This window comes from Sphingomonas sp. CCH15-F11, assembly GCF_001557005.1.
GTDB lineage: Bacteria > Pseudomonadota > Alphaproteobacteria > Sphingomonadales > Sphingomonadaceae > Sphingomonas.
The window spans coordinates 1-113,601 of record NZ_LSKG01000143.1 but is presented as its reverse complement, the minus strand read 5'-3'; the positions used below and the strand labels follow the sequence as shown (position 1 = coordinate 113,601).

The following is a 113,601-nucleotide window of genomic DNA, read 5'->3' as shown; positions in this document are numbered from 1 at the left end:
ACGGTCGGCGTCGGCGCGCTGATCGGCTTCAGCACGGCGATGAACTGATCGTACAGGTTGAAATAGACACCGGTGAAGGCCAGCGTCGCGGTAACCGGCAACAGCCACATTCCGGCGGCGCGATGCAGGTCGAAAACGCGCTTATGTCCCTTGGCACCCCCACGCAGCCGGAAGCTGTCACGCCAGCGTTTGGCGGAACGCAGCGCCAGCGGAACCGACAAAAGATGGTCGGCCAGCCACATCAATGCCACCACGCCGAGCAGCCAGTAGACCCACGCACCGCCGTGCAGCTCATAATGAAGCTTATACAGGAACGGCATGATGCTGGCGCGTTCCAGCGTCCATTGTCCGAAAACGCGGCTGCCCTGAACCCGGGCGTTGGCAGCATCGACAAAGACCTGGCGACCCTGTGGGCCGACCGCGCCGGGATGTCCGGCCCGATCCGCCAACTCGACGCGAATCGTGTCGCCGGCATCTTGCGGCAGGTGCACATATCGCGCGGTCGAGCCGGGCCATGCCGCCTCCGCCGCAGCGACGGCTGGCCCCAGTTTCACCGCTGCGCCTGGACCCGACATCGCCCGGTAAAGATCCGGGTTCAGGGAGCGATCAATTTCGCCAAAGAAAACCAGGAAGCAGCCGGTAAACGCGATCACGAACAACCATAGCCCGCCGAGCACCCCGAACCAGCGATGCCACGACAAGAGGAGCGAGCGGCGCATCGCCCCTAGAAATCCAGCGACGCGGTGAACTCGATCGTGCGCGGCACGCCATAGGTCACCCGGTCGGGGCCGAAGGCATCGAACGCGAAGCTGTCGGTCAGGTTCTTGCCGTTGATCGCCAGACGCCACCGATCGATCCGGTACGACAAGACGGCGTCGAACGTGGTGTATCCCGGCAGGGTCAAGGTGTTCGCGCTGGTCACGGGCCGATCATCGACGACAAACACGCCGCCGCCAAACCCCAGCCCCTTCAGTCTGCCGGATGCGATTTCATAGCTGGACCACAGGCTGGCGGAATGCGGCGACGTCCGCTGGACCTGACGGCCAAGCACGGCGGGATCGTTGGACCGCGTGACTTCGGCGTCGAGATAGGCGTAGCTGGCCTGAACATTCCAGCCCGGCAGGATTTCACCGGCAAGCGACAGTTCAACGCCGCGACTGCGCTGCTCACCGTCGAGCACGGAAAATCCGAAATTGTCCGGGTCGGGCGTCGCGACGTTGGTCTGGGTGACCTGATAGACCGCGACCGTGCCGGTCAGGCTCTCGGCCAGCTTGGCCTTGGCACCGATTTCGACCTGCTCGCCGCGTGTCGGTTCGAACGGATCGCCGTTGACGGTGCGTCCGGTCTGCGGCTGGAAAGACTTGCTGAAGCTGGCATAGAGCGACAGCGTCTCGCGCGGCTGAAACAGCACGCCGACCCGCGGGCTGAACGCGCTGCCGGACTGAACGGTGCGGGTGTCGGCGACGCGATCGAGGTCGGTCTGATCATAGGTGTCGTAACGACCGCCCAGAACAACGCTGAAACGATCGCCCAGGCTGATGCGGTCCTGAACAAACACGCCGAGTTCCCTCAGGCGGTTGCCCGCATCGAAGGTAAACACCGCAGCGCCACGCGGCGCGCCGTATACGGGGGCGAAAATGTCGATCGGGCCTGACGGATCAAAATCGATCGACAGAAAATCGGCGCGCGAGCTTGAAAGGTCCAGCCCGGCGATCAACGAATGCCGCACTGCGCCGGTGGTGAAATTGCCGCGCAGCGTCGTCTGCGTCTGATATTCCGAATAGCGGTCGAAGGCGTCGAAGGGAAAGCGTTGCAGGGTCCGGCCATCAGCGGCCAGCGTGCCGGGGAATTCTGCCCCGACGACATCATACTGCGTATCCACGAAGCGGAAGATATTGCTGATTGACCAGTCCGCATTGAACTCATGCACCAGGCGCGTGCCGATGCGGAACTGTTCGACATCAATGCCGCCGGTGTTCACATTGCGGCGGCGCGGAATGCGGCCATTGGGGTTGGGCAGGATCGTGCCGACCGCGGGCAGCCCGAAATTCTGGCCGTCGAGTTCGAGCAGCTTGTATGACCCCTCCACCGTCAACCGCGTACGATCGCCCAGCTTTGCGGTCAGTGACGGGTTCACGACCGTGTTGCGGGTGTTCGCGCCCTCCAGGAACGAGCCCTGGTCGCGAAACGAGGTGCTGAGCCGGTAGGTCAGACGGCCCGGCGCATCGAGCGGGCCGGTCAAATCCGCTTCCACGCGGTAAAAGTCATACGATCCGACCGTGCCGGTCAGAAAATAGGCAGGTTCGTCCTCGGGCTGGCGGGTGATGAAATTGATCGTCCCGCCGGGTGACGAATTGCCGAACAACAGTGATGCGGGACCGAGCAACACCTCGACGCGCTCGATGCCAGTCAGGTCGGGACCGAGATTGGCCGCCGGCCCGTTGCCGACTTTCGACAACAGACCGTCCAGCGCGGTGGGGGCAAAGAAGCCGCGCACCTGAACGCGCAGTCCGTCGAAATTGACCGGGGCGGCGTTCCGCACGCTGGGCACGTTCGCAAGCGCCGAGAAGGTGTCGGCGCGCTGATCGCGCAGCAGTTGCTCGGTCAGCACCTGCACCGATTGCGGGGTTTCAAGCAGGGTGGCACCGTCGCGGGTCGAAACGCTGTTCTCGGCTTCATAACCGACCGCTCGGCCGGTGACGATGATGTCGTTGCCGTCCGAACGCTGTGCCGGCTCGTCGGTCATGTGCGCCGCGGCCGGGTTGGAAATGACCATGCCGAGCGAACTGCTCAAAAGGATCGACAGGGACTTGAGGGAACGCATGCGCATCGACACCGGCCGGCTGAATGAACGATGGATGCTCCCTAATTTAATGCGATCGATTTGCAATAGCGATTTCTTGTCGCGGATCGGTTCTGTCGGCTGAGGTTCGTCAGCCGGGGTTGATCCCTGCCGGTCGCCTTCAGCCGAGCAGCCCGAGCCGCCGCAGTTCCGCCCGCACCCCCGCCGCCGCCTCGAACCGGATGGCGTGGATGCCGAGTGCCGCCGCCGCCGCGACATTGGCGGGGTTGTCGTCGATGAACATCGCTTCTTCCGCGCGCAGCCCGAAGCGGGCGAGCGCGAGGCGGTAGATGGCGGGGTCGGGCTTCACCAGTCGCTCCTCGCCCGACACGACGATGTCGCGGAAACGGTCGAACAGGGCCGCCTGGGTCGCGCGGAACGGGGGCCAGAACTCGGCGGAGAAGTTGGTGATCGCGAACAGCGGCACTTGCGCCGCGTCCAATTGCTCGACGATCTCGACCATCCCGTCGACCGGGCCGGGCAGGCTTTCGTTGAAGCGCGGGCCCCAGGCGGCGATCAGATCGGCATGTTCGGGAAACTGTGCGATCCGCTCGGCGGAGGTTTCCGCGAACGGCCGGCCGGCGTCGTGCTGGAAATGCCATTCCTCGTTCACGACATCGCGCACGAAGGCGTCAAGCGCGGCCGGGTCGGCGATCAGCCGTTCATAGAGGAAGCGCGGGTGCCAGCGGAACAGGACGTTGCCGATATCGAAGATGACGGCGGAGATCCGGGGCGATGCCATGCGCTGCTCGGCAATATTGGGGCGAACTAACGCAAACGGCCCGCGTCTCCGGTCAGGGAGAGGCAGGCCGGTTCAGCGCGACCGATCGTGGTTCAGCCCTGGCGGGCCTTGAACCGGCGATTGGTCTTGTTGATCACATAGATGCGGCCGCGACGGCGAATCACGCGATTGTCACGGTGCCGCCCCTTGAGCGACTTGAGGGAATTGACGATCTTCATGACCGGCTCGCTTGGCTTTCAATAGGTGTCGGGGTTCCGGGGTGGCCCGGAAAGAGCGTGCCGCCTAACGATTGACCGCGCGCAAGTCAAGCCGCGCGCGTCCCCCTGGCGATGCTGGCCGTCGCCCGATTTCTGTCGCATAGCGGGTGCGGCGGGCGGTTCGTTGCCCGCGACAGGAGACTGGCCATGTTCCGTACCCGCTCCCTCCTTCCGATGACCGCGCTGGCGGCGACGATCCTTGTGGCGGGATGCGCCACAACGCCGCGCGCCGGGCCGGTCGACGTCACCCGCTATCATCTGGGCGGCGCGATTCCCGCGGGCACCGTCGCGGTCGAGCCAGTCGGCGGCCAGCTTGCCACCGGGCCGGAATATCGCACTTATGCCGATGCGGTGCAGGCGGAAATGGCGCGGCTAGGCTTTGCCGCCGCGGCCGACCCGCGCACCGCCGACTATGTCGCCGCGGTCGGGTTCCAGCGCCGCCCGGTCGGCACGGTGGAAAAGCCCGCGCCGGTGTCGATCGGCGTCGGTGGCGGCGGGATCAGCGGCGGCCGGCGCGGCGGCGGGGTCGGGCTGGGCGGCGGCGTCGGTTTCGGCATCGGCGGCGGCACGCGCGAGGTGCTGGCGACCGACATCGTCGTGCAGTTGCGGCGTCAAGGGGACGCGACGGTGATCTGGGACGGCAAGGCCACGGCCCAGGCGATCGCCCGCACCGACGATGCGCAGCCGGTCGCCCAGGCACAAAAGGTCGCATCCGCGCTGTTCAGGGACTTTCCCGGCGAGTCCGGCATCACTATCACGGTCAAATGAGCATCGATATCAATGCCGCGTTCGACAGCGGCAATATTCGCCTGGTCGCGATCGAGGGCGACCGCATCGACCTTGAGATCGTGCCCGATCATCAGTCCGATTTCTATCAATGGTTCCATTTCCGCGCCGCCGGCGCGCGCGGGCGCACGCTGACCTTCCGGATCCTGAATGCGGGCGGCGCGGCCTATGCGTTCGGCTGGCCTGGCTATCGCGCGCGGATGAGCACCGATCGTGCGCACTGGCGGATGACCGACACCGATTATGCCGGCGGAGTCCTGTCATTCACCCATCAGTTCAGCGGCGACGTCGCCTGGTTCGCCTATTTTGCGCCCTATGCGATGGAACGTCATCACGACCTGATCGCGCGGATCGGCGCGCGCGAAGGCGTCCGCCACCGCACGCTCGGCCGTTCGCTCGACGGGCAGCCGATCGATTGCCTCGAACTCGGTACCGGTGCGAAGCAGGTCTGGCTCTATGGCCGCCAGCATCCCGGCGAGAGCATGGCCGAATGGTGGATGGAGGGCGCGCTCGAGAAGCTGACCGACGCGAAGGATGCGACCGCGGCAAGGCTGCGCGCGGCGGCGACGCTGCACATCGTGCCCAACATGAACCCCGACGGGTCGCGGCGCGGGCACCTGCGCACCAACGCCGCCGGCGTCAACCTCAACCGCGAATGGCACGCCCCCACCGCCGAACGCAGCCCGGAAGTGCTGTGCGTGCTGGCGGCGATGGACGCGACCGGCGTCGACTTCGCGATGGACGTGCATGGCGACGAAGCGATCCCCGCCAACTTCCTGGCCGGGTTTGAGGGGATTCCAGGCTGGACCGATGCGCTGGGTACGAAATTCAACCGGTTCGCCCACGCGCTGGAGGCCACGACGCCGCTGTTCCAGACGCAGCGCGGCTATGAAAAGGCCAAGCCGGGCAAGGCCAATCTGGCGATGTCGACCAACCAGCTGGCCGAGCGATTCGGCGCGGTCGCGATGACGCTGGAAATGCCGTTCAAGGATCATGATCCCGCGCCCGACCCCGAATTCGGCTGGTCGCCCGACCGGTGCAAGCTGCTCGCGCACGCCTGCCTCGACACGCTGGCCGGGATGATCGACGACCTGTAAGCCCTCATCCCGACGACTGTTGCCGCAGAGCCACAGTCGCGGCGGTTTCCGTGCGCGCGCATGTCGATTGACGCTTTTGTCGGGGGCGCATCCCTGCTTTCTGCCGCGCATCCCGAACCGGCGCGTATCGCCGGCGCGGGGGTCAATGCCGGGTGATCGGCGGCGACCGTGTATGTGTTGCGTAGCGTAAGGAAGTAGAAAATGTTGTATTCGCGTAACGCCGGCCTGATGGCCGGTTGCGCCGCCGTGGCGCTGTCCATGTCGCTGATCGCCGTTCCCGCCCACGCGCAGCAGACGCCCGCCGCCCCCGCCGAACCGCAGGCCGAAACGCCCGAGACCCAGACGGATCAGGACCAGCGCGACGAAGCGATCGTCGTGACCGGTTCGCGCATTGTATCGCCCAACGCCACGTCGATCGCGCCGGTGCAGACGACGACCATCCAGCAGATCACCGATTCGGGCATCACCAATGTCCAGGAACTACTGCTCGAAAATCCGGTGTTCGGCGCGCCGACCTTTGCACGCACCAACACCGCGTTCCTGACGTCGGGCACGGGCGTCGCCAGCATCGACCTGCGCAACCTGGGCACCGCGCGCACGCTGGTCCTGATCAACGGCCGCCGCGTCGTTTCCGGCGTGCCGGGATCGGCGACCGTCGACACCAACGTCATCCCGACCCAGTTCCTGCAAAGCGTCGACACGCTGACCGGCGGTTCGTCGTCAATCTATGGCTCAGACGCGGTCGCGGGTGTGGTCAACTTCATCTACCGCGACAATTTCGAAGGGCTGGAAGCCAACGCGCAATATGGCATCACCGAACGCGGCGATGACCCGCGCTATCAGGCGAACATCACCTTTGGCGCGAACCTGGCCGATGGCCGCGGCAACATCATGCTGCACGCCGGCTATTCGAACGAAGGCGGCCTGCTGTCGCGCCGTCGCCGCAACACCGTGCTCGACGATATCGACACCTTCCTGGCGACGGGCGAGAACCCCGCCGATTATGGCACGCCGCTGGAGCCGTTCCTGTCCGGTTTCGCGCCGCAGGGCCGCTTCACCGCCGGGGGTCAGTCCTTCACCTATGACCCGGAGGGCAATCTGCAGACCGGGTTCAACACCAACGTCAACGGTTTCAACCGCCAGTTCTTCCGCACCATCGCGGTGCCGGTCGAACGCTATCTGTTCGCCGGACGCGCGCATTATGACGTGACCGACAGCGTCCGCGTTTATGCCGAAGGCACGTTCAACAACACCAGCTCGTCGCGCGAGATCGAGCCGTTCGCGCTGGGATCGGAAAACATCTTCCCCGCCTCCGGCGGCCTGGTGCCGATCGAGACGTTCGTGAACGGCGTGGCGGTGCTCAACCCGCTGGTGCCCGGCGCGATTGCGGCGGCCGCCCAGGACGAGGATGGCGACGGCCTGCGCGACATTTCCTTCGCCCGCCGGCTGAGCGATATCGGCACCCGCAACGGCAGCACGTCGCGCGACTTTTATCGCTTCGTCGTCGGCCTGGAAGGCGACCTGTTCGACAACCGGTTCCGCTGGGACGTGTTTTATAATTATGGCCGCACGTCGGAATCGCAGATTTCGAACGGCCAGGTGAACGTGCTCAACTTCGCCAACGCGCTGGCGGCGATCCCCGACGTCAACGACCTGAACAACAACGGATCGACCACCGACGCCGTCTGCGCCAGCGCGACCGCGCGGGCCCAGGGCTGCGTGCCGATCAACGTCTTCGGCGCCGGATCGATCACGCCAGAGGCCGCGCAATATGTCCAGGCGCCTCAGTCGTTCCAGACGCGCATCACCCAGCAGCAGATCCAGGGCAGCCTGTCGGGTGAGCTGTTCGACCTGCCCGCCGGCCCGCTGGGCGTCGCGGTCGGTGCAGAATATCGCAAGGAATCTAGCGCCGAGAACAACGATGCGCTGACCAATGCCGGGCTGAACGGCGGCAACGCCATTCCCGACACGGCGGGTTCGTTCGACGTGCGCGAAGTCTTTGGCGAGCTGCGCATTCCGGTGCTGGCCGACACCCCGTTCTTCAAGTCGCTCAACCTGACCGCGGCGGGCCGAATCTCCGACTATTCGACGGTCGGCACGGTCTATACCTGGAATGTCGGCGGCGACTGGGAGCCGTTTGACGGCCTGCGCGTGCGCGGCACCTATGCGCGTTCGGTGCGTGCGCCGAACATCGGCGAGCTGTTCACCGGTCCGTCGCAGACCTTCCCCACCGGTCTTCAGGATCCGTGCGAGGGCATCGGTGCGACCGGCGGCGGCACGATCGGCGACAATTGCCGCGCGGCCCCGGGCGTGCTGGCCAACATCGCGGCCAACGGCACCTTCACGCTCACCCAGCCCGACGTCCAGGGGATCAGCGGCTTCAACAGCGGCAATCCCGACCTGAACGAGGAAAAGTCGCGCTCCTACACCTTCGGCGCAGTGCTGGCACCGCGCCAGCTGGGCGGCATTTTCGAGCGGCTGAGCCTGTCGGTCGATTACTTCAACATCGACGTCGAGGATTACATCACCTCGGCCCCGCGCCAGTTCACGCTCGCGCAATGCTATGAAGCCGGCGACCAGGACTTCTGCGACCTCATCCAGCGCCGCGCGACGCCGACCGCATCGAACAGCGCGGGGTCGCTCGAGTTCATCGACGCGCCGCTCATCAACGGTGGGTCGGCGGCGACCGAGGGCATCGACGCGGTCGTGACCTGGAACACCCCGGTGCGGGTGCTGTCGGATACCGGCACGATCGGCCTGCGCGTCGCCTATACCCACCTGCTCAAGGGTTATGTCATCCCGCTCGAAGGAGGTCAGCGTGACGACTTTGCCGGCGAAATCGGTTCGGCCAAGGACCGCTTCACCGCATCCTTCAACTATGCCGACGATGATTTCCGCTGGAACGTGACCGGCACCTATATCGGCCGCTCGGCCGAGGACGACCTGACGCTCGAGGCCTATGGGCTGGAAGCCGAGGACATCACGGTTCCGGCGCAATTCTATCTCGACACCCAGTTGAGCTGGACGGCGGCGAAGACGTATGAGTTCTATGTCGGCGTCGACAATGTGCTCGACAATGACGCGCCGAACATCCTGTCGGGGTCGGTGTTCAACGTGACCGGCACCGACACGGCCGCGGGCGTCTATGACGTGTTCGGCCGCCGCTTCTACGCCGGCGGACGCATCCGCTTCTAAGTCCGGCGACATAGACCTGTTGAAACGGGGAGGATGAGGCAAAACCTTGTCCTTCCCGTTTCAGCGTTTAGGGAGCGTCGAGACAACTCCGCTCGAAAAGGCCCCCGTCATGCCCCAGCTCGTCCTGATCCGCCACGGCCAGTCGGCGTGGAACCTAGAAAACCGCTTCACCGGCTGGTGGGATGTCGACCTGACTGACCAGGGCGTCGCGGAGGCGCGCGCGGCCGGGCAACTGCTCGCGGAAAAGGGCCTCGATTTCGATCTGTGCTTTACCAGTCTCCAGTCGCGCGCGATCCGCACGCTCAACCTGGTGCTGGAGGAAATGGGGCGGCTGTGGCTGCCGGTCGAGAAGGACTGGCGGCTCAATGAGCGCCATTACGGCGGGCTGACCGGGCTCAACAAGGCCGAAACCGCGGCGAAGCACGGTGAGGAACAGGTGCATGTTTGGCGGCGCAGCTTCGACGTGCCGCCACCGCCGATGGAACCGGGCGGCGCGTTCGATCTCTCGAACGATCGGCGCTATGCCGGCATCGCGGTCCCGGCGACCGAGAGCCTGAAGGACACGATTGCGCGCGTTCTGCCCTATTGGGAAGCGCGGATCGCGCCCGAACTGCGCGCGGGCAAGCGCGTCGTCATATCCGCCCACGGCAATTCGCTGCGCGCGCTGGTCAAGCATCTCTCGGGCATCTCCGACGCCGACATCACGGGTCTGGAAATCCCCACCGGCCAGCCGATTGTCTATAAACTGGACGATCAGCTGGGCGCGACCGACCGCTATTATCTGAACGAGCGGTAACGGCATGCTCGCGCTGCGCCCCGCGCGCGCGAATGACCTCGACGCGCTGCGCGGGCTGATGGCGCGGGCAATCGCCACGCTGCAGCGCGATTTCCTGACCCCGGCCCAGATCGAGGCGAGCCGCGCGGTGATGGGGCTCGATAGCCAGCTCATCGCCGACGGCACCTATTTCGTGGTGGAAGCCGCCGGCGACCTGGCCGGATGCGGCGGATGGAGCCGGCGCGCCACCCTGTACGGCAGCGATGCCAGCACGACGCTGCGCGAGCCGCGTCTGCTCGACCCCGCGACCGACGCTGCGCGCATCCGGGCGATGTACACCGATCCCCGCCATGCCCGGCGCGGCGTCGGACGCATGATCCTGGCTGCCTGCGAGCGCGCGGCGGCCGGCGAAGGCTTCACCCGGGCCGAGCTGATGGCGACGATGGCCGGCGTGCCGCTCTATCGCGCCGCAGGATACCGGCCGGTCGAAGCCGTGACGGAGCATCGCGGCGGCGAGCCGGTCCCGTTGCTGCGCATGACCCGCGCGATCGGCGCGGCGGCATCCGTCCTTGCCCCACCCCCCGACGCGCTCTAGAGGCTGCGCTTCCTGAATTCGGGCTCCGGGACTTGGGCATGACACCATTGGTCGGCATCATCATGGGCAGCACTTCCGATTGGGAGACGATGCGCCATGCCGCCGACGCGCTCAGCGAACTGGGCGTCGCGCACGAGGTCAAGGTCGTCTCCGCCCATCGCACGCCGAAACGGCTGGTCGACTATGCCGAACAGGCGGCCGGGCGCGGGCTGAAGGTCATCATCGCCGGCGCCGGCGGTGCCGCGCACCTGCCCGGCATGGCGGCGGCGATGACGCACCTGCCGGTGCTGGGCGTACCCGTCGAATCCAAGGCACTGAGCGGCATGGACAGCCTGTTGTCGATCGTCCAGATGCCCGGCGGCATCCCCGTGGGCACGCTGGCGATCGGCAAGGCGGGCGCGACCAATGCCGGGTTGCTGGCGGCAGCGATCCTGGCGACGCACGACGCGGCGCTTGGCGAGCGACTGGTGGCATGGCGCGCGCGCCAGACCGAAGATGTGGTGATCGACCCGCAATGACGACGCCCGGCCTGCTGCCCCCCGGATCGACGATCGGGATCATCGGTGCCGGCCAGCTGGGCCGGATGATCGGCGTGGCGGCGGTTCAGCTCGGCTATCGCACCCACATCCTGGCACCCGAGAGCGGGCCGGCCAACGATGTCTGCTTCGCGTTCACCCGCGCCGCCTATGACGATCCCGACGCGCTCGCCGCCTTTGCCGAGGCAGTCGATGTCGTCACCTATGAGTTCGAGAACATCGCCGCCGATCCGATCGCGGCGATTGCCGCAACCGTGCCGGTACGCCCGTCGGTCGCGGCGTTGCGCGTCGCCCAGGACCGGACCGCGGAAAAGCGCTTTGTCGAGGATCTGGGCGGGCGCGCGGCTCCCTGGCGCGAGGTCGACAGCCGCGCCGGGCTGGATGCGGCGATCGCCGCGATCGGTTGCCCCGCGATCCTCAAGACGACGCGGTTCGGCTATGACGGCAAGGGGCAGGCCCGGCTGCACACCCCCGCCGACGCCGATGCGGCATGGGCCGCGATCGGTGCCGCGCCGGCGATCCTCGAGGGGTTCGTGCGGTTCGCCCACGAATTTTCGATCGTGCTGGCCCGCGGTGCCGACGGGGCGATCATGGGCTACCCGCCGCCGGTCAATGTGCATGCCGATGGCATTCTTGCCAGTTCCGCCCTCCCCGCCCCGGCGATGGTCGCAAGCCAGTGGACCGAAGCCGCTGCGCTGGCCGGCCGGGTGGCCGAGCGGCTCGACTATATCGGCGTGCTGACGCTCGAGTTCTTCGCCACCGACACCGGGCCGGTGTTCAACGAAATGGCGCCGCGCGTCCACAATAGCGGCCACTGGACAATCGAGGGCGCGCAGACCAGCCAGTTCGAAAACCATGTCCGCGCGATCTGCGGCCTGCCGCTCGGGCCGACGGGGCTGACCGCCCGAGCGGTGCGGATGGAGAACCTGATCGGGGATCAGGTGACGCGCTGGCCGGACCTGATCGCGCAGGATGACGCGCATCTGCATCTCTATGGCAAGCATGAGGCCCGCCCGGGGCGCAAGATGGGGCATGTCACCCGGATCGAACGCTAGCCGCCGCCAGCTGGGACAATCTTGCTGCAGTGCGCCAAGTTCGACCCGGCTGACGCTACGACAACGCCGCTGAACCTGCCAACTGCCATCTTGACGCGCCCTGCTGCATCAGCGAAGGCTTGGGGCGATGAAAAAGCTCCTTCTGTCGCTGGCAACCGCCTCTGTTGCCCTCGCCCTCACCGCCTGCGGTGAGCCCGAACCGGAAGTCGTGGACTCGCGCGCGCCCGATCCGCTCGCCGCCGAAAAGGCCAAGAAGGGCCCGGTCGAGCTGCCGCCGTCGATCCGCGCCAGCGTCAGCTTCCGCTGTGAGGACAACAGCCTGCTGTACGTCGACTTCTTCAATGGCGACAAGCTCGCCAATATCCGCCTGGACACGAAGGACGGCCTGCCGACCCAGTTGCGCGCGGAAAATGCCGGCGATCCCTATACCGGCAGCGATTACACGCTGAAGGGCGACGAAAAGAACGTCACTCTTACCAAGCCGGGCGGCGGTACGCTGAGCTGTCACCTCTGATCGCGCGATCGCCCGATTTCCTTTCGATCGGGGGCCGGTGGCACATGCCGCCGGCCCCTTTTTATCGACCGCATGATCCCGATGCGTCTCGACTTCGCCCGCATCAGGCGGGATAGTCGGGCGAACATGGCTCGAAAGGAACAGGACGCGGCATGGCGACGATCGCGATCTACAGCCTGAAGGGAGGCGTCGGAAAAACCACGCTGACCGTCAATCTGGCGTGGTGCGCGGCGATGCTGTCGGCGCGGCGAACGCTGGTATGGGATCTCGATCCCCAGGCCGCGAGCAGCTTTCTGCTCGCCCCCGAAAAGCGCGCCAAGGACCAGGCGCAGGCGGTGTTCACGAAGGACGTCGAGGTCGCCAAGCTGATTCGTCCGACGGCGTTCGAGCGGATCGACCTGATCGCCGCCGATACCTCGCTGCGCGGACTCGACATCGTTTTCCACCAGCTCGACAAGAAGAAGCGGCTGGCCAAGCTGCTCGGCGATCTGGGCCAGAGCCATGACCATGTGCTGCTCGATTGCCCGCCGGGACTGACCGAAACGAGCGAACAGGTGATGCGCGCCGCCGACCTCATCGTCGTGCCCGTGATCCCGTCGACGCTGTCCACGCGCGCCTTTGGCGAAGTGAGCGCGCATCTCGATCGCATCGGGGCGAAGAAGCTAAGGGTTCTGCCCGTGCATTCGATGGTCGATCGCCGCCGCCGCCTGCATGGCGAGGCGATCGCGCGGCACCCAGACTGGCCGGTCATTCCCGCCGCCAGCGCGATCGAGGCGATGGCAGCGACCGGCAAGCCGGTGGGATCGACCGCGCCGCGCAGCAAGCCGGCCCAGGCATTCGCCGCGCTGTGGCAGCGGATCGAGCAACTGTTGGTCCAGGAAAAATGACGCGATGTCGGGCCTGAACGAGCTCGACCCCGGCATGGTGCTCAAGGCCTATGCGATGGGCGTTTTCCCCATGGCCGATCATCGCGCGGCACAGAGCGTCTACTGGGTCGAGCCCAAGCTGCGCGGCATCCTGCCCATCGACCGTTTTCACCTGTCGCGATCGTTGCGCAAGACGATCGCCGCCGATCGCTATCGCGTCACCGCCGACGCCGCGTTCGCCGACGTCATCCGCCTGTGCGCCGAGGCCGCGCCCGACCGGCCCGATACCTGGATCAACGGCCCGATCGAGCGAGTCTTCCTTCGGCTCCACGCGCTGGGCTTCGCGCATTCGGTGGAATGCTGGGACGGCGACCGGCTGGTCGGCGGGCTGTATGGACTGGCGCTCGGCCGGGCCTTTTTCGGTGAGAGCATGGTCAGCCGCGCGCGCGATGCCTCAAAGGTGGCGCTCGCCTGGCTGGTCGCACGGCTGCGGATCGGCGGCTTCACGCTGCTCGACTGCCAGTTCCAGACCGATCACCTTGCCTCAATGGGAACGATCGAGGTCGCGCGCGCCGACTATATGGCGTTGCTCGGTGCCTCGCTCGGCGCGACCGCCGGTGGCGTCGCCGTCGGCGCGCCTTCGGTCGAGGGGGACTGGTCGGCGCTCGACCGTCTGGGGCCGGATGCCGGGCTGGGCGCACTGCCCGCCGCCACCGTATCGGGCCCGGTCGCCGGAAAGGTCATCGCACAGCTTTTGGGCCAGACGTCGTAGACCGCGTGGCGCACGACGTTGAGCGCGGGGCGTTCGGCGAAGACCCAGCCCGAGAAGGCGCGACCGGCGCTGTTGTCCGACTGGCGCACGATCAGCTGGACGAACGCGCCGGTCAGCTGTTCGGCCTCCCACGGCGCGGTGCGCTCGCATGCGCGCAGCCGGACGATCGCGTCACCGAAGCGCGCGCTCTGTCCGGGCTTCAGCCGGAACTCGCGGGTTTCGCCATTGCGCTTGTTGAGTACGCCGATCACCGCCACGCGATCGGCCATCGGCGTGGCCCCCGGAACGCTGGCGGCGGCGCCGTCGTCGACGGTCACCACGTCGCTGTCCACCGTCGCCTCCGGAACCGCGATCGCGATCGTGCTGGAGACCGGCTTCCGGGTCGTGCTTGCGACAAAGCCGCGATAACCGAACCACGCCGCCGCCGCGAGCACGCCCGCGATCACGACGCCGATAAGGACACGACGCGCGGTCACGCGTCGGGCGTCCACGCCTCATAATCGCCGGCGGCGGCATGACGGTGGCCGCCGCGGTCGAGCGCGCCGGGCGGACGGTACGCCGCCGGCGTGCCGGTCAGGTTGGGGACGGGAAGCTGTTGCCACGCCCGCGGCGGCGGCAGTGCGTCGTCGGGAACGCCCTCGATCTGGTGATGCAGCCAGCTGAACCAGGCGGGCGGCACCCGGCTGGGGTCGTTCGCGCCCTTGTAGATCACCCAGCGGCGCGGCTGGCCGTTGGTGTCCATCCCGCCCTGGAAATATCGGTTGCCGAGCGGGTCGACGCCGACCTTGCGCATGCCGCGCAGCGCCAGCGTGGTGCCGATGGTGGCACCGTTCCACCAGGTGAAGATCGACGACAGGATACCCATATGCGCCCGATAGCTGCTTGGCCCGGCGACGACAACCGCCGATGCGATCGACCGCCGGCGCGCTAACCTGCCGGGGCGTCGAACCCCTCGAAGCGCACCCGATCGCCCGGTGCGATTCCCAGCGCGGCGGCGCGGCCGGCGCGAAGCTCGAGGACGGCCGACACGGGCTCGCCCGAAGGGATCTGATCTTCGGAAAAGGGCGTGGTGCCCGCCGCGATCCGCGCGATCGTCCCGTCGGGGCGGATATAGATGATGTCGAGCGAGGTCGGGGTGTTCTTCATCCAGAAGCTCGCCTCGCGCGGGCCGCTGCCGTCCGGGGGATAGGGATAGAAGAGCATCCCGCCATTTTCGGGAATGTCGCGACGGAACATCAGGCCGCGCTGTTGCTGGGGTATGGTGCTGGCGGTTTCGACCTTGAACCACTGCGTGGCGCCGGCGCGCGTCTCGATCGAGACCAGGACCAACCCCGCTGCTTCCTCGGCCGCGGTCAGCGTCCGGTCGGCGCTGCCGCCATTGCATCCGGGAAGCCCGCACGCGGCGAGCAGCAAGGCGAGAGCTGGCACGCGCATGGACGCGATCAGCCGGGCTGGCGAACCGCGACCGCGAGCGGGCCCTTTTCGCCGTCGGTAATCCGCGCCTCGACGGACTGGTCGGGTTCGACATGCTCGATGCCGGCGACGCGCAATGTTTCCATATGCACGAAAATGTCGCCCGGCCGGCCGTCGCGAACCAGGAAGCCATAGCCCTTCAGGCGATTGAACCACTTGACCTTGACCGGCTCGAACGGGCCGGCGACGTCCAGCAACTGCAACCGCTCCGCACGGTCGCTGGGGCGCGCGCGCAGCGATTCGACCGCGGTCGATGTGTCGATGTCGACAATCGCGCGCGCCTGAAAGCCGCGCTGGCGCCGCACCGCGCGGCAGGTGATCCGCGCGCCCTCGGGCAGGCTGCGGCGCTTATGTTCTTCAAGGACCGAGAAATGAACCAGAATGTCCCCGATGCCCGCATCATCTGCAACGATGAAGCCGAAGCCGCGCGCGACATCGAACCACTTGACCGAACCGCTGACGAGCATTTCATCTGCTTCTTCGGCAGCATTGGAAACCGCAATGTCGGACGCATCGTCGATATATCGATCCGATGCGCGCGTTGTCTCAGCACGCATAGTCCACCTTCCCCCGGGGACGCTTTCTAACACGAGCGTTGGCCGTAACAAAAGTTTCTTTCGGCTATTCTGTCCCGAACAGGGTCTGCGTGTCCTCTCCCGGTGCCATCCGGAGGATTCGGCCAATGATTTCCGGTGCATGTCCCGCCCGAAGCATGGCAGCGAACTGGCGCTCGCGCACCGCGCCTTCGGCCCGGGCGTCGGCAAAGGGACCAAAGCGCCGGCGGCGCGCAAAGCGCAGCGCGCTTTCCACCGCCTGCCCGGCGATGACGGGGGCAATGTCCTCCGCATCCTCGCCGCGCACGCCCGCGTGCCACAGCGCCGCGTCGACGCGGCGCGCGCCCAGGCCGCGTCGGGCCATCGCCGTCGCCTTGGCCTCGCCATAGGCACGGTCGTCGACATAGCCGAGGTCGGCGAGCCGATCCGCGAGCGCGACCGGGTCCGGGCGCGCGTCCGCCCAGCCACGCTCGGCGAGCTTGCGATCAAGATAGGCCACCAGCTTCGCGCGTGTCGTGGCGTAGCGTTCGACATAGCGCAGTGCGAGGCGATCAAGCGTCGGCGCGTCGATCGGCGGTGCCCGACCGGGCGACTTGGATGGACGCCGCGTCATGCGCCATGATTATGCCACAGTGCGCACCGATTCTAGGGGTCGATAATCAGTCTGGCCGAGGTGCGCGCGACATCGCGCCGCCGACGGACCGGCAGCGAAGGGCGCGAGTTGGACTTGATGACAGCACAGATTTCGCAAGAACCGGTTAAGGCGGTCGACACGCAAACGCAGGTCCCGACTGCATTGGAAGACGATCTGCCCCGTCGCTTCGCGGATTTCGCGACGCTGGGCGAAGCGCTCGACTATGCCGCCCGCGGACGGCGCGGCCTCAATTTCCACGATGCGCGCGGCCAGCTGGCGCGTGCCTATTCGTTTTCCGAGCTGCGCCGGGATGCCATCGATCAGGCGCAGCGCCTGATCGCCGCAGGCGTCGTCCCGGGCGATCGCATCGCGCTGGTCGCCGAGACGGGTGCCGATTTCGCCAGCCTGTTCTTCGGCGTCGTCTATGCCGGCGCGTGGCCCGTGCCGCTGCCGCTGCCAACCAGTTTCGGCGGGCGCGATGCCTATGTCGACCAGCTTTCGGTCCAGCTGAACAGCTGCGACCCCAAATTTCTGTTCTATCCCGAATCGCTGGCGGCGATGGCCGGGGATGCTGCACGCCAGTGCGGGGTCGAGGGCGTCGACTGGGATTCGTTCGCGCGCCGCCAGGCCCCGGCAGCCGAGCTGCCCCAGGCCGGTCCGGACGATATCGCCTATCTGCAATATTCCAGCGGATCGACGCGCTTTCCGCATGGTGTGGTGATCACCCATCGCGCGCTGCTCAACAACCTGGCGGCACACGCGCACGGCATGCAGCTCGAACCGCGCGACCGCTGCATCTCGTGGCTGCCGTGGTATCACGATATGGGGCTGGTCGGCTGCTTCCTGTCGCCGATCGCCAATCAGGTGTCGACCGACTACCTGAAGACCGAGGATTTCGCGCGGCGGCCGCTCGCCTGGCTCGACCTGATCACCCGCAATCCAGGCACGTCGATCAGCTATTCGCCGACCTTCGGCTTCGACATCTGCGCGCGCCGCATCTCCAGCCAGACGCGCGCCGCCGACCGGTTCGACCTGTCGCGCTGGCGGCTGGCCGGCAACGGTGCCGACATGATCCGCCCGGACGTCATGCAGAGCTTCGTCGACGTATTCGCCGAAGCGGGGTTCAAGGCGTCGGCCTTCCTGCCCAGCTATGGTCTGGCGGAGGCGACGCTGGCAGTATCGATCATGCCGCCGGGCGAAGGCATCGTCGTCGAGCTGGTCGAGGAAACCCAGCTGTCGGGCGGCGTCGCGCGCGCCGATCGTCCGCAGCGGTTCCGCGCCATCGTCAATTGCGGCAAGCCCGTGCGCGACATGGAAATCCAGATCCGCGAGGAGGACGGCACGCCGCTCCCTGACAAGGCGATCGGCAAGGTGTGGTGCCGCGGCACGTCGGTGATGGAGGGCTATTTCCGGGACCTGGAGGCGACCGCCGCATGCATGTCCGACGGTTGGCTCGATACCGGCGACATGGGGTACATGTCGGACGGCTACATCTACATCGTCGGCCGCGCCAAGGACATGATCATCATCAACGGCAAGAACCACTGGCCACAGGACATCGAGTGGGCCGTGGAGCAATTGCCGGGGTTCAAGGCCGGCGACATTGCCGCCTTCGCGATCACCACCCCGGGCGGCGAGGAGACCCCCGCAGTGCTGGTGCAGTGCCGCACGTCGGACGAGGCCGAGCGGCTGCGGTTGCGCGACGAGATTCGCGAGCGGGTGCGCTCGGTGACGGGGATGAACTGCGTCGTCGAACTGGTGCCGCCGCGCACGCTGCCGCGTACCAGTTCGGGCAAGCTCAGCCGCGCCAAGGCCCGCAACCTCTATCTTGCCGGCGAGATCAAGCCGTACGACCTGGCCGCCTGACCGCCAACGGCCTCTCGCGTAATTTGATCGAATTTGATCTCAAGCGAAACGGCTCGCTAACCATCGGCTGGTAAGCGTGGCGCGGTGAGCAAGCCGCAACGCCCCCTTTTGTCCGAGCCGCGCATCGATAACGGCGCGCTTTTGGGGCTGCGCGACTCTGCAGAGGGCGCGAACTGGGGCGCGATGCGTGCGGCACAGCTCAATGCGGCACGGCAGTTGGCGTTGTTTACCGGCGGCGCCAACCTGATCTGCGCGGCATTGATGATCCTGCTCTTCCGGCCGGATGTTCCGGCCTGGCAACTGATGAGCTGGGGCGCGACGGTGGCGTCGGTGGCGCTGGCCATCGTGTTTCGGCGATTGGCGCGAAAAGCGGCCGTTTCCTATATCGCCAGCGCGTCGGAGATCCGCGACACCGTCCTTGAAGGCGTCGCCCTGGCAGCGGTTTGGAGCGTCCCTCCCCTCTTGTTCGCGGCCGGTGCCATCCCCCAGCAGCAGTTCGGCGTCTGCCTCATCCTGGGCGTGCTCATGGTCGGCGTCGCGATTTCGATGGCATCGCTCCCGCTCGCCGGGTTGACCTTTCTGCTCGTGACCGGCGGCGCGGCATCGGCAATGATCTACCTCGGCGGTTCGGCGATCGGCGCGTCGCTTTCACTGCTTTTCACGGGACTGCTGCTGCTGGCCTGCTTCACCCGGGGCAAGGCGCTCGTCATGCTGCGTGCCAGTCAGATCGCACTGGCCGAGCGCGACGAGACCGTCAGCATGCTGCTGCGCGAGTTCGAGGATTCGGGCGCGGACTGGCTGTGGGAGATCGACGCACAGCGGCGGGTGGTGCGCGCGTCGCCCCGCTTTGCGCAGTCGATCGGCGTCGATCCAACGACGATCAACGACCGGCCCTTTCTCGAAGTGCTCGCCGGTCCGGCCTGGCACAGCGGCGACGTGCCGGCGGGACTGCGCGTCCTTGCAGAGAAGCTGAAGGGCCGCGAGGCTTTTCGCGACCTGCTGCTGCCGGTCGACGTCAATGGCGAGGAACGGTGGTGGGAAATGGCCGCCAGCCCGAAATATGACGATCGCGGCATGTTCATCGGCTTTCGCGGGGTCGGCTCCGATGTCACCGAAGCGCGCCAGACCCAGGACAAGATCAACCGCATGGCGCGCCTCGACATGCTCACGGGGCTTCCGAACCGCCTCCTGATCAACGAGACGCTGGCGCGGGCGATGGCGGATGCCGAACGTTGGGGCGGGCGTTGCGCCTTCATGATGATCGACCTGGACCGGTTCAAGGCGGTCAACGACTCGCTGGGACATCCGATTGGCGATCGGCTGCTGGGCCAGGTGTCCGAGCGGCTGGCGCGGCTGGTCAACGACAATGAGATGGTCGGTCGCCTGGGCGGCGACGAGTTCGCGGTGGTCGTCCGCGACGCCAGCGACACCGCGCGGATCGAGGCGCTGGCGCATACGATCATCACCACGCTGTCGCAGCCCTACGAAGTCGACCATCACACCATGTATATCGGTGCCAGCGTCGGCGTGGCGATCGGGCCGCGCGACGGGCGGACGGCGGAAATGCTGATCCGTTCGGCCGATCTGGCGCTCTATCGCTCGAAGGATTCGGGCGGTGGCGCCTACCACACCTATGAACCGCAGCTGCATGTCCGCGCCGAAGAGCGCCGGGTGCTCGAAATCGAGCTTCGCAGCGCGCTGGACCGCGACGAATTGCATCTGGCCTATCAGCCGGTCGTCGACGCGGGGACCGGCGCGCTCACCGGGTTCGAAGCGCTGCTGCGCTGGACCCATCCGGAAATGGGCGTGATCTCGCCGGCGAAGTTCGTACCGCTGGCCGAAGATGCGCGCCTGATCGCCCCGATCGGCGACTGGGTGCTGCGTACCGCCTGTGCCGAAGCGGTGAAGTGGGGCGAGCCCGTCCGTGTCGCGGTCAACGTGAGCGCCGAACAGCTCCACAATCCCGGTTTCGTCAACGTCGTCGCGGATACGTTGATGCGCACTGGCCTGCCGCCGGGGCGCCTTGAGCTCGAAGTCACCGAAAGCGCCTTCATGCGCGAGGGCACCGGCGCGGTCCAGGTGCTCGAACGCATCCTCGATCTTGGGGTGCGACTGAGCCTTGACGACTTCGGCACCGGCTATTCGTCGCTTGGCTATCTGAGCCGCACCCGCTTCACGTCGATCAAGATCGACCGTTCCTTCGTCCAGGCGGCGTCGAAAGGCGAAAAGGAAGCAATCGCGATCATCCGCGCCGTCGTCGCGCTCGCCCAGTCGCTCGGCATGGCGACGACCGCCGAGGGCGTCGAGACCGAGGACGAGCACCGCATGGTCCAGGCATTGGGCTGCACCAAGGTACAGGGTTACTATTTCGGCCGTCCGCTGCCGGTGGAGGAAGCCCGGCGCCTCACGACCGGCCGCGACGCCGCCAGCGCCGCCGCCTGAGAAACGCTTGCCCTGCCCGGCAGCGAACGCTAGGGACCTGCGCTGCACAGGAGTGTAGCTCAGTTGGTAGAGCATCGGTCTCCAAAACCGAGGGCCGGGGGTTCGAGTCCCTCCACTCCTGCCACGTCGGCGACCTGGTGAAGGTCTGGCGATGAGGCCGACCCGGGCCGCATCTCACGCCGCCGGTCGGCGCCTCCCGGCATAGAGCAGACCCGACGACACCCGGATCAGATGCGTCTCGAAAAGGCGCGCCAGGATCGGGTCGATGCCCTGCCAGAATGCGGTCGCGCGCTCGGGAATGTCCTCGATCACGAACCACTGGCCGGGGCGAAGCTTGCGCACCGCATAGCCAAGGACCGCCAGGTTCGCGTTGGGCGAATGCAGACCGTCGTCGATGATCAGGTCAAGGCTGTCGGGCAGGCTGGCGTCCAGCCGTTCGAAGCTCGACAGATCGGTCTGGTCGACGAAGAACGATCGGATGCGCTCCTCCGTGAACAGAATATCGCGGTCGATATCGGCACCGAAGATCTGGGCGTCCTTCAGATAGTCGCGAAACGCGCGGAGCGACGCGCCCGGCCGTCCTTCCGATCCCATGTTGGAAGCGACATCGACATTGTTCGTACCCATGCCGATCTCCAACATCGCCTGCACCGCACCGATCTCGGCCAGGATGCGGCCGTAAGCGAGGTGATATTGGTGGACATTGGCCTTGTCGCTGCCATGGCCGTCAAACAGCGGTTTCATCGCGTCGGCGATCGCCCGATGCGCCGGATCGGCACAAAACGCCTCGGCATCCTCGATCGCGATCGGCGTAATGCCGCAACCCCGCACCACCTCCACCAGAAAGGGAAAGGTCTGGTCACACGCCTGCAGCGTGAGGTCGGTCAGCTGGCGTAATGATCCAGGCGCGGAATTGGGCGCAAACAGCGGCAGGCGCGCGATAACGTCCGAACGGGCCATAAAGGTGTCGCGCCGGTTCTGCACCGCCTTGACGAGCCGCGTACCCAAACTCCTGCGCGTCATCGTTCAATCCTGTATTCAGCCAGCGGAGGCAAAGCGGATAGACAAGCCCGAACGTCGGGGCAATCCACGCATTGCCCTTTCCGGTCACGGCTGTCCGTCAATTTTGCCGTCGATACAGTCTGATAGTGTGCCGGAGGTGCGGGCCATATGCGGCCTGACCCGCCATCGGCTCGTTTGGGCGCATGTCGTCACGGCAGCGCCGCGACCACGCCCCGGTGTCAGCACGGATAGGTCGGCGCGGCACCATTGGCGAGGTCCGTACCACCGGTCGCCGACCACCTGTCGCGCATGCTTGCGAAAGCCGCCGTCCTTCGCTAGATACTGGTCCCAATCCGACAGCGTTGGGGGGATGGCGCCGGTTCCTGAAAGCAGGACCGGGCGGCGGACCTTTGCCAAAAGCGGTCGATGCAACAACAGGATGTTTCAAGGTGGCCAAGACTTCTCCCGCCGAGTTTTTTCGCCAGGTCAATGCCGAGCGCGCGAAGATCACGTGGCCGTCGCGGCGCGAAACGATCATGACTGCCGTCATGGTCGTCATCATGGCGACGATCCTGGGCGTCTTCTTCCTTGCGGTCGATTCGGCGTTCGACATGATCGTCAAGAGCCTGCTGGCGCTGGCCTGAGCCCGACTGCGCCCATCGCGACCCAAACAACGGAACTTTACATGGCACGCTGGTACATCATCCACGCTTATTCGGGCTTCGAGAACAAGGTTCGCGACGCGATCATGTCGGAGGCGACCCGCATGGGGCTCGACCAGCTCGTCGAGGCGATCGAGGTGCCGACCGAGAACGTCACCGAGGTGCGCCGGGGCAAGAAGGTCCAGTCGGAGCGCAAGTTCATGCCGGGCTATGTGCTCGCCAAGCTCGAGTTGAACGACGACGTCTATCACCTGGTCAAGAACACGCCGAAGGTGACCGGCTTCCTGGGTTCGTCGGGCAAGCCCCAGGCGATCAGCGAAGCCGAGGCGACGCGGATGCTCAATTCGAAGGAAGAGACCGCCGCCGCGCCGAAGCAGAAGGTCAAGGTCGATTTCGAGATCGGTGATCAGGTCAAGGTGCTCGACGGCCCCTTCGCCAGCTTCAACGGGCTGGTCGAAGAGCTCGATTTCGACAAGTCGAAGGTCAAGGTGTCGGTGTCGATTTTCGGTCGCGCCACCCCGGTCGAACTCGATTTCGAACAGGTCGAGCGCAGCAAATAATCAAGATGCCGACGGCGACGCGCGGGTGATCATATGACGCCGCCCGCCCCCGCTCCGCCCGCGCGCCGCGTCTTGCTGCTCGGCGCGACGGGGACGATCGGTCGCGCGACCGCGCGCGAGCTTGTCACGCGCGGGCATTACGTCGTCTGCCCGGTCCGGCGCAGCGCCCGGACGCTCCCCGAGCTCGACGGTGCGCAACTGCACATCGCGGAAGCCGCCAGCGCGGGGGCGCTTGCCCGCGACGCGATTCGCGCGGACGGCTTCGATGTCCTGATCTCCTGCCTTGCGTCGCGCACCGGCGTCCCCGCGGACGCTTGGGCGATCGACCATGCCGCGCATGTCGAGGCATTGGCGGCCGCACAGGCCGAGGGGATCGGCCGCATGATCCAGCTGTCGGCGATCTGCGTACAGACCCCCCGCCTCGCCTTTCAGCACGCCAAGCTGGCCTTCGAGGCCGCGTTGATGCAGTCCGGGCTCGACTGGACGATTGTCCGCCCGACCGCCTTCTTCAAATCGCTGTCGGGTCAGGTCGAGCGCGTCCGGCGGGGCAAGCCCTTCATGGTCTTCGGCGACGGCCGGCTGACCGCGTGCAAACCGATCAGCGACCGCGATCTCGCGACATTTCTGGCCGATTGCATCGACGCCCCGGCGCGGATCAATCGCGTTCTGCCGATTGGCGGGCCGGGTCCCGCGATCACCCCGCGCGACCAGGGCGAGATGCTGTTCGAACTGACGGGACGGCCTGCGCGTTTCACCCACGTCCCGGTCAGGATGCTCGACGCGGTCATCGCCGCGCTCGACGCGGGCGGGCGCGTGAGCACGCGCCTCGCAGCCAAGGCCGAGCTCGCGCGAATCGGGCGCTATTACGCGACCGAATCGATGCTGGTGCGCGACGAGGCAACGGGCGCCTATGACGCCGATGCCACGCCCGCGTTCGGCAATGACCGGCTGCGCGACCATTACGCACGGCTGATCGCGGCAAAGGTCGACGCGGCACTGGGCGATCACGCCGTCTTCTGACGCGCGCCGCGCCTGCACTTCAGCGGGTGAACCCGAAACGCCGCATCAATTCCGCGCGCGTGAAGAGGCGCGGCTTGCCCCCGCCGGCAAGCGGCCTGAAGTTTCCTGTTTCGAGCTGATACACGCCCGGGCGCACTTCGCGATACCACGGCCGGTCGATCGGTGCGGCATGCGTGCGAAGGTGTTCCAGATAGGCATCCAGCGTCTCGAACGTCCTGCCGCCGGAATCGGGCAGTCGTTTCGGGGGTGTGCCCGATCGCGGCGGAGATGAAGCGTCCTTTTCAGAAACATGACCGGCGTGCTCCGATCGGCGCGACGCCATCGCATCATCGGAAATATTGACGCTGCCCAGAGCCATTAGGCAGGCGAGACCTGTCAATACAACCATGCCCGATCCTTCTGCAAAAGAGTGTTTGAAGTCATCGCCGATCCATGATCCTTTGTCGTCATCGGGGGCGATGTCGATGCCCCGGCGTTAGCAGGAAAGGGTCGTTCATGTATCTCGACATCGAAGCACTGGGTGCGGCGAAGGCTGAACAGTCGGTGGTGAACTGCGGCTGTATGGCCTGCCAGGGCAAGGCGTTCGGCAATCGCGACGGCAATTACGACATTCCCGCGACGATCGCCGGAATCGTCCCCGGAACCGTACCGGCGACGATCAAGGTCGATTCGGACGCGACGCTGGGCGGAACGCTGACCGCCGATGGTCAGGGCGTCTTTTCGCTCACCCTGGTGGCCGGCCAGACCTATTCCTTCGCACTGCGCGGTGCGGGCGAGGACCCGCTCGCCGACCCGCTGCTCGCGCTGTTCAGCGGCACCGGCTCGTTGATCAGCTTCGACGACGATGGCGGCGTCGGCATCACCTCGCTCCTGACCTTCACCGCCACGACCAGCGGCACCTATTTCGTCACCGCGCAATCCTTCGATCCCGCCGATGACGGCGACTACACCCTCGACATCTGGGTTCAGCGGCCGACCGACCAGGTTCCCGACACCTTCGCCGGTGCCGTGGAAATCGAGCTCGGCACGACGTTCGGTCACATCGAGACCAGCCAGGATACCGACACCTACAAGATCTATCTCGAGGCCGGCAAAGTCTACCTTTTCGATCTGGCGGGGGGGACCGATTACCGGACCAATCCCAACGCCGTTCCGAGCGGTGAACTCGACACGATCCTCGCGCTCTATGACGCGGGCGGCAATCTCGTCACGTTCAACGACGATCTCAGCTTCCCAACCGATCTCAGCTCGGGGCTGATCTTCGTGCCGGAAGAGAGCGGATACTATTATCTCGATACGCTCGCTTACCCCAATCAGACCGGCGGCTATACGCTCGACGTGCGCGAGGTCGACCCCAGCCAGTTCGATCCGCTCGATTCGATCAACTGGGCGAACGCCAACAATGTCGAGTTCGTCGACGTCAACGGCGTGCCGACCGCTTACGTCTATTTCGGCGATTCCGACGAAAATTTCGGCCAGACCGGTGACGATGGCGGGCCGATGGTGACCATCGACTGGAACGACTTCGAAAAGCAGCAGGTGATGCTCGCGCTCCGGGAATTCGAGCGTGTCCTGGGCGTGAAGTACGAGATCACCGAGGACGTCAACCAGGCGACGTTCCGCCTGCTCAAGACCGAGTCCGAACAATATGGCGCGTATTTCTTCCCCCAGGATCCCGCGTTCGGCGACGACCAGGGCGTCGGCGTTTTCAACGTCCTGAGCGGGGGGTGGAGCTTCGATCAGCAGCAGAGCCTGTTGCAGGGCGGCTATTCCTTTGCCGTCATCCTTCACGAATTCGGCCATGCGCACGGGCTCGCCCACCCGCATGACAATGGCGGTGGCTCGGAAGTCCTGCTGGGCGTGACCTCGGCGACCGGCACGCTCGGCCTCTACGACCTCAACCAGGGCGTCTACTCCACGATGTCGTACAACGACGCGTGGCAGCTCAATCCTGCCGGCCCGACGCCGTTCACCGCGGCGGGGCTGGACAATGGCTGGTCGGGGACGCTGGGGGCGTTCGACATCGCCGTCCTGCAGGCGCGCTATGGCGTGAACCCCTACAACACCGGGAACAATGTCTACGAGCTGCGCGACGTCAACGAACTCGGCACCTTCTACACCACCATCATCGACACGAGCGGCGTCGATGAAATCCGCTATTCGGGCGCGCTCGACGCTCAGATCGATCTGACCGCAGCGACGCTGGACTATTCGCCGACGGGCGGCGGGGTCGTGTCGTTCGTCGATGGCATCTGGGGCGGATATACGATCGCCAACGGCGTCGTCATCGAAAACGCCAGCGGCGGCAGCGGCAACGACGTCCTGCTCGGCAACGCCAGCGCGAATACGCTGAACGGCAATGGCGGCGACGACCTGTTGATCGGCCGTGGCGGCGCGGACGTGCTGAACGGCGGGGCCGGGTTCGACACGATCAGCTATGTCGACGCGGAAAGCGGCGTGCGCGTCACCGTCGGCAACAGCGGGGCGGGCTCCAGCAGCGACGGCGATCGCTTCACCGGTATCGAGCGCGTCATCGGCAGCGCGTTCGCCGATACGTTGAGCGGCGGCAACGGCGACGATGTGCTGGAGGGCGGTGCCGGCAATGACCGCGTCGATGGCGGCAACGCCAATGACCGGCTGTTCGGCGGCGCGGGCGACGACACGATCGACGGCGGCAACGGGACCGACCGGCTGGCGGGCGATGCCGGCAACGATCGGCTCGACGGCGGGAACGACAATGACGCGCTGGCCGGCGGCAGCGGCAATGACCGGCTGGACGGCGGAAATGGCCGCGACACCATCGACGGTGGCGAGGGCGACGACACGATCGACGGCGGCAACGACAATGACAGCATGTGGGGCGGGGGCGGCAACGACCGCATCGAAGCCGGCAACGGCAACGACACGCTGGTCGGCGGCGCGGGCGCGGACAGCCTCTATGGCGGGAACGGAAACGACACGCTGTGGGGCGGCGAAGGCGACGACCGGCTGGAGGGCGGCAACGGTTCCGACACCTTCCTGTTCGCGCCGGGCGGCGGCACCGACACCATCGTCAATTTCGACCGCGGCGACCGCATCGACCTGACCGCCTTCACCGGCATCGGGAAGAGCAACGTGACGATCTCTGCCGACCGCATCTTCATCGAAAATGGCGACAACGACGTCACCATCCTGTTGAGCGGGGGCGACCGCGTGACCGAAGCGGCGCTCATCTTCGCGACCTCGGGCTCGGCCAGCACGATCAGCCTGCTCACGCCGCCGCCCGAACTGCTGGCGGCCTGATCCGTCGACCCGGCGGGCCGGAACCAACCGGCCCGGAGGGAAGTATCAAATGATTGCGCGGCGCACGGCTTTACGCTATGCGCCGCGCCTTCCTATTCCGCGTGAATGGAAATGTTGCGGGAGGCCGTTCGAAAGAGCGGTCGCTTGGACCGCTAAACTTGGTGCCGGCACGCCCCGCGCGTCCGGCCGATAGAGTGAGTGAAGTAAATGGCGAAGAAGATTACCGGCTATATCAAGCTGCAGGTTCCTGCAGGCAAGGCCAACCCGTCGCCGCCGATCGGCCCTGCCCTGGGTCAGCGCGGCGTCAACATCATGGAATTCTGCAAGGCGTTCAACGCGCAGACCGGCGACCAGGAAGCGGGCACGCCGCTGCCGACGGTCATCACCGTCTATGCCGACCGCTCCTTCTCGTTCGAGACGAAGACCCCGCCGGCGACCTACCTGATCAAGAAGGCGGCGAACCTGAAGTCGGGCTCGAAGGAGCCGGGCAAGGTGTCGGCAGGCAAGATCGCGCGCTCCAAGCTGAGCGAGATCGCCCAGGCGAAGATGAAGGACCTGAACGCCAACGACATCGAAGCGGCGACCCGCATCATCGAAGGCTCCGCCCGCGCGATGGGCCTCGAAGTGGTGGAGGGCTGAGATCATGGCAAAACTGACCAAGAAGCAGAAGGCGCTGGCCCAGGCGATCGACGCCGAAAAGCTGCACGGCATTGACGAGGCGATCGCGCTGGCCAAGGCGAATGCGACCGCCAAGTTCGACGAGACGATCGAAGTCGCGCTCAACCTGGGCGTCGACCCGCGTCACGCCGACCAGATGGTGCGCGGCGTCGTCACGCTGCCCGCCGGCACCGGCAAGACGGTGCGCGTCGGCGTGTTCGCCAAGGGCGCCAAGGCAGACGAAGCGCGCGAAGCCGGGGCCGATGTGGTCGGTGCCGAGGACCTAATGGAAACCATCCAGGGCGGCACGATCGAATTCGACCGCTGCATCGCCACGCCCGACATGATGGGCCTGGTCGGTCGCCTGGGCAAGGTGCTGGGCCCCAAGGGCCTGATGCCCAACCCGAAGCTGGGCACCGTCACGATGAACGTCGCCGAAGCGGTCAAGGCGGCCAAGGGCGGCCAGGTCGAATATCGCGTCGAAAAGGCCGGCATCATCCACTCCGGCATCGGCAAAGCGAGCTTCGCCGAGGCCGATCTGCGCGCCAATTTCGACGCGCTGGTCGACGCCGTGGTCAAGGCCAAGCCGTCGGGTGCCAAGGGCAAATATGTCCGCAAGATCGCGGTCAGCTCGTCGATGGGCCCGGGCATCAAGGTCGACGTGGCGGAAATCGCCGCAGCCTGATCGCTTCGACGCGCGAATTAACAAGGGCCTGGCGGCGACGTCGGGCCCTTTTCATATTCGCTCTGGCGCGACGGCGTCCGCGATCGCAGCCGGTCCCGAAGTCCTCGCTTGCACGAGCGCTCGTTTCGCGTACCCCGGTCGAGGTTCGACGGGAGCAGGCCATGGTGAAGCAGTTGATCTATCGGTCGCAACCCTTCGGCTTCGACCGGGCGATGCTCGCCGGAATCCTGTCCGGCGCGCGGCGGAACAATCCCCGCGACCAGATCACCGGTGCGCTGATCTGTCGTCAGGACTTGTACCTGCAGCTGATCGAGGGCCCCGAGCCGGCCATCGATGCGCTATATGAGCGGATCGTGGCTGATGATCGCCACGGCGATGTGCGACTGCTGGTCAGTGCCGAAGTCGATGCGCGGATGTTTCCGAACTGGGCAATGCTGGATGACGAGGCCCCGTCGCTGTTCTGGTCGCCCGACGAGATTGCCGCGGGCGCGCTCGACCGGGCATCGGCGGACGATCTACGCGCCGCCTTCGCCCAGGTCCGCGACCGCGTCGAATCGCGCGCGACCCCCTGATCGCTCGCGCCGATATTTGACGGCGGTCCGACGACAAGGCCGAGCCCGCTTCGAAGAGATCGACCGGGAATGGACACGGTCCTGAAGTCCGGCAGCTTTCTCCCCGTCACCCCGGCCTTGCGCCGGGGTCCCGCTGCTTGATCCGGCGCAAACGACAGCGGGACCCCGGGTGAAGCCCGGGGTGACGGGAAAACCCTGATGTCGGAGACGGGCTTTAGGGTCGCTGCTGCTGCGGCGGCAGCAACCGGGGCGCCTCACCTTGCCTCCCGCGTTCGACCCAGGCGATCTTCGCGTCAAGATACGCCATCAGGGCGTCAAGCTCCGCCGCCCTGCGCGCCAGCCGGGCGGATTGGAGCACATCGCTATTGCGAACCGCTTGCATTTGCAAAAGCGGATGCTACCACGCCTCTCGGAAAAGGGAGGGCCATGCGTTACCAATTCAACATCCTGCTCGCCGCCGGCACGATCCTGTGCCCGTTTTCAGCACATGCAGCTGATCGCGACGATGTGCCCGGTTTGGCTCGCGTCCCTGCCCCGGCGGTACAGTCGACCCTGCCGGCGGACGACGACGCCGACGACGCAATCGTCGTCAGCGCCGCGCGCACGCGGCTGCCCGCAAATGCGCTGCCGCTGACCGTCGACGTCATCGATCGCGAGCAACTGCGCCAGCAGGTCGCGATCGCCGGATCGACCGTCGACGCCGTCGCCAACCTGTCGCCGTCCTTCTCCCCCACCCGCCAGAAATTGTCGGGCGCGGGCGAATCGCTGCGCGGCCGCGCGCCGCTGTTCGCGATCAACGGCATTCCGCAGACGACGCCGATCCGCGACGGATCGCGCGACGGCTATACGATTGACCCGTTCTTCCTCGACCGGGTCGAGCTCATCTATGGCGCCAACGCGTTGCAGGGCATCGGCGCGACCGGCGGGGTGATCAACCAGGTCGTGGTCGAAGCGCCGAAGTCGGACGGGATCGCCGGCCGCTTGCTGCTTCAGGGCAATGCGAGCAACGGGTTCGAGGATGCGGGCTTTGGCGGCAAGGCGGCGGGACTGGTCGCGTGGCGTGGCGGCGCGTTCGACGCGACCGTCGGCGCGGCGTTCGAGCGCCGCGGCGTCTTCCTCGACGGCAATGGCGACGTGATCGGTCCTGACGGTACCCAGGGCGAAGTGCAGGACAGCGACAGCTGGTCCGTGTTTGCGCGGCTCGGCTATCAATTGAGCGACACCGCGCGAATCGAGTTGTTCGCCAACCGGTTCGCGCTGGAGGGCCGCGCCAATTATGTCGTGGTGCCGCGTTCGCCCGCCGACATCGCCGCCGGGCGGCCGACGATCGGCGCGCGTGGCGCGACACCGGGCGAACCCGCGTCCAATCGGGTCGAGACGATCTCGCTCACGCTGACCGACACCGACCTGGCCGGCGGCAACCTGATCCTGCAGGGCTATTGGAACCGGTCGCGCGACATTTTCGGCGGCGGCGTTTTCGCCGATTTCCAGGATCCGCGCATCGACCCCACCCGCACGCTGTTCGAACAGTCGGTCAACCGGTCGCGCAAGATCGGCGGGCGGTTCAGTTACGAACGCGAAGTGATCGACGCGCTTTCCGCCACGGTCGGCTTCGACAGCCTGTGGGACCGCACCGGCCAGGAGCTGCTCCAGACCGGCCGCGCCTGGGTGCCCTTCACCGAATTTCGCAGCCTGGCCCCGTTCGGCCAGCTCAACCTGGGCCTGTTCGACGGAAAATTGCGGCTGGCCGGCGGCGCGCGGTGGGAGAATGTGCGGCTCGACATCCCCGATTACGAAACCCTGTTCTTCTATGGCCCGCAGCAGGTGGCGGGCGGCAGCCCGAGCTTCGACGACGTCCTGCTCAACGGCGGCGTGATCGTCGAGCCGGTAAAGGGCATTCGCGTCTATGGCAGCTATGCCGAGGGCTATACGATCGCCGACATCGGCCGCATCCTGCGCGCGGTGAACACCGCGGGTGTCGACGTCGACAATTTCCTGAATGTCAGCCCGGTGGTGTCGAACAATCGCGAGATCGGGGTTGAGGTGAAACGCGGGCCGCTCGATCTGTCGGCGACCTATTTCTGGTCGTCGAGCGACCTCGGCAGCCTGTTGGTGCGCAACGCCGGCGACATTTTCGAGGTCCAGCGCCAGCGGATCGAAATCGAGGGGCTGGAAATCAACCTGGGCGTCAGGACGCCGATCGACGAGTTGAAGCTCCAAGTGGGCTATTCGCACCTGCTCGGCAAATCGGACAGCGACAATGACGGGCGCGTCGACCTCGATCTCGACGGCGCCAACATTTCTCCCGACCGCGCGCTGTTCGCCGCCGATTATGTCAGCGGGCCACTGACCGCACGGGTGCAGGCGAACGTCTATCTCTCGCGCGACTTTGCGGGTCGCGCGGCGAACACCCGGTTCGAGGGCTATACGGTCACGGACGCCTATATCCGCTACGACACCGGACTGGGCGGAATCAGCCTGGCGGTCCAGAACCTGACCGACGAACAATATGTCAGCTATTACAGCGACACGCTGTTCCAGACGGATCGCACCCGTTTCTTCGCCGGGCGCGGGCGCAACTTCACGCTCGGCTGGGACTGGCGCTTCTGATGCGCTGGCTCGACCTGATTCACCGCTGGACCGGCGGGCTGATCGGCCTGCTGCTCGCGCTGCTCGGGCTGAGCGGGACGATCCTGTTGTGGAAGCAGCAATGGATCTCCGCGCCCGGCAGCGACGATCCCGCGCGCCAGGACGTGGCATCGCTGGCCGCGCAGCTGGATCGCCTGGCGAATGTCGCGCCGGCCGATCGCCCCGCATCGATCCTGTTCGCCAGCGACGGGTTCGGCCTCAGCCAGCTTGGCTATGGGCGCGGCCATGGGGCCTATGCGAACCAGGGCGGCGAGATCGTCGCGCGGTGGGACAGCGTGTGGGCGCGGCCGGAATTGTGGTTGTTCGACCTGCACCATCATCTGCTGATCGGTGAAGCTGGCGAGACGATCAGTGGGATCGCCGGGCTCGTCGGGCTTGGCTTCATTGTCACCGGGGCGATCCTGTGGTGGCGGACCCGGCGGACCTTCCGCCTGCGCCTGCTGCCCCGCCGGCTGACCCGGTCAGCAATCCTGACGCATCACCGCGACCTGGGCATCCTGGTCGCGCCGTTGCTGGCGATCAGTATGACGACGGGAATGATGCTGACGCTACGCCCGGTCGCGTCGGTCATGCTCGCGCCGTTTTCGACGGCGGGCGAGCTCGACGGCATGACCAAGCCGCCGGCGATCAGGGGCAGCGCGCTTCCCGCCCGCATCGACTGGCAACGTGTGCTCGCGCGCGCGCGCCAGCGTTTTCCCGATGCCGAGGTCCGGCTGGTCCGCATGCCAAGGGAGGCCGGCGACCTGGTGCAGCTCCGCATGCGCCAGCCCGCCGAATGGCTCCCCAACGGCCGGACGATGCTGTGGTTCGACCCCGCCGATGCGCGGTTGGTCGAGGCACGCGACGCCATGACGCTGTCACCCGGTTTGCGGGCGTTCAACGCCCTGTTCCCGCTGCATGCGGCGATGGTCGGCGGCATCGCCTACCGGCTGGCGCTGACGTTGGCCGGCGTTGCGCTCACCCTGCTCGGCACGCTGGCGGTGTGGAGCTTCTGGGCGCGTGGCGGCCGCCGCGCGAAGCGAACGGCATCGCGGACACCGATTGCACCGCTCCCCGCCGAATAGGCGACGGCCCCATACCTCCGCAGCAAAACGGCCCGCGCTCCACCGGGGAGCGCGGGCCGCATGGTGTCGGCGGTTTCGCCCGATCAGGCGGCGCGGGTTCCCGAAAGCGGGAAGCTGCCGAACGCGCCGGCGCCGACCGATCCGGTGATCGTGTCGCCGTCGACCGTCGCGGAGCAATCGAGCGTCATCGGCATCGGCACGACGATGTCGACTTTCCAGGTCAGGTTGTTGCCGTCGACCTTGCCGTCCTTGATCTCGGTCGTGCCCATCGCACCCGAATAGGTGCCGGTGAAGGTATCGCCCGACGATGCGACCGACAGCGTCGCCTTCTGATCCCCCATCGGGGTCTTGGCGACGGTATCCCAGTTTCCATCCACATTGGCCATGTTCGTTGCTCCTATCGCGGTCGTTTACTTGGCGGGGCGGCCGGCGGTTGCGGGCATCGCCGCCGCGGCGGCGGGCATGACCTCGACCGGAAGGCCGATCGAGTCAAGCTGGCTGCGGACCTTGCTTGCATCGCCGACGACGACCCAGACGAAGTTCTTCGGGTCGATCGCGGCGCGTGCCGCAGCGTCAAGCTGGGTCGGCTGGAGCGTGCGATATTCGGCCGCGACGGTGCTGTAATAATCGTCGGGCCGCCCGAACCGGTCGTTGGACTGCATCGCGGTCAGCACCGCGCCGCCGGTTTCGTACAGGCCGGCCAGTTCGCGGATCTCACCGTTGATCGTGCGGTCGAACTCGACCTTCGTCGTGCCCTTGTCGTTGAGGAAGCCGCCGATCACCTGTTGCAGCGATTCGATCGCGGGGCCGGTCTTGTCGGCCTGAACGGGCGCGTTGACCACATAGCTGACCGCGCGCTCGTTCAGCCCGAAGCCGCCGCGCGACCCATAGGACCAGCCCTTCGCCTCGCGCAGGTCCAGGTTGATGCGCGACAGGAACCCGGAGCCCAGGATCTCGTTCGACGTCAGCGTCGGAAGCAGATCGGATTTCGGATCGAGCGAGGTCAGCTGCGCCGCGACGATCAGCGATTGCGGCGAATTGGGTCGGTCGATCAAGACGATCTTCGGCTTGGTTTGAACCGGCTGGACGCCGAACGCCTTGACGCCGGGCGCACCGGGCGCGCTCCACCCGCCGAACTGTGCCTCGAGCGCCGCCTTGACTGCGCTCAGCGGCTGATCCGACACGATGAAGAACTTGGCCTTGTCCGGCCGGATCCAGCTGCGGTGAAACGCGACCAGGTCGTCGCGGGTCAGCTTCGCGACCGCCGCCGGGTCGCCGGAACCCGCGGCCAGCTTGGCATAGGGATGCGCGTCGCCGAACAGCAGCCGCGGGGTCACGCGCTGTGCCACGCCCTGCGGATTGTTCAACTCCGCCTGGATCCCGGCGAGCAGCTGGTTACGCACCCGATCGACTTCGGCGGGGGCGAAGGCCGGGTTCTTGACGATGTCCGCCGCCAGCGCGACCGAGCCCGCAAGGTTGGCACTGGGGGTGTAGAGCTGGAGCGTGGTACGATCGGCCGAGCTGTCGCTGGTGATCCGCGCACCCAGCCGCTCGCGCGCTTCGGCGAGTTGGAGCGAATTGAGCGTCGTCGTGCCCTCGTCCATCACCCCCAGCGTCAGCGATTGCGTGCCGAGCTTGCCGTCCGGGTCGGCGGCGACGCCGGCATCGAAGCTCATCGCGATCTGCGTGACCGGCACCGCGGTGCGCTGGGCATAGACCAGCTCGATACCGTTCGACAGCTTGGTCCGCTCGACCTTGGGAAAGCTCAGATCGGCGATCGAGCCGACTTCGGGCCGGGTGCCACGATCGACCTTCGCCACCGGGGCTGCCGCAGCCGCCGGGGCGGGCGCCGCCTTGGCAACGGGGGTTGCCTCGACGTAATTCTCGCGCTCGCCCGGCTCGACGGTCAGGGTGTAGGCAGGGCGCGTCAGCCATTTCTGCATGACCGCGCGCACGTCCGCCGGGGTCGCCGCCGCCAGGGCCGCCAGCTGTTTCTTGTAGAATGCCGGGTCGCCTGCGAACAATGCGCCCTGCGCCAGCGTGACCGCCTTGCCGCCAAAGCCGCCCACCGCCTCCAGGCCCGCCAGGCGTCCTGAGAGCGTGTTGGTGGCCACCCGCTGGACTTCGTCGGCGGTCGGGCCGTTGGCGACCAGATCGGCAATCACCGCGTCCATCCGCGCAATCGCCGCCGCCTTGTCGACGCCCGGACGGACGTCGATCCCGACCCCGAAACTGCCCGCGTCGGTGAGCGATTGGTTGAAGGCGAACGCGCTCACCGCCAGCTTGTCCTCACGCACCAGCGCGGTTTCGAGGCGGGAGGACGCAAGGCCGCCGAGCACGCTGGCGGCGATGTCGAGATGCACCGCGTCGGCGTTCTTGTAGCCCGGGACCGGCCACAGGCGATAGATACGCGTGGTTGCCACCCGATCCTTGATCACTTCGGACTTCGCCTCGGCCAGCGTCGGGATCGTGATCTTGGGCGTCACCGTTTCGGGCCCCGACGGGATCGCGCCGAAATACTTCTCGACCAGCGGCCGTGCCTCCGCTGCGTCGATATCGCCGGCGAGCACCAGGATCGCGTTGTTCGGCCCGTAATAGCTGCGGAACCAGTTCTTCACGTCATCGAGCCGCGCCGCAGACAGGTCGGCCATCGATCCGATCACCGAATGGTGATAGGGATGCCCCGGCGGATAGATGCCTTCGCTCAGCTTGTAGCGGACCAGGCCATAGGGCTGGTTGTCGCCCTGGCGCTTTTCGTTCTGGACGACGCCGCGCTGCTCGTCGAGCAGCTCCTGCGTCACCGCGCCGAGCAGATAGCCCATGCGGTCGCTTTCCAGGAACAGCGCGCGCTCCAGCGCCGGACGCGGCACGGTTTCGAAATAATTGGTGCGGTCGAACGACGTCGTGCCGTTTACGTCGGTCGCACCGATCTCGCGCAGCGGGTCGAAAAAGTCGCCGGGGACATTTTCGGTGCCGTTGAACATCAGGTGCTCGAACAGGTGGGCAAAGCCGGTGCGCCCTTCGGGCTCATGCTTCGACCCGACATCGTACCATACCGAGACCGCGACGATCGGCGCCTTGCGGTCGGTGTGCACGATGACGCGCAGCCCGTTCCTGAGCGTGAATTCCTGATAGGGGATGTCGATCGCACGCGCGATTTGCGCGACCGGCGCGGGCTTCGGCGCGGCCGCAGTCTGGGCTGCCGCAGGCGCGGCGATCTGGGCAACGGTTGCAGTCGCAATCGCAATCAGGCTGGGCGTCAGAAAACGCATGCGGGTCATCCTGTCCTATGGATTGGCACTGGAGCCGGCCGGCTCCGCCTTAGTCGACAGGTGATCATTTCGCAGGAAGCTCGTCAAGACGAAGACCGTCAGATTGGTGATTTGCTTGAGCAGGGTGACCGCCACGAACAGCGCGGCGAGCGCGGCCTGGTCGACGCCGACACGCGCGGTCAGCTCAATGCCGACCGCAAGAAACAGCAGGTCGCGGTTGGGCACGATCGGCAGCTGATTGATCAGCATCTGAACCGTCAGGAACAGCAGCCACGTCGCAAACGGAACCTGCGGCAGAACGATCGACCAGATCGCGACCTCGACCCCCTGCACCATGGCGATGCGGAGGAAATGGACCGCGAGCACGAACAGCGCGGTACCGCCGCCGACCCAGAAAATCTGTCTGCGAAAGCGCAGGGCAACCGGCGCGACGAACAGGATCACCAGCCCTAGCGCGATGAAGAAGGCGCGATAGTCGCCCATCGCGCGCACCAATATCCATCCGCTGCCGACCAGGCTGAACCAGCCGACCAGGATCAGCGTCACCGCCGCTGCGGCGACGCCGGAGAGCAGGGTGCTGTCCTTCACCCCGGCGAGCACCTGGCGCTCGGGCACCCCCAGATGACGGCTCGCCCACCAGAAAAACCAGATATCGCCCGAATAGCCGAACACAACCTGATTGAGCACGCGCTTGCGTAGCAGGACGGGTATTGGAACGGGGGGCGTGTCCGACCAGATGCGCGCGAAGATCAGCCGTTCGGAAATCGGCAGGATCATGAACCCCGCCCAGTAGACGAGGTAAAAGGCCGGTGCGCGCGGTAGCTCGCTCCAGACGCGCGCGATCCCGATCTCCCGAAGGCTGAAGGCGACATAGGCGAGGATCGCGACGATCCATGCGCCGCGAAGCCACGGTCGCGCCCGGGCGAGATGCGGCTGCCAGTCTGCCGCCAGAGCCCGGAACCGCTCGATCACGCCTGTCTTACCCTCGCGCCAGCACCCGTCCGGCGCTGCGGGCCGGGCCGCGACTTGTCAACCATCGCATCAAGTCCTTGACCCGCGAGCCGGTTCGCGGCCAGCGCGTCGCGTGATGTCATGGACCTTCGTCATCGCCTATTTCAACGAAGCCGATTATCTCTCGGCGACGCTGCGCTCGATCGCGGCCCAGCGGGTGCGGCCGCTGCGCCTGATCCTGGTCGACAACGGCTCGACCGACGGATCGGCGGAGATTGCGCGCGCCGAAACGGCGGCGATGGCGGGGGTGCAGACGCTACACCTGCACGAGGCCAAGCCGGGCAAGATCCATGCGCTGGAGGCCGCGATGCCGCACATCGCGACCCCGCTGGTCGCGTTCGGCGACGCCGACACCTTCTATCCCCCCGACTATCTGGCGATCGCCGCGCGGCACTTTGCCGACCCGCGCGTCGCGGCGGTGATGGCGGTCGATGTGCCCGCCCCGCCCGATGGCCTGGCAGCGCGGCGCAGGCGCTTCTGGCGCGCACAGGTCGCGGCGCGGCTGTGGCCGCGCCAGACGCACACCGGCGGGTTCGGCCAGACGTTCCGCACCACGGCGCTGGTGGCGGCGGGCGGCTATGCCCATGCCCACTGGCCCTATGTCCTGATGGACCACGAAATCATGCACCGCGTGCTGGCTCAGGGCCGCGCGGTCTATCCACCCGATCTGTGGTGCATCCCCTCCCCGCGCCGCGCCGATCGTCGGCGGGTGCGCTGGACGCTGGCCGAGCGGCTGATCTACCACGCGACGCCCTATGCGTGGCAGGGCTGGTACTTCCACCGCTTCCTTGCCCCCCGGTTCGCCGCCCGGCGGGCGACCCATCTGGCGCTGCGCGAGAAAAGCTGGCTCCCGCCATCCTGAGCGGATCGCGCTTGCCTCTCAGCGCGTTCTGGCGTTGAATCCCGTTTTGCCAGGAGCATGACCGTGAGCGTCGCATTTCGCCGCGAAAGCGACGAGGAACATAAGGAACCCCGTTTCGAGCTGCCGATCCCGCCCGGCCCCAACTGGGTGACGCCGCGCGGCCGTGCGCTGATCGCGGCGAGGGTCGATGCGCTTGAAGCCGAGATCGCCGGCGCGCCCGACGATGCCGCACGCGAGGTGCTGCGCCGCGACCTGCGCTACTGGCACACCCGCCGCGCCACCGCCGAGGATGCGCCGGCGCCCGATGCGGGCGAAGTCGGCATCGGCAGCCGGGTGCACATCCGTCAAGGCGCGCGGTCGCGGACGATCGAGATCGTCGGCCATGACGAGGCCGAGCCGGGCGCGGACCGCTTGTCCTTCGCCGCCCCGCTCGCCCGTGCGCTGATGGGTGCGATGGCGGGCGAGACCGTCGCGTTCAACGGCCAGCCGATCCGCATCGACTCGGTCGAGACGCCCGCATGAGCGGCGACCGTTTCGAGCGGCACCGCCAGCCGTGGCGACAGGATGAAATCCAGAAGCTGCATACGCTGGCCAAGAAAGGCATGGCGCTGAAGGCGATTGCGAAGGCGCTGACCCGCAGCGAGGAATCGGTGAAGGATCGCGCCAAGGAAGACGGCCTGTCGATCGCCAAGTTGCGGTGAACGCTTCCGCCACGGCGCCGCAGCGAAGGCTGGGGCCTCATGCTGGTGCTGCGCCCTTCGCGGTATCAGATGCCAGCCTAGAACGCTTGTCTCTTCACGTCCCGTTCGTTTCGAGCGAAGTCGAGAAACGTGATGCGGGCGCGACGTTTCTCGACTTCGCTCGAAACGAACGGGTAAGGCGTGTCATCCACTTTGCCGACCCACAGGACACATCTTGCCCGCCTCCCCATCCTATGACGCGATCATCCTCGGCGCGGGCGCGGCAGGAATGATGTGCGCGGCGGTGGCCGGGCAGCGGGGGCGGCGCGTGCTGCTGATCGATCATGCCGACCGGCCGGGGAAGAAGATCCTGATCTCCGGCGGCGGGCGGTGCAACTTCACCAATCTCGGCACCGCGCCCGACCGCTTCCTGTCCGCCAACCCGCATTTCGCCAAGTCTGCGCTGGGGCGCTATACCGCCGCCGACTTCATCGCGCTGGTCGATTCCTATCGCATCGCGTGGCACGAAAAGACGCTGGGCCAATTGTTCTGCGACGGCTCCGCGCGCCAGATCGTCGAAATGCTGGTCGGCGAGTGCGATAAGGGCGCGGTGGAATTCGCGCTCGGCAGGCCGGTCACCGCGGTCGAGCATGACGGCATGGCGTTCCGCGTCGGGATCGACGGACGCATCGTCACTGCAGCCGCGCTGGTCGTCGCCACCGGCGGGCCGTCGATCCCCAAGATGGGCGCGACGGGCTTCGCCTATCAACTCGCCAAGCAGTTTGGCCTCAAGCTCATCGAGCCGCGCCCGGCACTGGTGCCGCTGACGCTGGCAGGCGACGATGCGCTGTTTCGCGAATTGTCGGGCGTCGCCGCGCCGGTCGTGGCGCGTCACGGCAAGGTCGCCTTCCGCGAAGCCGCTTTGTTCACGCATCGCGGCCTGTCCGGCCCCGCAATCCTTCAGGTGTCGAGCTATTGGCGCCATGGCGAGGCGATCGACGTGAATTTCCTTCCCGACCAGCCAAGCGGCTGGCTGCGCGCCGCCAAGCACGCGCAACCCCGCACGACGCTGGCCCGCGCGCTGTCAATCCAGCTGCCCGACCGACTGGCGACCACCCTGGCGGAGCGACTGGCCTTGGCGGGTGAGCTCTCCACCCTCGCCGACAGGCGGCTGGAGGAGGCCGAGCGCCGCCTTGCCGCCTGGCGCTTCACCCCCAACGGCACCGAAGGCTATGCCAAGGCGGAGGTCACGGCGGGCGGCATTTCGACCGCCGAACTGTCATCGCAAACAATGCAAGCCAAACGCGTTCCAAATCTGTATGTGGTCGGCGAAGCGGTCGACGTCACCGGGTGGCTCGGCGGCTATAATTTCCAATGGGCGTGGGCGAGCGGCTGGGCCGCAGGCCAGTCCCTGTAGGTTTCGCCCGATCCCGTTTCCCGCGCTGACCGCCCCGGCGGCCCCGCCACTAATTCAAGAGAGTTCATGCCCTTTTCCGCACTTCCCCCGTTGCTCGGCGACGCATTGTCCGCGCGCGGCTATGCCGCCCCCACCCCCGTTCAGGCCGCCGTGCTGGAGCCCGAGGCGCGCGGCCGCGACCTGATCGTCTCTGCCCAGACGGGTTCCGGCAAGACCGTCGCCTTCGGCCTCGCCTTTGCCGAACAATTGCTGGCCGAGGGCGAGCGGATGGGTCAGGCGCGCGAGCCTCTGGCCTTGGTGATCGCGCCGACGCGCGAACTGGCGTTACAGGTCAGCCGCGAGCTGATGTGGCTTTATGGCCCGGCCGGCGCGCGCATCGCCACCTGTGTCGGCGGCATGGACGCGTCGAAGGAGCGCCGCGCGCTCTCGCAAGGCGCGCATATCGTCGTCGGCACGCCGGGACGGTTGCGCGACCATCTCGAACGCGGCGTGCTCGAGCTTGGCAGCCTGCGCGTCGCGGTGCTCGACGAGGCCGACGAGATGCTCGACATGGGCTTTCGCGACGACCTGGAGGAAATTCTCGACGCGACGCCGGGCGAGCGCCGGACGCTGCTCTTCTCCGCCACCATGCCAAAGCCGATCGTGGCGCTGGCCAAGCGGTATCAGCGCGACGCGCTACGCATCTCGACCGTGACCGAGGAACGCGGCCATGGCGACATCGCCTATCAGGCGGTGACCGTCGCGCCGGCGGACATCGAGAATGCGGTCGTGAACCTGCTGCGCTTTCACGATGCGGAGACGGCGATGCTGTTCTGCGCGACTCGCGACAATGTCCGCCGCCTGCACGCCAGCCTGAACGAACGCGGCTTCGGCGCGGTCGCCTTGTCGGGCGAGCACAGCCAGAATGAACGCAACCAGGCTTTGCAGGCGCTGCGCGATCGTCGCGCGCGCGTTTGCGTCGCGACCGATGTCGCCGCGCGCGGCATCGACCTGCCGACACTCAGCCTGGTCATCCATGTCGAGCTGCCCCGCGATGCCGAAACCCTTCAGCATCGCTCCGGCCGCACCGGGCGCGCCGGCAAGAAGGGAACAGCGGTGCTGATCGTCCCCTATCCCCGCCGCCGCCGCGTCGACGCGATGCTGAAGGGCGCGCGGATCGCCGCCGAATGGATCAAGCCGCCGACGATCGAGGAAATCCGCGCACAGGACCGCGCCCGCCTGATCGAAACATTGCTGCAGCCGGTCGAGGTTGATGACGAGGATCGGGCGCTGGGCGCGCAACTGCTGGAAAAGATGAGCGCCGAGGACGTCGCGGCCGCGCTGGTCCGCGTCCACCGCGCGCGCCTGCCCGATCCGGAGGAGCTGATCGACGGTGCGGGTTCGAGCGGCGAGCGGCCGGAGCGTGGCGAGGGCCACCGCCCGGGATTCGAGGATACGGTCTGGTTCCACATGGACATCGGGCGGCGGCAGAATGCCGATCCACGCTGGATCCTGCCGCTGCTGTGCCGGCGCGGGCACATCACCAAGAACGAGATCGGCGCGATTCGCATCGGGCCGAATGAGACCGCGTTCGAGGTCCGGCGTGCCGCCGCCAACAAGTTTGCGGAGGCCCTTCGCCGCACCGCCGCGACTGAGAGTCCGGAGGATCACGTCCGCATCGAACCGATGCAGGGACCGCCGGGCGCACGACCGCCCCAGCGTCGCGCTGGCCTGCCCCCCGCGCGTCATGCCGCCAAACCGGCACGCCCGACGCTGCATCGCAAGGGGCCGGGCGGCGGCGGTGCGCGCCGATAGCTCGTGCAATGGCACTTTATCGGCGATGTCGCGTTGTCTCGTCGGCGGAATGATCACACGTGCCGGGGACGGCAGCTGAAACAAGGAGTGAGCGGATGAACGCACAGCAGTTGAAGCGGACCAGCCTGATGTCGATGGGCGTCGCAGCCACCGCGCTGACCCTCGCGGCATGCGGTGGGGGATCGCAGACTTCCGAACCCACCCCGGCGCCGACCGCGACCGCGACCGTCGCGACCCCCACGCCGGCCGCAACACCGACGGCTGCTGCCGCGCCGACCGTCGACAGCACCGATACGCTCGACGGCACCACGCTCGCGAGCCTGACGGGCGACGCGGCGGCGGGTCAGAAGGTCTTTGCCGTTTGCAGCACCTGTCACGCGGTACAGGCGGGCGTAAACAAGATCGGGCCCTCGCTGGCCGGGATCGTCGGCCGCGCCGCCGGCACGGTCGAGGGTTACAGCTACTCGACCGCCAACAAGAACAGCGGCATCACCTGGAGCAAGGAAAAGCTGTTCCAGTATCTCGAAAAGCCGCAGCGCGTGGTGCCTGGCACGAAGATGGCCTATGCCGGCCTGACCGATGCGCAGAAGCGCGCCGATCTGATCGCCTATCTCGACACACTGTAATCAAAACGATCGTCGCCCCGGCGGAGGCCGGGGCGCTGGCCACCCGTGCACACCCTTTGCCAGCGGTCCCGGCCTTCGACGGGACGACGCGGGTGTCAACGCTGCCTGAGATCCGCGAGGTGGGCGGGGAATGACAGCAAGAGCGGCAGCGCGATCAATGGCCAAGCTTCGCCGGTCAGCGCGTTGCGAACCGCGACCAGCATCAGCGCGCCGGGCAGCAGCCGCAGCGCGGCTCTGCGCGGTGCCCAGCCGCCCCTCATTACCAGCCACAGATATTCGATCGCCAGTACGACGAGGATGAGGTCGACGGCGTGACCGCTGGCGAAGAACGCGCTCAGCCGAACGGCCCGTTCAGCGCCACGATCTGCCAGTTGAGCGCGCCGGCAACCGCGACCCAGCCGAGATAGGGCAACAGCAGCAGCGCCGCCGCCGAGGACCGCCGCGCGCAGAACAGGATCATCGCCAGGATCGACAGGCCGAGCACGATCACTTCGACCGCGGCCCAATCCGGCCGCTCGAGCCGGAAGAACAAAAAGCTCCACAGGATATTGAGGAAGCCGTTGAGCGCGAACAGGCCGATGAAAATCTCGCTTTCGCTGCGCGTATGGATCGCGCGCCACGCGGTGACGCTGGCCAGCGCGGTGGTCATGAAGATCGCGGTCCACGCCACGCCATAGATCGAATCCGGCGGCGCCCATGCCGGCTTGGCGAGGCTGCGATACCACGGACCGATATCGGTCATCGTACTGCCGACGATCGCAACGAACAACGCCGCCAGCGCCGCAATGATGACCGGGACGACCCACGCACGGCCCAGCGCGGTCATGCCGCCGACCCCAGCAGGTGGCGCAGGTCCTTCCAGAAGATACGCACGTGCGCCATCGGCTTACGCCTTACGAGCTTCTTGTTCATATAGGCCTGCCAGGTCAGCGTCTGGACATCGGGGTCCTTGCAGATTTCGACGAAGCGTTCGCGGCGTTTGTCGTTCCTGTACCAGAAATACTGCATGATCCCGAGGATCCAGAACACACGGCCATGGTCGCGCATGAAGCGGCGGCGCGCGGTTTTCAGCGCGCTTGCCTTGCCTGTCGCCAGGAACAGGTCGACTGCCTCGCCGGCAATGCGCCCACACGCCATGGCATAATAGATCCCTTCGCCCGACGACGGCGCGACCACGCCGGCGGCATCGCCCGCCACGACGGTGTCGATGCCGTTGTCCCACCGCCGCAGCGGCTTCAACGGAATCGGCGCGCCCTCTCGGCGGATCGTCTCGCAGCCATCGAGCCCGGTCTGGTCGCGCAGCCGGTCAATCGCGTCGCGCAGCGGAAAGCCCTTGTTGGCGCTGCCTACCCCGACGCTGGCAGTGTCGCCATGCGGGAAGATCCAGGCATAGAAATCGGGCGAAAGGTGGCCCTGATAATAAACGTCGCAGCGGTCGGGATCGAACACGTCGCTGGCGACGGCGGGCGACTTCACGATCTCGTGATAGGCGAAAACGCACGGGACCTTGTCCGCGCCCTTGACCGTGGCGCGCGCGACCTTCGATCGGGCGCCGTCGGCGCCGATGACGCTGCGTGCGCGCACCCGCACCGGATCGCCGCCGCGTTCGCCACGATAGACGATCACCGCGCATCCGTCGCTGTCGCGCTCGATCGACTCGAACGTGCCGGTGCGGCGTTCGGCACCCGCCAGCGCGGCGCGGGCGCGCAGCCATTCGTCGAACACCTCGCGATCGACCAGCCCGACAAACCCGTCGCCGCACGGCATGTCGACGGTCATGCCCGATGGCGCAATCATCCGCGCCGCCCTGGCGCGCGCGACGAGCAGATGTTCGGGAATCTCGAAATCCTGGATGGCGCGCGGCGGGATGGCGCCGCCGCACGGCTTGATGCGGCCGGCGCGGTCGAGCAGCAGCACGTGGCGGCCCTGTCGCGCCAGATCCGTCGCGGCGGTCGCGCCCGCCGGCCCGCCGCCTACGACGACGACGTCGAAATCGGCGGATCGGCGATCAGTCGGCATCTGCTTCATCGCGCCAGCTCCCGTGAATGATAATCGATAGAGGCCGTTCGTCCGGGCATCGTCCGGCCGATCGCCAGCGTGGCGGCGACCACGAACAACGCCGCTTCGGCGGCGAACACCAGCATGAAGGCGCGGCCGTCGTCGCCGATCAGCGCGCGTCCGCGGTCGACCGCGACCGCGCCGAGCAGCCCGCCAGTGCCGAACGCGATCGCCTGTGCCGCGCCCCACACGCCCATGCGCACCCCGGCGCGGCCGTCGCCCGCCGCACCCGCCAGCGCCATCATCGTGCCGATCGCCGCGACCGCGAACACGCCATTGGCAAAGCCCAGCAGCGCGACGTTGCCCGCCAGCGGCCAGGCGCCGCCGCGCAATGCGGCGAGCGCCAGTCCGGCCAGCGCCAGCGCGGACGCGACGCAGCCGCCGACGATCCAGCGTCGCAGCCCGTCGGCGCTGCGCCCGCCAAACGCATTGGCACCGACGCCGACCAGGATCATGCCCGCCAGCACGCCGCCATGCTGCACCCCGGCAAGCTTGGTCGACTCGCCCGGTGTGAAACCAAAGACCAGCCCCGCAAAGGGCTCGAGGATCATGTCCTGCATCGAATAAGCGAGCATCGACATGAAGACGAACAGGGTAAAGCGGCGCGCGTCGGCGCTGACCCACATCGCCCGAATCGCCTGGGGAAAGCTTTCGTCCGACGCCGCCTCGGCGGGCGCGATCAAATGCCCCCGCTCGATCCCCGCGACCGCAATTCCCGCGACGACGAACGCGACCAGCGCTACGCCGCTCACCACCAGCGCCAGGCGCGGCAGCGAAAACGGATCGATCAGCGATCCCGCGACCCCGGCCGAAACGACGATGCCCGCGACCATCATGATCCAGGTGATCGCCGCCGCCGCCGATCGCCGTTCGGGCGCGACGCGCACGGCGAGCAGCGCCAGGAGCGAGGTGCCGGCCGCGCCGACCCCGGCCCCGATCAGCGCGAAGGCTGCGGCTGCGCCGACAAGTGCCGCAGATGAGCCGGTGGCCAGCCAGGGGACCAGGTCGACCGCGGCCAGCACGCCCAGCGCCAGCACCCCCATTCCACCGATGATCCACGGCGTCCGCCGTCGCCCGCGATCCGATCCGTGCCCCCAAAGCGGGCGGGTCAGCTGCACCGCATAATGCCAGGCGACGAGCCCGGCGGGCAGCGCGGCGGGCAGCGCATATTCGACGACCATCACCCGGTTGAGGAGCGACGTCGCCAGCATCACCATCGCGCCGATCGCGCTTTGCACCAGCCCCAGCCGGACGATGCCGAACCAGCCGAGCGGCGGCGCGGTGCCGGCGGACGCGCTCATATCACGCCGCCCAGGCCAAGCGCGGCGGCGAGCATGCCGAAGACATAGGCGCTGATGCCGGTGCCGTTATACCAGGGCGTCTTGCCGCGGGGATCGCGCAGCAGCACGCGCATGAAGCCGATCTGGGCGAGCGTCAGCGCCGCGACGATCGCGGCAGACAGCATCAGGCCCCAGGCGATGAGCAGCGCAATGACCGCCAGCTGGGGGGCCAGCATCACTGCGCAGGCGATCCGCGCGGCGCGATCGACGCCCAGCATTGCGGGCAGCGACCGCACACCCGTGGCAAGATCGCCCTCCACCGCCTTGAAATCGTTGAGCGTCATGATGCCGTGCGCGCCCAGGCTGTAGAGCAGCAGGACCGCCAGCACCCGGCCATCGGGCAGTGCGCCCGCCATCACCGCCGCCCCGGTGAACCAGGTCAGCCCCTCATAGGACAGCGCGACTGCGCCCGGCCCCCAGACCGCGTTGACCTTAAGCCGCAGCGGCGGTGCGCTGTACGCCCAGGCGAGCACGAGGCCGATGGCGGTCGCGCCCAGCACCCACGGACCGGTCGCCGCCGCGACCGCGAGCGACAACAACGTACCGATGCACGCGATCCACAAACCCCATCGCCCGGCGATGCGGCCCGACGGGATCGGCCGGTCGGGCTGATTGATCGCGTCGACATGACGATCGAACCAGTCGTTCACCGCCTGACTCGTGCCGCAGACCAGCGGGCCGGTCAGCGCGATCCCCGCGATCAGGAAGGGCCAGCGGTCGACGATCGGCACCCCGGAAGACACGACCCCGCACATGAACGCCCACATCGGGGGAAACCAGGTGATCGGTTTGAGCAACTCGACCACGTCGCGCACCGCGGGGGCCGGGGCGGCAAGCGGTCGGGTGGACGAATGAGCCATGGCGCGAGCCTATGCCCGACCGGCAAAAGCGTCAAATCAAATTGACACTTTGACTGTACGCAAATGGTTACTCGGCGTCGGGAACCAAGCTGCCAAGCCCGTGGCGGTGCAGCTTTGAATAGAGACTCTGGCGGCTGACGCCCAGCATCTCGGCCGCGGACGCACGGTTGTCCGACGTGTAGTTCAGCGCGGCCTCGATACACAGTCGCTCGATGAGATCGGTCGACTCGCGCACGATCTCCTTCAGCGACATGCGTCCGACCAGGTCGGTCAGCTGCTCGACCGAACGCGGCATCTCGATGCCCGCGACCGGCGTTTCGCGCAGCCGGCGGGCGACGGGGCGGATCGTGAAGCCGAACTGGCGATCGCCGCTCTCCGACGTGACGCAAACCCCAGAGACCTCAACCTCCTCCTCCGAACCGAACGCACCGCGCATGATGGTCGTGGCATTGCGCACCAGGCCATGTTCGCGCAGCTGGCGCGCCAGCAGGTCGGCATCGATGCCGGGCCGCCCCAGCCATTCGCCGATCGGCTGGCCGATGATCCGGCTCGCGGACGGCACCTCGGCCAGGTCGACAAAGGCGGTGTTGGCAGCGAGCACCGCCAGATTGGCATCGGCGAGCACGAAGGCGTCGGGCATACGTTCGATGACATCGCGCAGCCGGTCGACGCCGCCCTGCGCGCCCTCCCCGCGCTCGCCCGGATCGATCCGGAGCAGCAGCAGCGCCATGCGGGCCTGGCGGAACAGCGTCGCGTTCAATTGCGCCTGTCCGGCGCCCTTGCGCAGCGTCACGCCGATCGGTGCCAGCGTCGCGGCTGCTTCGGCCGCGCCCAGAAAAGCGATCAGCCGCTCGCGATCGGCCGCCTCAACGATGACGCCGGCAGGCTGATCGGTCAGCGCGCCCTCCTTCATCCCCAGAATGACATGCGCGGCGGCATTGGCCTCGCGAATCCGCCGCGTCGCCGCGTCGACGATCAGCACGGGCTCGTGCGCCATGTCGAAGAGCAGACGGTAGCGCGCCTCGGCCTGGCGCAGCCGGATATAGTCGCGCTCCAGCGACTGCTGGGTCTGGAGCAGGCGTTGCTGAGTCGCCGCCGCCGCGCGAAGCTCGCGCCCGATCGCGATCAGGCGCCCGCCATCGCCCAGCCGCATCGTCAGATAGCGGACCGGCACGTCGCCATTGGGCGTCCGGTGCGTGACCTGGCGCCAGCGCGGCGCCTCGCTGGTCGACGCCTGGCTCAACATTTCGTCGAGCTTGGGATGTCCTTCGATCTCGACCGTGTCGTGCCAGCGGGTCCCCTTCCAGCCGGTGATCCCCAGCTTGACGAGCTCGCGATCCGACACCGCCATGTCGAGGACCAAGCCGTCCGGGTCGAGGATCAGCGCGAGGTCGCCGACCGCGCCGAGGATGGCGGCGGCGGACTCGGCGCTCAAAGGCCCTGGATAAAGGTCCGGAGTCGAAAAACCGCTGGGCGCGGAAGGGGCGTGGTGCCTGTTCATTCTGCGCGCTCTGGCGCTCCCTCGTAAGCTACTCAGCCGTAACGTGCTTCACGCCTCCTTGCGCCAAGCCAGGTTTCGGCGACAGACAAAGCCATGCGCGCGTCGGGTGCGGTCGCATCCGCGCCGACACGCTGCGCCATCTGCGGATCCGTCAGGAAAACGGGTCCACCCACCATCACGCACAAGTGCGGATTGCGGGAAACGCTGCGCATCGCCTTGATCGCAGACGGCATGGTCGCCGTATGGCCGCTACAGCTTGCGGTCAATCCGACAAGATCAAACCATTCGTCGGCGACCCGTTCAACCAGCAGGCTGGTCGTCGCCTGGACCATGCGGTCGGTGACCCAGCCGCCACGCGCGAACACCTCCTCGATCACGATCGTCCCGAAGGTATGCTGATCGCCGGGCACCGACGCGAACAGCGCGCGCCGGCCCGTCTCGCGGCCATGCTCGATGGGCGCGCGCGCCGACAATTCGTGCACGACCTCCTGCAGGCGCCACAGTCCCATTGTCACGTCGACGAAGTCGAAACGGTCCTGCTCCCAATAATCGCCGAACCGGCGCGCGCTGGGGGACCAGCAGGTCGAGCAGCAACGCCTCGACGCTGATCCCGCGGTCAAGCAGTGCCTCGACCCGCGCGACCAGTTCATCAGCCTCGACCTGGAGGACCAGGGGGGTGAACGCGTCGATATCCGCGGGCATGATGCCCGGCGCGCCGGATGCCGTGGTTGCCGCCGACGTCGCCCGCGCGCGGACCGGATGCGCCATCAGCAGGCGGGGGATCACCTGGGATTCGATCAGCGCGGCCAGCGAAGCCTGGTCGGGCGGGGATGAAAGCAACTCGAGCGGCGCGCGCGCCTCCGCACTCGCGCGGGACCGGCGGCGGCGTCCGCCGTCACGCGGCGCGACCGGCGGCATGGGCTTACCATTGGAGTGGATGTAGGCCATTTCCGCGCTCTCCCTGAAGCTCGGGTCGATGTTTGTACAAACCTCGCGAAGCGCCACATTTTTGGAATCCCGCAGGGATCAAGCTACGCCTGTTTCGATCCCGCCACAACCCGCGAAATCGGGACCAAGTCGAAAAGTGTCATTTTTGCTTTACGTCTATTCTGTTTGACACTTTTCGCGTCGGTGCCATAATGTGCGCAACGACAAGAGGGCGTGAGGCATGCGGCCAGAGATTGGCTCGGCGGTGGAGGAAACGGCGGCACGCGGGTCGCTCTATACGCCCGAGCAGCGCCGGCGCCGCGATGCGAGCGTGTGGACGACGGTCCAGGCCGTGCTCGCCCCATTCCAGTTCGCGGTCTTCCTGGTCAGCCTGGCGCTCGTCGCCCGCTATCTGATCACCGGTGCCGGCGGGGACGTCGCCGCCGCATCGGTCGTGGTCAAGACGCTGACCCTCTACACCATCATGGTCACCGGCTCGATCTGGGAAAAGGTCGTGTTCGGCAAATGGCTGTTCGCTGACGCCTTCTGGTGGGAGGACCTGTTCAGCATGGCGGTGCTGGCGCTTCACACCGCCTATCTGGTCATGCTGTTCGCGGGCATCGGCTCGCCCGTCCAGCAATTCGCGGTCGCGCTGGCCGGCTATGCGGCTTATGTCATCAACGCTGGACAGTTTTTGTGGAAGCTGCGGGTCGCGCGGCTTCAGGGCAATAGCGAGTCGGGTGCGACGCTGGCGGTGGCACAATGAGCCCGCTCGCCCCCGTGCTCGCCCCGCCCGCCGGCACCGATTGTGCCCCCTCCGTACGCCCGGACGTGCTGCGCCAACGCGGCCAGCGCGAAGTCTTTTGCGGCCTGACCGGAATCATCTGGCTGCACCGCAAGGTTCAGGACGCGTTCTTCCTGGTGGTCGGCTCGCGCACCTGTGCGCATTTGCTGCAATCGGCCGCCGGCGTGATGATCTTTGCCGAGCCGCGTTTCGGCACCGCGATCATCGAGGAACGCGACCTGGCGGGCCTGGCCGACGCGAATGAGGAGCTCGACCGGGTCGTCGACCGGCTGCTCGCCCGCCGCCCGGACATCCGGATGCTGTTCCTGGTCGGGTCGTGCCCGTCGGAGGTCATCAAGCTCGACCTGTCGCGCGCCGCCGAGCGCCTGTCCGACAAGCATTCGCCGCAGGTCCGCATCCTCAACTATTCGGGCAGCGGGATCGAAACGACGTTCACCGAGGGCGAGGATGCCTGCCTCGCCGCGCTCGTCCCCACTTTGCCCGCGACTCGCGACGACTCGGCCGAGCTGATGATCGTCGGCGCGCTGCCCGATATCGTCGAGGACCAGTTTCTGCGTCTTTTCGTCGAGCTTGGCATCGCGCGCGTCCGCTCGCTGCCCGCGCGTCGGGCGGGCGAGATGCCGCCGGTCGGGCCGAACACCCGCTTCCTGCTCGCCCAGCCCTTTCTGGGCGCGACCGCTCAGGCGCTCGAGGATCGCGGCGCGCAGCGGATCGACGCGCTGTTCCCCTTCGGCGCGGAGGGCACGACCGCCTGGGCGCACGCCGCCGCGCAGGTGTTCGGCGTGGACGAGCTGCATTTCCGCCGCGTCGTGGCGCCGCTGCGCGAACGCGCCAAGCGGGCGATGGCGCATCAGCGCGAACGGCTTGAGGGCAAGCGGATTTTCTTCCTCCCCGACTCGCAGCTTGAAATCCCGCTCGCGCGCTTCCTCGCGACCGAACTGGGGATGATCCCGGTCGAGGTCGGCACCCCTTATCTGCACCGCCGCCATCTGGCGCGCGAGCTGGAGATGCTGCCCGCCACAACGCTGGTCAGCGAAGGCCAGGACGTCGACCGCCAGCTCGACCGCGTGCGCGCCGAGCGCCCCGACCTGACGGTCTGCGGCCTCGGCCTTGCCAATCCGCTGGAGGCGGAGGGGCTGACCACCAAATGGGCGATCGAGCTGGTCTTCTCGCCCATCCATGGTTTCGACCAGGCCGGCGACCTCGCCGAACTTTTCGCCCGGCCGCTGCGCCGGCGGGATGTGCTGAAGGTATGAGGAGGCTTCTCCTCGTCGCCCCGGCGCAGGCCGGTGCCGCTCGCCGAACCGGGCGCGCGCCAGGCTGTCCAGCGGCCCCGGCCTCCGCCGGGGCGACGGGGAAAGGGACGGCCACACCATGCAGCTGACCGTCTGGACCTATGAAGGCCCGCCGCATGTCGGCGCGATGCGGGTCGCGACGGCGATGAAGGGCGTCCATTATGTCCTCCACGCGCCGCAGGGCGACACCTATGCCGACCTGCTGTTCACGATGATCGAGCGCCGCAATGCGCGGCCGCCGGTCACCTACACCACCTTTCAGGCGCGCGACCTGGGCAAGGACACTGCCGAACTGTTCCAGACCGCCGCGCGCGAGGCCTATGACCGCTTCCAGCCGCAGGCGATGCTGGTCGGCGCATCCTGCACCGCCGAGCTGATCCAGGATGACCCCGCGGGGCTGGTCGCGGCGATGAACCTGCCGATCCCCGTCGTGCCGCTCGAACTGCCCAGCTACACCCGCAAGGAAAGCTGGGGGGCGTCGGAAACCTTCTACCAGATCGTCCGCACCATCGCCGATCGCAGCGTGCGCCCCGCCCCGCGCGAGGGCCGCCGGCCGCGCGCCAACCTGCTTGGCCCCACCGCACTCGGCTTTCGCCACCGCGACGACGTGGTGGAGATCACCCGGCTGCTCGACGCAATGGGCGTCGACGTCCATCTGGTCGCGCCGCTGGGCGCCAGCCCGGCCGACATCGCCAATATCGGCGCGGCCGATTTCAACGTGCTGCTCTATCCCGAAACCGGCGACACCGCGGCGCGCTGGCTGGAAAAGAACCTGAACCAGCCGACCGTGCGCACCGTGCCAATCGGCTATGGGGCGACTCGCGAGTTCATCGCCGAGGTCGCCGCGATTGCCGGCGTCGCGGCCGATGCCGACCAGCTTCAGTCGCGCCTGCCCTGGTGGAGCCGTTCGGTCGATTCAACCTATCTGACCGCCAAGCGCGTCTTCATCTTCGGCGATGCGACTCACGCGATCGCCGCCGCGCGGGTCGCTCGCGACGAGCTGGGCTTCGAGGTGGTGGGCCTGGGTTGCTACAATCGCGAGTTCGCCCGCGACCTGCGCGATGCCGCCAAGCTTTACGGCGTCGAACCGCTGATCACCGACGACTATCTGGAGGTTGAACAGGCGATCGCCGAACTGCAGCCCGAGCTGGTGCTGGGGACGCAGATGGAGCGCCACATCGCCAAGCGGCTGGGCGTGCCGTGCGCGGTCATTTCGTCACCCGTCCATGTCCAGGATTTCCCCGCGCGCTATTCGCCGCAAATGGGGTTCGAGGGCGCGAACGTGCTGTTCGACACCTGGGTCCACCCGTTGGTCATGGGGCTGGAGGAGCATCTGCTCACCATGTTCCGCGACGATTTCGAGTTTTCCGATGGCGCGGGCGCCAGCCATCTTGGGCATGGTCACAAATCCCCGCTCCCGCCGGCGGGAGGCGTCGGGGGTGAGCACTGCGCAGATGCCGAAACGCTCGCGGACAACCCCGACCCCAACCCCTCCCCTGCAGAGGAGGGGCTTTGGACCTCTGACGCCGAGCGCGAGCTCAGGAAAATCCCGTTCTTCGTGCGCGGCAAGGCACGCCGCAACACCGAACGCTTCGCCGCCGATCAGGGGCTGGCGGTGATCACGCTCGACACGCTTTACGACGCGAAGGCGCATTATGCCCGCTAGCGCCGCCCCCACCCCCGTGCGCGTGGTCATCATCACGCTGGACAATCACCTGTCGGGCGCGTGCCAGCGCGCGCAGGCGCAGTTCGACCGCACCCATCCCGGCGTCACCATCGGCTTCCACGCGGCCGCCGACTGGGATGATCAGCCGGGCGCGCTCGAAGCGGCGCGCGCCGACATTGCGCGCGGCGACATCATCCTGGTGACGATGCTGTTCCTCGAGGATCATATCCGCGCGGTGCTGCCCGATTTGCAGGCGCGGCAGGCGGCGTGCGACGCGATCGTCGGCCTGATGTCGGCAGGCGAGGTCGTCAAACTGACCCGCATGGGCGATTACCGCATGGACAAGCCCGCGACCGGGCCGCTGGCGATGCTGAAAAAGCTGCGCGGATCGGGCAAGCCGGGGGCAAGCTCGGGCAAGGGCCAGATGGCGATGCTGCGCCGCCTGCCCAAATTGCTGCGCTTCATTCCCGGCACCGCGCAGGACGTGCGCGCCTATTTCCTCACGCTGCAATACTGGCTGGCGGGTTCGGACGACAATGTCGTCGACATGATCCGCGCACTGATCGATCGCTATGCCGATGGCGATCGCCGCGCGCTTCGTGGCGGCATGAAGGCGGCGTTGCCGCGCGACTACCCGGAGGTCGGCGTCTACCACCCCGACATGAAGGACCGGATGGCACGCACCGTGTCCGATCTGCCGCGTCGGCGCGACGCCGTCGGCACGGTCGGCGTGCTGATGCTGCGGTCCTACATCCTGGCACGCGACTCGGCGCATTATGACGGTGTGATCCGCGCGCTGGAGGCCAAGGGCTTGAACGTCGTCCCGGCCTTTGCCGGCGGGCTGGACGGCCGCCCGGCGATCGAGACGCTGTTCATGCGCGGCGGCACCGCGACGGTGGATGCGGTCATCAACCTGACCGGGTTCAGCCTGGTCGGCGGCCCCGCCTATAACGACACCAAGCTGGCCGAGGAAATGCTGGCCAAGCTCGACCGGCCATATATCGCCGCGCATCCGGTCGAGTTTCAGACGCTGCAGGCCTGGGGCGCCAACCGCCAGGGGCTGCTGCCGCTCGAATCGACGATGATGATCGCGATTCCCGAGCTGGACGGCGGCACCAATCCGATGGTGTTCGGCGGGCGCTCGGACGGCGCGGAAACGCCCTGCACCGGCTGCGATCGCAACTGCACCTTCCCCACGAGCGGCGCGGTCCGCGCGATGGAAAGCTGCCCCGAACGTGCCGAGGCACTGGCCGCCCGCGTGCTCAAGCTGGTCGAACTGCGCCAGGCGCAGGAAGCCGAACGCCGCGTGGCCATCGTCCTGTTCAACTTCCCGCCCAATGCCGGTGCGGCGGGCTCCGCACAGTTCCTGGCGGTGTTCGAATCGCTCCACGCCACGCTCCGCCGGCTGGCGGATGAAGGCTATCGCGTCGACGTTCCCGCCAGCGTCGATGAGCTGCGCGACCGCATCCTCGCCGGCAACGCCGCGCGCTACGGCACCGAAGCCAACGTCCACACCCGCATCACCGCCGACACGATCGTGTCGACCGAGACCTGGCTCAACGAGATCGAGCGCGAATGGGGGCCCGCCCCCGGCAAGCTCCAGTCGGACGGCAGCGCGGTGCAGGTGCTCGGCGCGCAGTTCGGCAACGTGGTTGTCGGCATTCAGCCCGCGCTGGGGATCGAGGGCGATCCGATGCGGCTGCTGTTCAACGGCCGCTTTGCCCCGACCCATGCCTTTGCCGCCTTCTACCGCTGGCTGCGCGAGGATTTCCGCGCCCACGCCGTGCTGCATTTCGGCACGCATGGCAGCCTGGAGTTCATGCCGGGCAAGCAAGCCGGCCTGAGCGCGCAATGCTGGCCCGACCGGCTGATTGGTGACTTGCCCAACATCTATCTCTACGCCGCCAACAATCCGTCGGAAGGCGTGCTGGCCAAGCGCCGCTCGGGCGCGACGTTGGTGAGCTACCTCACCCCTGCGCTGACCCAGTCGGGCGTCTACAAGGGGCTGGCCGACCTCAAGGCGTCGGTCGAACGCTGGCGCGCGCTGCCGCCGGGCGACGAGACCGGCGAGATGCTCGCCGAACTGATCGCCGACCAGGCCGCCGCGATTGATCTGGACGGCCACGACATCCCCGCGCTCGCCGCGCGGCTCTATGAAATCGAGCGCGAGCTGATCCCGCAGGGGCTGCATGTCGCCGGCCAGGCCGCGACGCGCGAAGAGCGGATCGACATGGTCGCCGCCACCGCCGACAGCCGCGGCGAGCCGCTCGACCTGCTGACGGTCGAGGCGCTGGTCGACGGCCGGCTAAAGCTCGACACGCCGCTGCTCAAGGATCTGGCGGCGCTGAACACCGCGCTCGCCACGAACGCCGAGCTGGACGGCCTCGTCGCCGCGCTTGCCGGGCGCTATATCCATCCGGTCAGCGGCGGCGACGTGCTGCGCACGCCGGAAATTCTGCCGACGGGCCGCAACATCCACGGCTTCGACCCATTCCGCCTGCCCAGCGCCTTCGCGGTGCGCGATGGTGCGGAACAGGCGCAGCGGCTGATCGACCGCAGCCTCGCCGATTCCGGTCGCCTGCCCGAAACCGTCGCGATGGTGCTGTGGGGCACCGACAACCTCAAGAGCGAAGGCGCGCAGATCGCCCAGGCGTTGGCGCTGATCGGCGCGCGGCCGCGCTTTGACAGCTATAGCCGGCTGGCCGGGGCGGAGCTGATCCCGCTCGCCGAACTCGGTCGCCCGCGCATCGACGTGATCGCGACGCTGTCGGGCGTGTTCCGCGACCTGCTGCCGCTGCAGACGCGGATGCTGGCCGAAGCCGCGCTGCTCGCCAGCCAGGCCGACGAACCCGTCGAGATGAATTATGTGCGCAAGCACAGCCTGGCGCACCAGGCCGAGCATGAGTGCGGCATCGAAACCGCGGCGCTACGCGTGTTCTCCAACGCCGAGGGGGCCTATGGCGCCAACGTCAATCTGATGATCGACACCGGCGGCTGGACCGACCCCAACGAACTGGCCGACAGCTTCGAGCGGCAAAAGGGCTATGCCTATGGCGTCAAGGGCCAGCCGGTCCGCCAGGCGGAACTGCTCGCATCCGCGCTCAAGACCGTCGATTGCGCCTATCAGAACCTCGAGTCGGTCGAACTCGGCATCACCACCATCGACCAATATGTCGACGCGCTGGGCGGCATCAGCCGCGCCGTGACGCGCGCCAAGGGTGCCGCGGCGCCAGTCTATATCGGCGACCAGACGCAGGGCACCGGCAAGGTCCGCTCGCTCCAGGAACAGGTCGCGCTCGAAACCCGCACCCGGATCCTCAATCCGGTGTGGGCCGAGGGGCTGCTGCGCCACGGCTATGAGGGCGTCCGCGCGATCGAGGGGCATGTGACCACGACGATGGGCTGGTCGGCGACGACCGGCGAGGTCGACCCCTGGGTCTATCAGCGGATCAGCGAGACCTATGTGCTGGACGACGAGATGCGCGCGCGCATCGCCTCGCTCAACCCGCGTGCCGCCGCCCGCGTCGCCCACCGGCTGATCGAGGCGAGCGAGCGCAACTACTGGCAACCCGACGACGCAACTCTGGCGGCACTCCACGCCGCATCCGACGAGATCGAGGACCGCCTCGAGGGCGTGGTCGCGGTCGCAGCATAAGGAATAACGACGCATGGCACTTCTCGACCCCCCGGTACGCGGACAGGATGGCGAAGGCAGCGTCCAGGTTCGGCTCGACCCCGTCGACCGCATCGGCAACGCCAAGGTGATCGCCGTTTACGGCAAGGGCGGGATCGGCAAGTCGACCACGTCCTCCAACCTGTCGGCGGCGCTGTCGCTGCTCGGCAAGCGCGTGCTCCAGATCGGCTGCGATCCCAAGCATGACAGCACCTTCACGCTGACCAAGAAGCTGATGCCGACCGTCATCGACGTGCTCGAACAGGCCGATTTCCATCACGAGGAACTCCGCCCCGAAGACTATATGTTCGAAGGGTTCAACGGCGTGATGTGCGTGGAAGCCGGCGGCCCGCCGGCCGGCACCGGCTGCGGCGGCTATGTCGTCGGCCAGACGGTCAAGCTGCTGAAGCAGCACCACCTGCTCGAGGAAACCGACGTCGTCATCTTCGACGTTCTGGGCGACGTGGTGTGCGGCGGCTTTGCCGCCCCGCTGCAGCATGCCGAGCGCGCGGTGGTGGTTGCCGCCAACGACTTCGATTCGATCTTCGCGATGAACCGCATCGTCGCCGCGATCCAGGCCAAGGCCAAGAATTACGACGTGCGCATGGCCGGCGTGATCGCCAACCGATCGTCGCAAACCGACGAGATCGACCGGTTCAATGCCGCCACCGGCCTGAAGCGCCTGGCGCATTTTCCCGATCTGGATGCCATTCGCCGCTCGCGCCTCAAGAAATGCACGCTGTTCGAAATGGAGCAGACGCCCGAAGTGGAGGCGGCGTGCAACGAGTATAAGCGCCTGGCCGCGCAACTCTGGGCGGGCACCGACGCGCTTGCCGCGGTGCCGATGAAGGATCGCGACATCTTCGAGTTCCTGGGGTTCGAATGATGGGCAGCGCCACCTACTCACGCTATCGCGGCCAGCTCGAGACCTATTTCGACCGCACCGCGTCGAAAGCCTGGGAACAGCTGACGTCGGATGCACCGGTCAGCGGTATCCGCCGCACCGTGCGCGCGGGGCGCGACCGGATGCGCGCCACCCTGCTCGGCTGGCTGCCCGCCGACATGCGCGGGCTGCGCCTGCTCGATGCCGGCTGTGGCACCGGCGCGCTGGCGGTCGAGGCGGCTGAGCGTGGCGCGCAGGTGGTGGCGATCGACGTCGCCGGCAGCCTGGTTTCGATCGCGCAGAACCGCGCGCCGCGCCACCTCAATATCGAATGGCGCGTCGGCGACCTGCTCGACCCGGCGCTCGGCCGGTTCGACCATGTCGTCGCGATGGACTCGCTGATCCATTACCCCGCCTTCGACATTGTCGAGGTGCTCGACCAGCTGGCCGATCGCACCGCCGGGTCGATCGTCTTCACCTTTGCCCCCGCCACGCCGTTGTTGCGTGCGATGCACATGACTGGCAAGCTGCTGCCCGGCCAGGATCGCGCGCCCGCAATCGTGCCCGTCGCCGAACGCCTGCTCCGCACGCTGATCACCAGCGGGGCGCACGGCGCGCGTGTGGGCCGCACCGAGCGGATCGCGAGCGGCTTCTACACCAGCCAGGCGATGGAGCTGCTGCCGCGATGAGCCCGCGCGCCGCCTTCTGGACCCGGATCGGGACGCGCTTCCTGCCCTTTGCGGACGCGGCGACCGCCGAGCTGCCGCTCGGCCGGTTGCTGCGGCTCTCGCTGTTCCAGGTTTCGGTCGGCATGGCGATGGTGCTGCTGACCGGCACGCTCAACCGGGTGATGATCGTCGAGCTCGGCATGTCGGCGTCGGTCGTCGCGGCGATGGTTGCACTGCCCATCCTGTTCGCCCCGTTGCGCGCGCTGATCGGGCACAAGTCCGACCAGCATCGGTCGGTACTGGGGTGGAAGCGGGTGCCCTATATCTGGTTCGGTACGCTCCTGCAGTTCGGCGGGCTGGCCATTTTGCCCTTCGGCATCCTGGTGATGACGGGCGACGGCGCGGCACCGGCGTGGATCGGCCAGACCGGGGCCGCGATCGGCTTTCTGCTGGTCGGCGCGGGGATGCACATGACCCAGACCGCCGGCCTGGCGCTCGCCACCGACCTGGCGCCCGAGGCAAGCCGCCCGCGCGTCGTCGCGCTGCTGTACGTCGCGCTGCTGGCGGGCATGCTGCTCAGCGCGCTGCTGATCGGCCGGCTGCTCGCCGACTTCTCCCCCACCCGGCTGGTCCAGGTCGTCCAGGGTGCCGCGGTCGTCACCATGGTGCTCAACATCACCGCCTTGTGGAAGCAGGAAGCGCGCAACCGCACGGCCACCGCCGCCGATCGTCCACGCCCCGACTTCGCCAGCCTGTGGGCGGTCTATGTCGCCAATCCACGCACCCTGCGCCTGCTGACCGTCGTCGGGCTCGGTGCCGCGGCGTTCAGCATGCAGGACGTGCTGCTGGAACCCTATGGCGGCGCAATTCTGGGCCTGTCGGTGGCCGCGACCACGTCGCTGACCGCGCTTTGGGCGACGGGCATGATCGTCGGCTTTGCGCTGGCGGCGCGCGGGCTCGCGACCGGTGCGGATCCGTTGCGGCTGGCCGGCTATGGCGCGGTCGCTGGCATCGCGGCGTTCCTCGCGGTCTTGTTCGCCGCGCCGCTGGAGCAGGTGGTCCTGCTCGCGGTCGGCGCGACCTTTATCGGGCTGGGTGCCGGGCTGTTCTCGGTCGGCACGATGGTCGAGGCGATGGGGCTGGCGCGCGACGGACAGTCGGGCCTGGCACTGGGCGCGTGGGGCGCGGTGCAGGCGACCTGCGCGGGGCTTGCCATCGCGCTCGGCGCACTGATGCGCGACCTTGTCTCGACCGTCGCGGTCGCGCGCGATTTCGGCACGACGCTGGCGGCGCCGGCGACGGGCTACGGGTTTGTCTACTGCGTGGAAATCATCTTGCTGCTGGGCACGCTCGTCGCGCTCGGGCCGCTGGTCAACGGGCGCGACGGCACGCCCCGACCGGCCCCCGGACGCTTCGGGCTGGGCCAGTTTCCGATCTGAGGAGAAGGCCAATGGACGTTCAAATCAACGAGCACATCGACGTTGCGCTGATCACGCTCAACGCCTTTTTCCTCTTTTTCGTGGGGCTGATCATCTATCTGCGCCGCGAGGACCGACGCGAGGGTTTCCCGCTCGAGGACGAGATGACCGGCCGGCTCGACACGCTGGGCGGCCCGCTGCTCCACGGCGACACCAAATATTTCAAGCTGCCCTTCGGCCATGGCACGACGCAGGCCCCGGCGCACGGCCGCGAACCCGTCGACATCGCCGCGCGGCGCTTTGAACGCTTCCCCGGCGCGCCCTATGTCCCGACCGGTGACCCGCTGGTCGACGGTGTCGGCCCCGCCGCCTACGCCGATCGCGCCAAGCGTCCCGATGTCGACTGGGAAGGCCATCCGCGCATCGTGCCGCTGGGCGCGGCGAGCGAGTTCTGGATCGTCAAGAACGATCCCGATCCGCGTGGCATGCCGGTCGTCGGCGCGGACGGCAAGGTCGCCGGCACGGTTGGGGAGGTATGGATCGACAAGGCCGACCGCCTGATCCGCTATCTCGAGGTCGCGCTGGCCGACAGCGGCCGATCGGTGCTGGCACCGATGTTCATGGCGACGATCGAGCGCAAGCGCGGCCGCGTCGTCATTGACGCGATCACCGCCGCGCAGTTCGCCAACGCCCCGGAAGCCGGCGCGAACGGCACGATCACCCTGTACGAGGAAGAGCGCGTGTCGGCCTATTTCGGCGGCGGCTATCTCTATGCGACGCCGGCGCGGCAGGAGCCGTTCCTGTGAGCGAGTATGAGGGCGAGCCGATCCCCGGACTGCCGGGGCTGCTGCCGCCGGGCGAGCGCATCCTGTGGCGCGGCCGGCCGCAATGGCGCGCGCTCGCCCGCACCGCCTTTCACACGCGGCTGGTCGGCGGTTACTTCGCGGTGCTCGTGATCGTCGCCGCGATGACCGGCGGCGTGACAGGCACCGCGATGACCGCGACCGCCGGCGTGCTGGGCGTCGCGGTGCTGGCGCTGCTCGCCTGGGCATCGGCGCGCACCACGGTCTATACGCTGACCGACAAGCGGCTCGTCCTGCGGATCGGCGTGGCCCTGCCCAAGTGCATCAACCTGCCGCTCGCGATGATCGAGGCGGTCGATTTCGCCCCGCGCCCCGACGGCACCGGCGACATCGCGCTCAAGCTGAAGGGCGCGCCGCTGCTCGGTTATGCGACCCTGTGGCCGCACGCGCGAGCCTGGCACATCAACCGGCCCCAGCCGACGCTGCGCGCGGTCGGGGATGCCGAGCGTATCGGCGCGATGATCGCGCGCCAGTGCCTGACCGCGGTGCCGAGCGGGCAGATCACGCCGCCGCAGGGCATCATGGGCGTTGCCGGCAGCACGGCCGGCCATGGCGGGTTTGGCGAGGCGGCGGCGGCATGACCACGCACAGCCACGAAAACACCGTCCCGCAGGGTGCCCTGATCCTGGCCGGCGCGCTGGTCGCCTTCACCCTGGTGGCGACGGTGACGGTGCGCATGATCGGCCTGCCGCCCGCGGCGTCGCCGGTCGCGGAGCGCGCCGCCGCGCATGTCCCGATGGTCACGTCGCAGACGCTGCGCTTCGCCGACCGCGAAGATGGCGGCGTGGCGATCACGCGTGCCGATGGCCGGGTCACGTTGTTGCCGCGCGGCAGCAATTCTGGCTTCATCCGCGGCGTCATGCGCGGCTTTGCCCGTGACCGGCGGATGCGCGGCCTGGGTCCCGACACGCCGTTCGTCCTCGCCGCCTGGGCCAATGGCGGCCTGTCGCTGACCGACACCGCGACGGGACGCAGCGTCGAGCTCAACGGCTTCGGCATCGACAATCGCGCCGCGTTCATGGCGCTGCTCGCCCCGGAGGCCAAATGATGTTCGCGCGCGCCCGTTTCGATACGCCGTGTCGCATCGACATCGAGCATCATGACGAGGCGTTTCACGCGCATGTCGAGCTGGACGGCGACATCGCCATCAATCCGGGCGACCGCGTCATCGTCCATGGCGATCCGATCATCGTCCCGTTCGGCACGGGCGGCAGCTTTCGCCGCACCGCGACGGTGGAGCGCGCCACCGCGATCGAGCGTCTGTGGACCCGTTTCGTCGGTCATTTCGAGATGACCGAGCTCTACGAAGTCAGCTTTTCCCCGCGGAGCGCATCATGAACGCCATCAGCCCGATCACGCCCGCCCCGGGCCATGCCCCCGACACGCTGGCGATCGCCACCGAGAACACGGTGTTGTCGCCGCGCTTCTACACCACCGATTTCGACGCGATGGACCGGCTCGACGTCTCGTCGGTGCGCGCCGAATGGGACGCGCTGATCGCCGAGATGGTCGCCGACCCCAACAAGCGGCATTTCAAGCGCACCGAAGCCTTCAACGGGGTCATCGAAACGCTGCCCGACGGCCTGCGCGAGGAGTTCGTGGATTTCCTGGTCAGCTCGATGACGTCGGAGTTCTCGGGCTGCATCCTCTATGCCGAAATCGCCAAGCGGGTGAAGAATCCCGACATCAAGCAATTGATGCGCCTGATGAGCCGCGACGAGAGCCGCCATGCCGGCTTCATCAACGACACGCTCAAGGATGCGGGGATCGGCGTCGACCTGGGCTTCCTGACCAAGGCCAAGAAATATCATTATTTCCGGCCGAAGTTCATCTTCTACGCGACCTATCTGTCCGAAAAGATCGGCTATGCGCGCTACATCACCATCTACCGCCACCTGGCGCGTCACCCGGAGCTGCGCTTCCACCCGATCTTCAACTGGTTCGAGGAATGGTGCAACGACGAGTTCCGCCATGGCGAGGCATTCGCGCTGCTGATGCGCGCCGACCCCAAGCTGCTGGCCGGACACAACAAGCTGTGGATCCGCTTCTTCCTCGTCGCGGTCTACGCCACCATGTATGTGCGCGACCATAACCGGCCGGAGTTCCACAAGGGGCTGGGCGTCGATCCGACCGAATATGACCTCCAGGTGTTTCGCACCTGCTCCGAAATCACGCGCCAGGTATTTCCGGTGGTGCTCGATACCGATGCGCCGGGCTTCCGCGCCGGCCTCGAAGCGATGCGGCGGGCGGCGGCGCGGATTGACGAGGGCCGCGCGCAGGGCGGCATCGCCGGCGCGTTCAAGCGCGTGACCGGCGTCGCGTCGGCGGCGACCGGTTTTGTCCGGCTTTATCTCCATCGCACGCGGCGCAACGAGTTGCCGGCACAAACGCGTCTGGTCCCGGCCTGGTGAGCCTGCCCCCGCTCCTCTTTGCGCTGTTCATGTGGTTCGTCGGCACCGGCGCGGTCGTGTGGCTGGACAGCCGCCCGCGCGCGACGTTCCGCACCAGTTTCCGGCTGGCCGGGCTGGTCGCGCTGGCGGCGATGGCGGTCGCGGGGTGGAGCGCGGGCGATGCGTCGCCGTCCGCCGCCTATATCGGCTTTTCATGCGCGATCCTGATCTGGGGCTGGCACGAGATGGGGTTCCTGATGGGCTTCGTCGCCGGACCGAACCGCCTGCCCTGCCCGCCGGGCACGACCGGATGGGCGCGCTTTCGCCTGGCGACCGGCACCGTCATCCATCACGAGATTGCGCTCGCCGCCAATCTGCTGGCGCTGGTCGCGCTGAGCTGGGGCCAGCCCAATCAGGCCGCCGCGCTCACCTTTGCGCTGCTGTTCGGCATGCGGCTGTCGGCCAAGCTCAACCTGTATCTGGGCGTCGCCAACCTGTCCGACGAGATTTTTCCGGCGCATCTCGCCTATCTCAAAAGCTATTTCGGGGCACGGCCGATCAACTGGCTCTACCCCTTCTCGATCGTGGGCGGCACCGGGATCGCCGTCTGGGCCTGGCTGGCGGCGGAAAGCGCGTCGGGGGGCATGGCGATCACCTGCACGCTGCTCGCCGGCCTGGCCGTGCTGGGCGTGGTCGAGCATCTGTTTCTGGTCCTGCCGCTGCGCGACGGGGCAATGTGGCGCTGGTTTTCAGCGTCGAAACCGCCGGTCGTCGTACCGGCCAAAAGTGAATAAGGTGGGGAGGCACGCATGAACTACGAGGCATTCTTCCAGGGCGAGCTCGATGTGCTGCGCGAAGACGGGCGCTATCGCATCTTCGCCGAGCTGGAGCGAAAGGCCGGCAACTTCCCCCACGCGCACCGGCATGTCGACGGCGACATCAGCGACGTGACGGTGTGGTGCTCGAACGACTATCTGGGCATGGGCCAGCACCCCGACGTGCTGAGCGCCATGCACGAGACGATCGACAGATGCGGCGCCGGCGCCGGCGGCACGCGCAACATTTCGGGCACGACGCATGCCCATGTCGTGCTGGAGCGCGAGCTCGCTGACCTGCACGGCAAGGAAGCGGCGCTGCTGTTCACCTCGGGCTATGTCTCCAACTGGGCCGCGCTCGGCACGCTGGCGGCGCGGCTGCCGAACTGCGTCGTGCTGTCGGACGCGCTCAACCATGCCTCGATGATCGAGGGCATTCGCCACAGCCGCGCCGAACGCCAGGTGTTCCGCCATAACGATCCCGAGGATCTGAACCGCCGCCTGGCCGCGATCGAGCCCGGCCGGCCCAAGCTGGTCGCATTCGAAAGCGTGTATTCGATGGACGGCGACATCGCGCCGATCGCCGAAATCCTGGACGTGTGCGAAGCCCATGACGCGATGAGCTATATCGACGAAGTCCACGCCGTCGGCCTCTATGGTCCGCGCGGCGGCGGCATCGCCGAACGCGAAGGGCTGATGGACCGGATCACCGTGATCGAAGGCACGCTGGGCAAGGCGTTCGGGGTGATGGGCGGCTATATCGCGGCGTCGCACGCATTGTGCGACTTCGTGCGCAGCTTTGCCTCGGGCTTCATCTTCTCGACCGCACTGCCACCGGGCCTGGCCGCCGGGGCAACCGCCAGCATCCGCCATCTCAAGGCGAGCTCCGCCGAGCGCGAGGCGCATCAGGAGCGCGTCGCTTATGTCCGCCGCCGCCTGTCCGCGCTGGGCATCCCGACGATCGACAACCCCAGCCACATCATTCCGGTGATGGTCGGCGATGCCAAGAAGTGCAAGATGATCAGCGACTGGCTGCTCGAGCATCACGGCATCTATGTCCAGCCGATCAACTACCCGACCGTGCCCGTCGGCACCGAACGGCTGCGCCTCACCCCGTCGCCGGTCCACAGCGACGGCGACGTCGACAAGCTGGTTCGCGCGCTGAGCGAGATCTGGTCGCACTGCGAACTGGCACGCCGCGAAATGGCGGCCTGAAGGTGCGCGAGATCGCGTTGGACCCCTGAAAAGGGGTTCACGCGAAGGCGCGAAGGCGCGAAGTCTAGGTTCTCGCAGAGGCGCAGAGGGCGCGGAGAATATGTGCGTCGCCCCGGCGAAGGCCGGGGCCGTTGGGTGAACGGGCACCAGGCCGAGCCGCTTGGGACTAGGCCGTAGACTCATAAGCGCGAAGCCACAGCCGCATTGAGGCGAGCTGGACCATCGCGAGGAAGTTGGCAGCGAGCTTGTCGTAGCGGGTGGCAACGCGGCGGAAGTGTTTCAGCTTCGAGAAGAACCGCTCGATGAGGTTGCGCTCACGGTAGAGCCGCTTGCTGAAGCAGGGCTTCCAGCGCCGATTGCTCTTAGGCGGGATGTTGGGCGTCGCGCCCTGGTCCTGGATCAGGTCGCGGATGCGGTCGGCATCGTATGCCTTGTCCGCCAGCACGATGGTGCGTGGCCCGAGGTGGTCGAGCAGCCGGTCAGCGATCTGGCCGTCATGGGTCTGACCTGCCGCCAGGCCGAGCCGGATCGGGAGCCCCTGCGCATCGACGACGACGTGGATCTTGGTCGTGAGCCCGCCGCGCGATCGACCGGGACAGTGATCTGCACCCCCATTTTTGCCGTCGCGGCCTGCTGGTGGGCGCGAACGGAGGTGCTGTCGATCATCTGGATGTCGCCTTCGTGGGCGGCGGTGATGGCGTCCATCAGTCGGTCCCATACGCCCGCCTTCCGCCAGCGAACGAAGCGATTGTAGCAGGTGGTGCGCGGGCCATAGCGCTCCGGCAGATCGCGCCACGGTGCCCCCGATCGCAGCACCCAGAAGATGCCGTTCAGCACGCGACGATCGTCAACGCGCGGAACGCCTCTCGGCTTGTTGGGCAGCAGCGGCTCGATCACGCGCCACTCGAAGTCGGTCAGATCATATCGGCTAATGCCGAGCTTGAATCACGGCAAGCGGTGTTAGGGAAGGATGGAGTTTACATTTGCCAGCGCTGTATCTCGCGATACCGACGAACCAAGTTGAACGGGAGCAACGTCAGCCACGCCCAGGGTGGCAGTAGAATGAGCGTAAACACCGCGGCAAAGCCGAGAGACATCGGCAGATCGAATGAGCGCATGTCTACTGCTGTCATGCCCGTAGCCCAGAGAACAAGTATGACGGGAGCCGCCGACCAGATGCCGATCAGAGTGAAACGCCACCGCGAGCGCGGCAGAAGGCCGAGCCCAGCCCCAACCACTATCGCCACAACTGCTAAAGCGGCTAGCGTCGTTGTGCTCAGGCCATCCCACATGGCACTAGACTAGCCCTGGCTCGCCGCGCTGACAATCCGCACTCGAACGCTTATGGGTTCACGACCTAGCGTATAAATGGATAGCGGCCCTGGCCTGCGCCGGGGCGACGAAGATGGCCTCCGCGCCCTCCGCGTCTCTGCGTGAAAACAACCTTTACTTCGCGCCTTCGCGCCTTCGCGTGATTCAAGACCCCGTCGAAACCGGCGTCACTCCGCCAGATGCGCCCGCAATCGACGCGCCGACCACCATACGAACAGCATGACGATCGGGACCAGCCCCGCCATCACTAGCGGCTTCGTCTTCTCGCCCGTCAGCGGATAGATGACATAGGCGAGCAGCGCGATCAGGTAATAGCTGATCGCCACCACCGACAGCCCCTCGACCGCCTGCTGCAGGCGCAGCTGCAACCGGGTGCGCTGGTCCATCGACGCGAGCAGGTCGCGATTCTGCTTGGCGAGCGCAATGTCGATGCGCGTGCGCAGCAGCGAGCTGGTCCACGCCGCGCGCTGCTGCAGATCCTCGAGCCGCCGCACGAAACTCTCGCACGTTCGCACCGCCGGCGTCAGCCGCCGCTCGGTGAAGTCCGCCAGCGTCTGGTAGCCGCGCACCGCCCCGACATGCAGGCTGCGCAGACGCTCCAGGCTCAGCTCCGCATAGGCGCGCGTCGCCGACATGCGATAGCGCGTCGACGCCACGATCCGCGCCAGCTCGGCCGACACGAAAGTCAGCTCGTCGAGCAGCCCGTCGTCGCTCGATGCGCGCTCCGACACTTCGTGGGTCAGCACCGACAGGCGCTGTTCGAGCGCCGATACCTCGGTCGTCAGCTTCTGCGCGATCGGCAGGCCGAGGAGCGCCATGTTGCGATAGTTGCCGAGTTCCTGGAGCCGCACCACCATCTGCGCGGCCTCGTCGCCCTCAAGCGACAGGTCGGCAACGAGCAGACGGCCATAGCCGTCAGGATGCAGCATGAAATCGGACATGATCCGCGCCTTGCCGTCGGCGACGGTGCATACGGTCAGCGCGCTCGGCTCGAACCACTGCGCCAGCATGTCCCGATCGGGTAGCGGCGTGTCCCTGGCGGCGATCGCGATCTGGGTCGCGCGGATGACCTGGCCCGGCATTTCCGCAATGATTGCTGCGGCCTCTTCGCCAAAGGCCGTGGTCTCGAACGGATGGTCGAATGCGCCTTCGCGCACCAGCGTGATGCTCGCGAACTCGGTATGCCCCTCCCACACCAGCGTTACGCCATCGCCGATCGGCAATACTTCATAACGCGACCCGTCGAGCACGCGATGGCCATGGCGCCGGGCGATCGCCGCGACATAGGCGCGGCTGGGGCGCGAGCTATGCTCGCCGAGCAGCGCGACGACCTGGACGAGCCGGCAGGGCGAGGTGAAGCGGGGCAGCCGCCGCACGTGCATCTCGGCCGAAAGGCTGGCGCGAAGCGGGTGACTGCGCGCGGTCAAATTGTCCATCGCGCCCCTCCGCTGCCCCCGACCGCCGGTCGGGGGGTTATCCTGCGTTCCTTATTCAGTCGCGGCAGGCGCCTCGGCCGGAGCCGCGTCAGCGGGTGCTTCCGCCACGGTCGAGTCAGTGGCCGGTTCCGTGGGTGACGCCGCCGGGGCGGCCTCCGCCATCGGCGTCGAGCCCGCCACATAGCCCTTGTAGCGTTCGAGCAGCGCCGGGGTGACGCGCAGCGTCGGCGCGCTCGGCAGCATGCTCACCCCGCCAAGCGGCTTGTTGACCCCCTGGTGACAGGTCAGGCAGTTGACCTTGAGCGAGTCGCCGTTCGGCCCCTTGCGATTGGCGGGCATGATCGGCGCCAGCGGATTGAGATGCTGGTTGTTGATCTCGCGCACCATGCGTATGCCGTACCAGGCGAGCGCGCGCTGCGGCCGGCTGTTGCTCCACGACTGGAACGAGTCGGTATTGTGGCAGAAGGTGCAGTTGACCCCCAGCGCGGTCGAGAGATGCATCATGATCGCATAGCTCGCCTCGGCCTGCTTGACCGATTTGCCCCCGGCCACCGGATAGATGCCGGTGTTGTTGACGCGCGAGTTCTGGTCGCCCTGGAGATACATCGAATAGGGGTCATAGGGCAGCGAGGCATAGCCTACCTGCGCCGCCGGCGTGTTCTGCCCCCGCTTGTTGCCACGGATGCCGCCCGACGGATTGTCGCCGCTCGCCCAGACATATGCCGGGATCGCGTTGCCGCGATGGCAGGTGTAACAGGTGACGCCGGTTTCCTTCACATGGCTTTGCCAGTTGGTGTTGATCGACCGCGTCATCACCAGCATCTGCCGTGCGACGTTCTTGGTATATTTCTCGTCCGACGCCAGATTCTCGGGGTTGTGACAGTAATTGCACCCCTGTTCGGGCGGCGCGACCCACTGGGTGATCTGCGCCATCAGGTGGTTGAAGCGTTCGGCCGACAAGTCGCCGAGCACCTGGACATTCTGATAGGTTTCGGCTGCCGACGGGCCCTCGTCCGCGGGCAGCGGATAGGGATCGTCGGGAATGACCGCCGCTGGCTTGACGTTGTTCACGTCCACCACCTGCGCCATGCCCGTGCCGCGATAGCCGGTCTGCGTGATCTTCTTCGGCCCCAGGTCGCAGGCCCCGAGCGCGAGGCTCAGGCCCGCGCCGGCCGCCAGGGTGGCATAAAGCCTCATGCTGCTGCTCATTGCGGTGCTCCAGGCAACGTGGCGGGATCAACCACGCCGGTCGGGGGATATTCGGCGGCATAGCCGCGCTCGATCGCCCACAGGTACCAGTTGTCGACGACGGTACCGGTCAACAGGATGCCCAGGCCTCCGGTCAGCGTGGTCAGCACGGCGAACCACCATGCCCAGCGGTGGATCGATTCCATCGTGGCGTTGAAGCCCATGGTCCAGCGCCAGAACAGCGCGCCGCGCTCGGCAGCGGTGCCGCGATCGATGATCTGCTCGATCTCGCGTTCGGCGCCGTACCGACCGGTCGCCAGGATCGTCGCGCCGTGCATCGCGAACAGCAGCGTCGAACCATAGAGGAAGGCGATCGAAAGCGCATGGAACGGGTTATAGAACAGGTTGCCGTACCGGATCGAGAACGCAGCCGTCCAGTCGAGGTGCGGAAAGATGCCGAACGGCACCGCTTCCGACCAGCTTCCCATCAGCAACGGCCGGATGAAGCCGAGCACGAGGAAGAGGAAGATCGCCGACAGGAAGGCCCAGGCGACGTGGGTGCCCATGCCGAGCGCGCGCGCCCGGATATAGGTGCGTGCCCACCACAACAGGACGCTTGATGTCAGGAAGAAACCGGCGATCAGCCACCAGCCGCCTTCGGCCAGCGGGACGAACGGGCTGACGCCATATTCGGGCCCGGGCGGCTCGAGCGCCAGCCAGAACAGCTGGCGGACGAACTGGATCGGATCCCAGTTGACCGACGCCCACATGTTGAGGCCGATGATCTCAAAGGCCAGGAAGCCGCAGATGAGCGAGGCGATGCCGAGCCGGCCGAGGTAGATCGGGCCGATCTGGGCGTTGCCGAACTTGCCCATCCAGTAATTGTAGCTGGGCATGCCGGTGCGGGTGAAGGTCGCGTCGGTCATCGGCGGGCCGAATTCCGGCGGCGCGCGCAGCTGAACTTGCGTGAAGAGGTTTTGGTAGCGTGCCATGATCGTTATCCCTCTCAAGCCCAGATCGGCAGGTTGAGCCACCAGGTCCACCATTCGGGCCAGCCACGGGTCCACAGCGGTCCTGAGATGATGATGCACACCGCGCTCCAGAAGCCCGCCGACAGCGCCAGGAACAGGCCGACGCGGTGGATGCCGAGCGTGCCGACCGAATAGCCGATCGTGTCGCGGAAGAACGCGTCCTCATATTCGGGCGATTTCACCTCACCGCCCTTGGGCACGTTGACCGCCGACAGGACGAGCGCGCCGTGCAGCGACAGCGCGAGCGTGGTGGTGAAGAAGAAGCTCACCGCCAGCATGTGCGCGGGGTTATAGTGGAAGTGCAGATACTGGTAGCCGGTGTTCGACACCCAGTCGAGGTGGCTGAAAATCCCGTAGGGAAAGCCGTGGCCCCATGCACCCATCAGCACGGGGCGGATCACCACCAGGCTGATATAGGCGAAGATCGCGACGCCAAAGGCGATCGGCACGTGATAGCCCATGCCGAGCTTGCGGCAGATTTCGACCTCGCGCAGCGCCCAGGAGACAAAGGCGCCGATCGCGCAGATCGTGATGACCTGCCAGAAGCCGCCCTCGCGCAGCGGCGCCAGCGCCAGGCCATAGCTGAGATCCGGCGGCGCGATCGAGATCAGCCAAGGGTTCCAGGTCGGACCCAGCGAGGCTGCGTAAAAGATCAGCAAGGTGCCCAGCAGCGAACAAATCGCGCCGGTGACGCCGAAAAAGCCGACATAAAAGGGTCCGACCCAGAAGTCGAACAAGTCACCGCCGATCAGGGTGCCTCCCCTGACCCGGTATTTTCGCTCGAAGCTCAGCAGTGCCATGACCCAATCCTCCGCGCTCGGGCCCCCCTGGGCCGGCGTCGATGTCGGTTGCAGTTTTCGTCGTCCAGGTGAGGCGAGGCTGGTCGCGCCAGCCCCGCCCGCCCTGTTTCGTCCCCGCGCCCGATGCTGTCCGGATGGCGCGGGGGCGTATTTCCCCGATGCTAGGGAGTGACCGCCGCCGGAGCTTCGGCAACGGCCGGCGTCGCCGGACCGCCGTCAAGCCAGTTGAACCGGTCCGTGCTGAGCAGGATGAAGTGAATCAGCAGGGCCAGCACGAACAGGAAGACCGCGAGCGCAACAAGCGTGCGCCGGGGGTCGAATATCAGCCACATTCTCCACATGATGTGGTCCTCCTTCTTATGCCAGGAAGGCGGTGATCGTGGCTTGCGCCACGGCAACGCCGTCAGAAATCATCGCGTAGCCGTTGGGGCCGGGAATCCACGGCCGCCAGCTCCACACCAGGAAGTGCGCGATGATGGCGATAACCGTGAAGCCGATGAAGCTGCTGATGAACAGCTTGTGGAACTCCTTGGCTTCTTCTGGGGTCAGGTAGGTTCCTGGCCCCATCCTTTCGTCTCTGTGGTCGCTCATGTCGTTCGTCTCCAAATATTCGGACGAGGAGGGGAGCCCGGAACGTGCTCCCAGTCATCACGGCGGATGCTGTCCCGCCGCGATTGGTGGACCGCCAGCACCCGGTCGGGCGCGGGGCGGAAAAGGCTGCGCGCGCTCATGCGACGCGGCTTTCGGTCAGCGCCTGTGACAGCAGCTGTTCGGTGACGACGGACTGGCCGGCGCGGCGCGCCGCGCGTTCGGCGGCGTCGCGGATGCGCTTGGCGGCGGAAATGCGGACCAGCACCGGCTCGCGCTCGACTGCCGCGTCCAGACCGGCCTTTGCCGCATCATCCCAGCCGATTTCGGCCAGGTTGCGCGCCGGCGTCGCATCGACCTGGTCAAGCTGGCCCGCGAGCGGCAGGATGTGGAACAGCGCATCGAACAGCGCATTGCACACTTCCTGGATCAGATAGGTCGCGCCCGCATAGCCCATGAAGGGCGTGCCGGTGTGGCGGCGGATCACCGCGCCCGGAAAGCTGGCCGGCACATAGACGCCGCGCCCGCCCGCCTCGGCCATGTACATTCGTTCGTTGAAGCTGCCGAACAGGACCAGCGGGGGGTTGGTTGCAATCGCCTGTTTGACCGACTGATTGTCGGTCTTGACGCCCGCCGTCCGCCCATAGGCGAAGGTGCAGGGCAGCCCCATGTCCTCCTCCAGGAACTTGCGAATGCCGCGGGCATAGGTTTCGGTCGCGACGATCCCGAAGCTCGCGGTGCCGAAGAAATCCTGGGTGACCGAGCGCCACAGGTCCCACAGCGGCTTGATCGTCGTGTGCTTCTCGCGCTCGATGAACGGCTCGGGATCAAGCCCGGTCAGCTCGCCCAGCTTGCGCAGGAACAGGGTCGTGGATTCAAGCCCGATCGGCGCCTGCAGATAGGGCCGCTCCAGCGTCTCGCAGAGGTTGCGGCCGAACTCGCGATACATGCAGACATTGACCTCGGCATCGCCGAGCTTGCGGATGTCGGCCAGGTGGCTGCCCAGCGGAAAGACCAGGTTGATCTCCGCCCCGATGCCCTCGACCAGCCGGCGGATCTCCGCCAGATCGCTCGGCATGTTGAAGGTGCCGTACATCGGCCCGATCAGGTTGACCTTGGGCTTTGCGCCGTCCTTGCGCGGGCGCAGGGCGGGCACCTTTTTGGGCCCGAACTGGGTCCACAGCCAGGTCAGCGCGCGATCGGCGGCTTGCCACTGGTCCTCGTCGATGGTGCGCGGCAGGAACCGGACGACGTTGGTCCCCTCCGGCGTGACCCCGCCGCCGATCATCTCGGCGATCGACCCGGTGACGACGACGGCGGGCAGATCGGGGTCCAGCGTCTTCCACGCCCGGCGCATTGCGCCTTCGGTGCCGTCGCGGCCCAGTTCCTGTTCGGACAGGCCGGTGACGACGATCGGCAACTCGTGCGGCGGCAGCGCGTCGGTATAGTGGAGCACCGAGGTGACGGGCAGGTTCTCGCAGCCCACCGGCCCGTCGATGATGACCTGAAGCCCCTTGATCGCGGTAAAGGCGTAAACCGCGCCCCAATAGCCGCCCGCACGGTCATGATCGATGATGTAGGTCATACGCCCACCGCCTCGACCGCCTTCGCGGCCGCGATCCGGCGGGCGGCGTATTTCGCCTTGAAATCCGAGTGATCCGCCGGGGTGGTTTCCCATACCCCCGCGGCATCGCCGGCGCCCACACCCTCGAAGAACGCAGTCATCCGGTCGAAGCGCGCTTGGTTGCCCAGCGCCGCATTGACCACGGTCGCCAGGCTGCCCGCACCCGCCGGACCCATCAGCGGCCGCGCCGAGATGAGGTTGGTGAAATAGAGCGAGGGGATCGAGCTTGACTTCGCGTGCTGCACCACCGGCGTCGTGCCGATCGCCAGGTCGGGGCGATGTTCCTCGACCGCCGCGATGTCCTGCTCCAGGCTGGCGCGATACTGGATGCGCACGCCCCGGGCTTCCAGCCACTCGCGATCGGGGTCCGACCAGCGGGTGCGCGGGCAGGCGGTGCCGACATAGGGCACGTCCGCGCCGCTTTCGATCAGCAGGCGCGCGACCAGCAGTTCCGAACCTTCATAGCCCGACACCGTGATCCGCCCCTTGATCGGACGCGCGGCGAGCGCGGCCTGGATCGCGGGCAGGAAGCGGTTCTTGGCCGCGTCGACCTTGTCCTGTGCAATGCCACAGGCTGCACCGATCGCGTCGAGCCAGGCGGCGGTGCCGTCGACGCCCACCGGCGCCGACCCGACGACGCTGCGTCCCGCCGCTTCGAACTCGCGCACGCTGGCGGTGTAGAAGGGATGGATCGCCGCCACCGCCGCGCAGTCGAGCGCGGCATAGAGCTCGCGCCATTCGCGGGTCGGGACGACCGGGCCGGCCGCAAGGCCCAGGGGTTCCAGCATCAAGCCGATACCCGGTGGGTCGGCGGGGAACATCTCACCCAGGAGAGTCACCGTCGGCCGGTCCGATCGTTCGCGGGGCGCGGCAACCGGGCCGGCCTCGGCCTCGGTCCGCGCATAATTCAGCATGGCGCCGGCCAGGACGTCCTTGGCCTCGGCATGGGTCGGCACGCCGAATCCCGGCACGTCGATGCCGATGATCCGCACACCGTTGATCTGGTCGGGCAACAGCTGCAGCGGCACGCCGCTCGCGGTCGGCACGCACAAATTGGTGACGACGATGGTGTCGTAGAGCGCCGGGTCGGCGAGGTTCTCGACGGCTTCCTTGATGTCCTCGAACAGCTTGCCGGTGACGAGCGTCTCCGAGCTGAACGGGACATAGCCGACGCTGCGTCGCGCGCCATAGAAATGGCTGGTGAAGGTCAGGCCGTAGACGCAGCAGGCCGAGCCGGAGAGCACGGTCGCGGTCCGCCGCATGCGCAGGCCGACGCGCAGACTGCCGAATGCCGGGCACATCGATTGCGGCTGATCATGCGGGCCCTGTGGATAATCCTGTGCATAACGGGTGAGCACGTCCGACTTGCCCGCCTGCACCGCCGCCGCGCAGCGTTTCACCGCTGGCACATCCCCCCTCGACCGCGATGCGATCCGGAGTGCGCGAGGCGTTGGATGCGGGGGCGGTCATGCCGGTCAAACCGCGTCGTACACGACTTCGAGGCTGGGCTTGGTGACGAACGGTTTGCCGCGCATGTCCGCCTGGGTGGCGGGGCGCAGCGTCACGTTGCCGCCGGTATCCTCGGGCTTGAACAGGCCGAGCAGCCCGTCCTGGTCCAGCGGCCGCGGCTGAACCGGGGGCGCTTCCGCGACGTTCTTGGCCAGATCGGCGAACAGCGAGCCCCATTCGCTGTCGGGGGTACCGATGATCTGGTAATTCGCCGATTTGCGGCGGATGTCCTCATTGGCGGGGATCGCGCAGAGCGTCGGGATGCCGATCGCCTGGGCAAAAGCCTGCGCCTCGCCGGTGCCGTCATCCTTGTTGATGATCATGCCGGCGACGCCGACATTGCCGCCCATCTTGCGGAAATACTCGACCGCCTTGCAGACATTGTTGGCGACGTAGAGCGACTGCAGGTCGTTCGACGCGACGACGATCACCTTCTGGCACATGTCCCGCGCGATCGGCAGGCCGAAGCCGCCGCACACCACGTCGCCCAAGAAGTCGAGCAGGACATAGTCGAAGCCCCATTCGTGGAAGCCCAGCTTTTCCAGCGTCTCGAACCCGTGGATGATTCCGCGTCCGCCGCAGCCGCGACCGACCTCCGGGCCGCCCAATTCCATCGCGAACACGCCGTCACGCTGGAAACAGACATCCTCGATGCCGATTTCCTCGCCCGCCAGCTTCTTCGCCGAAGAGGTTTCGATGATCGTCGGGGTCGACTTTCCGCCGAACAAAAGGCTGGTCGTATCGCTCTTCGGATCACAGCCGATCAGCAGCACGCGCTTGCCTTGCTGCGCCATCATGTAGGAGAGATTGGCCAGCGCGAAGGACTTGCCCGACCCGCCCTTGCCATAGATCGCAATGATCTGGGTTTCCTTGGTCACCGGACCGCTGGGAACGGGATCGGGCTCGTGCGACGCTTCCTCGCGCAGCTGGCCCGGATCGAGCATGCTCATTGGGTTCTCCAGTCGAGCACCATCTTGCGGCACTCAGGGTCGGTAAAGGCTGCGGGATAGGCCTGGTCGGCCTGCGTCGCGGGGCGGATGTGGCTGATCAGTCCATCGAGCTCGAGCAGCCCGCAATCGATCAAGCGGGTCACCGCGGCGATGTCGGCGGGCGTGAATTCGGCGGAGATGCGCAGCCGCGCCTCGCGCATGAAGGCGGGCGGAAAGGCGAAGCTCAGGCGATCGTAGAAGCCGGCAAGGACGATCTCGCCCCCCTTGGCCAGCCGCCCGATCAGGCCGTCGAGCCCGGCGCCGTCACCGCTGGCATCGATGATCGCGCGATAGTCGCGGCGCGCGTCGGCATCGGGGTGGATGACGTCATAATCCAGCGCGTCGCGCCGGTCGGCGCGGGTTTCCCACACGGTCGGCTTGTCGGCACCACAGGCGATCGCGATCCGCGCGGTCAGCGCGCCGAGCACGCCGTGCCCGACGATCAGCTCGGGCGTGCTGCCCGCCGCGATGGCATGATAGGCGGTCGCCGCGAGCGCGATCAGCACGCCATCGCTGCCCAGCGATTCGGCGACGGGCATCGCCCGCGCAGAAGGCAGGATGACGGTGGAGGCACTGCCGCCGAAAAGGCCGCGGGCCCGGCTGTAACAGGTCGCACCCGGCACGAAGACCCATTCGCCGATCCGCGCGCGCACATCAGCCCCGGCGTCGACGACGCGGCCGACCGATTCATATCCCGGGACCAGCGGATAGCCCATCCCAGGAAAGGTCGGCATCCGACCGGTCCACAACAGCTTCTCGGTGCCCGAGCTGACGCCGCTATAGGCGATTTCGACCCGGACGTCGCCGCAGCCCATCGGGTCGAGGTCAAGGGGGCGTACTGACAGGCGCTCCGGCGCCTCCAATATCACTGCAAGCGCTTTCATGGCGCTCTCCCCAATTATAGGAACCCCCAGTGGGTTTCCCGATAAGTGTCAGTCTAGCTGGACAGTAGTGATTGTCAATCTGACTTTACGCTTGGATCGTTACCGCGAAGCAATGATCATAGAAGCTGTGACCGGCATTGCGGTTTGAATGCGCCGTATTTGCGTGAAACCACTTGCGGCCAGCATCGCCTTGATTTCGCGTGCCGGGCGTGGACGGCCGGATCCCATGGCCAGGAGATACCAGCCGAAATAGGCGTCCCCCATGGCGCGGGCCGATGGCGTATCGGCCATCGGTTCGGCGATGACCACCCGTCCCCCGGCGGGCAGTGCTGCATGAACATTGCGCAGCAATTGCTGTGCAGGTTCATCGTCGTGATCGTGCAGGATGCGGACCAGCGTGATGCAGTCGGCACCTTGCGGCAGGGGATCGGCAAGGAAGCTGCCGCGATGGAGTCGCACCCGGTCCGCCACACCTGCCGACGCCAGCCGCGCCGCCGCGCGGTCGACGACCGACGGCAGGTCGAACAGCGCGAGTTCCGGCCCGTCGACTCGCGCCGCCAGCCGGGCCAGGAACGCGCCCTCGCCGCCCCCCACATCCATCACCCGCCGATGGCGGCCGAATCGATAGGCGTCGATCACCTGATCGGCGACCATAGGTTGCGACGCCGCCATCAGCGCGGAATATTCGGCGACCTCCTGTGCGCTGCCGGTGCCCGTGGCGCGCGCATAACGCCAATATTCCGACAATTCGCCCGCGCCGCCGCGTCGCAGCAGTGCCAGCGGATCAGCCAGGTCGGCATAAAGATGGTGATGGTGGCGCACCATCTCCGCGATCCCGGCATTGCCGCGCAGCGCCGCGCCCGCCTGGCCCAGCGTCCAGCGTCCGTCATTCAGGCGCTCGGTCAGGCCGATCGCCGCCGCGGCCTTCAACAGTCGCTCGGCGCCTTCGGTCGACAGGTCGGCCTGCCCGGCGAGCGACTCGACGTCGCGGGGCGCTTCGGCCAGCCGGTCGAGCCAGCCGGTTTCAATGACCGCCGCCAGCGTCTGCGAATAGGTGAAGCCGGCGACCAGGTCGAACAGCGCGCGCGCCTTGGCCCGCGCAACGGGGCGGGTGATCGGAAACCGCGCCGCGAACCGCTGAAATCCCGGGCTTGCCAGCATGGCGTTGCGCCACATGATCCAGCGCGTCCGCCACGCCATCGCCGCCCCCCCTTACCCGCCGGATCCCGCACGCCGATCAAGGACGGACGCGTGGAATGGACAAACCATATGTCCAACGGTTTTGACACATGTTAGCATCGGGTCAATCGCGATCGCATCGCCGGGCGGCTGTCGGCCGCACCTGCGATGCCGCACAGGAGGGACGCGACCGGCACGACATGGCGGATCGGGTGATCATCATTGGCGCAGGCATGGGCGGGCTGGTCGCGGCCGCGCTCTGTGCCGCGCGGGGGGATCATGTCACCGTGGTCGAGACGCAGGCGGGACCGGGCGGCAAGCTGCGCGCGATCGATGTGGCGGGCGACGCCGTCGATGCCGGTCCGACCGTATTCACCTTGCGCGACACCTTTGCCGCGATCTTCGCCGAATGCGGGGCGTCGATCGACGATTACCTGACCGTACGCCCCGCCGCACTGCTCGCCCGGCACGGCTGGGGCGCGGACGCGCGGCTCGACCTGTTCGCGGATCCGGCCGCCAGCGAAGCGGCGATCGGCGATTTCGCGGGAGCCGGCGAAGCGCGCGGCTATCGCGCCTTTCGGGCCGAGGCCCAGCGCATCTTCGACGCGCTCGAACCGAGCTTCCTTCACGCACCGAAGACCGATCCATTGACGCTGACCTGGCGAATCGCGCGCCATCGCCCGGCCAGCGCGTTCAACCTCAGGCCCTATGAATCGATGTGGAAGGCGCTGGGCGGCTATTTCCGCGATTCACGCCTGCGCCAGTTGTTCGGGCGTTACGCCACCTATTGCGGCTCGTCGCCCTTTGCCTGTCCCGCCACCCTGATGCTGATCGCGCATGTCGAGGCCCGCGGCGTGTGGCTCATCGACGGTGGCATGCACGCGCTTGCCCGCGCCCTCGAATCGCTGGGCCGGTCGCTCGGCGTCACCTATCGCTACGACAGCCCGGTGGCGGCGATCACCGTCGCGCACGGCCGCGCGAGCGGCGTCGGCCTGGCGTCGGGCGAGCATCTCGCCGCGCGCGCCGTCATCTGCAACGCCGATCCCGCCGCGATCGCAGCCGGACGGTTCGGCCCCGCCGCCGCCGGCGCGGTCGCCGCGGTGCCTCCCGCGGCGCGATCGCTGGGCGCATTCGTCTGGCTGGCGCGCGCCACGGCAACCGGATTCCCGCTGGTTCGCCACAATGTCCTGTTTTCCAACGACTATCCGGCCGAATTTACCGCACTGGGCCACAACCGGCTGGCGGGCGACCCCACCGTCTATGTCTGCGCACAGGATCGCGACGACATCGGTGCCTGCGCCCGGGACGGCGCGGCCGAACGCTTTCAGATCATCGTCAATGCCCCGCCGCGCGGCGACCGGGGCGGCTTTTCCCCGTCGGAGATCGACCAATGCACGAACGCGATGCGCAATCGGATGTCGCAAGCCGGGCTTTCGCTCGATTTGCAGCCGGAAGCTACCCGGCTTTTGACCCCGACCGAGTTCGAGCAACTGTGCCCGTCGACGGGTGGAGCCCTTTATGGACGGGCCTCGCACGGCTGGGCGGCGTCCTTCCGGCGCCAGGGGAGCCGGACCAGGATCCCTGGGCTCTATTGCGCGGGCGGCAGCACGCACCCGGGCGCGGGCCTGCCGATGGCCGCCCTGTCCGCCAGCCTTGCCGTCGATTGCTGGCGCAAGGACCGCGCTTCGACGTCGCGGTCGATGCCCAGGGCTATGCCTGGTGGTACATCGACGCGAACAGTGACGACGGGCAGTACGGGCTGACGATTATCGCCTTTGTCGGCAGCGTCTTCTCCCCTTACTACAAGCTCACCGGGCGCGGCCGGCCCGACAATCACTGCGCGATCAACATCGCGATGAACGGCCCGCGCGCGGGGGCCTGGGCGATGACGGAGCGCGGGGTCGGGCGGGTCGACCGCAGTGCCGACCATTTTCAGGTCGGGCCCAGTGCGATGCGGTGGGACGGCGACTGCCTGACCATCGACATCGACGAATGGTCGGCGCCCCTGCCCTATCGCGTTCGCGGACGCATCCGGCTGTGGCCCGAGATGATCGCGACCACCGCCTTTGCGCTCGATCCCGACGCGCGGCATCGCTGGCACCCGGTCAGCCCGCGCGCGCGCGTCGAGGTGACCATGGACCGTCCCGGCGTCAGCTGGTCCGGCCCCGGCTATTTCGACAGCAATTTCGGCGATGAGCCGCTGGAGGCGGGGTTTCGCGACTGGCACTGGTCGCGCGCGCACCTGAAGCGCGACGTCGCGGTCATCTATGAAGGCGTGCGCCGCGACGGTCGGCCCTTCGACCTGGCGCTGCTGTGCGACGGACAGGGCCGATGGCGCGATGTCGAAGCGCCGCCGAGCCAGCGCCTGCCGCGCACAGGCTGGCTGGTCGACCGGCGCACGCGCAGCGACGGCGGCGACGGCGCCCGCGTGCGGCGCACCTGGATCGACGCGCCATTCTACGCGCGCTCGGGCCTGCACACCCGGCTGTTCGGAGAGGACGCATTCGCGGTGCATGAGAGCCTGTCGCTCACCCGCTTCGCCAACCCGGTCATCCAGACCATGCTGCCTTACCGGATGCCGCGCGCGTTATTCTGACGCCGGTGGTCATAAGCTGGCCGTCACCCCGGACTTGATCCGGAGTCCCGCTATTTCCTGCGGCAGGTCAAGCAGCGAGACCCCGGATCAAGTCCGGGGTGACGGTTGAAACTTGTGACAAGTTTGGCTCGTCAAGCCCCTCCCCTTCAGGGGAGGGGTTGGGGTGGGGCCTGTCCGGCACGCACTCCGCTTCAGGCGTAGGGACAATCCGCCAACCGAAGATCAACTCAGGCGTCGCCCTCCGGCGTGGGCGGCTTCGCCTTCCGCTTGTCCCTGGCGATCTCGCGATTGACCGACCAATATTGCCAGCCGAGAAACGCAAGCACGACGCCGCCGGTGAAGATCAGCTCGATCAGGCCGTAGAGGTTTGAATGCATAGGCCGGCTCCTATTCCCCTTGTTCCGTTCGTTTCGAGCGCAGTCGAGCAACGGGTCATTCTGTGGCTGACATAGTTACGTCCGCCAGCGCGACGCGGATGCGTTCGACCACCCGCGCCGGTGCTTCCTCATGCGCCAGATGGCCCAGCCCGTCGAGCAGCTCGGTGCGCGTGCCGGGCACCATCGCCGCCACCTCGGCCATCGTGCGCGCCGGGATCGCGGCATCGCGATCGCCGTGGAGCAGGTTCAGCGGCACCGAAAGGGCGGGCAGCCGTGCCGCGAACGCTTCCAGGTCCCATTCGGCCATCATCGCGATCGCTGCGCCGCAATGGCCGGGGTCGCTGAACAGCCGCGTGTACAGCGCAACACCCTCCGCATCGATCGTCGATCCCGTGCTGCGCAGCAAGAACCGCGCAACCTCACCCGGCCCCTGCGCGATCCGCGAGAAGATATAGGGCGCGAAGGGGTTGGCGAAGAGCAGCTTGGCCAGCGTCGGAAAGATGCGCGCGGCGAGCCCCGGAAAGGGCAGCAGCGCGGCGTTCAGCCCGATCACCGCGCGCGGGGCGACCCATCCGTCAATCGCCAGCCGCACCCCGATCGCCGCGCCCGCCGAATGGCCGATGACCGCCACAGGCTGAACCTGCAACGCGGTGAGCAGGTCGGCGACCGCGCGCGCCATCGCCGGCATTGCAAGCCCACCCGCCGGCCGCCCGGTCGTGAAGCCGTGGCCGGGCAGGTCCATCGCAATGACGGTGAAGTGCTCCGCCAGCAGCGGCATCACCCCGCGCCAGCTGTGCGTGGCCGCGCCTGTGCCGTGGAGCAACAGGACGACCGGGCCCTCGCCCATCGTCTGGACGTGCCAGCGCAGCCGCCCGAGGTTCACGAAACGGCTGGCGTCGCGGTGGGGCCAGTCGCGGCCGTCGCGATCGAAGCGCAGCGTCATGCCTGCACCGCCTTGACCGCGCGGTGCATCTCTCGCGCATCGGCACGCGGCAGCGCCAGATAGCGCGCACGCATGGCAGCCGCGAGCAGCGCCCCCTCCGGCCGGGGCCGTGGCGAGATGTCGACGAACGCGCCCGCCACGCCCGCCTCGGCAATCATCCGCGCCGCCGCCTGCGCCTCTGCCTGCGCGCGCGTACGGTCGCCCAGACCGGCCAGCGTCACGTTAGCGCGGCCGTCGGTCAGCACGACGACGAATGGCGTGCGCCCGCGCGCCTTCGCCGCTTGCGCCAGTTCGAGCGCGGCGTGCAGCCCGGCCGCGATCGGCGTGCCGCCCCCGCCGGGCAGCTCGCCCAGCGCCCGGCGCGCGCGCGCCAGCGACCGGGTCGGCGGCAGCAGCAGCTCCGCCCCCTCGCCCCGGAACGCGACCAGCGCGACCTGCGCCCGCTTCACATAGGCTTCGCCCAGCATCAGCTCGACCGCGCCCTTGGCCTCGGCCAGCCGGGCGAGCGCCGCCGATCCCGACGCATCGACCGCAAAGATCGTCGTCGCTTCCGCGCGCGTTTCGAACCGGCGGATGCGCAGGTCGTCCTTGCGGATACGCACGCGCGCATCGTCGCGCCCACGCAGCCGCTGCCACGGCGCCGCCGCGCGGATCGTATCGATCAGGCTGAGACGCAACCCATGACGCGGGATGCCCGCGCGCGTGCCGACCGGCCGTCCGCGCGTCGGGGAGCGCCGCCGCTCGCCCGCGCCGCCCGCGCCCGCCTTGCCGCGCGCCTGGTTCCCCTCGGCAATCGCCGCCAGCATGTCGGGGGGCAGCTGGGCCAGCACCGCGTCGAGCACGACATCGTCGAGCTTTTGCGGCTGCTGCGCATCCTGGCTCTCGTCGGCGGGGCGATCGGAAGACTCTGGCGGCGGCGAGGGCGCATCGGGTTCGGCCGGTTCCGCTTCGGGCGTGTCCGGCAGCCGCGTCGCGCGCGGCACCAGCACCAGCCGCACGGCGAGCGCGACGTCATCGTCGCTCACCACAGCTCGACCGTCCAGCCGCGCCAGCGCGCGCGCTGCCCTGAGGGCGAAGATCGGCGCACGGATCGAGGCGACACCCAGCGCCGCGGCGATGCCGGCCAATGCCTCGACCTGCGCGTCGCCTATCGCGACCGCGCCGACCCACCATACAACTGAGCGGCCTGCAGCGCGGCCAATTTCGCTGAGCCCCGCCCCTTCAGGGGAGGGGTTGGGGTGGGGGCTGTCCATCTGGCGCAGCGCTTGTGGCGCGCGTCCGCCCCCTTCCCCTCCCCTGCAGGGGAAGGGTGAATGACTGCGAACGCCAACGACGTCGAAGGCAAACGCCAGCCGCTCGGTCAGCGCGGGCGCGACGCGCTCATCGCCCTGCCCCTCGTCCAGCGCAATCGTGACGAAGCGCGCGGGCGTGCGCGACGCCATGCCGTCGCGCTCCAGCACGACGTCGCCGGTATCGATGACCACCGCGATCTGGCTGACCACATTGTCCGCGGCACGTTCGGCCATCGGCAGCACGACCACACCGCCCGCCGCCTCCGCCAGCAACCCGCGCTGCGCCACCGGCCGGCCGAACGCCAGCGTGCTGCCCAGGTCCAGCCCGCCGATCAGCCGGTCGAGATCGACATTGCCCGGCACCCGGCGCACCGGCGCATCCGCGCCCAGCCCGGCGCGCACCGCCGCGACGATGCCCTCCGCCAGTTCATGCGACGCCCCGCGCAGCACCATGCCCCCCAGCATCGGATCGACCGCGCACAATCGCGCGGCGAGCAGCGCATCGGCAATGGGATCAATCTCCGCCACGGGCGACACGTCGCCCGCCGGGGTCATGCCGCCGCCAGTTCGCCGAGCGCGCGTTCGATGCGCACCGTCGACCCGGTGTCGTCCAGCGGATTGCGGCGCAGCCGGTGCCGGAGCGCCATCGGCGCGACTCGATCGAGGTGGCTCTCGCGCACTTCATCCGCGCCCTCGATCGCCGCAAACGCCCGCGCCGCGCGCATCAGCGTCAGTTCGCCGCGCAGGCCATCGACGCCGACCGCGCCACAGATCATCGCCGCGCGCGCCAGGATCGCGTCGGGCATCGTCACCGCGCCCAGCCGCTCGCGCCCCTTGGCGATGCGGCGCAGCGTCTTGCGCTCCGCCTTGTCCCAGGCGGCGGTGAAGCCGGCGGGATCGCGCTCGAACGCATCGCAGCGCTTCAAAATCTCGACCCGGTCGGGAATGGCGGTGGGCGTGCGCACCTCGACCGCCAGGCCGAAGCGGTCGAGCAATTGCGGGCGCAGCTCGCCTTCCTCAGGATTGCCGCTGCCGATCAGCACGAAGCGCGCCGGGTGGCGCACGCTCAACCCCTCGCGCTCGACCAGATTCTCGCCCGATGCCGCGACGTCGAGCAGCAGGTCGACGATATGGTCCTCAAGCAGGTTGATTTCGTCGATATAGAGGAACCCGCCGTGCGCGCGGGCGAGCAGCCCCGGCTCGAACGCCTTGACCCCCTCGCCCAGCGCGCGCTCCAGGTCGAGCGCGCCGACGACGCGGTCCTCGGTCGCGCCCAGCGGCAGGTCGATAAACGGCACCGGCACCTTGCCCTTTTTCGGGCTGCCGTCCTGAAACCCCGCGTCGCTCGCCGGAATCGGCGGCAGCAACGCGGCCAGCGCGCGCACCGCGGTCGACTTGCCCGTGCCGCGGTCGCCAAACACCATCACGCCCCCTATCTTGGGGTCGACCGCGCTCATCAGCAGGGCGAACTTCATCTCGTCCTGCCCGACGATCGCGGAAAAAGGGAAAGGCTGGCGCACCCATGCTGTGTAACATGCGTTGGACAGTCGGCAAGATGCCGGGTGTCAATCAGGGCAGACAAACATGAACGGCTTTGAATTGTCGCCACCGTGGGTCGCGGGCGGCATCGCGCTGCTGCTCGGCCTGGCGGGCGGCGGGACGACGATCATCGGCCCGTGGTACAAGAATTTGCGCAAGCCCGAATGGAAGCCGCCCGACTGGCTGTTCGGCCCCGCCTGGACGATCATCCTCGCCTGCGCCGCCACCGCAGCCGTCGTCGCATGGAACGCCGCGCCCGACGCGGCCGCGCGCCGCGACGTGCTGATCCTGTTCGGCGTCAACGGCGCCTTCTTCCTCGCCTGGAGCCCGCTGTTCTTCATGGCGCGGCGGCCCGACTGGGCGCTGATCGAGGTGGTCGGGCTATGGGTCTCGGTCGCGGTGCTCGCGGTCGGCCTGGCCCGTATCACCCCGCTCGCCGGGCTGCTGGTGCTGCCCTATCTGATATGGGTGACGTTCGCGGGCGTGCTCAACCGGGCAATCGTGAGGTTGAATGCGCCGTTTGGGGGGTAGACTAACGCGACCTGCACGAATGGCGCACTTCGTGTAGAAGCCCGCTCCTAACCTCCACAGAAGTCGGGCTTTCCTTCGCCGATGTAGTCGCAGCCGCGTTTGATCTCGTTTCGGATCATGGCACAAGAGTTCTGAGCGTTGCAGGGCGGTCGCGTGGCAGGCGAAACCTGAATGCATTGTTCGACGAGCGTTGCCGCCCTAGTCGCCCCCAAATCCGCAGAGCATTGGCGTGTCGCGGGAGACTGCTTCCTGAGCGATGTCTCCGACTCATCGGCGCAGGCACTAAGTGCCACCGAAATTGCATAAACGAGCCAGATGCGGCGACCCATTTGGTAAACATCGCAGTCGCGGCAAACGAACGCAATGGGTTGCTGCCAGTCAATTCTATCCCCCGACACCCCCCCAATCTTTGCCCCCCGCCCGCAAGGGTGTATGCTCCGTACCTCAAAGCAAAAGGATACCCGCCGACCGTTTCATTCGAACCGACAAAGGACCGCTCCAGATGGCTTCGATGCTCGATTCTGCACAACCCGTCCCGGCTCCCGCCGCCGTCACCCCGGAAATCCGGCGGATCGGCATGGCCGACGTCAACTGGGCGCTGTCGGAAGGGTGGAAGGACTTCACCGCCAAGCGCGGCGATCTCATTTTCCTGGGGCTGCTGTATCCGTTCGTCTGTCTGCTCGCCGGGGCGATCGCGCTCAACGATTCATTGCTGCCGCTGTTCTTCCCCGCCGTCGCGGGGCTGTCGATCGCAGGACCCGCGGTCGCGGCGGGCTTTTACGAGCTTGCCCGACGGCGCGAGGCCGGGCTCGAGTCGAGCTGGTGGCATTTCTTCGATCCGCTGAACGGTCGCAGCCGCACGCCGCTGGCGATGCTCAGCCTGGGCCTGGCGGTGCTGTTCGGCGCGTGGCTGATGGCGGCCTATCTCATCTATGCCGCGACCTTGGGCCAGACCGGCGCGATGCAGATCGGCGACATTTTCGGGCGGCTGTTCACGACGCCGGAGGGCTGGGCGATGATCGTGATCGGCCATCTGGTCGGCGCAGCCTTTGCCGCCGTGACGCTCGTGTTCGCCTTCATCTCCTTTCCGATGGTCGTCGACCGCTCGGTCGAGGCGCCCGACGCGGTACGCACGTCGCTCGCCGCCGCACGCCGCAACCCGGGGGAGACGCTGGGCTGGGGCCTGCGTGTCGGCGTGCTGCTCGTGCTCGGCACGATCCCGTTCGCGATCGGGCTGGCGGTGGTGCTGCCGTGGCTCGGTTACGCGACCTGGCACCTCTACACCCGCGTCATCGTGCGCTGAAGACGCGCACCCTGGCCCTGGCGAGACCGGGGCCGGGGCCGGCGATTTTCCCCGACGGTCTTTACGTGGCGCGGCGGGGCGGCTTATCTGCGCGACCAGCCGCCTTTCCCGTTCCTTTCACGAAAGACAGTCGATGCTCCGATCGGTCGCGTTCTCCGCCCTGATGCTTGCCGCCGCCCCCCTCGCCCTGATCACAGATGCGGCGGCGCAGAACCGGTCCCAGCCCCAGCCGCTGCCGATCACCAGCACCATCCCGGCCGCGCGCGACATTCCCTATCCCGGCACGATCAAGCTCGAAGTCGACGCGACGCGGATCAACCAGGCGATCTATCGCGTAAAGGAGACGATTCCCGTCGCCGCCGCCGGGCCGATGGCGCTGCTGATGCCGCAATGGTTGCCCGGCAAGCATGCGCCGCGCGGCGAAATCGAGAAACTGGCGGGACTGACCATCACCGCCAATGGCCAGCGGCTGGCGTGGCGGCGCGACCCGCTCGACGTCTATGCCTTTCATATCGACGTGCCCGCCGGCGTGCGCGAGGTCATCGTCACGTTCGAATTCCTGTCGGCAACCCAGCCCAACCAGGGACGCGTCGTCGTCACCCCCGACATGCTCAACCTGCAATGGGAAGCCGTCAGCCTCTATCCCGCCGGCTATTTCACCCGCCAGATCCCGGTCGAGGCGACGGTGACCTATCCGGACGGGTGGACCGCCGCGTCCGGCCTGCCCGCGACACGCGAGGGCGCGGTCTATCGCTATGAGAAGACCGATTACGAAACGCTGGTCGATTCGCCGGTGTTCGCCGGGCGCTATTTCCGCGAGTGGAAATTGTCCGACCGCGTCGACCTGAACGTTGTTGCCGACACGCCCGAGGAGCTCGCGGCGACCGAAGACCAGATCGCCAAGCACCGCGCGCTGGTGACCCAGGCCGTCGCGTTGTTCGGCGCGCAGCATTATGACCGCTACGAATTCCTGCTGGCGATCACCAACAAGATGGGCTCGATCGGGCTCGAGCATCACCGCAGCTCCGAAAACGGCGTCGATCCCGGCTATTTCACCGAATGGGACAAGGGGCCGGGCGAGCGCAACCTGCTGCCGCACGAAATGGTGCACAGCTGGAACGGCAAGTATCGCCGCGGTGCCGACCTGTTCACCCCCGATTTCAAGACGCCGATGCAGGACAGCCTGCTCTGGGTCTATGAAGGGCAGACGCAGTTCTGGGGCTATGTGCTCGGCGCGCGGTCGGGCCTGTTCACCAAGCAGCAGACGCTGGACGCCTATGCGGCGATCGCGGCCTCGCTCGACACGCGCAAGGGCCGCGAATGGCGCCCGCTGGTCGATACCACCAACGATCCGATCATCTCTGCACGCCGGCCCAAGGGCTGGGTGAGCTATCAGCGTTCGGAGGATTACTACAATGAGGGCCTGCTGATCTGGCTCGAGGTGGATTCGATCCTGCGCCGCGAGTCGCGCGGCAAAAAGTCGATGGACGATTTCGCGAGGGCGTTTTTCGGGGTCAATGACGGCGACTGGGGCGTGCTGACCTACACGTTCGACGACGTCGTCGCGACGCTGAATGCAATCCAGCCCTATGACTGGCGCACGCTGCTCGACACGCGCGTCAATCGGCCCAGCGATCGCGCGCCGCTCGCCGGACTGACCGACAACGGCTACAAGCTGGTCTATGGCGACGAGCCGAGCGCGTTCCTCAAGGATCGCGAAACCCGGGGGAAGGCGAACGACTTCACCTATTCGATCGGCGTCGTGCTCAACAAGGAAGGCGTGATTTCATCCGTCGATTGGGGCGGACCGGCGTATAAGCAGGGGCTGACCACGGGTGCGACGCTGGTCGCGGTCAATGGACAGACCTATACTCCCGAGCGTTTGAAGAAGGCCATCACCGCCGCCAAGGGAACGACGACGCCGATTCGGCTGATGGTCAAGGAGGGCGAAGCCTATCGTGACGTGGTCGTCGACTATCACGAAGGGCTGCGTTATCCGCGCCTCGAAAAAATCGCTTCGGGAGAGGCGGGCCTGGATCGGCTGTTGACAGCAAAATAAGGAAGAACAGCAATGCGTATCGACATGGTGCCGGTGGGGGACGATCCGCCCAACAGCCTGAACTGCATTATCGAAGTACCCGTCGGCGGCGAGCCGGTGAAATATGAATTCGACAAGAAATCGGGCGCGCTGTTCGTCGACCGCATCCTGCACACGCCGATGCGCTACCCGGCCAATTATGGCTTCATCCCGCACACCCTGTCGCCCGACGGCGACCCGCTGGACGCGCTCGTCGTCGCCCGCTCGCCCTTCATTCCCGGCTGTATCGTCCGCGTGCGCCCGATCGCGGTGCTGCTGCTGGAGGACGAGGCCGGCGGCGACGAGAAGTTGCTGACCGTGCCGGTCGACGCGACCTTCCCCTATTACACCAAGGTCGACGAGAAAGAGGATCTGCCCGAGATCGTGATGCAGCAGATCGAGCATTTCTTCACCCACTACAAGGACCTGGAGGCCAAGAAGTGGGTCCGGGTCGGCCATTGGGAAAATGCCGATTATGCGCGCCGCATCGTCCTCGAGGCGATTGCACGCGCGGAGCAGGCAAAGGCTGCCTGAGCGGGCGGCTGCAAGCAGGCAAGGAACGAAAGCGTCGCCCCGGCGCAGGCCGGGGCCGCTGACAGAATCGAGCGCCCGGTATGGGTAGCGACCCCGGCCCCCGCCGGGGCGACGCCCGATTCCTAGTTCCGGCCAGTGCCAAGCGCCGTCAGCGCATCCCCCTCCAGCCGCCAGACTTCCCAGCTCGGGTCGTGCGCCGCGCCAAGCCGCTCGTAGAAGCGCTTGGCACCCCCGTTGGTGACCAGCACCGCCCAGGACATCCAGGCGCAGTCGCGCGCGACCGCCTCCGCGCCCAGCGCACGCAGCAATGCCTCGCCCGCCCCGCTGCCGCGCGCGCTGGCGTCGACATACAGGTCTTCCAGATAGAGCACGGGCCGCGTCGTCCAGAAATTATAGGTCAGGAACCATAGCGCGATGCCGACCACGCGGCCGTCGAGCTCGGCGACATGACCGTGTCCGCTCGGCGGATCGCCGAACAGCGCGGCTTCCAGCGCCCCCGCGCTTCCCGTCACCCATTCGGGGCGCTCGAGATGCCGGCCAAAGGCGTGCAGCAGGGCCTGGATCTCGGGCAGGTCGCGCGGCTCGGCGCGGCGAATGGTGACGGGCATCGGCATTTCTCCCAAGTCTTTGGCCGGTCGGGGTGCGTTCAGGCGGGCGCGGCAGGCGTCGCGACCACTGCGCCCTTCGTGCGGCCAGTGCCCCACGCCACGCCGGCGATGATCATCGCTGTGCCCGCCAGCGTGAACCACGACACCTGCTCGCCGAACACCATCCAGCCGAGCAGCGCGGCCCAGATGAACGCGGTGTATTCGGTCGGCGCCAGGAAGCTCGCCTCCGCGCGCGCATAGCCCCACGACATCAGCGCCATGGAAATGATGGTGAACAGCGCGGCCGCCACGATTTCGTCGATCAGCGCGACCGGCGGTACGCTCAGCCATATGGGGGCACCGATCAGCAGCAGCGTGCCGACCAGCAGGGTCTGGTAGAAGACGACCTCCGCCGGGCCGGCAACCAGCGCCTGCTGGCGCATCAGGATGATATTCCAGGCGTAGCACAGCGCCGAGGCGAGAACAGCGAGCGCACCGAGCAGCGCATCGTCCCCCATCCGCGCCTGCGACTGGCCGAACATGATGACCATGACGCCCAGAAATGCGACCAGCGTCGCCCATATCGCGCGCGGCGGCACGCGTTCCTTCAGGATCAGCCCGGCCAGGATCAGCGCGAGCAGGGGTGCGATGAACGAAAGCCCGATCGCCTGCGCCATCGGCAGCCGGCCGAGCCCCCAGAAGAACAGCAGCGCCATGACCACCGATACCGACGCCCGCGTCAGATGGACGCGCAGCACCGCCGCATCGGGGCGGCGCGGCCCGTCGAGCGCGAAATATGTGCCCGACATCGGCAGCGCCGCCAGCGTGCGCCACAGCAGCGCCGAATAGACCCCGATCGCGGGCACGAGTTCCTTCATCAGCGCGTCCATGCCCGAGAAGATCGCGATGCCGGTCATCACGACGAAGAAAGGCAACAGGGGGCGCGGATCGTTCACGCGCGCCGTCTAGCCGGTTTGGCGGGCGGCGAACATCGGGCATGCAAAGTTGCGCAACCGATCGAAAATCGGGGCTGGCCGCGCGGTCACCGCCTGATAGGCTGGGCGCGGAACCAAGTGGGGGACGACCGCATGCGCACACGCCTGATCGCCTGGGTCGCCGCCGCGCTGATCGCGTTGGGCGGGGCCGGTGACGCCGATGCCCAGAAGCTCGCGATGGTCGGCGGGACGCTCATCGACGGGACGCTGCGCGATCCGATCCGCGACAGCGTCATCCTGATCGACGGCGAGCGGATCGTGGCGGTCGGGACGGTCGACAGCCTGCCCGTTCCCGCCGATGCACGGGTCATCTCGACCGAGGGCATGACGGTGATGCCGGGGCTGTGGGACATGCATGTCCACCTGATGCTCAACGGCCATGCCGACTATGCGCATTGGGACCGCACCTACCTCAACCAGCTGCGCGACGTCATCATGCCGGCCTCCGCCCGCCAGCTGCTGATGGCGGGGGTGACCGGCGCGCGCGATCTCGGCGCGCCGCTGGAGGACAGCATCGCCGTGCGCGACGCGATCCGGGCGGGCCGCATTCCGGGGCCGACCCTGTTCGTCTCTGGCCCGTTCATCCAGAAAACGCCCTATCCGGGCACCGAGGCATTTCGCTGGGGCGTGACCTCGCCCGAGGATGCACGGGCAAAGGTGCGCCGCATCGCCGCCGCCGGGGTCGATGTCGTCAAGCTGATCGACCAGGACGAAATGAGCGAGGCCGAAGTCGCGGCGATCATCGACGAGGCGCACAAGCACAAGCTGCCGGTGATCGCGCATTCGCATCGCCCGGACGAAGTTCGGCGCGGGCTCAAGATGGGCGTCGACGGCTTTGAACATACCGGGCTGTCCGCCGCGCCCGAATACCCGGCCGACATCATCGCGGCGCTGCGCGAACGCACCGCCGACATGGCGTCGGGGCCGCTCTTCTGGACCCCCACGATCGAGGGGCTGTTCAATTTCCCCGATACGGTTAAGAATCACGAGCATATCGATGCGACCGACTGGCACGAGGGGCTGCCGCCCGAGATCGTCGCCGACATCCGCCAGTCGCTGAGCCATCCCGAGCGAATCAGCTATTTTCAACAGACCCCGCAGCGCTGGCCGACGCTCAAGCGCAAGTTCCAGCAGCTGCGCGACTCGGGCGTGCTGATGCTGATCGGCACCGATTCGGGTATTCCGATGAAATTCCATTCAGGGAGCACGTGGCACGAGCTGGACGTGTGGGTGAACCAGCTGGGCGTGCCCCCCGTCGACGCGATCCGTGCCGCCACCTACTGGCCCGCCGTCGCGATGAAGGCCGATCGTGACTATGGCACCGTTACCGAGGGCAAATATGCCGACATCATCGCGGTCAAGGGCGACGCGCTGAAGCACATTGCGCTGCTCCAGCGCGTCGACATCGTCGTCAAGCATGGGCGACAGGTGAAATAGCGACGCCGCCGCCTTTGCACCCCTAATGTCAGGCGCGTCGCGCCAGCGTCAGGATCGACAGGCCCGGCGGCATCGGCACGCGCCCGACCAGATGGCGTTCGAGCCGGAAGATCGCGTCGAACGCGGCATTGAGCGGCGCGGCGGGCGGCGAATCGTCGCTGTCGTCCTTGCCGGTCAGCTTGCCCGCGACCCGTGCCGCGACGGCCGCGGGAAACAGCAGCGAGTTGATGTAGCGCAGGCCATTATGGGTCAGGCCAGCGTCCGCGATCGCGCGCGCCAGCGTCGCCTTGGTGTAACGTCGCTTGTGATGATTGACGACGTCGTGCGCGCTCCACATCCACGGATGCGCCGGCACCGCGATCAGGATGTGACCGCCCGGCTTCAGGCAATCCGCCATCGCACCGAGCGCGGCAACATCGGCATCGACATGCTCGATCACGTCGAGCACCGCGATCAGGTCGTAATGCCCGCGCGCGATGCCGGGCAGTTCGGGCAGCGGCGTGTCGAGCACGGGCTTGCCCAGCCGCGCGCTGGCAATGGCGCGCGCCGCTGCGTCGATCTCGATCGCGTCGACCTCGCCGAAGCGCGCCAGCATCGGCAGATTGTGCCCGGTGCCGCACCCAATCTCGAGGATCCGCGCGCCCGCGCCCAGCCCGGCTTCGCGCGCGATATAGTCGTTCAGCACCTCGCGCCGCGCGCGATACCACCAGTGCGTCGTGTCGTGCGCCGCCATGCGGTCATAGACGATCCGGTCCATCGCTCAGTCGCTCCGCCCGCGCGCGCTCACCGGAACACCCAGTGCCGGTTGAGCAGGAAGGTGACGACCGGGACGAGCAGCACGCCGGGGATCAGCGGCACCCAGGCGGGCTGGCCCAGCCAGTCGGTCACGACCCAGGTGATGACCGCATGCATCGCCAGGCCCAGCGCCTGGACGAACACGAACCGCGCCTGCTGGCCCGGCCCGCGACGGTCGATACCCTGGCCGCGAAAGCTCCAGCGGCTGTGCAGGAAAAAGCCCGCGCTGACCGCGGCGGCAAAGGCGAAGGGCACCGCCAGCACCGCGCGGTCGCCGGTAAAGACGTAAAGCGCGAGCGGCAGATAGACCGCGCTGTAGATCAGGGTGGAGATGCCGCCCGCAATCAGGAAGCGGATCAACTGACCCACCACCGGCCGTTGGTTCACCACTCGGGACACGCGCTCGACTGCACCCAGCATCTTGGCCTTGCTCAAAACGTGGCGCTCGCCCTAATCGTCGCGCGCACACGAGGGAAGCGAAATTGAACGACACAGCCATGCCGGGGTTCAGCCTGGAACGCGAACTCGACCGGCACTGGCGGCGCTGGGTCGCGGTCGCGTGGCTCGTTATCGCCGCCTACTGGCTCTATCAGCGCTGGGGCGGCATCACCTGGCTCGCGCTCAGCGACACCGACGACAATATGCGGCTGATGCAGGTCCGCGCGCTACTGGCGGGGCAGGACTGGTACGATCTGCGCCAGTATCGGATGAACCCGCCCGCGGGGTTCGACATCCACTGGTCGCGGCTGGTGGACCTGCCGATCGCCGGGCTGATCCTGCTGCTCAAGCCGCTGATCGGCGTCGCCTGGGCCGAGCGGATCGCGGTCGGCGTCGCGCCGCTGCTGCCGTTCGGGGCTGCGCTCGCCGCGATCGCGGTTACCGCGCGGCGGCTGATCGCGCCGGTCGCCTGGCCGCTCGCGATCATCTTCCTGTTCGGCTGCACCGCGACGCTGCTGATGTTCATGCCGCTGCGCATCGATCATCACGGCTGGCAGCTCGCCTGCCTTGCCTGGACGGTCGCGGGGCTGGCCGATCGCGACGGCGCGCGCGGCGGCATGACCGTCGGCGTGTCGAGCGCGGTGTCGCTGACCATCGGGCTGGAACTGCTGCCCTATTGCGCGATGGCGGGTGCGATCGTCACGCTGCGCTGGGTCTGGGCACGCGACGAGGCGGCGCGGCTGTCGCGCTATGCGCTGGCGCTCGGGACGGGCAGCGCGACCGGCTTCCTGCTGTTCGCCTCGCACGCCAACCGGGCGCTCGTCTGCGATGCGCTGACCCCGGTCTGGCTGTCGGTCATGGTCGCAGCCGGCGTGCTGCTCGCGCTGCTGGCGCGCACCAGCCCCACGACGCGGACAACCCGGCTGGCGCTGGCGGCGGGTGCAGGCGCGATCATCGTCGCCGGCTTTGCGACGTTGTTTCCGCAATGCCTCGGCCGCCCCGAAAACGTCTCGCCAGAGCTTTACCGGCTGTGGCTCGGCAATGTCCGCGAAGCCAAGCCGATTTTCGCCCATCCGCTGCGCGTGACCATCCCGCTTGCGGCGGTGCCGGTCATCGGCCTGATCGGCGCGGTCGTTTCGGCGTGGCGCACGACCGATCCCACCCGGCGGACCGGCTGGGTCGCGATCGCGCTTTTCACGGCCTTTGCCGTCGCGATGCTCGCCTGGCAGGTGCGCGCCGGACCGGCCGCACAGCTGTTGGGGCTGATCGGCGCGACCAGCCTGGCGTGGCGCATCCTGCCCCGCCTGATCGAGCACCCGTCGATCATCGTCCGCGTCGGTGGTTCGGTGGCGGCATTCATGCTGCTGTCGGGCCTGTTCACCGGCCTCGTCATCCGCGAGCTGCGGATCGACCCGCCGAGCCGGCGGGCGCAGGTGGTCTCCGCCGCCAATCGCCGCTGTGCCGGGCTGGCGTCGCTGCGCCTGCTCGACCGCCAGCCGGCGGGGTTGATGTTCACCCATGTCGATCTGGGGCCGCGCCTGATCACCACCACCCACCATGATGCGGTGGCGGGCCCCTATCACCGCAATGGCGACGCGATCCTCGATGTCCATCACGCGTTCAGCGGATCGGCGGCGCAAGCGCAGCGGATCATCGCGCGCCACCATGCTTCCTATCTGCTGACATGCCCGAACATGGCCGAAACGACCGTCTACCGCGTGCGCGCGCCCGACGGTTTCTACAGTCAGCTCGTCGCCGGTCGGGTGCCCGCCTGGTTGCGTCCTGTGAAGCTGCCCGCCGGCGCGCCCTATCGGCTGTGGCGGATCGATCATTCGGGGATGGCGGAAGCGGATGTGCCACGGCGATCCGAACTCAATGGCGGAACGAACCTGTAACCGGCCGGGGATTTGGAGGGCTCGCCTCCCGGGCCGGCGAGCGATCGCCGTGACAGCAGCGGGTTAGGTGCGACGGGCCCGGATCACCGATACGGCAATAGGACCATGACCGGCGCAAGATCGGTCACAGGCCCGCTTCCACCGCCACCCGCACCATGTTCGCCGAAGTGGGCGTGCCGAGCCGTTCCATCAGGATAGCGCGGTGCATCTTCACCGTTTTTTCCGAAACGCCGAGGACCCCGGCGATCTGCTTGTTGAGCAGTCCGTCTGCAGCAAGTTTGAGCACCTGGCGCTGGCGTTCGGACAGGCCCTTGACCAATTCGGCCGCGCGGATGCGTCGCGTGCTCGACGGCCCGGGCGAATCATCGGGGATCTCGACCTGCGACCCGAGGAAATAGAGCAGCGAGTCGCGGTCGTCATAGATCGGCGCGACGAGCACGGCGTTGCGGAACGGCGTGCCGTCCTTCTTGTAGTTGAGGATCTCGACCAGCACCGGGCGATGCTCCTCCACGCCGCGGCGGATCGTCTCCGAAAGCCATGGCTCGGTGCCCGGTCCCGACAGAAACCGGCAGTTGCGGCCGATGACATAGCTGGCATCGTAGCCGGTCAGCTCGCAAAACGCCCGGTTGCACGCAATGATCGGATTGTCGGGCAAGCGGGGATTGCTGATGACCGACGCAATCGGGCTGGCGGCGATCAGCTTGTCGAGGCCATTGCCCAGCGGCGCCAGAACCGAAACCTTGTCGTCAGAACTCATGCGCCACCCTAACCCGGAAACCCCGGCCAATCCAGCAGTCAACGTCGGCAGCGCACGATTTGCCTCATAGTTGAGCAACTTTGTCCCGAACGCGCACCGTTTCACTGCCCCAGCGCCAGCGCAGCGCGACACCGACCAGCAAGATCAGCACCGGCACCTCGACCAGCGGGCCGATCACGGTCGCGAAGGCAACGGGAGAGGCGAGGCCGAAGCTGGCAATGGCCACCGCGATCGCCAGCTCGAAATTGTTTCCCGCGGCGGTAAAGGCGATGGCGGTCGTGCGCGGATAGTCGCGCGCGATCAGCCGGCCCAGACAGAAGCTGACCGAGAACATGATGATGAAATAGATCGCCAGCGGCAGCGCGATGCGTAGCGCATCGATCGGCAGCCGGACGACATCACCGCCTTTCAGGCTGAACATCGCGACGATCGTCAGCAAGAGCGCGATGAGCGTGATCGGCCCGATCCGCGGGAGGAACACGCGCTCGTACCATTCGCCCCCCCGGGCGCGGATCAGCCAGCGCCGCGTCAGGAATCCGGCCAGAAACGGGATGCCGAGATACAAAAGGACCGCTTGGGCAATCGTCGCGAACGACACGTCGATCACACTGCCCTCCAGACCGAACAGCGGCGGCAGGACGGTCAGGAACAGCCACGCATAAGCGCTGAAAAACAGGATCTGGAAGATCGAGTTGAACGCGACCAGTCCGGCGACATATTGCGCATCGCCGCGCGCCAGCTGGTTCCACACCAGCACCATGGCAATGCACCGCGCCAGCCCGATCAGGATCACGCCGGTCATATAGGCCGGCTGGTCGGCGAGGAAGATCACCGCGAGCGCAAACATCAGCACCGGGCCGATGATCCAGTTCTGGACGAGCGATAGGGCCAGCACCCGGCGGTCGGCGAACACCTCGCCCAGCGCCTCGTACTTCACGCGCGCCAGCGGCGGATACATCATCGCGATCAGCCCGATTGCGATCGGCACATTGGTCGCGCCGACCGTTGCCGCGTCGAGTGCGGTCGCAATGCCGGGAAACACGCTGCCGACGGCCACGCCAAGCGCCATGGCGGCAAAGACCCACAGCGTCAGGTAGCGGTCGATAAACGACAGGCGGGGCTGCGCGTCCATGCTCAGGCCCCGCGCGGCGCGACCCGGACCACTTCGCCATCTTCCTTGACGAAGCTGGCGGGCGGGTCGGGCAGCAGGTCGAGCACCGCTTCCGACGGGCGGCACAATCGGACGCCGAGCGGCGAAACGACGATCGGCCGGTTGATCAGCACCGGATACGCGATCATCGCGTCGACCAACGCGTCATCGCTCAGCGTCACGTCGTCGAGCCCCAGCTCGGCATAGGGTGTCCCCTTTTCCCGCAACAACTCGCGCGGCGTCAGGCCGGCGCGCGCGATCAGCTCGACCAGCAACGCGCGGGCAGGCGGCGTTTTCAGATACTCGACCACATGCGGCTCGATGCCCGATGCGCGGATCATCGCCAGCGTGTTACGCGACGTGCCGCAGGCGGGGTTGTGATAAATGACGATGTCGGTCGCCATGACGGCGTCTCCCTAGGTTGGGCTCGGTTCAGCAGCAGGGCATGAGTTCGGCGACGATCGGACGGCAAAGCTCGGCATCGCCGCCACAGCAATCTTTGAGCAAGAAAAGCGATAGCGCCCGCACCCGGTCGAGCCGCGCATGGTAGCGGATCGACCGCCCCACCCGCCGCGGTTCGACGAGGCCCGCGCGGGCGAGGATACCAAGATGTGTCGACATGGTATTTTGCTGTATATTCAGTCGGTTGGAAACTTCCCCGGCCGGGAGTCCATCGGGCGCGTGACGCACGAGCAAGCGAAACGCCGCCAGTCTGGTCGGCTGCGCAAGCGCGTCGAACACGAGAATCGCGTCATCTGAATCCATATATCGAGATTAGCCGATATATGTTGCGACGCAATGGCCTTTTCGCCCCGCCAAGCTGTTGCTATGGCCCGCGCGGAACTCACATCCGTGAGCCAGCTCACGGCGCGCCCGTGCGGGGGAAACTCCCGCCCTCCCCGTCCGCGCCACGGCATTGAACTTGGGAAAGGAACCCCGCGCCATGACCGCCATCGGCCAGGATACGCTCGGCACCCGCGACACGCTGAATGTCGGCGGCACCACCTATCACTATTTCTCCCTGGCCAAGGCAGCGGCAAAGCTCGGCGACATTTCCCGCCTGCCCTTCTCGATGAAGGTGCTGCTCGAAAACATGCTGCGTTTCGAGGACGGCGTGACCGTCACGACCGAAGATGCGCAGGCCATCGTCGACTGGCAGCAGAACCCCAACGCGCCCGACCGCGAAATCCAGTATCGCCCCGCGCGCGTGCTGATGCAGGATTTCACCGGCGTGCCCTGCGTCGTCGACCTGGCGGCGATGCGCGACGCGATCACCCGGCTGGGCGGTGACGCGGCGAAGATCAATCCGCTGGTCCCCGTCCACCTCGTCATCGACCACTCGGTCATGGTCGATGAATTCGGCACGCCCAAGGCGTTCGAGGACAATGTCGAGCTGGAATATCAGCGCAACCTGGAGCGTTACGAGTTCCTGAAATGGGGATCGAAGGCGCTCGACAATTTCAAGGTGGTGCCGCCCGGCACCGGCATCTGCCATCAGGTCAATCTGGAGTATATCGCCGACGCGATCTGGTCGTCGGCGACGGGCGACGGCGCGATGATCGCCTATCCCGACACCTGTGTCGGCACCGACAGCCACACGACGATGGTCAACGGCCTGGGCGTGCTCGGCTGGGGCGTCGGCGGGATCGAGGCGGAGGCCGCGATGCTGGGTCAGCCGGTGTCGATGCTGATCCCCGAAGTCGTCGGCTTCAAGCTGACCGGCAAGCTGCGCGAGGGCATCACCGCCACCGATCTGGTGCTGACCGTCACCCAGATGCTGCGCGCCAAGGGCGTGGTCGGCCGTTTCGTGGAGTTTTTCGGCCCCGGGCTGGACACCATGGCGCTGGCCGATCGCGCGACCATCGCCAACATGGCACCCGAATATGGCGCGACCTGCGGCTTCTTCCCCATCGACGGCAAGACGCTCGATTACATGCGCCTGACCGGCCGCGACGCGCAGACGGTCGCGATGGTCGAGGCCTATGCCAAGGCGCAGGGCATGTGGCGCGACGCCGGCGCGCCCGACCCCATCTTCACCGACACGCTCGAACTCGACATGGGCAGCGTGCAGGCGAGCCTGGCCGGGCCGAAGCGCCCGCAGGACCGGGTCAGCCTGGAAAATGTCGATGACGTGTTCAACGGCGACCTGAGCAAGGTTTACAAGAAGGCTGCCCCCGCGCGCGTCGCGGTCGAGGGCAGGGATCACGACATCGGCGACGGTGACGTGGTGATCGCCGCGATCACCAGCTGCACCAACACCTCCAACCCCGATGTGCTGGTCGCCGCCGGACTGGTCGCGCGGAAGGCGCGTGCGCTCGGCCTCAGCCCCAAGCCGTGGGTCAAGACTTCGCTCGCCCCCGGTAGCCAGGTCGTGACCGACTATCTGGTCAAGTCGGGGCTGCAGGCCGATCTCGACGCCGTCGGTTTCAACCTGGTCGGCTATGGCTGCACCACCTGCATCGGCAATTCCGGACCGCTCGCGCCGGCAATTTCGTCGGCGATCAACGGCAACGACATCGTCGCGGCCTCAGTCCTGTCGGGCAATCGCAATTTCGAAGGCCGCGTGTCGCCCGACGTGCGCGCCAACTTCCTCGCCAGCCCGCCGCTGGTCGTCGCCTATGCGCTCAAGGGCACGGTGACCGAGGACATGGTCGACACCCCGATCGGCGAAGGCACCGACGGCCCGGTCTACCTCAAGGACATCTGGCCGACCAACGAGGAAGTCCGCGCGACCGTCAACGCCAATATCGACGACGCGATGTTCCGCGCGCGCTATTCCAACGTCTATGCCGGCGACCAGCATTGGAGCGCGATCCAGGTCGAGGGGTCGGACACCTACACCTGGCGTGCCGGATCGACCTATATCGCCAACCCGCCCTATTTCGAGGGGATGACGATGACCCCGGCGCCCACCGCCGATATCGTCGATGCCAGGCCGCTGGCGATCCTGGGCGATTCGATCACCACCGATCACATCAGCCCGGCCGGCAGCATCAAGGCGGACAGCCCCGCCGGCCTGTTCCTCCAGTCGCATCAGGTGACCAAGGCCGATTTCAACAGCTATGGCGCGCGGCGCGGCAACCATGAAGTGATGATGCGCGGCACCTTCGCCAATATTCGCATCAAGAACGAGATGGTGCCCGGCGTCGAGGGCGGCATGACCCGCTACAACGGCGAAATCATGGCGATCTATGACGCGGCCATGCGCCACAAGGCCGACGGCACGCCTTTGGTCGTCATCGCCGGCAAGGAATATGGCACCGGATCGTCGCGCGACTGGGCGGCAAAGGGCACCAACCTGCTGGGCGTGCGCGCCGTGATCGCCGAGAGCTTCGAGCGTATCCACCGCTCCAACCTGGTCGGCATGGGCGTGCTGCCGCTGCAGTTCGCCGAGGGCACCAGCCGCCAGACGCTGGGGCTGACCGGGGACGAAACCTTCACCATCACCAATGTCGCCGGGCTGAAACCGCGTCAGGATGTCGAGGTCGCCTTTACCCGCGCCGACGGCTCGACCGGCAGCTTCACCGCGCGCTGTCGCATCGATACCGCCAATGAGCTGGACTATTTCCTCAACGGCGGCATCCTGCACTACGTGCTGCGCAAGCTGGCGGCGTGACGCCGATCGAGATCGGGATCGAGGTCGCCGGCTGGGCGGGCGCGGTCCTGATCCTGATCGCCTATGGCCTGTTGTCGGCGGGGCGGCTCGACGGCCGCTCCCCCGTCTATCAGTGGATGAACGTGGTCGGTGCGAGCGGCTTTCTGGTCAATGGCTGGTGGCATGGCGCGCTGCCGTCCGCCACGCTCAACCTGATCTGGATGGGAATCGGCCTGGCCGCCCTGTGGCGGTTGCGCAACGCGCGGGTGTGATGCAACTTTTTCGGGTGTCGGACGAACCTTGATCGCGGGGTGCGCGGTTCGCGCTGACATGAGACCTGTCGAAAGGATGACGATGCGAGGCCGAATTGCTTTGACGACGCTGACCTTTGCGACCCTGGCAATGGCCGCGTCCGCAATCGCCGCCCCCGCGCCAGTCACCGGACGCTGGCTGACCGAGGGGCGCAAGGCGATTGTCGAGGTGTCGACCTGTGGCGACAGCATCTGCGGCCGTGTCGTCAAGGTGCTCGACCCGCGCGCGCCCAAGAACGCGACCGACATCCACAATCCCGATGAATCGCTGCGCAAGCGACCGATCGAGGGGCTGCGCATCCTGTCGAGCTTCGAGGCCGGCAAGTCGCACTGGAACGGGCGCATCTACGATCCCGAAAGCGGCCGCACCTATCGTTCCGAGCTGAAGCGCGAGGGCAATGTGCTCAAGGTCAAGGGTTGCTGGGGTCCGTTCTGCAAGACCCAGCGCTGGACCCCGGCAAGCTGACCCCCCGCCGCGCCACTCGTCGCTTTTGGGGTGTCAGCCGACACCGCTTCGATTATCCCCGCAACTTCGTTCGACCGGGGACCATAGACCGCCATGCGCAAACCGATGACCGTCGCGGCCTTGACCGAGCTGGGCCGTGTCCAGCTGTCGTCCAATTTCTTCATGCGCGACTTTCTTTATTCCGAGATCGCGGCGATCCACGGCCTGTCGAACATTCCCGACAACCCGGATCTGGCGATCGCCGCGGGCACGCGGCTGTGCGAGGAACTGCTGGAACCGCTTCAGGCGGCGTTTGGCCGGCTGACGATCCGCTCGGCCTATCGCTCGGCGGAGGTCAACGCGCTGGGCAATGCCAAGGGGCATAATTGCGCGCCCAACGACCGCAACTACGCTCGCCACATCTGGGACGTGCGCGATGCCAAGGGGCAAATGGGCGCGACCGCGTGTCTGGTCGTCCCGTCCTTTGCCAACCGCTTCACCGAACCCGGCGACTGGAAGCGGCTCGCCTGGTGGATCCACGACCACCTGCCCTATGCGACGATGGAGTTCTTCCCCGTCCGCTTCGCCTTCAACCTGTCTTGGCACGAGGCGCCGACGCGGATGATCTTCAGCCACATCCCCGACAGCCGCGGCTACCTGACCAAACCGGGGATGGCCAATCACGAAGGCAGCCACCGCGACGAATGGGATGGCATCCTGCCGGGCTGAGTGCGCCTAGCGCCGCAGCGCGCGCCCGGCCACTGCGTCGAGCCGGGCGAGCAGTTCGGGATCGCGCACGCCCTCAGCGGTGATCAGCGCCGCGTCCAGGCAAGTGTCGATCGGCGACGGCGGGCGTTGTTCGGGCAGGGCGCGCAACAGGTTGACGACCATCGCGCGCGCCTTTTGCGCATTGCTGGTCAGCTGGCGGATGACGGCCGCGACATCGACCGCCGCCTCGCCTTCGCGCCAGCAATCATAGTCGGTGACCATGCCGACCAGCGCATAGGGCAGCTCGGCCTCGCGCGCCAGCTTGGCCTCGGGCATCGCGGTCATGCCGATGACGTGGCAGCCCCATTGGCGATACAGGTGGCTTTCCGCACGCGAGGAGAATTGCGGCCCCTCCATCGCCAGATAGGTGCCGCCGCGCATCGTCACCGCTCCGGCTGCCTCGGCAGCGTCGGCGGCGAAGGCGGAGAGCCGCGGACAGACGGGGTCGGCCATCGAGACATGCGCGACCATGCCGGTGCCGAAAAAGCTTGCCGGGCGATCGCGGGTACGGTCGATGAACTGGTCGACGAGCGTGAAGCTTCCCGGCGCGCGCTCCTCCGCCAGCGACCCGACCGAGGATACGGCGAGCACGTCGGTGACGCCCAGCCGCTTGAGCGCGTCGATGTTCGCGCGGAAATTGAGCTCACCCGGCGCGATGCGGTGCCCCCGGCCGTGACGCGGCAGGAACACGACGCGCACATGCCCCAGCCGGCCGGTATAGAGCTGGTCCGACGGCCGGCCCCAGGGCGTCGTCACCTCGACCCACTTGCCGTCCTCGATCCCCTCGACATCGTAAAGCCCCGACCCGCCGATGATCCCGATCGTCCACCCGCTCATCCCGCGTGCTCCACCCTGCCTCGACCGCTCCGCCCCTGCCCGATCGCCGCAGGATTGTCAGCGGGAAAAGCTGCGTTTCAGATCAGCCTTCACGCCGCATCGGCACGCAGGCTGACCTTCATCAGACGCGCCCGGATTTCGGCCGGCGTGTCACCTGGCATGACCTCGATGAACCCGATTCCGGCTTTGCGCAGCGCCTCGCGCTTGATCGCGTCGCGCGTGGCGGCGGGGCCGAGATGATGGCCGCTGCCCTGAAACTCGACTGCGTGCAGCGGGTTGCCCTGGGCACACACCAGCAGCAAATCGACGCGCTTGGAGTTGATCGCACGATACGCGGCTTCGCTTGGGCTGGCGAGGATCTCGCCGAGACTCACCTGCGCCATCACCCGCCATCCGAGGCCCATTTCCTCGATTGCGTTGCACAGCACCGAATAGAGCCGCGCCTCCCCACGATTGAGAATCTTTCGGGGCGAAAAGGTGGCGACCTCGACTTCACGCAGCTGCTGCGCAGGATCGAATGGCACCTGCGCGGCATTCGGGTCATTTTGGCGTTGCTCGGTCCGTGCCACGAGAACGTCCAGCGAAATCCCGTCGTTCTGGCGGGGGCGACCGCGCCAGCCCCCTCTGCTCGCGGGATGCGCATCAGGCTGCCGCTGAGGACGCTGTGAGTGCCCTCCATCCCATCGGCGCTTGGGATGGCTTTGCCGCTCCGCCAATGCGCCAAGCATCACGGCCAGCCCGAGCGCAAGAACCCACGGCCATTCCGTGGCGATGAAGTGGATGAAATCCAAGGACATCCAAAGCTCCGAACCGCTTGGATCGAAGCTCGCACGACAGGCTTAGCGGATCGTTACGCGCGACGGGCTTTTCGATCCGATTTGGACCTTTTACGCCGGCACCTGTTCCCACCCGCCGCCGAGCGCGAGGAACAGCGTGACCGTCAAGTCCGCGAGCTGCGCCTGCGCATCCGCCAGCTGCGCCTCCGTCGTCGCCAGCTCGCGTTCGGCGTCGAGCACGACCTGGAAATTCTCGCGCCCCGCACGATAGCGCAGCCGGGCGATCCGGGCCGCTTCGTCGCTTTCGCTGCGCGCGCGCGCCAGCGTGTCGCGCGTTTCCAGCGCGGCCGAATATTGCGCCAGCGTGCTCTCGACTTCGCGCAGCGCGCCCAGCCATGCCCCGTCGAAACCGGCCAGCGCCGCATCCGCCGATGCCTCGGCCTGGCGGATCTGTGCCCGCGCCGCGGTGATGTTGGGGAAAGTCCAGCTGATCAGCGGCCCGAAATTGAACCGGAAGCCGCGATTGTTGAACACGTCGCCCGCCGTCGCTGCCTGGCCGCCGATCGACCCGCCAATCGAGATGTTCGGGTAGAGCGCCGCGGTCGCCACCCCGATCCGCGCGGTCGCTGCCGCCAGCCGCCGCTCGGCCTCGCGAATATCGGGTCGCCGCGCGATCAGCGTCGCGCCATCGCCGATCGGCACCGGCGTGTCGAGCACCGGCGCGCCGACACAGGTCGCCAGCTCCTGGGGAAACTCGGCGGGCGGCTTTCCGGTCAGCACCGCCAGCGCATACAGCGCGCTGCGCCGCGATGCCTCAAGGTTGGGAATGCCGGCACGCGTCTGTTCCAGCTGCGAGCGCGCACGGCTGACCTCCAGCGCGGTGCCGCGGCCGCCCTGATATTGCCGCTCGGTCAACCCGAACGTCTCCTGCTGCACGCGCAGGCTTTCGCGCGCGACCGCGATCTGGCGACCGAGCGCACAGACCTGGGCATAAGCACGGGTGGTGTCGGCGACGACGCTGATCCGCGTGCGATCGTAAACCGCCTGCACCGCCTGATAGTCCGCGCGGCTCGCCTGGATCGTGCGGGTGATCCGTCCGAACAGGTCGACCTGATAATTCACGTCCAACCCGCCATTGTAGAGCGGCGTTTCAAACGCGCCTGCGCCGCCGAAGCCGACCAGCGGGGTCCGGCTGTAGCTCTGCTGGCCGGTCAGCGTGGTGGTGGGCAGCAGCCCTGCCCGACTCTCGCTCAATGCCGCGCGGGCTTCGCGCAGATTTGCTGCGGCGGCGCGCAGGTCGGTGTTGTTCGCCAGCGCCTGATCGACCAACCCGTCGAGCAGAGGCGCCCGGAACAGCCGCCACCACGCCGCCGGTGGTTCCTCCAGCGTGACCCCCGCCACCTTGCTCTCGACGAACGCGCCCTGCGCCGGCGCGTCGGGCAACGGCGTTTCGAAATCCGGCCCGACCACACAGCCGGCCAACAGCGTGGTGGCCAGCAAAACGGTGGCGGCCCGTGCCGCGCGCGCGATCATTGGCCCGCCTCCGGCATGGGATCGCCAGTCGGGCCGGCCTCCTCGCGCAGCATCGGCGTGGGCTTCGGCTTGCGCTTGAACCGCCCCGCCAGCCCGCGCATCAGCACGTAGAAGAGCGGCGTGAACACCAGTCCGAACACCGTCACGCCGATCATGCCGAACACGACCGCCGTGCCCAGCGCCTGGCGCATCTCCGCGCCCGGCCCGGTCGCGATCGCCAGCGGGATCACGCCGAAGATGAAGGCGAAGCTGGTCATCAGGATCGGGCGCAGGCGCGACCGGGCGGCATGCACGGCCGCGTCGAAGCGGTTCATGCCCTCTTCCTCGCCCTGCTTGGCAAACTCGACGATCAGGATCGCGTTCTTCGCGGCCAGCGCGATCAGCACGACCAGCCCGACCTGAGTGAGGATATTGTTGTCCATGCCGCGCAGGTTGACGCCGATCAACGCCGCCAGAATGCACATCGGCACGATCAGGATGACCGCGAAGGGCAGCGACAGCGCCTCATATTGCGCGGCGAGCACGAGGAACACGAACACGACCGCCAGCACGAAGATCAGCCCCGAACTGCTGCCCGCCGCGCGCTCCTGATAGGCGATGCCGGTCCATTCATAGCTGTAGCCGGGTGCCAGCACCTGTCCCGCCAGATTCTCCATCGTCGTCAGCGCGGTTCCGGTCGCGACGCCAGGCGCGGCCTGCCCCTGCAGTTCGACCGCCGGGAACAGATTATAGCGCACCACGCGCGCCGGCCCGCTTTCGGTGCGCAGCGTTGCTACCGACGACAGCGGCAGCATCTCGCCATTCGCCGACCGCACCTGAATGCGGCGCAGGTCGGCGGTGTCGTCGCGCGCGGTCGGCTCGGCCTGAGCGGTCACGCGGAAGGTGCGGCCGAACAGGTTGAAGTCGTTGACATAGTTGGAACCGATATAGGTCGACAGCGCGTCGAACACGGCTTCGGGCTGCACACCCAATAGCTGCGCGCGGTCGCGGTCGACATCGGCAAAGATGCGCGGGCTGTTGGTGTTGAACAGCGTGAAGACCTGCGTCACCGTGTTCTGCTGGGCAGCCGCGCCCATCATCGCATAGGTCTGGCCCTCCAGCGCCTTGTAGCCGTTATTGCCACGATCCTGCAGCATCATCACAAAGCCGGAGCCATTGCCCAGGCCCTGCACCGCCGGCGGCGCGATGACGAAGATGTTGGCGCCGTCGATGCCGCCGAACAGCGCGCCGGTCAGCGCGCCGGCCAGGCTCGCGGCGTCCTGCCCCTCGCCGCCACGGTCTTCCCAGTCCTTCAATTTCAGGAACACCGTGGCCGCATTCGACGCCTGGCTGAAGCTCGATCCGTCCAGCCCCGCAAAGGTCGCGGTGGTCTGGATCGCCGGGTTCTTGAAGGCGATCGCCTCGACCTGGCGCGCGACCGCCTCGGTGCGGTCGAGCGAAGCGCCCGCCGGCAGCTGGATCACGCCGATCAGGAAGCCCTGATCCTGTTCGGGGATGAAGCCCCCCGGCGTCGCTACCAGCCGCCAACCGGTGAGCGCAAGCAAGCCCGCATAGATGATCAGCATGATTGTCGCCATGCGGATCGCCCGCGCGGTGAAGCGCCCGTAACGGTCGGACAGCCAGTCGAACCCCTGGTTGAAGCGATGACCGGCGAGCTTGACCGGGCGCAGCCAGCGCGGCCCGCTGTCCAGATGATCCTCGCGGTGGGGCTTGAGCAGCAGTGCCGCCATCGCCGGCGACAAGGTGAGCGAGACGAGCAGCGAGATTGCCGACGCCGCCGCGATGGCGACCGCGAACTGCTGATAGAAGATGCCCGGAATGCCGGGGACCAGCGCGGTCGGGATGAACACCGACACCAGCACCAGGCCGATCGCGATGAGCGCGCCCGACACCTCGCGCATCGTGCGGTGCGCGGCGTCGCGCGGGTTCATGCCGTCGCGGATATGCTTCTCGACCGCTTCGACCACGACGATCGCGTCGTCGACGACGATGCCGACCGCCAGCACGAGGCCGAACAGCGACAGCGAGTTGACCGAGAAGCCGAGGGCCAGCAGCACCAGGAAGGTGCCGACCAGCGCGACCGGGATGGCGATGATCGGAATCAGCGCCGCGCGCCAGGTCTGAAGGAAGACGATGACGACGATGACCACCAGGATCACCGCTTCGTACAGTGTCTTCTGCACTTCCTCGACCGATGCCGCGACGAATTCGGTCGGGTTGTAGGGGATGGAATAGGACAGCCCCGGCGGGAACGCCTTTGACAGCGTCGCCATTTCGTCGAGCACCAGCTGCGACGCGCTCAGCGCGTTGGCACCGGGCTGCGGGATGATTGCCAGCGCGATCCCGCGCTTGCCGCCGAACGCGGCGCGAACGCCGTAATCCTGGCTGCCCAGTTCGATACGCGCCACGTCGCGCAGGCGGGTGATCGCGCCGCCGTCGGGGTTGGCCTTGACCACGATGTTGGCGAATTCGGACGGATCGGCCAGCCGGCCCTTGACGTCGATCGCGGTCTCGAATGCGGGATTGCCCTTGCCGAACGGCGGCTGGCCGAGCGCACCGCCGGCGACCTGAAGATTCTGGCCGCGCAGCGCCGCGATGATCTCGCCCGCGGTCAGGTCGCGCGCGGCGGCCTTGTCCGGGTCGATCCACACGCGCATCGAATAATTGCCGCCGCCGAACACCTGGACCGCGCCGACGCCCTCCAGCCGAAGCAGCCGGTCGCGGATCGTCGTGTTGGCGTAGTTGCCGATATAGTCGACATCCAGGCTCGGGTCGGTGGAGGTCAGCGCGACGATCAGGAGGAAGCCCGATTCCTGCTTGTTGACCGTCACGCCGATCTGGCGGACCTGCTCGGGCAGCCGCGGCTCGGCGAGCGCCACGCGGTTCTGGACCAGCACCTGCGCCGCATCCAGATCGGTGCCGGGTTCGAAGGTGACGGTGATCGTCGCCGCGCCCTGGGTCGATGAGGATTGCAGGTACAGCATCCCCTCCACCCCGTTGATCTCCTGTTCGATCGGGGTGGCGACCGTTTCCGCGATCGTTTCCGATGACGCGCCGGCATAGAAGGCCTGCACCGCGATCGTCGGTGGCGCGATCTCGGGATATTGCGACAGCGGCAGCAGCGGATAGGCGAACGCGCCGAGCAGCGTGATGAAGATCGAGATGACGGCCGCGAAGATCGGCCGCTCGATGAAAAAGCTGGAAATGTTCACGACCCCGTGCTCCCGCTCAGCGCGACGCGGGGGCTGAACCGCCCGCCACCGCCGCACTCGACGATGCCGGTGCCGCTCCCGCCTGGGCGGTCACCTCGTCGATCAGCTTGGGGTCGATCCGCCCGCCCTGTGGCTGCACCTTCTGCCCCGGGCGGACGCGCAGCGCGCCGCTGATGACGACGCGCTCATTCTCCTTCAGCCCCGACCGCACGACGCGCAGGCCGCCGATCAGCGGCCCCAGCTCGACGGGACGGCCGGTCATGTTGCCCTGGCCGTCGACGATATAGACCAGCCGGCGGGCCGAATCGGTGGCGATCGCGGTGTCGGGGACCAGGATCGCGCGATAGGGCCGCGACGCCTGAAGCTGCAGGGTACCGAACATGCCGGGGCGCAGCAGGCCGTCGGGATTGGGAATGACCGCGCGCGCACGGATCGTGCCGGTTCCCGACGAGATCGCGTTGTCGACGAAATCGAGCCGCCCGCGATGGGCGAAACCCGCTTCGTCCTGCAGCTTGACCGCGACCGGCGTGCCCGATCCGATCCCCGCATTCTCGCGCTGATATTTGAGCAGCAGCGATTCGGAACCGTCGAACGTGAAGTGCAGCGGATTGGTCGATACGATCGTCGTCAGCACCGTCTGGTCGGCGATCACGGCGTTGCCGCGGTCGACGCGGCGATCGGAGGCACGGCCGCTGATCGGCGCGGTGACGCGGGTGAAGCCGAGTTCCAGCTCGCGCGCACGCACCGCCGCCCGGGCCGCCGCGACCTGGGCTTCGGCGGAGCGGAAGGCCGCGGTACGCTGCTCGACTTCCTCCGCGCTCGCTGCGTTCGATTTTGCCAGCGTGCGCGAACGCTCAAGCTCGGTGCTGGCGTTGGTCGCGGTCGCCTGCGCCTGAACCAACTGCGCGCGCGCCTGCGCCAGGGCCGCCTGGGCCGGCCGCGGATCGACCTGGAACAGCAGCTGGCCCCGGCGGACATATTGCCCGTCGGTGAAATGCACCGACGCCAGATAGCCGGAAGCGCGCGGGCGCACGTCGACGCTGTTCACCGCCTCGAACCGCCCGACAAATTCGTCCTGATCGGTGACGTTGCGGATCAGCGGCTGCGCGACGGCGACGGGCACCGCCGGCGGCGGGCCGCCCTGCTGGGCTTCCGAACCGCACCCGGAGATCGCCAGGGCGGACGTGACGGCGAAAATCGCAAGCGCAGCTCTTTGCATAACTTTCCAGCCCTGATTTGATCCGTCCGGTCTGTGCCGGACTCCACGCAGGCCCTCACCGCGCCGCGCCTTTTTTGGCCGGTCGCACCGGCTCTGGAATAAGATTGCGGTTTCGGCTTGTCAACGGCTGTAGACTTTTATCAACGATTGTTGACGCTTGGCACGATGCGCGTATTTTGACCCCGGATGAACCGTTGCGCAAAACCCGATCCACGTCCGCGCAACGCCGCGGCCACTCGCGATGCAATTCTCAATCACGCGCGCCGGCTTTTTGCACGCGACAGCTATGAACAGGTCGGTCTTCGCGACATCGCCGGCGGGGCCGGCATCGATGCGGCGCTGGTCTGCCGATATTTCGGCAGCAAGGAGGAATTGTTCAAGACTGCGCTGCGCGGCGACGATGAAGATTTGTTCGCCGGGGTCGATCGCGCCGGCTTGGCAAAGCATCTGGTCGACATGGTCACCGACGCCGACGGCGATGCGGACCACGACCAGCGGGATAGTGAGGCGGAACAGCTGATGATCATGCTGCGCTCCGCATCGTCGCCGCGCGCCGCCGCGATCGTCAGCGAAGCGGTCCGGGACGAGCTGATTGAGCCGATCGCGGCGCTGATCGACCGGCCCGACGCCCGCACCCGGGCGCTGCTGTGCCTGGTCACGCTGCTTGGCTACGCGCTGATCGACCCCGTCCTCGACGGCGAGGCACTCACCAACGAACGCCCGGCACTGACGCCCGCCATGCACGACCTGCTCGAACACATCCTGGGCGGCTGATCCCGACCCGGCGCGGACGCTCGCTCATACTGGACCGAGAAGCGGACCGCGATCGGCACCGTGGCCGAACGGCTGGAACTTTCCATCAGCGAAGCCGCTGACTCTCCAGATCTTGCTCCATCGCGGCGAGAAATTCGGCGCGGTATCGGAGCGCCTCCGGCATCGGCACACGGCGGCCGGGCATATATTGCGCAAGGAATAGGCAGGTACGCTGACGCAGCGGGTCCACGCTGAAAAACGTGCTGCACGCCCCCACGGCGGAAAAGACCCCTTCGGTGCCGTTATCGCTTCGCACCCCCGGCATGACGACCCCTGCACCCGCGCCGAACCCGCCGGTCGGCGGATAGGACACATCGGGTGGGAGCAGGTTGGACAATGCCATGCGCACGGTTGCCGGTGTCATCACGCGCGCGCCGTCAAGCTCGCCCTCGTTCAGGAGCATTTGCCCGAAACGGACGAGATCGCGCGCCGAGCTTACCAGGCCACCGCCGCCCGCCAACAGCTTCGGGGGATCAAGCCAAAAACTGCTGCGACCCTGGTCAATGGCGACGGGTCCCTCGGGCGCGTTGCCATAAAGGGTCGTCAGGCGATGCACGTCCCGCCTTCGAACGCGGAAACCAGTCGACCGCATCCCGAGCGGCGCGAACAGCCGCCGCTGCATGAACGTGTCCAGCGGCAGTCCGGACGCCCGCTCGATCACGGCGCCCATGAGGTCGAGGCCCATCGAATAGTGCCACGCCGTTCCTGGTTCGGCGATCAGCGGCACCTCCGCCATACGCCTGACCATCTCGGTCAGGCCGTTGACCTGCGTGCCGTACCACGTCTCGCCAGGCTGCCGCACGAAGCTGCCCGGCGTCACCCCCCGCTCGCGATAGGCGCGCGCAAGGGGCGTATCGCCCAGCACCGGCTGCCAGTTCGACAGGCCCGAAGTGTGCGTCAGCAGGTGCCGCATCGTCATCTGCCGCACAGCTGGCCGTGAATCGAGGCTCGCGTCGGGATCGATGGCGACCCGCATCTGGCCGAGTTCCGGCAAGACCTCCGCAACCGGCTGGTCGAGCGCAATCAGTCCGTCCTCGATCAGCAGCATCGCGGCCATACCCGTGATCGGCTTGCTCACGGAATAAAGGCGAAACAGGGAGTCGGGGGAGACGGCGACAGCGGAGTCGTAAGCGATCGTGCCAGCGACTTGAAATTCGGTCCGCGATCGCCCTTGCGCAATCGCCGCGGCCGCACCTGCGAACTTCTTGTCGGCAGTGTATCGGTCGAACAGCGAACGGACGCGTGACCAACGCTGTTCCGGCGGTGCCCCCGCGGCCGCACTTGCGCTCAATACGGTTGCCCCGGCGATAAAATCCCGGCGGCGGACGAGACTTGCATGATCCATCACCCGCGCTCCTCGCCCCAATGACTCCAGGCTGCGACATATCGGACAATCTGCGGCGACGCGTCTCGTCGGCCAGTATGCCGTGAGGGGTGCGCGATCGCAATCGAGTCGGGGGGTGGTGCTCGCAACGCCCCGCCCGGGATGCCCTGGCGAGTTGGCGCCCGGGCGGACGTGCAGCGTCGGGCAAGCTCGAACGCGCCGGGATCAACCGGCAAGCCCGACGATGCGGACCCCCGAACGGCCGAAATGCACGATTCGGGCCTTCAGGCGCAAGACGCGCTAGAAGACAGCGTCGACCAGTTGCCGGAACGCCGCCGCGCGGTGGCTGATCGCATGCTTGCGCGCCGGGTCCATCTCGCCGAACGTCTCGGTTTCGCCCTGGGCCACGAATACGGGATCATAGCCGAAGCCGCGCCGGCCGCGCGGTGGCCATACCAACGTTCCGTGCACCCGCCCCTCGAACCATTCGACATGCCCGTCGGGCCAGGCGAGCGCGAGGGTGCAGGCGAAATAGGCGCTCCGGCTGACATCCGGGCCCAGCTCGGCCAGCTTCCCCTCGACCTTGCCCATCGCCATGTACCAGTCGCGGCCCGGCCCGCCCTCGAACGCGCGCTTCTCGGCCCAATCGGCAGTGTAGACGCCGGGTGCGCCACCCAGCGCCTCGACGCACAGACCGCTGTCGTCGGACAGCGCGGGCAGCCCCGACAGGTCGGCCGCGCTCATCGCCTTCAGCTCGGCATTGGCATAGAAGGTCGTGCCGTTCTCGACCGGCTCGGGCAGGTCGAGCTCGGCCGCCGACACCGGCTCGATCCCGAACGGGGCGAGCAGTTCCCGGATCTCGCGCACCTTGCCTTCATTGTGGCTGGCGATCACCAGGCGGCCCGGCTGCAGCTTGCGGATCGCCTGGGGCGGCACGCCCTCCGCTTCGCCCGTCGGATCACTCACCGACCGACCGCCTTCAGCTGCGCCGCGAAGATCCGGGTGCAGCCGATGCGCGCCAGGCGGAGCAGGCGCAGCAGCCCCTCCTCGTCATAGGTCGCGCCCTCGGCGGTCGCCTGCACCTCGGCGATGCTGCCGTCACCGATCAGCACGAAGTTGGCGTCGGCGTCGGCGGCCGAATCCTCGTCATAATCGAGGTCGAGCACCGGCGTGCCCTGATGGATGCCGCAGCTGATCGCCGCGACCTGGCGGGTCAGCGGATCGGCGGCAATCGCGCCCGCCGCCATCAGCTTGTCGACCGCGAGCCGCAGCGCCACCCACGCACCGCTGATCGACGCCGTCCGGGTGCCGCCATCGGCCTGGATCACGTCGCAGTCGATCGTGATCTGGCGCTCGCCCAATGCCTTCAAATCGGTGACCGCCCGCAGCGAGCGGCCGATCAGCCGCTGGATTTCCTGGGTACGGCCCGACTGCTTGCCCTTGGCGGCCTCGCGGCTGCCGCGGGTGTGCGTTGCGCGCGGCAACATCCCGTATTCGGCGGTGACCCAGCCCTCGCCCTTGCCGCGCAGGAACGGCGGCACCCGCTCCTCGACGCTGGCGGTGACCAGCACGCGCGTGTCGCCGAAGCCGATCAGTACCGAGCCTTCGGCGTGGCGGGTGAAGTTCGGCTCGATGGTGATCGCGCGCATTTCGTCGGGGGCACGGCCGGATGGGCGCATCGATGTTTCTCCAGTTCGCGGTATCGCGCCCGGTTAGGCGCTTGGTCGCGCCGGGGCAACCGCGAAGCCGACGCGGCGATGCTTCCGTTC

At 67.3% G+C, this 113,601-nt stretch carries 106 protein-coding genes, 1 tRNA gene and 2 pseudogenes (1 of these 109 only partly in view); 56 read left to right on the top strand and 53 right to left on the bottom strand.

Annotated features, from left to right (window positions below):
* The 4 genes from AX709_RS14640 to ykgO all read right to left on the bottom strand — a co-directional run.
* Positions 1-719, bottom strand: partial view of a PepSY-associated TM helix domain-containing protein gene (locus AX709_RS14640; protein ID WP_066482595.1) — the 5' portion only. It extends 472 nt beyond the left edge of the window; only the first 719 of its 1,191 coding nucleotides appear in the window; the start codon lies at positions 717-719; its stop codon lies off the left edge, out of view.
* Positions 720-724: 5 nt separating this feature from the next.
* Positions 725-2,830, bottom strand: a complete 2,106-nt coding sequence (locus tag AX709_RS14635) for a TonB-dependent siderophore receptor (protein ID WP_066482597.1) — start codon at positions 2,828-2,830, stop codon at positions 725-727.
* A gap of 133 nt (positions 2,831-2,963) precedes the next feature.
* Complete coding sequence (locus AX709_RS14630) at positions 2,964-3,584, bottom strand: HAD family hydrolase (RefSeq protein ID WP_066482599.1); 621 nt, start codon at positions 3,582-3,584, stop codon at positions 2,964-2,966.
* Positions 3,585-3,676: 92 nt separating this feature from the next.
* A complete protein-coding gene (gene ykgO, locus AX709_RS14625) occupies positions 3,677-3,802 on the bottom strand; it encodes a type B 50S ribosomal protein L36 (protein ID WP_066482602.1) in 126 nt (41 codons plus the stop codon).
* A gap of 186 nt (positions 3,803-3,988) precedes the next feature.
* Between ykgO and AX709_RS14620 the strand changes: the two genes are divergently transcribed.
* The 10 genes from AX709_RS14620 (at position 3,989) to aat (ending at position 14,032) form a co-directional block, all read left to right on the top strand.
* Positions 3,989-4,609, top strand: coding sequence for a DUF4136 domain-containing protein (locus AX709_RS14620; protein ID WP_066550458.1), 621 nt, complete (start codon positions 3,989-3,991; stop codon positions 4,607-4,609).
* A complete protein-coding gene (locus AX709_RS14615) occupies positions 4,606-5,724 on the top strand; it encodes a M14 family metallopeptidase (protein ID WP_066550456.1) in 1,119 nt (372 codons plus the stop codon). Before AX709_RS14620 ends, AX709_RS14615 begins: the two co-directional genes overlap by 4 nt.
* A gap of 201 nt (positions 5,725-5,925) precedes the next feature.
* Positions 5,926-8,919: a TonB-dependent receptor domain-containing protein gene (locus tag AX709_RS14610; RefSeq protein ID WP_066550454.1), complete on the top strand. Its 2,994-nt coding sequence runs from the start codon at positions 5,926-5,928 to the stop codon at positions 8,917-8,919.
* 109 nt (positions 8,920-9,028) lie between these two features.
* Positions 9,029-9,715 carry a 2,3-diphosphoglycerate-dependent phosphoglycerate mutase gene (gpmA, locus tag AX709_RS14605; RefSeq protein WP_066550451.1) on the top strand — a complete coding sequence of 229 codons (687 nt, stop codon included), beginning with the start codon at positions 9,029-9,031 and terminating at the stop codon, positions 9,713-9,715.
* A gap of 4 nt (positions 9,716-9,719) precedes the next feature.
* Positions 9,720-10,289, top strand: coding sequence for a GNAT family N-acetyltransferase (locus AX709_RS14600; protein ID WP_066550448.1), 570 nt, complete (start codon positions 9,720-9,722; stop codon positions 10,287-10,289).
* 38 nt (positions 10,290-10,327) lie between these two features.
* Positions 10,328-10,807, top strand: coding sequence for a 5-(carboxyamino)imidazole ribonucleotide mutase (gene purE / locus AX709_RS14595; protein WP_066482616.1), 480 nt, complete (start codon positions 10,328-10,330; stop codon positions 10,805-10,807).
* Positions 10,804-11,880 (top strand): 5-(carboxyamino)imidazole ribonucleotide synthase, encoded by a 1,077-nt coding sequence (locus AX709_RS14590; protein ID WP_066550446.1) that lies wholly within the window; start codon positions 10,804-10,806, stop codon positions 11,878-11,880. Before purE ends, AX709_RS14590 begins: the two co-directional genes overlap by 4 nt.
* Positions 11,881-12,007: 127 nt before the next feature.
* Positions 12,008-12,394, top strand: coding sequence for a hypothetical protein (locus tag AX709_RS14585; RefSeq protein ID WP_066482624.1), 387 nt, complete (start codon positions 12,008-12,010; stop codon positions 12,392-12,394).
* 152 nt (positions 12,395-12,546) lie between these two features.
* Positions 12,547-13,281 (top strand): ParA family protein, encoded by a 735-nt coding sequence (locus AX709_RS14580; protein ID WP_066482627.1) that lies wholly within the window; start codon positions 12,547-12,549, stop codon positions 13,279-13,281.
* A gap of 4 nt (positions 13,282-13,285) precedes the next feature.
* Positions 13,286-14,032, top strand: coding sequence for a leucyl/phenylalanyl-tRNA--protein transferase (aat, locus tag AX709_RS14575; protein ID WP_066550443.1), 747 nt, complete (start codon positions 13,286-13,288; stop codon positions 14,030-14,032).
* A 35-nt stretch (positions 14,033-14,067) separates the two neighbouring features.
* Here the strand turns inward: aat and AX709_RS18330 are convergent.
* From AX709_RS18330 to AX709_RS14555, 5 genes and pseudogenes are all read right to left on the bottom strand, one after another.
* Positions 14,068-14,301: pseudogene (locus tag AX709_RS18330) on the bottom strand (DUF2155 domain-containing protein); the annotation flags it as partial.
* Positions 14,302-14,504: 203 nt separating this feature from the next.
* Positions 14,505-14,897, bottom strand: coding sequence for an NADH:ubiquinone oxidoreductase subunit NDUFA12 (locus tag AX709_RS14570; protein WP_066550441.1), 393 nt, complete (start codon positions 14,895-14,897; stop codon positions 14,505-14,507).
* Positions 14,898-14,959: 62 nt separating this feature from the next.
* Positions 14,960-15,466: a DUF192 domain-containing protein gene (locus AX709_RS14565; RefSeq protein ID WP_066482633.1), complete on the bottom strand. Its 507-nt coding sequence runs from the start codon at positions 15,464-15,466 to the stop codon at positions 14,960-14,962.
* An 8-nt stretch (positions 15,467-15,474) separates the two neighbouring features.
* A complete protein-coding gene (locus AX709_RS14560) occupies positions 15,475-16,062 on the bottom strand; it encodes a cold shock domain-containing protein (protein WP_066482635.1) in 588 nt (195 codons plus the stop codon).
* 64 nt (positions 16,063-16,126) lie between these two features.
* A complete protein-coding gene (locus AX709_RS14555; protein ID WP_066482641.1) occupies positions 16,127-16,672 on the bottom strand; it encodes a RecX family transcriptional regulator in 546 nt (181 codons plus the stop codon).
* Positions 16,673-16,789: 117 nt separating this feature from the next.
* Between AX709_RS14555 and AX709_RS14550 the strand changes: the two genes are divergently transcribed.
* From AX709_RS14550 to AX709_RS14540, 3 genes are all read left to right on the top strand, one after another.
* Positions 16,790-18,559: a fatty acyl-AMP ligase gene (locus tag AX709_RS14550; RefSeq protein WP_066550541.1), complete on the top strand. Its 1,770-nt coding sequence runs from the start codon at positions 16,790-16,792 to the stop codon at positions 18,557-18,559.
* A gap of 84 nt (positions 18,560-18,643) precedes the next feature.
* On the top strand, positions 18,644-21,001 hold the full coding sequence (locus AX709_RS14545; protein ID WP_066482652.1) for an EAL domain-containing protein: 2,358 nt from the start codon (positions 18,644-18,646) through the stop codon (positions 20,999-21,001).
* A gap of 48 nt (positions 21,002-21,049) precedes the next feature.
* Positions 21,050-21,125, top strand: a tRNA-Trp gene (locus AX709_RS14540).
* 50 nt (positions 21,126-21,175) lie between these two features.
* On the opposite strand, the gene AX709_RS14535 is transcribed toward AX709_RS14540, so the two are convergent.
* Positions 21,176-22,024: a hypothetical protein gene (locus tag AX709_RS14535; protein WP_156454287.1), complete on the bottom strand. Its 849-nt coding sequence runs from the start codon at positions 22,022-22,024 to the stop codon at positions 21,176-21,178.
* Positions 22,025-22,452: 428 nt separating this feature from the next.
* Between AX709_RS14535 and secE the strand changes: the two genes are divergently transcribed.
* Genes secE through AX709_RS14520 form a run of 3 tightly spaced genes read left to right on the top strand, consistent with a single transcriptional unit; the run spans position 22,453 to position 24,245 of the window.
* The gene (gene secE / locus AX709_RS14530) at positions 22,453-22,647 is read left to right on the top strand and encodes a preprotein translocase subunit SecE (protein WP_066482657.1); all 195 of its coding nucleotides are present in this window, start codon (positions 22,453-22,455) and stop codon (positions 22,645-22,647) included.
* 41 nt (positions 22,648-22,688) lie between these two features.
* Positions 22,689-23,225 carry a transcription termination/antitermination protein NusG gene (nusG, locus tag AX709_RS14525; protein ID WP_066482659.1) on the top strand — a complete coding sequence of 179 codons (537 nt, stop codon included), beginning with the start codon at positions 22,689-22,691 and terminating at the stop codon, positions 23,223-23,225.
* A gap of 33 nt (positions 23,226-23,258) precedes the next feature.
* The gene (locus tag AX709_RS14520; protein ID WP_066550431.1) at positions 23,259-24,245 is read left to right on the top strand and encodes an NAD(P)H-binding protein; all 987 of its coding nucleotides are present in this window, start codon (positions 23,259-23,261) and stop codon (positions 24,243-24,245) included.
* Between the two features lie 19 nt (positions 24,246-24,264).
* On the opposite strand, the gene AX709_RS14515 is transcribed toward AX709_RS14520, so the two are convergent.
* A complete protein-coding gene (locus AX709_RS14515) occupies positions 24,265-24,633 on the bottom strand; it encodes a hypothetical protein (RefSeq protein WP_156454286.1) in 369 nt (122 codons plus the stop codon).
* Between the two features lie 107 nt (positions 24,634-24,740).
* Here AX709_RS14515 and AX709_RS14510 point away from each other — a divergent pair, with 107 nt between their 5' ends.
* From AX709_RS14510 to AX709_RS14485, 6 genes are all read left to right on the top strand, one after another.
* Positions 24,741-27,527 carry a hypothetical protein gene (locus AX709_RS14510; protein WP_066550427.1) on the top strand — a complete coding sequence of 929 codons (2,787 nt, stop codon included), beginning with the start codon at positions 24,741-24,743 and terminating at the stop codon, positions 27,525-27,527.
* A 207-nt stretch (positions 27,528-27,734) separates the two neighbouring features.
* Complete coding sequence (gene rplK / locus AX709_RS14505; RefSeq protein WP_066482671.1) at positions 27,735-28,166, top strand: 50S ribosomal protein L11; 432 nt, start codon at positions 27,735-27,737, stop codon at positions 28,164-28,166.
* Positions 28,167-28,170: 4 nt separating this feature from the next.
* Positions 28,171-28,869: a 50S ribosomal protein L1 gene (rplA, locus tag AX709_RS14500; RefSeq protein WP_066482672.1), complete on the top strand. Its 699-nt coding sequence runs from the start codon at positions 28,171-28,173 to the stop codon at positions 28,867-28,869.
* Between the two features lie 161 nt (positions 28,870-29,030).
* Positions 29,031-29,441: a BLUF domain-containing protein gene (locus AX709_RS14495; RefSeq protein ID WP_066550422.1), complete on the top strand. Its 411-nt coding sequence runs from the start codon at positions 29,031-29,033 to the stop codon at positions 29,439-29,441.
* A gap of 426 nt (positions 29,442-29,867) precedes the next feature.
* Positions 29,868-32,051, top strand: a complete 2,184-nt coding sequence (locus AX709_RS14490; RefSeq protein WP_082731801.1) for a TonB-dependent receptor — start codon at positions 29,868-29,870, stop codon at positions 32,049-32,051.
* Positions 32,051-33,154, top strand: a complete 1,104-nt coding sequence (locus AX709_RS14485; protein WP_066550420.1) for a PepSY-associated TM helix domain-containing protein — start codon at positions 32,051-32,053, stop codon at positions 33,152-33,154. The genes AX709_RS14490 and AX709_RS14485 overlap by 1 nt, the downstream gene beginning before the upstream one ends.
* 83 nt (positions 33,155-33,237) lie before the next feature.
* On the opposite strand, the gene AX709_RS14480 is transcribed toward AX709_RS14485, so the two are convergent.
* From AX709_RS14480 to AX709_RS14470, 3 genes are read right to left on the bottom strand one after another with little or no spacing between them, the layout of a single operon-like run.
* Positions 33,238-33,540: a hypothetical protein gene (locus tag AX709_RS14480; RefSeq protein WP_066482675.1), complete on the bottom strand. Its 303-nt coding sequence runs from the start codon at positions 33,538-33,540 to the stop codon at positions 33,238-33,240.
* Positions 33,541-33,564: 24 nt separating this feature from the next.
* Entirely contained in the window at positions 33,565-36,426 is a 2,862-nt protein-coding gene (locus AX709_RS14475) for a M16 family metallopeptidase (RefSeq protein WP_443026182.1), read from the bottom strand.
* Positions 36,427-36,441: 15 nt separating this feature from the next.
* Positions 36,442-37,398, bottom strand: a complete 957-nt coding sequence (locus AX709_RS14470) for a hypothetical protein (protein WP_066550411.1) — start codon at positions 37,396-37,398, stop codon at positions 36,442-36,444.
* Positions 37,399-37,513: 115 nt separating this feature from the next.
* Here AX709_RS14470 and AX709_RS14465 point away from each other — a divergent pair, with 115 nt between their 5' ends.
* The 6 genes from AX709_RS14465 to AX709_RS14440 all read left to right on the top strand — a co-directional run bounded on the left by AX709_RS14465 (position 37,514) and on the right by AX709_RS14440 (position 42,816).
* Positions 37,514-38,299 (top strand): glycosyltransferase, encoded by a 786-nt coding sequence (locus tag AX709_RS14465; protein ID WP_066550408.1) that lies wholly within the window; start codon positions 37,514-37,516, stop codon positions 38,297-38,299.
* A gap of 63 nt (positions 38,300-38,362) precedes the next feature.
* On the top strand, positions 38,363-38,821 hold the full coding sequence (locus AX709_RS14460) for a GreA/GreB family elongation factor (RefSeq protein WP_066550536.1): 459 nt from the start codon (positions 38,363-38,365) through the stop codon (positions 38,819-38,821).
* Complete coding sequence (locus AX709_RS14455) at positions 38,818-39,000, top strand: hypothetical protein (RefSeq protein WP_066550405.1); 183 nt, start codon at positions 38,818-38,820, stop codon at positions 38,998-39,000. Before AX709_RS14460 ends, AX709_RS14455 begins: the two co-directional genes overlap by 4 nt.
* A gap of 268 nt (positions 39,001-39,268) precedes the next feature.
* The gene (locus AX709_RS14450; protein ID WP_443026191.1) at positions 39,269-40,396 is read left to right on the top strand and encodes an NAD(P)/FAD-dependent oxidoreductase; all 1,128 of its coding nucleotides are present in this window, start codon (positions 39,269-39,271) and stop codon (positions 40,394-40,396) included.
* A gap of 66 nt (positions 40,397-40,462) precedes the next feature.
* Positions 40,463-42,190, top strand: a complete 1,728-nt coding sequence (locus AX709_RS14445) for a DEAD/DEAH box helicase (RefSeq protein ID WP_066550391.1) — start codon at positions 40,463-40,465, stop codon at positions 42,188-42,190.
* 95 nt (positions 42,191-42,285) lie between these two features.
* Complete coding sequence (locus tag AX709_RS14440; RefSeq protein ID WP_231726148.1) at positions 42,286-42,816, top strand: c-type cytochrome; 531 nt, start codon at positions 42,286-42,288, stop codon at positions 42,814-42,816.
* 95 nt (positions 42,817-42,911) lie between these two features.
* Here the strand turns inward: AX709_RS14440 and AX709_RS18975 are convergent, their stop codons facing one another.
* The 7 genes from AX709_RS18975 to AX709_RS14410 form a co-directional block, all read right to left on the bottom strand.
* Positions 42,912-43,076 (bottom strand): hypothetical protein, encoded by a 165-nt coding sequence (locus tag AX709_RS18975; RefSeq protein ID WP_197417177.1) that lies wholly within the window; start codon positions 43,074-43,076, stop codon positions 42,912-42,914.
* A 74-nt stretch (positions 43,077-43,150) separates the two neighbouring features.
* Positions 43,151-43,642 carry a TspO/MBR family protein gene (locus tag AX709_RS14435; RefSeq protein WP_066482696.1) on the bottom strand — a complete coding sequence of 164 codons (492 nt, stop codon included), beginning with the start codon at positions 43,640-43,642 and terminating at the stop codon, positions 43,151-43,153.
* On the bottom strand, positions 43,639-44,844 hold the full coding sequence (locus AX709_RS14430) for a geranylgeranyl diphosphate reductase (protein WP_231727540.1): 1,206 nt from the start codon (positions 44,842-44,844) through the stop codon (positions 43,639-43,641). Before AX709_RS14430 ends, AX709_RS14435 begins: the two co-directional genes overlap by 4 nt.
* Positions 44,841-46,175: a BCD family MFS transporter gene (locus tag AX709_RS14425; protein ID WP_066550389.1), complete on the bottom strand. Its 1,335-nt coding sequence runs from the start codon at positions 46,173-46,175 to the stop codon at positions 44,841-44,843. Before AX709_RS14425 ends, AX709_RS14430 begins: the two co-directional genes overlap by 4 nt.
* The gene (gene chlG, locus AX709_RS14420; protein ID WP_066550387.1) at positions 46,172-47,074 is read right to left on the bottom strand and encodes a chlorophyll synthase ChlG; all 903 of its coding nucleotides are present in this window, start codon (positions 47,072-47,074) and stop codon (positions 46,172-46,174) included. Before chlG ends, AX709_RS14425 begins: the two co-directional genes overlap by 4 nt.
* 67 nt (positions 47,075-47,141) lie before the next feature.
* The gene (gene ppsR, locus AX709_RS14415) at positions 47,142-48,509 is read right to left on the bottom strand and encodes a transcriptional regulator PpsR (protein WP_231727539.1); all 1,368 of its coding nucleotides are present in this window, start codon (positions 48,507-48,509) and stop codon (positions 47,142-47,144) included.
* A gap of 98 nt (positions 48,510-48,607) precedes the next feature.
* Positions 48,608-49,195 (bottom strand): cobalamin B12-binding domain-containing protein, encoded by a 588-nt coding sequence (locus AX709_RS14410; RefSeq protein ID WP_197432040.1) that lies wholly within the window; start codon positions 49,193-49,195, stop codon positions 48,608-48,610.
* A gap of 56 nt (positions 49,196-49,251) precedes the next feature.
* Here AX709_RS14410 and AX709_RS14405 point away from each other — a divergent pair, with 56 nt between their 5' ends.
* The 15 genes from AX709_RS14405 to hemA all read left to right on the top strand — a co-directional run bounded on the left by AX709_RS14405 (position 49,252) and on the right by hemA (position 65,193).
* Complete coding sequence (locus tag AX709_RS14405) at positions 49,252-49,518, top strand: hypothetical protein (protein WP_156454284.1); 267 nt, start codon at positions 49,252-49,254, stop codon at positions 49,516-49,518.
* A 225-nt stretch (positions 49,519-49,743) separates the two neighbouring features.
* Positions 49,744-50,268 carry a 2-vinyl bacteriochlorophyllide hydratase gene (gene bchF, locus AX709_RS14400; protein ID WP_066550375.1) on the top strand — a complete coding sequence of 175 codons (525 nt, stop codon included), beginning with the start codon at positions 49,744-49,746 and terminating at the stop codon, positions 50,266-50,268.
* A complete protein-coding gene (locus tag AX709_RS14395) occupies positions 50,265-51,563 on the top strand; it encodes a ferredoxin:protochlorophyllide reductase (ATP-dependent) subunit N (protein ID WP_066550373.1) in 1,299 nt (432 codons plus the stop codon). The genes bchF and AX709_RS14395 overlap by 4 nt, the downstream gene beginning before the upstream one ends.
* Positions 51,564-51,681: 118 nt before the next feature.
* On the top strand, positions 51,682-53,268 hold the full coding sequence (gene bchB, locus AX709_RS14390) for a ferredoxin:protochlorophyllide reductase (ATP-dependent) subunit B (protein WP_066550370.1): 1,587 nt from the start codon (positions 51,682-51,684) through the stop codon (positions 53,266-53,268).
* On the top strand, positions 53,258-56,923 hold the full coding sequence (locus tag AX709_RS14385; RefSeq protein ID WP_066550367.1) for a magnesium chelatase subunit H: 3,666 nt from the start codon (positions 53,258-53,260) through the stop codon (positions 56,921-56,923). Before bchB ends, AX709_RS14385 begins: the two co-directional genes overlap by 11 nt.
* Before the next feature lie 13 nt (positions 56,924-56,936).
* Positions 56,937-57,827: a ferredoxin:protochlorophyllide reductase (ATP-dependent) iron-sulfur ATP-binding protein gene (gene bchL, locus AX709_RS14380; protein ID WP_066482721.1), complete on the top strand. Its 891-nt coding sequence runs from the start codon at positions 56,937-56,939 to the stop codon at positions 57,825-57,827.
* A complete protein-coding gene (gene bchM / locus AX709_RS14375) occupies positions 57,827-58,513 on the top strand; it encodes a magnesium protoporphyrin IX methyltransferase (protein ID WP_066482723.1) in 687 nt (228 codons plus the stop codon). The genes bchL and bchM overlap by 1 nt, the downstream gene beginning before the upstream one ends.
* On the top strand, positions 58,510-59,931 hold the full coding sequence (locus AX709_RS14370; protein WP_066550365.1) for a BCD family MFS transporter: 1,422 nt from the start codon (positions 58,510-58,512) through the stop codon (positions 59,929-59,931). Before bchM ends, AX709_RS14370 begins: the two co-directional genes overlap by 4 nt.
* 11 nt (positions 59,932-59,942) lie before the next feature.
* The gene (puhA, locus tag AX709_RS14365; protein WP_066550363.1) at positions 59,943-60,716 is read left to right on the top strand and encodes a photosynthetic reaction center subunit H; all 774 of its coding nucleotides are present in this window, start codon (positions 59,943-59,945) and stop codon (positions 60,714-60,716) included.
* Positions 60,713-61,354, top strand: coding sequence for a photosynthetic complex putative assembly protein PuhB (gene puhB / locus AX709_RS14360; RefSeq protein ID WP_066550359.1), 642 nt, complete (start codon positions 60,713-60,715; stop codon positions 61,352-61,354). Before puhA ends, puhB begins: the two co-directional genes overlap by 4 nt.
* Positions 61,351-61,821, top strand: coding sequence for a photosynthetic complex assembly protein PuhC (gene puhC, locus AX709_RS14355; protein WP_066482735.1), 471 nt, complete (start codon positions 61,351-61,353; stop codon positions 61,819-61,821). The genes puhB and puhC overlap by 4 nt, the downstream gene beginning before the upstream one ends.
* On the top strand, positions 61,818-62,111 hold the full coding sequence (locus AX709_RS14350; RefSeq protein ID WP_197417176.1) for a hypothetical protein: 294 nt from the start codon (positions 61,818-61,820) through the stop codon (positions 62,109-62,111). The genes puhC and AX709_RS14350 overlap by 4 nt, the downstream gene beginning before the upstream one ends.
* Positions 62,108-63,184 carry a magnesium-protoporphyrin IX monomethyl ester (oxidative) cyclase gene (gene acsF, locus AX709_RS14345; RefSeq protein ID WP_066482737.1) on the top strand — a complete coding sequence of 359 codons (1,077 nt, stop codon included), beginning with the start codon at positions 62,108-62,110 and terminating at the stop codon, positions 63,182-63,184. Before AX709_RS14350 ends, acsF begins: the two co-directional genes overlap by 4 nt.
* Complete coding sequence (puhE, locus tag AX709_RS14340; RefSeq protein ID WP_066550356.1) at positions 63,181-63,957, top strand: putative photosynthetic complex assembly protein PuhE; 777 nt, start codon at positions 63,181-63,183, stop codon at positions 63,955-63,957. Before acsF ends, puhE begins: the two co-directional genes overlap by 4 nt.
* A 15-nt stretch (positions 63,958-63,972) precedes the next feature.
* Entirely contained in the window at positions 63,973-65,193 is a 1,221-nt protein-coding gene (gene hemA, locus AX709_RS14335; protein ID WP_066482741.1) for a 5-aminolevulinate synthase, read from the top strand.
* Between the two features lie 166 nt (positions 65,194-65,359).
* On the opposite strand, the pseudogene AX709_RS18325 reads toward hemA, so the two are convergent.
* The 12 genes and pseudogenes from AX709_RS18325 to AX709_RS14265 all read right to left on the bottom strand — a co-directional run bounded on the left by AX709_RS18325 (position 65,360) and on the right by AX709_RS14265 (position 77,774).
* Positions 65,360-66,090: pseudogene (locus AX709_RS18325) on the bottom strand (IS5 family transposase).
* Positions 66,091-66,692: 602 nt separating this feature from the next.
* A complete protein-coding gene (locus AX709_RS14315; RefSeq protein ID WP_066482743.1) occupies positions 66,693-67,961 on the bottom strand; it encodes a DUF3422 family protein in 1,269 nt (422 codons plus the stop codon).
* A gap of 51 nt (positions 67,962-68,012) precedes the next feature.
* Positions 68,013-69,158: a photosynthetic reaction center cytochrome PufC gene (gene pufC, locus AX709_RS14310; protein WP_231727538.1), complete on the bottom strand. Its 1,146-nt coding sequence runs from the start codon at positions 69,156-69,158 to the stop codon at positions 68,013-68,015.
* Positions 69,159-69,166: 8 nt separating this feature from the next.
* Positions 69,167-70,141: a photosynthetic reaction center subunit M gene (pufM, locus tag AX709_RS14305; protein ID WP_066482748.1), complete on the bottom strand. Its 975-nt coding sequence runs from the start codon at positions 70,139-70,141 to the stop codon at positions 69,167-69,169.
* Positions 70,142-70,155: 14 nt separating this feature from the next.
* Entirely contained in the window at positions 70,156-70,980 is an 825-nt protein-coding gene (gene pufL, locus AX709_RS14300) for a photosynthetic reaction center subunit L (protein ID WP_066482749.1), read from the bottom strand.
* A gap of 161 nt (positions 70,981-71,141) precedes the next feature.
* Positions 71,142-71,321, bottom strand: coding sequence for a light-harvesting antenna LH1, alpha subunit (pufA, locus tag AX709_RS14295; protein ID WP_066482750.1), 180 nt, complete (start codon positions 71,319-71,321; stop codon positions 71,142-71,144).
* Between the two features lie 16 nt (positions 71,322-71,337).
* The gene (gene pufB, locus AX709_RS14290) at positions 71,338-71,571 is read right to left on the bottom strand and encodes a light-harvesting antenna LH1, beta subunit (protein WP_066482752.1); all 234 of its coding nucleotides are present in this window, start codon (positions 71,569-71,571) and stop codon (positions 71,338-71,340) included.
* Positions 71,572-71,707: 136 nt separating this feature from the next.
* A complete protein-coding gene (bchZ, locus tag AX709_RS14285; protein WP_066482754.1) occupies positions 71,708-73,153 on the bottom strand; it encodes a chlorophyllide a reductase subunit Z in 1,446 nt (481 codons plus the stop codon).
* Positions 73,150-74,592 carry a chlorophyllide a reductase subunit Y gene (gene bchY / locus AX709_RS14280; RefSeq protein ID WP_231727537.1) on the bottom strand — a complete coding sequence of 481 codons (1,443 nt, stop codon included), beginning with the start codon at positions 74,590-74,592 and terminating at the stop codon, positions 73,150-73,152. Before bchY ends, bchZ begins: the two co-directional genes overlap by 4 nt.
* A 75-nt stretch (positions 74,593-74,667) precedes the next feature.
* Positions 74,668-75,651: a chlorophyllide a reductase iron protein subunit X gene (locus AX709_RS14275; RefSeq protein ID WP_066550348.1), complete on the bottom strand. Its 984-nt coding sequence runs from the start codon at positions 75,649-75,651 to the stop codon at positions 74,668-74,670.
* Positions 75,648-76,574, bottom strand: coding sequence for a chlorophyll synthesis pathway protein BchC (gene bchC, locus AX709_RS14270; protein WP_066550345.1), 927 nt, complete (start codon positions 76,572-76,574; stop codon positions 75,648-75,650). Before bchC ends, AX709_RS14275 begins: the two co-directional genes overlap by 4 nt.
* A 99-nt stretch (positions 76,575-76,673) precedes the next feature.
* Positions 76,674-77,774, bottom strand: a complete 1,101-nt coding sequence (locus AX709_RS14265; RefSeq protein ID WP_066550342.1) for a methyltransferase — start codon at positions 77,772-77,774, stop codon at positions 76,674-76,676.
* Between the two features lie 179 nt (positions 77,775-77,953).
* Between AX709_RS14265 and crtD the strand changes: the two genes are divergently transcribed.
* The gene (crtD, locus tag AX709_RS14260) at positions 77,954-79,516 is read left to right on the top strand and encodes a 1-hydroxycarotenoid 3,4-desaturase CrtD (RefSeq protein ID WP_066550528.1); all 1,563 of its coding nucleotides are present in this window, start codon (positions 77,954-77,956) and stop codon (positions 79,514-79,516) included.
* Positions 79,417-80,349, top strand: coding sequence for a hydratase (locus AX709_RS14255; protein WP_231727536.1), 933 nt, complete (start codon positions 79,417-79,419; stop codon positions 80,347-80,349). The genes crtD and AX709_RS14255 overlap by 100 nt, the downstream gene beginning before the upstream one ends.
* 227 nt (positions 80,350-80,576) lie before the next feature.
* Here AX709_RS14255 and AX709_RS18700 read toward each other — a convergent pair whose 3' ends face one another.
* Genes AX709_RS18700 through AX709_RS14240 form a run of 4 tightly spaced genes read right to left on the bottom strand, consistent with a single transcriptional unit; the run spans position 80,577 to position 84,436 of the window.
* On the bottom strand, positions 80,577-80,726 hold the full coding sequence (locus tag AX709_RS18700) for a hypothetical protein (protein ID WP_156454282.1): 150 nt from the start codon (positions 80,724-80,726) through the stop codon (positions 80,577-80,579).
* 55 nt (positions 80,727-80,781) lie between these two features.
* Positions 80,782-81,669: an alpha/beta fold hydrolase BchO gene (gene bchO / locus AX709_RS14250; protein WP_066550339.1), complete on the bottom strand. Its 888-nt coding sequence runs from the start codon at positions 81,667-81,669 to the stop codon at positions 80,782-80,784.
* Positions 81,666-83,516 carry a magnesium chelatase subunit D gene (locus tag AX709_RS14245; RefSeq protein ID WP_066550337.1) on the bottom strand — a complete coding sequence of 617 codons (1,851 nt, stop codon included), beginning with the start codon at positions 83,514-83,516 and terminating at the stop codon, positions 81,666-81,668. The genes bchO and AX709_RS14245 overlap by 4 nt, the downstream gene beginning before the upstream one ends.
* Positions 83,513-84,436, bottom strand: a complete 924-nt coding sequence (locus AX709_RS14240; protein ID WP_231726074.1) for an ATP-binding protein — start codon at positions 84,434-84,436, stop codon at positions 83,513-83,515. Before AX709_RS14240 ends, AX709_RS14245 begins: the two co-directional genes overlap by 4 nt.
* 109 nt (positions 84,437-84,545) lie before the next feature.
* Between AX709_RS14240 and AX709_RS14235 the strand changes: the two genes are divergently transcribed.
* The 4 genes from AX709_RS14235 (at position 84,546) to ppa (ending at position 88,945) form a co-directional block, all read left to right on the top strand.
* Positions 84,546-85,031 (top strand): TspO/MBR family protein, encoded by a 486-nt coding sequence (locus AX709_RS14235; RefSeq protein ID WP_231726075.1) that lies wholly within the window; start codon positions 84,546-84,548, stop codon positions 85,029-85,031.
* A gap of 502 nt (positions 85,032-85,533) precedes the next feature.
* Positions 85,534-86,334, top strand: a complete 801-nt coding sequence (locus tag AX709_RS14230) for a DUF2189 domain-containing protein (protein WP_082731797.1) — start codon at positions 85,534-85,536, stop codon at positions 86,332-86,334.
* Between the two features lie 133 nt (positions 86,335-86,467).
* Positions 86,468-88,393 carry a M61 family metallopeptidase gene (locus AX709_RS14225; RefSeq protein WP_066550335.1) on the top strand — a complete coding sequence of 642 codons (1,926 nt, stop codon included), beginning with the start codon at positions 86,468-86,470 and terminating at the stop codon, positions 88,391-88,393.
* 12 nt (positions 88,394-88,405) lie between these two features.
* Positions 88,406-88,945 (top strand): inorganic diphosphatase, encoded by a 540-nt coding sequence (gene ppa / locus AX709_RS14220; RefSeq protein WP_066481994.1) that lies wholly within the window; start codon positions 88,406-88,408, stop codon positions 88,943-88,945.
* Positions 88,946-89,067: 122 nt separating this feature from the next.
* On the opposite strand, the gene AX709_RS14215 is transcribed toward ppa, so the two are convergent.
* Complete coding sequence (locus tag AX709_RS14215; protein ID WP_231727535.1) at positions 89,068-89,553, bottom strand: GNAT family N-acetyltransferase; 486 nt, start codon at positions 89,551-89,553, stop codon at positions 89,068-89,070.
* A 38-nt stretch (positions 89,554-89,591) separates the two neighbouring features.
* Positions 89,592-90,488: a DMT family transporter gene (locus tag AX709_RS14210; protein ID WP_231727534.1), complete on the bottom strand. Its 897-nt coding sequence runs from the start codon at positions 90,486-90,488 to the stop codon at positions 89,592-89,594.
* Positions 90,489-90,620: 132 nt separating this feature from the next.
* Between AX709_RS14210 and AX709_RS14205 the strand changes: the two genes are divergently transcribed.
* Positions 90,621-91,964, top strand: coding sequence for an amidohydrolase family protein (locus AX709_RS14205; protein WP_066482016.1), 1,344 nt, complete (start codon positions 90,621-90,623; stop codon positions 91,962-91,964).
* 28 nt (positions 91,965-91,992) lie between these two features.
* On the opposite strand, the gene AX709_RS14200 is transcribed toward AX709_RS14205, so the two are convergent.
* Entirely contained in the window at positions 91,993-92,721 is a 729-nt protein-coding gene (locus AX709_RS14200) for a class I SAM-dependent methyltransferase (protein ID WP_066550326.1), read from the bottom strand.
* Between the two features lie 26 nt (positions 92,722-92,747).
* Complete coding sequence (locus tag AX709_RS14195; protein ID WP_331709718.1) at positions 92,748-93,194, bottom strand: GtrA family protein; 447 nt, start codon at positions 93,192-93,194, stop codon at positions 92,748-92,750.
* Between the two features lie 62 nt (positions 93,195-93,256).
* On the opposite strand from AX709_RS14195, the gene AX709_RS14190 reads away from it, so the two are divergent.
* The gene (locus AX709_RS14190; RefSeq protein ID WP_231727541.1) at positions 93,257-95,092 is read left to right on the top strand and encodes an AcrB/AcrD/AcrF family protein; all 1,836 of its coding nucleotides are present in this window, start codon (positions 93,257-93,259) and stop codon (positions 95,090-95,092) included.
* Between the two features lie 124 nt (positions 95,093-95,216).
* Here the strand turns inward: AX709_RS14190 and AX709_RS14185 are convergent, their stop codons facing one another.
* From AX709_RS14185 to AX709_RS14170, 4 genes are all read right to left on the bottom strand, one after another.
* Positions 95,217-95,849 (bottom strand): PAS domain-containing protein, encoded by a 633-nt coding sequence (locus AX709_RS14185; RefSeq protein ID WP_197419076.1) that lies wholly within the window; start codon positions 95,847-95,849, stop codon positions 95,217-95,219.
* A gap of 64 nt (positions 95,850-95,913) precedes the next feature.
* Entirely contained in the window at positions 95,914-96,981 is a 1,068-nt protein-coding gene (gene arsB / locus AX709_RS14180; protein WP_197419075.1) for an ACR3 family arsenite efflux transporter, read from the bottom strand.
* 2 nt (positions 96,982-96,983) lie between these two features.
* Complete coding sequence (gene arsC, locus AX709_RS14175; protein WP_066550323.1) at positions 96,984-97,403, bottom strand: arsenate reductase (glutaredoxin); 420 nt, start codon at positions 97,401-97,403, stop codon at positions 96,984-96,986.
* Between the two features lie 28 nt (positions 97,404-97,431).
* A complete protein-coding gene (locus AX709_RS14170) occupies positions 97,432-97,764 on the bottom strand; it encodes an ArsR/SmtB family transcription factor (RefSeq protein ID WP_066481977.1) in 333 nt (110 codons plus the stop codon).
* A gap of 178 nt (positions 97,765-97,942) precedes the next feature.
* On the opposite strand from AX709_RS14170, the gene acnA reads away from it, so the two are divergent.
* The 4 genes from acnA to AX709_RS14150 all read left to right on the top strand — a co-directional run bounded on the left by acnA (position 97,943) and on the right by AX709_RS14150 (position 102,079).
* Positions 97,943-100,615, top strand: a complete 2,673-nt coding sequence (gene acnA, locus AX709_RS14165; protein WP_066550320.1) for an aconitate hydratase AcnA — start codon at positions 97,943-97,945, stop codon at positions 100,613-100,615.
* The gene (locus tag AX709_RS14160; RefSeq protein ID WP_231727533.1) at positions 100,612-100,866 is read left to right on the top strand and encodes a CBU_0592 family membrane protein; all 255 of its coding nucleotides are present in this window, start codon (positions 100,612-100,614) and stop codon (positions 100,864-100,866) included. Before acnA ends, AX709_RS14160 begins: the two co-directional genes overlap by 4 nt.
* A gap of 82 nt (positions 100,867-100,948) precedes the next feature.
* Positions 100,949-101,371, top strand: a complete 423-nt coding sequence (locus AX709_RS14155; RefSeq protein WP_066550506.1) for a DUF2147 domain-containing protein — start codon at positions 100,949-100,951, stop codon at positions 101,369-101,371.
* A 105-nt stretch (positions 101,372-101,476) separates the two neighbouring features.
* Positions 101,477-102,079, top strand: coding sequence for a hypothetical protein (locus tag AX709_RS14150; RefSeq protein WP_231727532.1), 603 nt, complete (start codon positions 101,477-101,479; stop codon positions 102,077-102,079).
* A 6-nt stretch (positions 102,080-102,085) separates the two neighbouring features.
* Here AX709_RS14150 and AX709_RS14145 read toward each other — a convergent pair whose 3' ends face one another.
* The 5 genes from AX709_RS14145 to AX709_RS14125 all read right to left on the bottom strand — a co-directional run bounded on the left by AX709_RS14145 (position 102,086) and on the right by AX709_RS14125 (position 109,695).
* Positions 102,086-102,955: an S-methyl-5'-thioadenosine phosphorylase gene (locus AX709_RS14145; protein WP_066550316.1), complete on the bottom strand. Its 870-nt coding sequence runs from the start codon at positions 102,953-102,955 to the stop codon at positions 102,086-102,088.
* 89 nt (positions 102,956-103,044) lie between these two features.
* Positions 103,045-103,752, bottom strand: a complete 708-nt coding sequence (locus AX709_RS14140) for a DUF2726 domain-containing protein (RefSeq protein WP_082731796.1) — start codon at positions 103,750-103,752, stop codon at positions 103,045-103,047.
* 90 nt (positions 103,753-103,842) lie between these two features.
* Complete coding sequence (locus AX709_RS14135; protein ID WP_066550312.1) at positions 103,843-105,264, bottom strand: efflux transporter outer membrane subunit; 1,422 nt, start codon at positions 105,262-105,264, stop codon at positions 103,843-103,845.
* Positions 105,261-108,476 (bottom strand): efflux RND transporter permease subunit, encoded by a 3,216-nt coding sequence (locus AX709_RS14130; RefSeq protein ID WP_082731802.1) that lies wholly within the window; start codon positions 108,474-108,476, stop codon positions 105,261-105,263. Before AX709_RS14130 ends, AX709_RS14135 begins: the two co-directional genes overlap by 4 nt.
* 16 nt (positions 108,477-108,492) lie before the next feature.
* Entirely contained in the window at positions 108,493-109,695 is a 1,203-nt protein-coding gene (locus AX709_RS14125) for an efflux RND transporter periplasmic adaptor subunit (RefSeq protein WP_066550310.1), read from the bottom strand.
* 186 nt (positions 109,696-109,881) lie between these two features.
* On the opposite strand from AX709_RS14125, the gene AX709_RS14120 reads away from it, so the two are divergent.
* The gene (locus AX709_RS14120) at positions 109,882-110,469 is read left to right on the top strand and encodes a TetR/AcrR family transcriptional regulator (RefSeq protein WP_066550308.1); all 588 of its coding nucleotides are present in this window, start codon (positions 109,882-109,884) and stop codon (positions 110,467-110,469) included.
* A gap of 85 nt (positions 110,470-110,554) precedes the next feature.
* On the opposite strand, the gene AX709_RS14115 is transcribed toward AX709_RS14120, so the two are convergent.
* The 3 genes from AX709_RS14115 to rph form a co-directional block, all read right to left on the bottom strand.
* Positions 110,555-111,853 carry a serine hydrolase domain-containing protein gene (locus tag AX709_RS14115; RefSeq protein WP_066550305.1) on the bottom strand — a complete coding sequence of 433 codons (1,299 nt, stop codon included), beginning with the start codon at positions 111,851-111,853 and terminating at the stop codon, positions 110,555-110,557.
* A 279-nt stretch (positions 111,854-112,132) separates the two neighbouring features.
* Positions 112,133-112,798, bottom strand: coding sequence for an RdgB/HAM1 family non-canonical purine NTP pyrophosphatase (rdgB, locus tag AX709_RS14110; protein ID WP_331709226.1), 666 nt, complete (start codon positions 112,796-112,798; stop codon positions 112,133-112,135).
* Positions 112,795-113,511, bottom strand: coding sequence for a ribonuclease PH (rph, locus tag AX709_RS14105; RefSeq protein WP_066481956.1), 717 nt, complete (start codon positions 113,509-113,511; stop codon positions 112,795-112,797). Before rph ends, rdgB begins: the two co-directional genes overlap by 4 nt.
* Positions 113,512-113,601: the final 90 nt, after the last annotated feature.

Excerpts from the sequence above, each read along its gene's own strand:
- AX709_RS14635 (WP_066482597.1), bottom strand. The coding sequence starts at position 2,830 with ATGCGCATGCGTTCCCTCAAGTCCCTGTCGATCCTTTTGAGCAGTTCG.
- AX709_RS14630 (WP_066482599.1), bottom strand. The coding sequence starts at position 3,584 with ATGGCATCGCCCCGGATCTCCGCCGTCATCTTCGATATCGGCAACGTC.
- ykgO (WP_066482602.1), bottom strand. The coding sequence starts at position 3,802 with ATGAAGATCGTCAATTCCCTCAAGTCGCTCAAGGGGCGGCACCGTGAC.
- AX709_RS14620 (WP_066550458.1), top strand. The coding sequence starts at position 3,989 with ATGTTCCGTACCCGCTCCCTCCTTCCGATGACCGCGCTGGCGGCGACG.
- AX709_RS14615 (WP_066550456.1), top strand. The coding sequence starts at position 4,606 with ATGAGCATCGATATCAATGCCGCGTTCGACAGCGGCAATATTCGCCTG.
- AX709_RS14610 (WP_066550454.1), top strand. The coding sequence starts at position 5,926 with ATGTTGTATTCGCGTAACGCCGGCCTGATGGCCGGTTGCGCCGCCGTG.
- gpmA (WP_066550451.1), top strand. The coding sequence starts at position 9,029 with ATGCCCCAGCTCGTCCTGATCCGCCACGGCCAGTCGGCGTGGAACCTA.
- AX709_RS14600 (WP_066550448.1), top strand. The coding sequence starts at position 9,720 with ATGCTCGCGCTGCGCCCCGCGCGCGCGAATGACCTCGACGCGCTGCGC.
- purE (WP_066482616.1), top strand. The coding sequence starts at position 10,328 with ATGACACCATTGGTCGGCATCATCATGGGCAGCACTTCCGATTGGGAG.
- AX709_RS14590 (WP_066550446.1), top strand. The coding sequence starts at position 10,804 with ATGACGACGCCCGGCCTGCTGCCCCCCGGATCGACGATCGGGATCATC.
- AX709_RS14585 (WP_066482624.1), top strand. The coding sequence starts at position 12,008 with ATGAAAAAGCTCCTTCTGTCGCTGGCAACCGCCTCTGTTGCCCTCGCC.
- AX709_RS14580 (WP_066482627.1), top strand. The coding sequence starts at position 12,547 with ATGGCGACGATCGCGATCTACAGCCTGAAGGGAGGCGTCGGAAAAACC.
- aat (WP_066550443.1), top strand. The coding sequence starts at position 13,286 with ATGTCGGGCCTGAACGAGCTCGACCCCGGCATGGTGCTCAAGGCCTAT.
- AX709_RS14570 (WP_066550441.1), bottom strand. The coding sequence starts at position 14,897 with ATGGGTATCCTGTCGTCGATCTTCACCTGGTGGAACGGTGCCACCATC.
- AX709_RS14565 (WP_066482633.1), bottom strand. The coding sequence starts at position 15,466 with ATGCGCGTGCCAGCTCTCGCCTTGCTGCTCGCCGCGTGCGGGCTTCCC.
- AX709_RS14560 (WP_066482635.1), bottom strand. The coding sequence starts at position 16,062 with ATGCGTGCTGAGACAACGCGCGCATCGGATCGATATATCGACGATGCG.
- AX709_RS14555 (WP_066482641.1), bottom strand. The coding sequence starts at position 16,672 with ATGACGCGGCGTCCATCCAAGTCGCCCGGTCGGGCACCGCCGATCGAC.
- AX709_RS14550 (WP_066550541.1), top strand. The coding sequence starts at position 16,790 with ATGACAGCACAGATTTCGCAAGAACCGGTTAAGGCGGTCGACACGCAA.
- AX709_RS14535 (WP_156454287.1), bottom strand. The coding sequence starts at position 22,024 with ATGACGCGCAGGAGTTTGGGTACGCGGCTCGTCAAGGCGGTGCAGAAC.
- nusG (WP_066482659.1), top strand. The coding sequence starts at position 22,689 with ATGGCACGCTGGTACATCATCCACGCTTATTCGGGCTTCGAGAACAAG.
- AX709_RS14520 (WP_066550431.1), top strand. The coding sequence starts at position 23,259 with ATGACGCCGCCCGCCCCCGCTCCGCCCGCGCGCCGCGTCTTGCTGCTC.
- AX709_RS14515 (WP_156454286.1), bottom strand. The coding sequence starts at position 24,633 with ATGGTTGTATTGACAGGTCTCGCCTGCCTAATGGCTCTGGGCAGCGTC.
- AX709_RS14510 (WP_066550427.1), top strand. The coding sequence starts at position 24,741 with ATGTATCTCGACATCGAAGCACTGGGTGCGGCGAAGGCTGAACAGTCG.
- rplK (WP_066482671.1), top strand. The coding sequence starts at position 27,735 with ATGGCGAAGAAGATTACCGGCTATATCAAGCTGCAGGTTCCTGCAGGC.
- rplA (WP_066482672.1), top strand. The coding sequence starts at position 28,171 with ATGGCAAAACTGACCAAGAAGCAGAAGGCGCTGGCCCAGGCGATCGAC.
- AX709_RS14495 (WP_066550422.1), top strand. The coding sequence starts at position 29,031 with ATGGTGAAGCAGTTGATCTATCGGTCGCAACCCTTCGGCTTCGACCGG.
- AX709_RS14490 (WP_082731801.1), top strand. The coding sequence starts at position 29,868 with ATGCGTTACCAATTCAACATCCTGCTCGCCGCCGGCACGATCCTGTGC.
- AX709_RS14485 (WP_066550420.1), top strand. The coding sequence starts at position 32,051 with ATGCGCTGGCTCGACCTGATTCACCGCTGGACCGGCGGGCTGATCGGC.
- AX709_RS14480 (WP_066482675.1), bottom strand. The coding sequence starts at position 33,540 with ATGGCCAATGTGGATGGAAACTGGGATACCGTCGCCAAGACCCCGATG.
- AX709_RS14475 (WP_443026182.1), bottom strand. The coding sequence starts at position 36,426 with ATGCGTTTTCTGACGCCCAGCCTGATTGCGATTGCGACTGCAACCGTT.
- AX709_RS14465 (WP_066550408.1), top strand. The coding sequence starts at position 37,514 with ATGTCATGGACCTTCGTCATCGCCTATTTCAACGAAGCCGATTATCTC.
- AX709_RS14455 (WP_066550405.1), top strand. The coding sequence starts at position 38,818 with ATGAGCGGCGACCGTTTCGAGCGGCACCGCCAGCCGTGGCGACAGGAT.
- AX709_RS14450 (WP_443026191.1), top strand. The coding sequence starts at position 39,269 with ATGATGTGCGCGGCGGTGGCCGGGCAGCGGGGGCGGCGCGTGCTGCTG.
- AX709_RS14445 (WP_066550391.1), top strand. The coding sequence starts at position 40,463 with ATGCCCTTTTCCGCACTTCCCCCGTTGCTCGGCGACGCATTGTCCGCG.
- AX709_RS14440 (WP_231726148.1), top strand. The coding sequence starts at position 42,286 with ATGAACGCACAGCAGTTGAAGCGGACCAGCCTGATGTCGATGGGCGTC.
- AX709_RS18975 (WP_197417177.1), bottom strand. The coding sequence starts at position 43,076 with ATGAGGGGCGGCTGGGCACCGCGCAGAGCCGCGCTGCGGCTGCTGCCC.
- AX709_RS14435 (WP_066482696.1), bottom strand. The coding sequence starts at position 43,642 with ATGACCGCGCTGGGCCGTGCGTGGGTCGTCCCGGTCATCATTGCGGCG.
- AX709_RS14430 (WP_231727540.1), bottom strand. The coding sequence starts at position 44,844 with ATGAAGCAGATGCCGACTGATCGCCGATCCGCCGATTTCGACGTCGTC.
- AX709_RS14425 (WP_066550389.1), bottom strand. The coding sequence starts at position 46,175 with ATGAGCGCGTCCGCCGGCACCGCGCCGCCGCTCGGCTGGTTCGGCATC.
- chlG (WP_066550387.1), bottom strand. The coding sequence starts at position 47,074 with ATGGCTCATTCGTCCACCCGACCGCTTGCCGCCCCGGCCCCCGCGGTG.
- bchF (WP_066550375.1), top strand. The coding sequence starts at position 49,744 with ATGCGGCCAGAGATTGGCTCGGCGGTGGAGGAAACGGCGGCACGCGGG.
- AX709_RS14395 (WP_066550373.1), top strand. The coding sequence starts at position 50,265 with ATGAGCCCGCTCGCCCCCGTGCTCGCCCCGCCCGCCGGCACCGATTGT.
- bchB (WP_066550370.1), top strand. The coding sequence starts at position 51,682 with ATGCAGCTGACCGTCTGGACCTATGAAGGCCCGCCGCATGTCGGCGCG.
- AX709_RS14385 (WP_066550367.1), top strand. The coding sequence starts at position 53,258 with ATGCCCGCTAGCGCCGCCCCCACCCCCGTGCGCGTGGTCATCATCACG.
- bchL (WP_066482721.1), top strand. The coding sequence starts at position 56,937 with ATGGCACTTCTCGACCCCCCGGTACGCGGACAGGATGGCGAAGGCAGC.
- bchM (WP_066482723.1), top strand. The coding sequence starts at position 57,827 with ATGGGCAGCGCCACCTACTCACGCTATCGCGGCCAGCTCGAGACCTAT.
- AX709_RS14370 (WP_066550365.1), top strand. The coding sequence starts at position 58,510 with ATGAGCCCGCGCGCCGCCTTCTGGACCCGGATCGGGACGCGCTTCCTG.
- puhA (WP_066550363.1), top strand. The coding sequence starts at position 59,943 with ATGGACGTTCAAATCAACGAGCACATCGACGTTGCGCTGATCACGCTC.
- puhC (WP_066482735.1), top strand. The coding sequence starts at position 61,351 with ATGACCACGCACAGCCACGAAAACACCGTCCCGCAGGGTGCCCTGATC.
- AX709_RS14350 (WP_197417176.1), top strand. The coding sequence starts at position 61,818 with ATGATGTTCGCGCGCGCCCGTTTCGATACGCCGTGTCGCATCGACATC.
- acsF (WP_066482737.1), top strand. The coding sequence starts at position 62,108 with ATGAACGCCATCAGCCCGATCACGCCCGCCCCGGGCCATGCCCCCGAC.
- hemA (WP_066482741.1), top strand. The coding sequence starts at position 63,973 with ATGAACTACGAGGCATTCTTCCAGGGCGAGCTCGATGTGCTGCGCGAA.
- AX709_RS14315 (WP_066482743.1), bottom strand. The coding sequence starts at position 67,961 with ATGGACAATTTGACCGCGCGCAGTCACCCGCTTCGCGCCAGCCTTTCG.
- pufC (WP_231727538.1), bottom strand. The coding sequence starts at position 69,158 with ATGAGGCTTTATGCCACCCTGGCGGCCGGCGCGGGCCTGAGCCTCGCG.
- pufM (WP_066482748.1), bottom strand. The coding sequence starts at position 70,141 with ATGGCACGCTACCAAAACCTCTTCACGCAAGTTCAGCTGCGCGCGCCG.
- pufL (WP_066482749.1), bottom strand. The coding sequence starts at position 70,980 with ATGGCACTGCTGAGCTTCGAGCGAAAATACCGGGTCAGGGGAGGCACC.
- pufA (WP_066482750.1), bottom strand. The coding sequence starts at position 71,321 with ATGTGGAGAATGTGGCTGATATTCGACCCCCGGCGCACGCTTGTTGCG.
- pufB (WP_066482752.1), bottom strand. The coding sequence starts at position 71,571 with ATGAGCGACCACAGAGACGAAAGGATGGGGCCAGGAACCTACCTGACC.
- bchZ (WP_066482754.1), bottom strand. The coding sequence starts at position 73,153 with ATGACCTACATCATCGATCATGACCGTGCGGGCGGCTATTGGGGCGCG.
- AX709_RS14275 (WP_066550348.1), bottom strand. The coding sequence starts at position 75,651 with ATGAGCATGCTCGATCCGGGCCAGCTGCGCGAGGAAGCGTCGCACGAG.
- bchC (WP_066550345.1), bottom strand. The coding sequence starts at position 76,574 with ATGAAAGCGCTTGCAGTGATATTGGAGGCGCCGGAGCGCCTGTCAGTA.
- AX709_RS14265 (WP_066550342.1), bottom strand. The coding sequence starts at position 77,774 with ATGGCGTGGCGGACGCGCTGGATCATGTGGCGCAACGCCATGCTGGCA.
- crtD (WP_066550528.1), top strand. The coding sequence starts at position 77,954 with ATGGCGGATCGGGTGATCATCATTGGCGCAGGCATGGGCGGGCTGGTC.
- AX709_RS18700 (WP_156454282.1), bottom strand. The coding sequence starts at position 80,726 with ATGCATTCAAACCTCTACGGCCTGATCGAGCTGATCTTCACCGGCGGC.
- bchO (WP_066550339.1), bottom strand. The coding sequence starts at position 81,669 with ATGACGCTGCGCTTCGATCGCGACGGCCGCGACTGGCCCCACCGCGAC.
- AX709_RS14245 (WP_066550337.1), bottom strand. The coding sequence starts at position 83,516 with ATGACCCCGGCGGGCGACGTGTCGCCCGTGGCGGAGATTGATCCCATT.
- AX709_RS14240 (WP_231726074.1), bottom strand. The coding sequence starts at position 84,436 with ATGAAGTTCGCCCTGCTGATGAGCGCGGTCGACCCCAAGATAGGGGGC.
- AX709_RS14235 (WP_231726075.1), top strand. The coding sequence starts at position 84,546 with ATGAACGGCTTTGAATTGTCGCCACCGTGGGTCGCGGGCGGCATCGCG.
- AX709_RS14230 (WP_082731797.1), top strand. The coding sequence starts at position 85,534 with ATGGCTTCGATGCTCGATTCTGCACAACCCGTCCCGGCTCCCGCCGCC.
- AX709_RS14225 (WP_066550335.1), top strand. The coding sequence starts at position 86,468 with ATGCTCCGATCGGTCGCGTTCTCCGCCCTGATGCTTGCCGCCGCCCCC.
- ppa (WP_066481994.1), top strand. The coding sequence starts at position 88,406 with ATGCGTATCGACATGGTGCCGGTGGGGGACGATCCGCCCAACAGCCTG.
- AX709_RS14215 (WP_231727535.1), bottom strand. The coding sequence starts at position 89,553 with ATGCCCGTCACCATTCGCCGCGCCGAGCCGCGCGACCTGCCCGAGATC.
- AX709_RS14205 (WP_066482016.1), top strand. The coding sequence starts at position 90,621 with ATGCGCACACGCCTGATCGCCTGGGTCGCCGCCGCGCTGATCGCGTTG.
- AX709_RS14200 (WP_066550326.1), bottom strand. The coding sequence starts at position 92,721 with ATGGACCGGATCGTCTATGACCGCATGGCGGCGCACGACACGACGCAC.
- AX709_RS14190 (WP_231727541.1), top strand. The coding sequence starts at position 93,257 with ATGCCGGGGTTCAGCCTGGAACGCGAACTCGACCGGCACTGGCGGCGC.
- AX709_RS14185 (WP_197419076.1), bottom strand. The coding sequence starts at position 95,849 with ATGAGTTCTGACGACAAGGTTTCGGTTCTGGCGCCGCTGGGCAATGGC.
- arsB (WP_197419075.1), bottom strand. The coding sequence starts at position 96,981 with ATGGACGCGCAGCCCCGCCTGTCGTTTATCGACCGCTACCTGACGCTG.
- arsC (WP_066550323.1), bottom strand. The coding sequence starts at position 97,403 with ATGGCGACCGACATCGTCATTTATCACAACCCCGCCTGCGGCACGTCG.
- AX709_RS14170 (WP_066481977.1), bottom strand. The coding sequence starts at position 97,764 with ATGGATTCAGATGACGCGATTCTCGTGTTCGACGCGCTTGCGCAGCCG.
- acnA (WP_066550320.1), top strand. The coding sequence starts at position 97,943 with ATGACCGCCATCGGCCAGGATACGCTCGGCACCCGCGACACGCTGAAT.
- AX709_RS14155 (WP_066550506.1), top strand. The coding sequence starts at position 100,949 with ATGCGAGGCCGAATTGCTTTGACGACGCTGACCTTTGCGACCCTGGCA.
- AX709_RS14150 (WP_231727532.1), top strand. The coding sequence starts at position 101,477 with ATGACCGTCGCGGCCTTGACCGAGCTGGGCCGTGTCCAGCTGTCGTCC.
- AX709_RS14145 (WP_066550316.1), bottom strand. The coding sequence starts at position 102,955 with ATGAGCGGGTGGACGATCGGGATCATCGGCGGGTCGGGGCTTTACGAT.
- AX709_RS14140 (WP_082731796.1), bottom strand. The coding sequence starts at position 103,752 with ATGTCCTTGGATTTCATCCACTTCATCGCCACGGAATGGCCGTGGGTT.
- AX709_RS14135 (WP_066550312.1), bottom strand. The coding sequence starts at position 105,264 with ATGATCGCGCGCGCGGCACGGGCCGCCACCGTTTTGCTGGCCACCACG.
- AX709_RS14125 (WP_066550310.1), bottom strand. The coding sequence starts at position 109,695 with ATGCAAAGAGCTGCGCTTGCGATTTTCGCCGTCACGTCCGCCCTGGCG.
- AX709_RS14120 (WP_066550308.1), top strand. The coding sequence starts at position 109,882 with ATGAACCGTTGCGCAAAACCCGATCCACGTCCGCGCAACGCCGCGGCC.
- AX709_RS14115 (WP_066550305.1), bottom strand. The coding sequence starts at position 111,853 with ATGGATCATGCAAGTCTCGTCCGCCGCCGGGATTTTATCGCCGGGGCA.
- rph (WP_066481956.1), bottom strand. The coding sequence starts at position 113,511 with ATGCGCCCATCCGGCCGTGCCCCCGACGAAATGCGCGCGATCACCATC.